124 protein-coding genes and 1 tRNA gene (2 of these 125 only partly in view) are annotated in these 115343 nt (G+C 33.8%); 71 read left to right on the forward strand and 54 right to left on the reverse strand.

Annotated elements, in window-relative coordinates:
- Together KCG49_RS01100 and KCG49_RS01105 are read left to right on the forward strand one after the other, a co-directional pair.
- Positions 1–766, forward strand: partial view of a TonB-dependent receptor plug domain-containing protein gene (locus tag KCG49_RS01100; protein WP_218544330.1) — the 3' portion only. The gene continues 1367 nt to the left of window position 1, outside the view; 766 of the gene's 2133 nt are visible here — the last part of the coding sequence; the start codon falls outside the window, past its left edge; its stop codon occupies positions 764–766.
- An 11-nt stretch (positions 767–777) separates the two neighbouring features.
- Positions 778–1869, forward strand: coding sequence for an HmuY family protein (locus KCG49_RS01105; RefSeq protein WP_218544331.1), 1092 nt, complete (start codon positions 778–780; stop codon positions 1867–1869).
- Positions 1870–1875: 6 nt separating this feature from the next.
- Here KCG49_RS01105 and KCG49_RS01110 read toward each other — a convergent pair whose 3' ends face one another.
- The 3 genes from KCG49_RS01110 to KCG49_RS01120 form a co-directional block, all read right to left on the reverse strand.
- Positions 1876–2739, reverse strand: a complete 864-nt coding sequence (locus KCG49_RS01110) for a hydroxymethylglutaryl-CoA lyase (protein ID WP_218544332.1) — start codon at positions 2737–2739, stop codon at positions 1876–1878.
- A 125-nt stretch (positions 2740–2864) separates the two neighbouring features.
- On the reverse strand, positions 2865–3482 hold the full coding sequence (locus KCG49_RS01115) for a LysE family translocator (RefSeq protein WP_218544333.1): 618 nt from the start codon (positions 3480–3482) through the stop codon (positions 2865–2867).
- 64 nt (positions 3483–3546) lie between these two features.
- Positions 3547–4581 carry a quinone-dependent dihydroorotate dehydrogenase gene (locus KCG49_RS01120; protein ID WP_218544334.1) on the reverse strand — a complete coding sequence of 345 codons (1035 nt, stop codon included), beginning with the start codon at positions 4579–4581 and terminating at the stop codon, positions 3547–3549.
- A 127-nt stretch (positions 4582–4708) separates the two neighbouring features.
- On the opposite strand from KCG49_RS01120, the gene KCG49_RS01125 reads away from it, so the two are divergent.
- Entirely contained in the window at positions 4709–5539 is an 831-nt protein-coding gene (locus tag KCG49_RS01125; protein WP_218544335.1) for a universal stress protein, read from the forward strand.
- A 34-nt stretch (positions 5540–5573) separates the two neighbouring features.
- Here KCG49_RS01125 and KCG49_RS01130 read toward each other — a convergent pair whose 3' ends face one another.
- A complete protein-coding gene (locus tag KCG49_RS01130; RefSeq protein ID WP_369680343.1) occupies positions 5574–5822 on the reverse strand; it encodes an ion channel in 249 nt (82 codons plus the stop codon).
- Between the two features lie 121 nt (positions 5823–5943).
- Here KCG49_RS01130 and pepT point away from each other — a divergent pair, with 121 nt between their 5' ends.
- The gene (gene pepT / locus KCG49_RS01135) at positions 5944–7170 is read left to right on the forward strand and encodes a peptidase T (RefSeq protein ID WP_218544337.1); all 1227 of its coding nucleotides are present in this window, start codon (positions 5944–5946) and stop codon (positions 7168–7170) included.
- A 257-nt stretch (positions 7171–7427) separates the two neighbouring features.
- On the forward strand, positions 7428–8027 hold the full coding sequence (locus KCG49_RS01140) for a YdeI/OmpD-associated family protein (protein WP_218544338.1): 600 nt from the start codon (positions 7428–7430) through the stop codon (positions 8025–8027).
- A 116-nt stretch (positions 8028–8143) separates the two neighbouring features.
- Here KCG49_RS01140 and yajC read toward each other — a convergent pair whose 3' ends face one another.
- From yajC to KCG49_RS01160, 4 genes are all read right to left on the reverse strand, one after another.
- The gene (yajC, locus tag KCG49_RS01145; RefSeq protein WP_218544339.1) at positions 8144–8434 is read right to left on the reverse strand and encodes a preprotein translocase subunit YajC; all 291 of its coding nucleotides are present in this window, start codon (positions 8432–8434) and stop codon (positions 8144–8146) included.
- 10 nt (positions 8435–8444) lie between these two features.
- Positions 8445–8996, reverse strand: coding sequence for a DUF1573 domain-containing protein (locus tag KCG49_RS01150; RefSeq protein ID WP_218544340.1), 552 nt, complete (start codon positions 8994–8996; stop codon positions 8445–8447).
- Between the two features lie 155 nt (positions 8997–9151).
- Positions 9152–10096, reverse strand: coding sequence for a transcription antitermination factor NusB (nusB, locus tag KCG49_RS01155; protein ID WP_256259810.1), 945 nt, complete (start codon positions 10094–10096; stop codon positions 9152–9154).
- A 92-nt stretch (positions 10097–10188) separates the two neighbouring features.
- Positions 10189–11292, reverse strand: coding sequence for a Glu/Leu/Phe/Val family dehydrogenase (locus KCG49_RS01160; RefSeq protein WP_218544341.1), 1104 nt, complete (start codon positions 11290–11292; stop codon positions 10189–10191).
- Positions 11293–11425: 133 nt separating this feature from the next.
- On the opposite strand from KCG49_RS01160, the gene KCG49_RS01165 reads away from it, so the two are divergent.
- From KCG49_RS01165 to KCG49_RS01175, 3 genes are all read left to right on the forward strand, one after another.
- On the forward strand, positions 11426–13183 hold the full coding sequence (locus KCG49_RS01165) for an ABC transporter ATP-binding protein (protein ID WP_218544342.1): 1758 nt from the start codon (positions 11426–11428) through the stop codon (positions 13181–13183).
- 60 nt (positions 13184–13243) lie between these two features.
- Positions 13244–13633, forward strand: coding sequence for a PUR family DNA/RNA-binding protein (locus tag KCG49_RS01170; protein WP_218544343.1), 390 nt, complete (start codon positions 13244–13246; stop codon positions 13631–13633).
- A gap of 86 nt (positions 13634–13719) precedes the next feature.
- Entirely contained in the window at positions 13720–16227 is a 2508-nt protein-coding gene (locus tag KCG49_RS01175; RefSeq protein WP_218544344.1) for a M14 family metallopeptidase, read from the forward strand.
- A 35-nt stretch (positions 16228–16262) separates the two neighbouring features.
- Here the strand turns inward: KCG49_RS01175 and KCG49_RS01180 are convergent, their stop codons facing one another.
- Positions 16263–16598, reverse strand: coding sequence for a tRNA-binding protein (locus tag KCG49_RS01180; RefSeq protein ID WP_218544345.1), 336 nt, complete (start codon positions 16596–16598; stop codon positions 16263–16265).
- A gap of 110 nt (positions 16599–16708) precedes the next feature.
- Between KCG49_RS01180 and KCG49_RS01185 the strand changes: the two genes are divergently transcribed.
- Both KCG49_RS01185 and KCG49_RS01190 read left to right on the forward strand, forming a co-directional pair.
- Positions 16709–17263 (forward strand): thioredoxin family protein, encoded by a 555-nt coding sequence (locus KCG49_RS01185; protein ID WP_218544346.1) that lies wholly within the window; start codon positions 16709–16711, stop codon positions 17261–17263.
- Between the two features lie 37 nt (positions 17264–17300).
- Entirely contained in the window at positions 17301–17825 is a 525-nt protein-coding gene (locus KCG49_RS01190; protein WP_218544347.1) for a GNAT family N-acetyltransferase, read from the forward strand.
- 61 nt (positions 17826–17886) lie between these two features.
- Here the strand turns inward: KCG49_RS01190 and KCG49_RS01195 are convergent, their stop codons facing one another.
- Together KCG49_RS01195 and KCG49_RS01200 are read right to left on the reverse strand one after the other, a co-directional pair.
- Positions 17887–18618, reverse strand: a complete 732-nt coding sequence (locus KCG49_RS01195; RefSeq protein WP_218544348.1) for an energy transducer TonB — start codon at positions 18616–18618, stop codon at positions 17887–17889.
- Between the two features lie 238 nt (positions 18619–18856).
- Positions 18857–21007, reverse strand: coding sequence for a TonB-dependent receptor (locus KCG49_RS01200; RefSeq protein ID WP_218544349.1), 2151 nt, complete (start codon positions 21005–21007; stop codon positions 18857–18859).
- Between the two features lie 161 nt (positions 21008–21168).
- Between KCG49_RS01200 and KCG49_RS01205 the strand changes: the two genes are divergently transcribed.
- Positions 21169–21843, forward strand: a complete 675-nt coding sequence (locus KCG49_RS01205; RefSeq protein WP_218544350.1) for a lysoplasmalogenase — start codon at positions 21169–21171, stop codon at positions 21841–21843.
- A 2-nt stretch (positions 21844–21845) separates the two neighbouring features.
- Here the strand turns inward: KCG49_RS01205 and KCG49_RS01210 are convergent, their stop codons facing one another.
- Complete coding sequence (locus KCG49_RS01210) at positions 21846–23117, reverse strand: NAD(P)/FAD-dependent oxidoreductase (protein WP_218544351.1); 1272 nt, start codon at positions 23115–23117, stop codon at positions 21846–21848.
- A 123-nt stretch (positions 23118–23240) separates the two neighbouring features.
- Here KCG49_RS01210 and KCG49_RS01215 point away from each other — a divergent pair, with 123 nt between their 5' ends.
- Together KCG49_RS01215 and KCG49_RS01220 are read left to right on the forward strand one after the other, a co-directional pair.
- Positions 23241–23735 (forward strand): RNA polymerase sigma factor, encoded by a 495-nt coding sequence (locus KCG49_RS01215; RefSeq protein WP_218544352.1) that lies wholly within the window; start codon positions 23241–23243, stop codon positions 23733–23735.
- Between the two features lie 4 nt (positions 23736–23739).
- On the forward strand, positions 23740–24372 hold the full coding sequence (locus tag KCG49_RS01220; protein WP_218544353.1) for a DUF8845 family protein: 633 nt from the start codon (positions 23740–23742) through the stop codon (positions 24370–24372).
- A 100-nt stretch (positions 24373–24472) separates the two neighbouring features.
- Here KCG49_RS01220 and KCG49_RS01225 read toward each other — a convergent pair whose 3' ends face one another.
- The gene (locus KCG49_RS01225) at positions 24473–25273 is read right to left on the reverse strand and encodes a lysophospholipid acyltransferase family protein (RefSeq protein ID WP_218544354.1); all 801 of its coding nucleotides are present in this window, start codon (positions 25271–25273) and stop codon (positions 24473–24475) included.
- 48 nt (positions 25274–25321) lie between these two features.
- Complete coding sequence (locus KCG49_RS01230) at positions 25322–25963, reverse strand: NUDIX hydrolase (RefSeq protein ID WP_218544355.1); 642 nt, start codon at positions 25961–25963, stop codon at positions 25322–25324.
- A gap of 2 nt (positions 25964–25965) precedes the next feature.
- Between KCG49_RS01230 and KCG49_RS01235 the strand changes: the two genes are divergently transcribed.
- Both KCG49_RS01235 and KCG49_RS01240 read left to right on the forward strand, forming a co-directional pair.
- Positions 25966–26667 (forward strand): peptidylprolyl isomerase, encoded by a 702-nt coding sequence (locus KCG49_RS01235; protein WP_218544356.1) that lies wholly within the window; start codon positions 25966–25968, stop codon positions 26665–26667.
- A 61-nt stretch (positions 26668–26728) separates the two neighbouring features.
- Positions 26729–28867 carry a M3 family metallopeptidase gene (locus tag KCG49_RS01240; protein WP_218544357.1) on the forward strand — a complete coding sequence of 713 codons (2139 nt, stop codon included), beginning with the start codon at positions 26729–26731 and terminating at the stop codon, positions 28865–28867.
- Between the two features lie 17 nt (positions 28868–28884).
- Here the strand turns inward: KCG49_RS01240 and KCG49_RS01245 are convergent, their stop codons facing one another.
- Together KCG49_RS01245 and KCG49_RS01250 are read right to left on the reverse strand one after the other, a co-directional pair.
- Positions 28885–29505: a trimeric intracellular cation channel family protein gene (locus tag KCG49_RS01245; protein ID WP_218544358.1), complete on the reverse strand. Its 621-nt coding sequence runs from the start codon at positions 29503–29505 to the stop codon at positions 28885–28887.
- Positions 29505–30230 carry an RDD family protein gene (locus KCG49_RS01250; RefSeq protein WP_218544359.1) on the reverse strand — a complete coding sequence of 242 codons (726 nt, stop codon included), beginning with the start codon at positions 30228–30230 and terminating at the stop codon, positions 29505–29507. Before KCG49_RS01250 ends, KCG49_RS01245 begins: the two co-directional genes overlap by 1 nt.
- Positions 30231–30264: 34 nt before the next feature.
- On the opposite strand from KCG49_RS01250, the gene KCG49_RS01255 reads away from it, so the two are divergent.
- From KCG49_RS01255 to KCG49_RS01285, 7 genes are all read left to right on the forward strand, one after another.
- Positions 30265–31272, forward strand: coding sequence for a stage II sporulation protein M (locus KCG49_RS01255; protein ID WP_218544360.1), 1008 nt, complete (start codon positions 30265–30267; stop codon positions 31270–31272).
- On the forward strand, positions 31269–32189 hold the full coding sequence (locus tag KCG49_RS01260; protein WP_218544361.1) for a hypothetical protein: 921 nt from the start codon (positions 31269–31271) through the stop codon (positions 32187–32189). Before KCG49_RS01255 ends, KCG49_RS01260 begins: the two co-directional genes overlap by 4 nt.
- On the forward strand, positions 32182–32910 hold the full coding sequence (locus KCG49_RS01265) for a hypothetical protein (protein ID WP_218544362.1): 729 nt from the start codon (positions 32182–32184) through the stop codon (positions 32908–32910). The genes KCG49_RS01260 and KCG49_RS01265 overlap by 8 nt, the downstream gene beginning before the upstream one ends.
- Positions 32903–34105, forward strand: coding sequence for a DUF4350 domain-containing protein (locus KCG49_RS01270; RefSeq protein ID WP_218544363.1), 1203 nt, complete (start codon positions 32903–32905; stop codon positions 34103–34105). The genes KCG49_RS01265 and KCG49_RS01270 overlap by 8 nt, the downstream gene beginning before the upstream one ends.
- A 2-nt stretch (positions 34106–34107) precedes the next feature.
- The gene (locus tag KCG49_RS01275) at positions 34108–35169 is read left to right on the forward strand and encodes an AAA family ATPase (RefSeq protein WP_218544364.1); all 1062 of its coding nucleotides are present in this window, start codon (positions 34108–34110) and stop codon (positions 35167–35169) included.
- 53 nt (positions 35170–35222) lie between these two features.
- Positions 35223–36500, forward strand: coding sequence for a DUF58 domain-containing protein (locus tag KCG49_RS01280; protein WP_369680344.1), 1278 nt, complete (start codon positions 35223–35225; stop codon positions 36498–36500).
- A gap of 154 nt (positions 36501–36654) precedes the next feature.
- Positions 36655–37074, forward strand: coding sequence for a DUF2141 domain-containing protein (locus tag KCG49_RS01285; protein WP_218544366.1), 420 nt, complete (start codon positions 36655–36657; stop codon positions 37072–37074).
- A gap of 89 nt (positions 37075–37163) precedes the next feature.
- Here the strand turns inward: KCG49_RS01285 and KCG49_RS01290 are convergent, their stop codons facing one another.
- From KCG49_RS01290 to KCG49_RS01300, 3 genes are read right to left on the reverse strand one after another with little or no spacing between them, the layout of a single operon-like run.
- Positions 37164–39437 (reverse strand): TonB-dependent receptor domain-containing protein, encoded by a 2274-nt coding sequence (locus KCG49_RS01290; RefSeq protein ID WP_218544367.1) that lies wholly within the window; start codon positions 39435–39437, stop codon positions 37164–37166.
- A 23-nt stretch (positions 39438–39460) separates the two neighbouring features.
- Complete coding sequence (locus tag KCG49_RS01295) at positions 39461–40387, reverse strand: FecR family protein (protein WP_218544368.1); 927 nt, start codon at positions 40385–40387, stop codon at positions 39461–39463.
- A gap of 55 nt (positions 40388–40442) precedes the next feature.
- Positions 40443–40955, reverse strand: a complete 513-nt coding sequence (locus tag KCG49_RS01300) for an RNA polymerase sigma factor (protein WP_218544369.1) — start codon at positions 40953–40955, stop codon at positions 40443–40445.
- Between the two features lie 133 nt (positions 40956–41088).
- Here KCG49_RS01300 and KCG49_RS01305 point away from each other — a divergent pair, with 133 nt between their 5' ends.
- Both KCG49_RS01305 and KCG49_RS01310 read left to right on the forward strand, forming a co-directional pair.
- On the forward strand, positions 41089–42453 hold the full coding sequence (locus KCG49_RS01305) for a hypothetical protein (protein ID WP_218544370.1): 1365 nt from the start codon (positions 41089–41091) through the stop codon (positions 42451–42453).
- A gap of 176 nt (positions 42454–42629) precedes the next feature.
- Positions 42630–43568 (forward strand): LysR substrate-binding domain-containing protein, encoded by a 939-nt coding sequence (locus tag KCG49_RS01310; protein WP_218544371.1) that lies wholly within the window; start codon positions 42630–42632, stop codon positions 43566–43568.
- A 73-nt stretch (positions 43569–43641) separates the two neighbouring features.
- Here KCG49_RS01310 and KCG49_RS01315 read toward each other — a convergent pair whose 3' ends face one another.
- From KCG49_RS01315 to KCG49_RS01345, 7 genes are all read right to left on the reverse strand, one after another.
- A complete protein-coding gene (locus KCG49_RS01315) occupies positions 43642–44640 on the reverse strand; it encodes a transporter family protein (protein WP_218544372.1) in 999 nt (332 codons plus the stop codon).
- Positions 44618–45664 (reverse strand): cytochrome-c peroxidase, encoded by a 1047-nt coding sequence (locus KCG49_RS01320; protein WP_218544373.1) that lies wholly within the window; start codon positions 45662–45664, stop codon positions 44618–44620. The genes KCG49_RS01315 and KCG49_RS01320 overlap by 23 nt, the downstream gene beginning before the upstream one ends.
- 138 nt (positions 45665–45802) lie before the next feature.
- Positions 45803–46603, reverse strand: a complete 801-nt coding sequence (locus KCG49_RS01325) for an MbnP family protein (protein WP_218544374.1) — start codon at positions 46601–46603, stop codon at positions 45803–45805.
- Positions 46604–46668: 65 nt separating this feature from the next.
- Positions 46669–47046, reverse strand: coding sequence for a hypothetical protein (locus tag KCG49_RS01330; RefSeq protein WP_218544375.1), 378 nt, complete (start codon positions 47044–47046; stop codon positions 46669–46671).
- A gap of 63 nt (positions 47047–47109) precedes the next feature.
- Positions 47110–47307: a hypothetical protein gene (locus KCG49_RS01335; protein ID WP_218544376.1), complete on the reverse strand. Its 198-nt coding sequence runs from the start codon at positions 47305–47307 to the stop codon at positions 47110–47112.
- 219 nt (positions 47308–47526) lie between these two features.
- The gene (locus KCG49_RS01340; protein ID WP_218544377.1) at positions 47527–48354 is read right to left on the reverse strand and encodes a TIGR00266 family protein; all 828 of its coding nucleotides are present in this window, start codon (positions 48352–48354) and stop codon (positions 47527–47529) included.
- A 122-nt stretch (positions 48355–48476) separates the two neighbouring features.
- Complete coding sequence (locus KCG49_RS01345; RefSeq protein WP_218544378.1) at positions 48477–48932, reverse strand: DUF4442 domain-containing protein; 456 nt, start codon at positions 48930–48932, stop codon at positions 48477–48479.
- A 145-nt stretch (positions 48933–49077) separates the two neighbouring features.
- Here KCG49_RS01345 and KCG49_RS01350 point away from each other — a divergent pair, with 145 nt between their 5' ends.
- From KCG49_RS01350 to KCG49_RS01375, 6 genes are all read left to right on the forward strand, one after another.
- A complete protein-coding gene (locus KCG49_RS01350) occupies positions 49078–49524 on the forward strand; it encodes a DUF4870 domain-containing protein (RefSeq protein ID WP_218544528.1) in 447 nt (148 codons plus the stop codon).
- Between the two features lie 59 nt (positions 49525–49583).
- Positions 49584–49925 carry a PadR family transcriptional regulator gene (locus KCG49_RS01355; RefSeq protein ID WP_218544379.1) on the forward strand — a complete coding sequence of 114 codons (342 nt, stop codon included), beginning with the start codon at positions 49584–49586 and terminating at the stop codon, positions 49923–49925.
- Entirely contained in the window at positions 49922–51697 is a 1776-nt protein-coding gene (locus tag KCG49_RS01360; RefSeq protein WP_218544380.1) for a PspC domain-containing protein, read from the forward strand. Before KCG49_RS01355 ends, KCG49_RS01360 begins: the two co-directional genes overlap by 4 nt.
- Positions 51698–51781: 84 nt before the next feature.
- The gene (locus KCG49_RS01365) at positions 51782–52621 is read left to right on the forward strand and encodes a DUF4440 domain-containing protein (RefSeq protein ID WP_218544381.1); all 840 of its coding nucleotides are present in this window, start codon (positions 51782–51784) and stop codon (positions 52619–52621) included.
- Positions 52622–52702: 81 nt separating this feature from the next.
- Positions 52703–53425, forward strand: a complete 723-nt coding sequence (locus tag KCG49_RS01370; protein WP_218544382.1) for a head GIN domain-containing protein — start codon at positions 52703–52705, stop codon at positions 53423–53425.
- Positions 53426–53612: 187 nt separating this feature from the next.
- A complete protein-coding gene (locus KCG49_RS01375; protein WP_256259811.1) occupies positions 53613–54443 on the forward strand; it encodes a GIN domain-containing protein in 831 nt (276 codons plus the stop codon).
- A gap of 80 nt (positions 54444–54523) precedes the next feature.
- Here the strand turns inward: KCG49_RS01375 and trxB are convergent, their stop codons facing one another.
- Positions 54524–55507, reverse strand: coding sequence for a thioredoxin-disulfide reductase (gene trxB, locus KCG49_RS01380; protein WP_218544383.1), 984 nt, complete (start codon positions 55505–55507; stop codon positions 54524–54526).
- A 159-nt stretch (positions 55508–55666) separates the two neighbouring features.
- Between trxB and KCG49_RS01385 the strand changes: the two genes are divergently transcribed.
- The 3 genes from KCG49_RS01385 to KCG49_RS01395 all read left to right on the forward strand — a co-directional run bounded on the left by KCG49_RS01385 (position 55667) and on the right by KCG49_RS01395 (position 58684).
- Positions 55667–56149 carry a hypothetical protein gene (locus KCG49_RS01385; RefSeq protein WP_256259813.1) on the forward strand — a complete coding sequence of 161 codons (483 nt, stop codon included), beginning with the start codon at positions 55667–55669 and terminating at the stop codon, positions 56147–56149.
- A gap of 254 nt (positions 56150–56403) precedes the next feature.
- Entirely contained in the window at positions 56404–57435 is a 1032-nt protein-coding gene (locus KCG49_RS01390; protein ID WP_218544384.1) for a helix-turn-helix domain-containing protein, read from the forward strand.
- Between the two features lie 199 nt (positions 57436–57634).
- Positions 57635–58684, forward strand: coding sequence for a helix-turn-helix domain-containing protein (locus KCG49_RS01395; RefSeq protein ID WP_218544385.1), 1050 nt, complete (start codon positions 57635–57637; stop codon positions 58682–58684).
- On the opposite strand, the gene KCG49_RS01400 is transcribed toward KCG49_RS01395, so the two are convergent.
- Positions 58665–59369, reverse strand: a complete 705-nt coding sequence (locus tag KCG49_RS01400) for an SOS response-associated peptidase family protein (protein WP_218544386.1) — start codon at positions 59367–59369, stop codon at positions 58665–58667. The two genes, KCG49_RS01395 and KCG49_RS01400, sit on opposite strands and share 20 nt — an antisense overlap.
- 222 nt (positions 59370–59591) lie before the next feature.
- Here KCG49_RS01400 and KCG49_RS01405 point away from each other — a divergent pair, with 222 nt between their 5' ends.
- Complete coding sequence (locus KCG49_RS01405; RefSeq protein ID WP_218544387.1) at positions 59592–60638, forward strand: helix-turn-helix domain-containing protein; 1047 nt, start codon at positions 59592–59594, stop codon at positions 60636–60638.
- Between the two features lie 16 nt (positions 60639–60654).
- Here KCG49_RS01405 and KCG49_RS01410 read toward each other — a convergent pair whose 3' ends face one another.
- The 5 genes from KCG49_RS01410 to KCG49_RS01430 form a co-directional block, all read right to left on the reverse strand.
- Complete coding sequence (locus tag KCG49_RS01410) at positions 60655–60903, reverse strand: DUF1328 domain-containing protein (RefSeq protein ID WP_439901091.1); 249 nt, start codon at positions 60901–60903, stop codon at positions 60655–60657.
- A 91-nt stretch (positions 60904–60994) separates the two neighbouring features.
- On the reverse strand, positions 60995–61444 hold the full coding sequence (locus KCG49_RS01415; RefSeq protein WP_218544388.1) for a ferritin-like domain-containing protein: 450 nt from the start codon (positions 61442–61444) through the stop codon (positions 60995–60997).
- Positions 61445–61593: 149 nt separating this feature from the next.
- Positions 61594–62670 carry a DNA topoisomerase IB gene (locus KCG49_RS01420; protein WP_218544389.1) on the reverse strand — a complete coding sequence of 359 codons (1077 nt, stop codon included), beginning with the start codon at positions 62668–62670 and terminating at the stop codon, positions 61594–61596.
- A gap of 18 nt (positions 62671–62688) precedes the next feature.
- Complete coding sequence (locus tag KCG49_RS01425) at positions 62689–63123, reverse strand: hemerythrin domain-containing protein (protein ID WP_218544390.1); 435 nt, start codon at positions 63121–63123, stop codon at positions 62689–62691.
- An 18-nt stretch (positions 63124–63141) separates the two neighbouring features.
- Positions 63142–63732: a hypothetical protein gene (locus tag KCG49_RS01430; RefSeq protein ID WP_256259815.1), complete on the reverse strand. Its 591-nt coding sequence runs from the start codon at positions 63730–63732 to the stop codon at positions 63142–63144.
- 196 nt (positions 63733–63928) lie between these two features.
- Here KCG49_RS01430 and KCG49_RS01435 point away from each other — a divergent pair, with 196 nt between their 5' ends.
- The gene (locus tag KCG49_RS01435) at positions 63929–64522 is read left to right on the forward strand and encodes a DUF2652 domain-containing protein (protein ID WP_218544391.1); all 594 of its coding nucleotides are present in this window, start codon (positions 63929–63931) and stop codon (positions 64520–64522) included.
- Positions 64523–64536: 14 nt separating this feature from the next.
- Entirely contained in the window at positions 64537–65571 is a 1035-nt protein-coding gene (locus KCG49_RS01440; protein ID WP_218544392.1) for a helix-turn-helix domain-containing protein, read from the forward strand.
- 1 nt (position 65572) lies between these two features.
- Here the strand turns inward: KCG49_RS01440 and KCG49_RS01445 are convergent, their stop codons facing one another.
- Genes KCG49_RS01445 through KCG49_RS01455 form a run of 3 tightly spaced genes read right to left on the reverse strand, consistent with a single transcriptional unit; the run spans position 65573 to position 66463 of the window.
- Positions 65573–65779 carry a DUF6327 family protein gene (locus KCG49_RS01445; RefSeq protein WP_218544393.1) on the reverse strand — a complete coding sequence of 69 codons (207 nt, stop codon included), beginning with the start codon at positions 65777–65779 and terminating at the stop codon, positions 65573–65575.
- 1 nt (position 65780) lies between these two features.
- Positions 65781–66128, reverse strand: coding sequence for a hypothetical protein (locus tag KCG49_RS01450; protein ID WP_218544394.1), 348 nt, complete (start codon positions 66126–66128; stop codon positions 65781–65783).
- On the reverse strand, positions 66128–66463 hold the full coding sequence (locus KCG49_RS01455) for a YtxH domain-containing protein (protein WP_218544395.1): 336 nt from the start codon (positions 66461–66463) through the stop codon (positions 66128–66130). The genes KCG49_RS01450 and KCG49_RS01455 overlap by 1 nt, the downstream gene beginning before the upstream one ends.
- Positions 66464–66626: 163 nt before the next feature.
- Between KCG49_RS01455 and KCG49_RS01460 the strand changes: the two genes are divergently transcribed.
- Positions 66627–68039: an NAD-dependent succinate-semialdehyde dehydrogenase gene (locus KCG49_RS01460; RefSeq protein WP_256259816.1), complete on the forward strand. Its 1413-nt coding sequence runs from the start codon at positions 66627–66629 to the stop codon at positions 68037–68039.
- An 11-nt stretch (positions 68040–68050) separates the two neighbouring features.
- A complete protein-coding gene (locus KCG49_RS01465) occupies positions 68051–68203 on the forward strand; it encodes a hypothetical protein (RefSeq protein ID WP_218544396.1) in 153 nt (50 codons plus the stop codon).
- A 145-nt stretch (positions 68204–68348) separates the two neighbouring features.
- Here the strand turns inward: KCG49_RS01465 and KCG49_RS01470 are convergent.
- Together KCG49_RS01470 and KCG49_RS01475 are read right to left on the reverse strand one after the other, a co-directional pair.
- Positions 68349–68423, reverse strand: a tRNA-Pro gene (locus KCG49_RS01470).
- On the reverse strand, positions 68414–68656 hold the full coding sequence (locus KCG49_RS01475; protein ID WP_218544397.1) for a GIY-YIG nuclease family protein: 243 nt from the start codon (positions 68654–68656) through the stop codon (positions 68414–68416). Before KCG49_RS01475 ends, KCG49_RS01470 begins: the two co-directional genes overlap by 10 nt.
- 191 nt (positions 68657–68847) lie before the next feature.
- Between KCG49_RS01475 and KCG49_RS01480 the strand changes: the two genes are divergently transcribed.
- The 14 genes from KCG49_RS01480 (at position 68848) to KCG49_RS01545 (ending at position 83844) form a co-directional block, all read left to right on the forward strand.
- A complete protein-coding gene (locus KCG49_RS01480; protein WP_218544398.1) occupies positions 68848–69948 on the forward strand; it encodes a PQQ-dependent sugar dehydrogenase in 1101 nt (366 codons plus the stop codon).
- Positions 69945–70406: a c-type cytochrome gene (locus tag KCG49_RS01485; RefSeq protein ID WP_218544399.1), complete on the forward strand. Its 462-nt coding sequence runs from the start codon at positions 69945–69947 to the stop codon at positions 70404–70406. Before KCG49_RS01480 ends, KCG49_RS01485 begins: the two co-directional genes overlap by 4 nt.
- 39 nt (positions 70407–70445) lie before the next feature.
- Positions 70446–71051 carry a uridine kinase gene (gene udk / locus KCG49_RS01490; protein ID WP_218544400.1) on the forward strand — a complete coding sequence of 202 codons (606 nt, stop codon included), beginning with the start codon at positions 70446–70448 and terminating at the stop codon, positions 71049–71051.
- On the forward strand, positions 71051–71377 hold the full coding sequence (locus KCG49_RS01495) for an FtsB family cell division protein (RefSeq protein ID WP_218544401.1): 327 nt from the start codon (positions 71051–71053) through the stop codon (positions 71375–71377). The genes udk and KCG49_RS01495 overlap by 1 nt, the downstream gene beginning before the upstream one ends.
- Complete coding sequence (locus KCG49_RS01500) at positions 71370–72749, forward strand: methylmalonyl-CoA mutase subunit beta (RefSeq protein ID WP_218544402.1); 1380 nt, start codon at positions 71370–71372, stop codon at positions 72747–72749. Before KCG49_RS01495 ends, KCG49_RS01500 begins: the two co-directional genes overlap by 8 nt.
- A 53-nt stretch (positions 72750–72802) precedes the next feature.
- Positions 72803–74926 carry a methylmalonyl-CoA mutase gene (gene scpA / locus KCG49_RS01505; protein ID WP_218544403.1) on the forward strand — a complete coding sequence of 708 codons (2124 nt, stop codon included), beginning with the start codon at positions 72803–72805 and terminating at the stop codon, positions 74924–74926.
- Between the two features lie 247 nt (positions 74927–75173).
- A complete protein-coding gene (locus KCG49_RS01510) occupies positions 75174–78032 on the forward strand; it encodes a M16 family metallopeptidase (RefSeq protein WP_218544404.1) in 2859 nt (952 codons plus the stop codon).
- A 142-nt stretch (positions 78033–78174) separates the two neighbouring features.
- Entirely contained in the window at positions 78175–78942 is a 768-nt protein-coding gene (locus KCG49_RS01515) for a ParA family protein (RefSeq protein WP_218544405.1), read from the forward strand.
- A complete protein-coding gene (locus tag KCG49_RS01520; RefSeq protein ID WP_218544406.1) occupies positions 78942–79844 on the forward strand; it encodes a ParB/RepB/Spo0J family partition protein in 903 nt (300 codons plus the stop codon). The genes KCG49_RS01515 and KCG49_RS01520 overlap by 1 nt, the downstream gene beginning before the upstream one ends.
- Positions 79845–79878: 34 nt before the next feature.
- Entirely contained in the window at positions 79879–80442 is a 564-nt protein-coding gene (locus KCG49_RS01525; RefSeq protein ID WP_256259817.1) for a DUF5683 domain-containing protein, read from the forward strand.
- A 1-nt stretch (position 80443) separates the two neighbouring features.
- Positions 80444–81145: a 4-hydroxy-tetrahydrodipicolinate reductase gene (dapB, locus tag KCG49_RS01530; protein ID WP_218544408.1), complete on the forward strand. Its 702-nt coding sequence runs from the start codon at positions 80444–80446 to the stop codon at positions 81143–81145.
- A 62-nt stretch (positions 81146–81207) separates the two neighbouring features.
- Complete coding sequence (gene lepB, locus KCG49_RS01535) at positions 81208–82827, forward strand: signal peptidase I (RefSeq protein WP_218544409.1); 1620 nt, start codon at positions 81208–81210, stop codon at positions 82825–82827.
- Positions 82828–82845: 18 nt separating this feature from the next.
- Positions 82846–83457, forward strand: a complete 612-nt coding sequence (locus tag KCG49_RS01540; protein ID WP_218544410.1) for a WbqC family protein — start codon at positions 82846–82848, stop codon at positions 83455–83457.
- 78 nt (positions 83458–83535) lie between these two features.
- The gene (locus KCG49_RS01545) at positions 83536–83844 is read left to right on the forward strand and encodes a DUF6122 family protein (RefSeq protein ID WP_218544411.1); all 309 of its coding nucleotides are present in this window, start codon (positions 83536–83538) and stop codon (positions 83842–83844) included.
- 55 nt (positions 83845–83899) lie between these two features.
- Here KCG49_RS01545 and KCG49_RS01550 read toward each other — a convergent pair whose 3' ends face one another.
- The 7 genes from KCG49_RS01550 to KCG49_RS01580 form a co-directional block, all read right to left on the reverse strand.
- Positions 83900–84925 carry an endonuclease/exonuclease/phosphatase family protein gene (locus tag KCG49_RS01550; RefSeq protein ID WP_218544412.1) on the reverse strand — a complete coding sequence of 342 codons (1026 nt, stop codon included), beginning with the start codon at positions 84923–84925 and terminating at the stop codon, positions 83900–83902.
- 27 nt (positions 84926–84952) lie between these two features.
- Positions 84953–85822 (reverse strand): rhomboid family protein, encoded by an 870-nt coding sequence (locus KCG49_RS01555; RefSeq protein ID WP_218544413.1) that lies wholly within the window; start codon positions 85820–85822, stop codon positions 84953–84955.
- A gap of 2 nt (positions 85823–85824) precedes the next feature.
- The gene (locus tag KCG49_RS01560) at positions 85825–86592 is read right to left on the reverse strand and encodes a rhomboid family intramembrane serine protease (RefSeq protein WP_218544414.1); all 768 of its coding nucleotides are present in this window, start codon (positions 86590–86592) and stop codon (positions 85825–85827) included.
- A 3-nt stretch (positions 86593–86595) separates the two neighbouring features.
- Positions 86596–88449, reverse strand: coding sequence for a DNA mismatch repair endonuclease MutL (mutL, locus tag KCG49_RS01565; RefSeq protein ID WP_218544415.1), 1854 nt, complete (start codon positions 88447–88449; stop codon positions 86596–86598).
- Positions 88449–88733, reverse strand: coding sequence for a riboflavin synthase subunit beta (locus KCG49_RS01570; RefSeq protein ID WP_218544416.1), 285 nt, complete (start codon positions 88731–88733; stop codon positions 88449–88451). The genes mutL and KCG49_RS01570 overlap by 1 nt, the downstream gene beginning before the upstream one ends.
- Before the next feature lie 438 nt (positions 88734–89171).
- On the reverse strand, positions 89172–89678 hold the full coding sequence (ribH, locus tag KCG49_RS01575; protein ID WP_218544417.1) for a 6,7-dimethyl-8-ribityllumazine synthase: 507 nt from the start codon (positions 89676–89678) through the stop codon (positions 89172–89174).
- A 4-nt stretch (positions 89679–89682) separates the two neighbouring features.
- Positions 89683–90447: a tetratricopeptide repeat protein gene (locus tag KCG49_RS01580; protein ID WP_218544418.1), complete on the reverse strand. Its 765-nt coding sequence runs from the start codon at positions 90445–90447 to the stop codon at positions 89683–89685.
- Positions 90448–90587: 140 nt separating this feature from the next.
- Between KCG49_RS01580 and recF the strand changes: the two genes are divergently transcribed.
- The 10 genes from recF to KCG49_RS01630 all read left to right on the forward strand — a co-directional run bounded on the left by recF (position 90588) and on the right by KCG49_RS01630 (position 100182).
- Complete coding sequence (gene recF / locus KCG49_RS01585; protein ID WP_218544419.1) at positions 90588–91667, forward strand: DNA replication/repair protein RecF; 1080 nt, start codon at positions 90588–90590, stop codon at positions 91665–91667.
- Positions 91664–92149, forward strand: a complete 486-nt coding sequence (locus KCG49_RS01590) for a lipocalin family protein (RefSeq protein WP_218544420.1) — start codon at positions 91664–91666, stop codon at positions 92147–92149. The genes recF and KCG49_RS01590 overlap by 4 nt, the downstream gene beginning before the upstream one ends.
- A 110-nt stretch (positions 92150–92259) precedes the next feature.
- On the forward strand, positions 92260–92556 hold the full coding sequence (locus KCG49_RS01595; RefSeq protein WP_218544421.1) for a DciA family protein: 297 nt from the start codon (positions 92260–92262) through the stop codon (positions 92554–92556).
- Positions 92557–92631: 75 nt separating this feature from the next.
- Positions 92632–93159, forward strand: coding sequence for a CIA30 family protein (locus KCG49_RS01600; RefSeq protein ID WP_256259818.1), 528 nt, complete (start codon positions 92632–92634; stop codon positions 93157–93159).
- 38 nt (positions 93160–93197) lie between these two features.
- A complete protein-coding gene (locus KCG49_RS01605; protein ID WP_218544422.1) occupies positions 93198–95618 on the forward strand; it encodes a penicillin acylase family protein in 2421 nt (806 codons plus the stop codon).
- Positions 95611–95967 carry a hypothetical protein gene (locus tag KCG49_RS01610; RefSeq protein ID WP_218544423.1) on the forward strand — a complete coding sequence of 119 codons (357 nt, stop codon included), beginning with the start codon at positions 95611–95613 and terminating at the stop codon, positions 95965–95967. Before KCG49_RS01605 ends, KCG49_RS01610 begins: the two co-directional genes overlap by 8 nt.
- A 128-nt stretch (positions 95968–96095) precedes the next feature.
- Complete coding sequence (locus KCG49_RS01615) at positions 96096–96860, forward strand: T9SS type A sorting domain-containing protein (protein WP_218544424.1); 765 nt, start codon at positions 96096–96098, stop codon at positions 96858–96860.
- Positions 96861–96969: 109 nt separating this feature from the next.
- Complete coding sequence (locus KCG49_RS01620; protein WP_218544425.1) at positions 96970–97908, forward strand: NAD-dependent epimerase/dehydratase family protein; 939 nt, start codon at positions 96970–96972, stop codon at positions 97906–97908.
- Between the two features lie 72 nt (positions 97909–97980).
- Complete coding sequence (gene bla / locus KCG49_RS01625) at positions 97981–98775, forward strand: subclass B1 metallo-beta-lactamase (RefSeq protein ID WP_218544426.1); 795 nt, start codon at positions 97981–97983, stop codon at positions 98773–98775.
- 213 nt (positions 98776–98988) lie between these two features.
- A complete protein-coding gene (locus KCG49_RS01630; RefSeq protein ID WP_218544427.1) occupies positions 98989–100182 on the forward strand; it encodes an LETM1-related biofilm-associated protein in 1194 nt (397 codons plus the stop codon).
- Positions 100183–100198: 16 nt separating this feature from the next.
- Here KCG49_RS01630 and KCG49_RS01635 read toward each other — a convergent pair whose 3' ends face one another.
- From KCG49_RS01635 to KCG49_RS01665, 7 genes are read right to left on the reverse strand one after another with little or no spacing between them, the layout of a single operon-like run.
- Positions 100199–100954 (reverse strand): LytR/AlgR family response regulator transcription factor, encoded by a 756-nt coding sequence (locus KCG49_RS01635; RefSeq protein ID WP_218544428.1) that lies wholly within the window; start codon positions 100952–100954, stop codon positions 100199–100201.
- 29 nt (positions 100955–100983) lie between these two features.
- Positions 100984–101307: a 2TM domain-containing protein gene (locus KCG49_RS01640; RefSeq protein WP_218544429.1), complete on the reverse strand. Its 324-nt coding sequence runs from the start codon at positions 101305–101307 to the stop codon at positions 100984–100986.
- Positions 101308–101331: 24 nt separating this feature from the next.
- A complete protein-coding gene (locus tag KCG49_RS01645) occupies positions 101332–101676 on the reverse strand; it encodes a 2TM domain-containing protein (RefSeq protein ID WP_218544430.1) in 345 nt (114 codons plus the stop codon).
- A gap of 7 nt (positions 101677–101683) precedes the next feature.
- Positions 101684–102025 carry a 2TM domain-containing protein gene (locus KCG49_RS01650; RefSeq protein ID WP_256259819.1) on the reverse strand — a complete coding sequence of 114 codons (342 nt, stop codon included), beginning with the start codon at positions 102023–102025 and terminating at the stop codon, positions 101684–101686.
- Positions 102003–103358: a histidine kinase gene (locus tag KCG49_RS01655; protein WP_218544431.1), complete on the reverse strand. Its 1356-nt coding sequence runs from the start codon at positions 103356–103358 to the stop codon at positions 102003–102005. Before KCG49_RS01655 ends, KCG49_RS01650 begins: the two co-directional genes overlap by 23 nt.
- A gap of 14 nt (positions 103359–103372) precedes the next feature.
- Positions 103373–103996: a tetratricopeptide repeat protein gene (locus KCG49_RS01660; RefSeq protein WP_218544432.1), complete on the reverse strand. Its 624-nt coding sequence runs from the start codon at positions 103994–103996 to the stop codon at positions 103373–103375.
- 12 nt (positions 103997–104008) lie between these two features.
- On the reverse strand, positions 104009–104431 hold the full coding sequence (locus KCG49_RS01665) for a DUF2141 domain-containing protein (RefSeq protein ID WP_218544433.1): 423 nt from the start codon (positions 104429–104431) through the stop codon (positions 104009–104011).
- A 177-nt stretch (positions 104432–104608) separates the two neighbouring features.
- Between KCG49_RS01665 and KCG49_RS01670 the strand changes: the two genes are divergently transcribed.
- The 4 genes from KCG49_RS01670 (at position 104609) to KCG49_RS01685 (ending at position 108668) form a co-directional block, all read left to right on the forward strand.
- Positions 104609–106462, forward strand: coding sequence for a serine hydrolase (locus KCG49_RS01670; RefSeq protein ID WP_218544434.1), 1854 nt, complete (start codon positions 104609–104611; stop codon positions 106460–106462).
- 129 nt (positions 106463–106591) lie between these two features.
- Positions 106592–107680: a hypothetical protein gene (locus KCG49_RS01675; RefSeq protein ID WP_218544435.1), complete on the forward strand. Its 1089-nt coding sequence runs from the start codon at positions 106592–106594 to the stop codon at positions 107678–107680.
- 21 nt (positions 107681–107701) lie between these two features.
- Positions 107702–108247, forward strand: coding sequence for a hypothetical protein (locus KCG49_RS01680; RefSeq protein ID WP_218544436.1), 546 nt, complete (start codon positions 107702–107704; stop codon positions 108245–108247).
- A complete protein-coding gene (locus tag KCG49_RS01685; RefSeq protein ID WP_218544437.1) occupies positions 108213–108668 on the forward strand; it encodes a DUF6565 domain-containing protein in 456 nt (151 codons plus the stop codon). The genes KCG49_RS01680 and KCG49_RS01685 overlap by 35 nt, the downstream gene beginning before the upstream one ends.
- 195 nt (positions 108669–108863) lie before the next feature.
- Here the strand turns inward: KCG49_RS01685 and KCG49_RS01690 are convergent, their stop codons facing one another.
- Positions 108864–109283, reverse strand: coding sequence for a nucleoside-diphosphate kinase (locus KCG49_RS01690; RefSeq protein ID WP_218544438.1), 420 nt, complete (start codon positions 109281–109283; stop codon positions 108864–108866).
- 322 nt (positions 109284–109605) lie between these two features.
- Between KCG49_RS01690 and KCG49_RS01695 the strand changes: the two genes are divergently transcribed.
- The 4 genes from KCG49_RS01695 to KCG49_RS01710 all read left to right on the forward strand — a co-directional run bounded on the left by KCG49_RS01695 (position 109606) and on the right by KCG49_RS01710 (position 112841).
- Positions 109606–110640, forward strand: coding sequence for a DHH family phosphoesterase (locus KCG49_RS01695; RefSeq protein ID WP_218544439.1), 1035 nt, complete (start codon positions 109606–109608; stop codon positions 110638–110640).
- 10 nt (positions 110641–110650) lie between these two features.
- Complete coding sequence (gene gldI / locus KCG49_RS01700) at positions 110651–111184, forward strand: gliding motility-associated peptidyl-prolyl isomerase GldI (RefSeq protein WP_218544440.1); 534 nt, start codon at positions 110651–110653, stop codon at positions 111182–111184.
- Positions 111177–112337, forward strand: coding sequence for a peptidylprolyl isomerase (locus KCG49_RS01705; protein ID WP_218544441.1), 1161 nt, complete (start codon positions 111177–111179; stop codon positions 112335–112337). The genes gldI and KCG49_RS01705 overlap by 8 nt, the downstream gene beginning before the upstream one ends.
- 186 nt (positions 112338–112523) lie before the next feature.
- On the forward strand, positions 112524–112841 hold the full coding sequence (locus tag KCG49_RS01710; protein ID WP_218544442.1) for a beta/gamma crystallin family protein: 318 nt from the start codon (positions 112524–112526) through the stop codon (positions 112839–112841).
- 68 nt (positions 112842–112909) lie between these two features.
- On the opposite strand, the gene KCG49_RS01715 is transcribed toward KCG49_RS01710, so the two are convergent.
- A complete protein-coding gene (locus KCG49_RS01715; protein WP_218544443.1) occupies positions 112910–114370 on the reverse strand; it encodes an aminoacyl-histidine dipeptidase in 1461 nt (486 codons plus the stop codon).
- Positions 114371–114559: 189 nt separating this feature from the next.
- On the opposite strand from KCG49_RS01715, the gene KCG49_RS01720 reads away from it, so the two are divergent.
- Positions 114560–115343: the 5' portion of a DUF3810 domain-containing protein gene (locus KCG49_RS01720; protein WP_218544444.1), read on the forward strand. Its footprint extends 284 nt past the window's final position; 784 of the gene's 1068 nt are visible here — the first part of the coding sequence; the start codon lies at positions 114560–114562; its stop codon lies beyond the right edge, outside the window.

Below are 115343 nucleotides of genomic sequence, written 5' to 3' on the forward strand. Positions count from 1 at the left end.
TAGGGCAAACATAGGTTCTTCTTATAGAGTACCAAATTTTGAAGAGCTCTACTACTATTTTGTGGATTCCAATCATGATGTTAGGGGCAACGAAAATCTAGACCCAGAAAATGGTTTTTCAACTTTTGTAAATCTAAAAAAGCGAAGCTGGTTCAAAGGTGTTTCATTAATCAATAATCTAAAAGTAAGTTATATAGATGTTTCTGATCGTATAGATTTAGCAGTCGTAAATTCTACACCACTTCAATTTCAATTCATCAATATAGATAAGTTTAGACAGCTTGGCTTTACCTTAGACAACTCATTAAGGTTAAATAATCTTACACTAAACTTAGGAGCTGCATTACAAGGAATCTCTAGAATAAATAATACTGAAGTTAATGCAGAGGATGATTTTTTATACAATTTTCAAGTTAATTCTAGGGCTTCATATAGATTCGATAAAATTAACACCTCAGTTGCCCTGCTACTAAAATATAATGGTGAACAACAAAACTATATAGCCTCTGGCACAGACGATAATGGTAATACCGCTTTTTCAAAGGCTACTGTAGAGGCCTATTCATGGCTAGATTTTTCAGTAAGAAAAGTATTTCTAGATGATAAATTAGATATAACACTTGGTAGTAGAAATTTATTCGATGTTACCAACGTAAACGTAAATAACGGATCTAACGGCGGAACACATTCTGCTAACAATAGTAATCTATTATTGGGCTATGGGAGATCTTTTTACCTAAAAGCAATGTATAATCTAAATTTTTAAATAAAACAATCATGACAAACAAGTTTTTTATATTAATCTTATTTATAGCTGTTGCACTTATAACCAGTTGCAGTAATGACGACGATGGGCCTCAAGGACCAATTGAGGTTACCATAGAAGGTGCAACACTAGCACCAAGTGTTGGTGGGCCAAATCAAGGCAATCAGGTATATATAGATTTAAGTACAAGTGAAACAACTTCTGTAAGAAGAGACTCTTGGGATTTAGGATTCTATTCTGGCTCAGATTTTAGAGTTGTGTTAAATAGTGCTGTTTATATGGCTGCTGCAGAATTAAATACAACAGATATAGATGCTGTAAATTCATCGATAACTGAAGTGTCTTCTATACAACCATTAGTTGCTGTTGGGACTTTCCAATCTGAGAGTGCAGCATATGTAGATAACCCTAATGGCGATCTTTCTGGTACTGCAATAGCCCCTATTTCGGCAACTGACGATGCCAATAAAGTGTATTTAGTGAACTTAGGAGATGAAATAGGTACTGAAACCCCTTCTACTGGAAATGTTGATATTTCTGATGGACCAAGAGGTTGGATGAAAATAAGAATACTAAGAGAAGGTAACGATTATGTAGTTCAATACGCAGATTTAGATGCTACAACCCATAACGAAGTCACCATTTCTAAAAATACAGATTATAATTTTACGTTTTTTAGTTTAGTCAATGGCTCTGAAGTATTGGTAGAACCAATGAAAACCGAATGGGATATAGTCTTTACGGTATTTACAAATGAGATCACAGGTTTTGGTCCTTATGGATTTGCTGATTACGTAGTAAATAATATTAAAAATGATGCAAAAGTCTATATGATTGATACTGAAGATGAGGGTACGCTAGCGTATGAAGACTTTTCGATCATAGATGTAAATGATACCTTATTCAGCAACGATCGTCGTGTTATCGGAAACAGCTGGAGAAACGGAGGTGGACCAGGTACCTTACCATCATTAAAAGAAAATGTTTACTACATAATTAATGATGCCAATGGCAACTACTACAAGCTAAAATTCTTGGCCATGTTTGACACTGATGGAAACAGAGGATATCCACAATTTGAATATAGCTTATTGGAAGACTAAGAAAAATTAATGATACTTTGAAAATATCTTAGTTGCCTCATTATAAGCACTCTCAAAGCTCATGGCATTTAAGTCATGAGCCTTTTTTTGCGTAAAGTAAGACAGCATTTTTTCGGTTGGCATATTGCCCGTTAGCTCGTCTTTTGCCATAGGGCAACCACCAAAACCTTGTATGGCACCATCAAAACGTCTGCAACCTGCTCTGTAAGCGGCATCGATTTTTTCAAACCATGTCGTAGGTGTTGTGTGTAGATGTGCTCCAAACTCAATATCTGAATACTTGGGAATAAGGTTAGAAAACAGGTAATCTATATTTTCTGGATTGGAACTCCCAATCGTATCACTCAAGGATAAAATCTTTACTCCCATTTTAGCTAAACGTTCGGTCCACTCCCCTACTATATCTACATTCCAAGGATCACCGTACGGATTCCCAAAGCCCATAGAAATATATACTACAACTTCTTTATTGACTTTATTCGCTATATCTAGAATCTCAGAGAGCGTTACAACAGACTGAGCAATGGTTTTATGTGTATTACGCATCTGGAAGTTTTCTGATATCGAAAACGGAAAACCTAAGTAATCTATCGCTTTGTGCTGAGACGCATCGTTGGCACCACGTACATTGGCTATAATTGCTAAGAGTTTACTTTTGGTTTTACTTAAGTCTAATTGCGCTAAAACCTCAGTAGTGTCCACCATTTGGGGAATCGCTTTTGGGGACACAAAACTTCCGAAATCTATGGTATCAAAACCAACTCGTAATAAAGACTGAATGTACTGTACTTTCTTTTCTGTAGGAATAAATTCCTTAATACCTTGCATGGCATCTCTTGGACATTCAATAAGTTTTACAGCTTTATTCATTGGCGCAAATATAAGGCTAACGAAAACGTTTTCAAACTTTCTTGAATGTTCGAAACTCAAAGCCCTGTTTCTAAATTCAATTTCTTTTTCATTTAGAATGTTTCACAGGCTTATCCTAATACAATTTACACAAGAATAAAAATAGCTATTCCAATAAAAACTACTATCTGCAACCATTTTAAAACCATACCAGAATTCTTATGATTTAGAGTATAGGTTTTTATTTGACCCGCAAGTATCGCTATAGCAGAAAAAATAATAAAAGATACCAACATAAACACACCGCCTAAAATGTAAAACTGTGTTACTGTACTCATGGTTTGGCTAAACAAGAATCCAGGAAAAAATGCTAAAAAGAATATGGTTACTTTTGGGTTTAGAACATTCATAAAAAACCCTTGAATAAATAGTCCTTTTAAGCTTTTTTTTGGAGTTACTTCAGTATGCCAATTCAGTTGAGCATCAGATTTATATACTTTATATGCCAAGTACAAAAGATATAATGCACCTAATACTTTAATACCAAAAAATATATTTTCATTAGTCTTAATTATAGCAGAAACACCAAAAGCCAATAATGTTGTATGCACAATACAGCCTGTTATTAAGCCACAGACTGTAGCTAATCCATAAGATTTTCCATTGGTAATGCTTTGCACCAACACATAGATATTATCCGGGCCAGGGGAGATAGCCAAAGCTGATGTTGCCAGTGCAAATGATATGAGGATTTCAAGATTCAAATAAAAAATAAAATTTTGAAAAGAGCTTGTTAGTATACTAATCTCGATTATCTGGTAAAACTGATTAGACTTTATCTAATAATGCTGTATTGATAGACTTAATCAGTTTTGGACCTTCATAAATAAAACCAGTATAGATTTGTACTAAATCTGCACCAGCTTCTAATTTTTCCAAAGCATCTTCCGCAGAATGAATACCTCCTACCCCAATGATCGGAAAGGCTTTGTTGCTCCTATCTGACAAGTATTTGATGACTCGGGTTGACTTTGATTTTATGGGTTGGCCACTTAGTCCACCATTGCCAATATGCTCTAAACGCTCTTTTGAAGTTTTTAAGCCATCACGATCAGTAGAAGTATTACTTGCGATGACACCATCTAAATCGGTTTCTTTAACTAAGTCTACGATTTCATCAAGCTGGCCATCATTAAGGTCTGGCGCAATCTTTAATAGAATAGGTTTTTGTATAGCAAAAGTCTTATTGGCTTTCTGCACATCATCAATGAGTTCTAACAAATAATCTTTATCGTTAAGTTTTGCATGGCTACCTACATTGGGGCAACTTACGTTTAACACAAAATAATCGACATAGGGATGCAAAGCATTAAAACATTCTAAATAATCGCTAGTATAGTCCTCTGGTTTGGTTTGAGTATTTTTTCCAATATTCCCACCAATAATTAATTGCCCTTTGTTTTTCTTTAGCTGTGCTATTGCCGCTTCAAGCCCTTCATTATTAAAGCCCATACGGTTAATAATCCCTTGGTCGGCTTTAAGTCTAAACAAGCGCTGCTTTGGATTACCAGCCTGAGCCTTAGGTGTTACCGTACCTATCTCTATAAAACCAAATCCGAAGTTAGCCAATTCATTATATAGCACAGCATTTTTATCAAAGCCAGCAGCAAGACCAACTGGGTTTTTAAATTTTAATCCGAATAACTCGCGTTCCAAGGATTCATCTTCTACCAAATATAATGCTCTAAAGAGCCCTTTTACACCAGGTATTTTTGAAAAATTCCGTATTAAAGAAAACGTAAAGTAATGTACTTTTTCTGGGTCGAAACAAAATAAAATTGGTCGGATGAGTGCTTTATACATAAATGCCGCTTTGCTTTGCAAAAGTACTAATAATTACAATATTAATTTTGGGAAGTAAACTATCAAAAGTCATCCTTTTTAAAAAAACATTTACTTAACTTTGAACTATTAATCAAATATAAATCTCATGAAAAAAATAATCATTCCTGTCGATTTTTCTAAATATTCAGAATATGCATTAGAAACTGGAGCCGCATTGGCGAAAAAATACAATGCAGAACTCATAGTAATGCACATGTTGGAACTTTCGGAATCTATATTTTCGGCAACCAGCTCAGAAAGAAATGAAGAAACCGTTTTTATGTTAATGGTTGCCAATAAAGAATTTGAAACTTTTTTAGATAAAGACTATTTAAAGGGCATCACAGTAACTCCCTTGATTAAGAACCATAAAGTTTTAAAGGAAGTCTCAGAAGTCGCTTCTCACGAAAAGGCAGATTTAATTGTTATGGGATCTCGTGGACACAGTGAACATGACGGTGTATTTACAGGCTCTAATACAGAAAAAGTAGTACGCTATAGCGACACACCAGTTTTAGTCGTTAAATCTAAGCCAGAATCGATTAACTTTAAGCACATAACACTTGCTACAGATTTTGAAGAGAGTAGCATATCTGCAGTAAAAATGGCCTTGGAGTTGTTAAACGAACTAGCAGATAAAGTGACCCTGCTCCATATCAATCTTCCTAACTTAAGCTTTTTGAGTACGGATGAAGTTAACGAAAAAGTTTCTGATTTCTTAAAGCTTTCCAACCTCGATAGAAATGAGTTAAACATTGCCTTTACGTCAGATCACAATGTAGAATATGGTATTATGAATTACGTACGTAGAGAGCATGCTGATGCCATGGCAATTATCACCCACGGCAGAACCGGATTAAGTCATTTCTTTAGTGGTAGTATTTCTGAAGATTTGGTAAACCATTCAAAATTACCAGTAGTAACTTTTAAGTTATAGCGTGCAGCACATATAAGTTTAATAAAAGCCTTGATCACTCAAGGCTTTTATTTTCTGAACTTTGACTAATGTATTTACCAACCACTATAGCTGTTATAATTACCAGATAGAATTGACCTATTAAACCTATAAAAATTGAAGCTTTTTGCGCAACAGGAGAAATAGGATAAATATCTCCGTAACCAATAGTCATTAAAGTAATATAACTATAATACATAAGAGCTTCTGCCATATTTCCACTTTCGTCAATTAGCCTATGGAATGAATTAGGATAAATAATCACTATGGTCAAACACAAAAAAAGGATAATAGGCCTAAGGAAATATAACCACTGATTAAAAAGTATTTGAATTCTGTTTAACGTTTCATCTTAATAGTTGTTATTTTTGATAAAAACTTTAAACATGCAACACATCATAAACCGATTTATCAGTTATGTAACTATAGATACCGAGTCTGACCCAAACTCAGAAACAACCCCAAGCACAGCAAAGCAATGGAATTTAGCCAATAAATTGGTCGAAGAGCTTAAAGCTATAGGTATGAGTGATGTTACCATAGATGATAACGCCTACATCATGGCCACCTTGCCGAGTAATGTTGATCACGACGTGCCTACTATTGGGTTTATATCACATTTTGATACTTCGCCAGATTTCACTGGAGCCAATGTAAAACCTCAAATTATTGAGAATTATGATGGAAAGGATATTGTATTAAATGCTGAAGAGAATATTGTGCTATCACCTGATTATTTTGAAGACCTTTTGCTTTATAAAGGCCAGACTTTAATTACTACTGATGGCACTACACTTTTGGGAGCTGATGATAAAGCTGGTATTACAGAAATTGTCACAGCCATGGAATACCTTATTAAGCATCCAAAAATTAAACATGGGACCATAAAAGTTGGCTTTACGCCAGATGAAGAAATTGGTAGAGGCGCTCATAAATTTAATGTTGAAAAATTTGGAGCCGATTGGGCATATACTATGGATGGTAGTCAGATTGGTGAATTAGAATATGAAAATTTTAATGCTGCAAGCGCAAAAATTAAAGCAAAAGGAAAGATTGTGCATCCAGGATATGCCAAGGGAAAAATGGTAAATTCAATGTACTATGCTTCCGAATTTATAAATGTTTTACCGAGACTAGAAACACCAGAGCATACGGAAGGTTATGAAGGTTTTTTTCATTTGCATAGTGTGGAAGGTAAAGTCGAAGAAACCACACTCCAATATATTATAAGAGACCATGATAATGATAAATTTGAAGCACGTAAGGCCTTAATGGAAAAAATTGTCCTGGACCTTAACACAAAATTTGAGTCAGAGATATTTGAGATTGAAATTAAGGATCAGTACTATAATATGAAAGAAAAAGTTGAACCTGTAATGCACATTGTAGATATTGCCGAAGAGGCCATGAAATCGCTTGGCATTACACCTTTGATTAAACCTATACGTGGTGGTACGGACGGCTCACAATTATCATATATGGGATTGCCATGCCCAAATATCTTTGCTGGTGGACATAATTTTCATGGTCGTTATGAGTACGTCCCAGTGGAAAGTATGCAAAAAGCTGTAGAAGTGATTTGTAAAATTGCTGAGTTAACGGCAAAACGATAAATAAAATATTAAGCATACTCTACTAAATAGGTAAACCATTTTGCTAGTTAGTCTTTACATACAAGTAAAATGAGATTGAAATCTCATCGGCTTAAAGTTCACCATACACGAGTTACAAAACACGAGAAGATAAAATAAACAATATATAAATCCATTAATTAGCCTTTTGTGGCTGAAGTTTTGCACAAAACCAAGCTTTTTTTTGCTAAATTCATAGCATTCAACTTAGTAATGCCTAACCATTAACTAAACCCATAATGAAAAAAGTCTATTCCGTAGAAGAATATCTAGAGCTTAACCCTAAATGGTTCGAAGCGTTAGTACGCCTTCGCCATATCATTTTAAAAACTGAACTTACCGAAACCATAAAATGGAGTATGCCAACGTACTGTTTTAATGGTAAAAATGTATTGGGCATAGGTGCTTTTAAAAATCACTTTTGTTTATGGTTTCACCAAGGTATCTTTTTAAAAGATGAGCACAACCTACTTATCAATGCTCAAGAAGGTAAGACCAAGGCCCTACTACAAATGCGTTTTGATTCTATCGAAGATATTGAAGATACGATTGTACTAAACTATGTGAATGAAGCCATAGAAAATCAAAAGGCTGGTAAAACAATAAAACTAAGACGCAATACTGAAGATGTTGTTATTCCGGTTGAGCTAAAAATTAAACTAAACTCTAATACAGAATTAAATACAGCTTTTTTAGCTCTAACACCAGGTAAACAACGTGAGTATTGCAAATATGTGTCAGAAGCCAAAGGAAAAGCTACAAAACAAAAACGCTTAGAAAAAATAACTCCTATGATTATAAAAGGAGTAGGCTTACATGATAAGTATAAAAACCGCTAATACAATGACGCTCAATAAGTTTATACCTTGAACTGAACTTACATTATACAATAATACAAATTTCATAAACTAAAAAAGCCACTCAATGAGCGGCTTTTTACTTTATTATCATCAGCTTATTTTACTTTAGCTGGTGTGTTTAATTTTCTACTCATTTCCATTGAGATTGCAGAACGGTCAAACTTAATTTTACCTGCTAAGGTTTCAATAACACAACTACTATCTTTATCGTTCAGCTCTACAACTTTTCCGTGCATACCACTTTTGGTCAATACACGGTCGCCACGTTTTAATTCGCTAGCAAATTTCTTTTCCTGCTTTGCACGCTTCATCTGTGGTGCAATCATAAAGAAATACATTACAGCAAAAATGGCTATAAATGGTAAAAAAGATCCTAATCCTTCCATTAATTATATATTAATTGTGATTATGACCTTCGTGTCCTGGCTGCGTAGACGTTTTAGCCTTAGTTGTTGACAAAGGATTTACAGCTAGTTTTTTAGCTGGTGTCTTTTGTGGTGCATTAGGGTCTGCCTCAATCATAGCAGAAATCTTTACGATTTGAGTACCTTTTTCGGTGTTAGTCGTCATTGTTAATGACTTAGACACTTTTCCATTACCCTTACCATTGAACTTTACAGTAAACTCACCTGTTTCTCCAGGTGCTACTTCTTTTGTATAGTTAGATGGTACGGTACAACCACATGTACTTTTTATGTTACTTACCACCAACATTGAGTTGCCTGTGTTTTTATATTTAAATACGGTTTCTACTGGAGTTCCATTCACTAGAGTTCCAAAATCGTGTAACTCTTTGTCTAATTCAAGTACCGGAAAATTACCAGCATTGGCATCGCGCTCAGCTGCAACAGCTACATTTTCTGATTTAACTTTACTTGCAGCATCTTCTTTACAAGATGTAAAAGCTACCATACATAAAGCACTAAGTCCTAAGATTACTTTTTTCATTACTATATTTTTTTAGTTAATATATTCTATTTTCTTTCAGCTTGCAAAGGTAATAATTATTTCAACCAATTAAAATTTTTAGTCTGTCCTTAACATGTTTTGAAAGAAAAATCCTATAAATTTAAGAATTGTTTTTTCTTAATAGTATAAAATACCTACATTAAACCTCTTCCCGTTTTTAAGTGTAGCTTTTCAGACTGGTATTCCTTAACTATTTTGTCCAAAATTCCATTGATAAACAAACTACTCTTTGGTGTAGAATATTCCTTGGCAATTTCCAGATATTCATTAATAGTTACTTTATAAGGTATAGATGGGAATTTTTGAAATTCGCAAAGTGCCATTTTTAACACTACTCCATCAATACTTGCCAAACGCTCTGTATCCCAATTGGTAGTTTTTTTGGAAATTTCTTCAGAAAATTTAGAATTATTTAAAATGGTTTTTTGCAACAAACTTTTTGCAAATTCCTTATCCTCTTCATCCTTATACAAGTTTGGTAATAAAGCAGTTTCTGGCGAGGTTAATTTAAGCTTTCGTATTACTTTTAAAAGTGTTGTGTTTACTACAGGAAGATCATCAACCCAAGTGAGTTTCTTATCTTCAAAATAATCGTAGAGTTTATCGTTTGGCGCAATCACTTCAGAATAAATATCTATAATAAACTGCGTATCCTTTTTAAAAGTCGTTTCTGAATCATTTATATAATCATCATACCGTTTGCTCTTAATAATGGCTTTGAACAGAATATCAACGTATTCAAAATCTAAATCCCAAAAATTAAGTTTTCTCTTCCCAATAATGTCTTGCAGCATTTTGTTTTCGCCAATTAACTGCAGCAATTGATTATCTTGAAACTTGGTATTAGGGTTTTTATCGGCATCAGAACCTAAAAGTTTCTTTTGCAGTTTTTCGTTGTGATTTTTACTCTTTTTATGAAGCTCAGTAAGTAAGGCTAGAATAGAAAGGTACAAATCGTACATACTGTCTAAACTATGCAGCAAAAACCTTTCGTCTTTGGCGAGATCATCACTTTCAGTACTTTTAAAAGCATACAAGGATTGCATTACTTTTATTCTGATGTGTCTTCGGTTTAGCATATAAAAAGAACTGCGTTATCTAAGGTTATTAAAAAAGGTGAATCTACTACGATTCACCTTGCAAAAATAGTATTATTTAACTCTGAAAAAAATTATTTGGAATTTTCTCTTTTTCGAGTTTCAATACGTTCTCTGGCAATATTTAATGCGGCCGTATGCGTTGTAATATTGTTGACCTTAGCATTATCTAAGATTTCGAGTGTGGTATTGAATATATTTTCTGTTTTACGCATTATTTCTTGTCTATCATAATTTTCTAATTCAGCATACACATTAATAATTCCACCTGCATTAATTAAAAAATCAGGTGCATAGACAATACCTCGTTCTTGTAAAATCTCGCCGTGTTTGTTTTCTTCTGCCAACTGGTTATTTGCTGCACCAGCTACAATTTTAGCTTTTAGCTTGTATATGGTATCATCGTTTATTGTTGCGCCAAGAGCACATGGAGCATAAATATCCATCGGCTCACTATAAATATCATTTCCTCCGTATATGGTTGCGCCATATTTAGAACGTACCTCTTCTAATCGTTCTTGGTTTATGTCGGCTATGGTAACCTTAGCTCCTTCATTAACCAAGTGTTCTACTAAAGCTTCACCTACGTGACCAATACCTTGCACAAATACACTTCTATCTTCGAGCACATCAGAACCATATTGAAACTTTGCAGCGGCCTTCATACCCATAAATACACCATAAGCTGTAATCGGAGATGGGTTCCCTGCTCCACCTCTACTTTCTGAAATCCCCGTTACGTAAGGTGTCACGTCTCTTACAATATCCATATCTTCAGTAGTCATACCAACATCTTCAGCGGTAATATATTTACCACTTAACGAGTGTACAAACTCACCAAATCGTTTCATTAATTCTGGTGTCTTTTGTGTTTTGGCATTACCAATGATTACGGCTTTACCTCCTCCAAGGTTTAAACCTGTAATTGCAGATTTAAAAGTCATACCGCGAGACAAACGCAATACATCATTAAGAGCTTCCCATTCGTTTTCGTAATCCCACATTCTTGTACCTCCAAGTGCAGGGCCCAATATTGTATTGTGGATACCAATTATTGCTTTTAAACCAGTATCTTTGTCATTGCAAAAAACGATTTGTTCGTGATTGTCAAAAGAGCTTTGACCAAAAACCGGATCTATTTTTGAAAGTTCCTTAGAACTTATTATTTCTGAAGTCATTTATAAGTTAGGTTTAATGCTACTTAAAGATTATCTAAAAACAGCGGTCAAAAATAAATTATTATTGGAGGATTAGCAAAATATTAACGTCAAAATAAGATTATCGTAATATTTTTGACTCGCCAAAAATCATATGAAAGCACTAAAACACCTCAATAAATATTTCTTTAAATACAGATACCGATTAATTATTGGTATAGTTATCACCATAGTAGCAAAGATTTTTGCACTTTTCACTCCTAGGTTTGTTGGAGATGCTATCAATGTAATTTCTGATAGATATAATGGGAACATTTCTTATGAGGTGTTTAAAACTGAATTAACCACTATCACACTCTATATTATTGGCGCAGCAATTATTGCCGGAATGTTCACTTTCTTAATGCGACAAACCATTATAAATGTCTCTCGCCACATTGAATACGATCTTAAAAATGAAATTTATCAACATTATCAAGTTTTATCTCTAAACTTTTATAAGTCCAATAGAACTGGGGATTTAATGAATCGCATCAGTGAAGATGTTGGTAAAGTGCGCATGTATGTTGGGCCTGCCATAATGTATACCATGAATACTATTACGTTATTCACCGTCGCAATTATATATATGATGAATACTGCGCCAAAATTAACGCTATATACATTAATACCGCTCCCAATATTATCTGTAGCGATTTATAAATTGAGTAGACTGATAAATAAACGTAGTACTATTGTTCAACAATCGTTATCAACACTTTCCACCTATACTCAAGAAACATTTAGCGGTATTTCGGTAATAAAGTCCTATGGTATAGAGCCCAGAACCAATTCTGAGTTTGATACACTTTCAGCTGAAAACCGTCAGAAACAAATAAACTTAACCAAAGTACAGGCTTTATTTTTCCCTATGATGATATTACTTATTGGCTTAAGTAATCTTATCGTAGTATATATAGGAGGCGTGCAATATATGAATGGTGAAATCGAAGATATTGGTACTATCGCAGCATTTTTAATCTATGTAAATATGCTCACATGGCCAGTAGCCGTCGTTGGTTGGGTAACTTCATTGGTGCAACAGGCTGAAGCTTCACAAGAACGTATCAACGAGTTTTTAAATACCGAGCCAGACATACAGAATACGGTTAATGAGCTTACACCCATAAAAGGAGATATTGAATTTAAAAACGTATCCTTTGTCTACCCAGATACAAATATTGAAGCTTTAAAAGATGTGAGTTTTAAATTGAAATCTGGACAAACTTTGGCAATTCTAGGGAAAACTGGTTCCGGGAAATCTACGATTTTAGATTTAATCGGCCGATTATACGACGTTGACAATGATGGAGTCTTGGTAGACGATACCGTGGTTTCTAAATTAAATCTATACAGTTTGCGCAAAAGTATTGGTTATGTACCACAAGATGCCTTTTTGTTTTCTGATAGCATTAAAAACAACATTAAATTCGGAAAAGAAGACGCCACTGATGATGAAGTTATCGAAGCTGCCAAAAATGCTAGAGTTCATAAAAACATTATTGGTTTTAAAAGAGGTTACGATACAGTTCTGGGAGAACGTGGTATTACTTTATCTGGCGGACAGAAACAGCGTGTCTCCATAGCTAGAGCCATTATTAAAAGGCCAGATATTCTGTTATTTGACGATTGTCTTTCTGCAGTAGATACTGATACTGAAGAAAAAATTCTTAAAAATCTTGTAAAACTTACAAAAGACAAAACAACAATTATTGTAAGTCATCGTGTGTCTTCTGCAAAAAATGCCAATCAGATTATTGTCTTGGATGATGGCAAGGTAATTCAGACAGGAACTCACCAAAGTCTCATAAATGTTGAAGGTTATTACAAAGAACTTTATACAAAACAACTCTCAGAAAAAGAAATACAATAATTTGTTTGTTAGTTTAGTTTTTTTTTAGATTTTTGATTTCAATTTAAAAAAATATTAGCTATGAGTGATTATGGAATGATGGACAAGGAAGAAATATATTCCAAAGTATTACGTGCAGGAAGACGAACTTATTTCTTTGATGTAAGAGCAACTAAAGCAGGTGATTACTACTTAACCATTACCGAAAGTAAAAAGTTTACCAATGATGATGGATCTTACCATTACAAAAAGCATAAAATCTATCTTTACAAAGAAGACTTCACTGAGTTTAGAGAGATTTTGGCAGAAATGACAGACTATATTATTACAGAAAAAGGTGAAGAAGTCATTAGCGAACGTCATCAAAAAGATTTTAAACGCGAAGATGATTTTGTAACTCAAGAAGCAAAAACACCAGAAGATACGCAAAGTACCGATAACTTTACAGATATTAGTTTTGACGATATTTAAGCCTTAACTTCTGTTAAATTATAACAAAAACCGTTACGCTTCGTAACGGTTTTTTTATTTTTAAACTTTAACCAACTTCAAAATATATGCAACGTATTGCTTTACTATTGTTTATAGCAACCACTACACTTTTTTCACAGACCCAAACTGATTTATCGTATTACTTACCACAAGATGTTCAGTACAACCCAAATATTCCAACACCTAAAAGTGTGATAGGTCACGAGGTTGGTAAATGGCATATTACACACGATAAGTTAGTACAATACATGTATGCATTAGCTGAAGCCTCAGAACGAATTACTATTGAAGATAGAGGCAAAACTTATGAAGACAGACCTTTAATATTATTAACCATTACATCACCAGAAAATCATCAAAATATAAAGGCGATTCAATCTGCACATATACAGGCTACCGAAACCAATTCTTCTAATTTAGACAACAGACCGATTATTGTTTACCAAGGATTCTCCATACACGGTAATGAGCCTAGTGGCTCAAATGCGGCTTTGGTTGTTGCTTATTATTTGGCTGCTGCTCAGGACTCAAAGATTGATAATCTATTAAAAAATACGGTAATATTATTAGATCCATCAATGAATCCTGATGGTTTACAGCGCTTTGCGTATTGGGCAAACACCAATAAAAGTATAAATCTTAACCCAGATCCAAACGATAGAGAGTATAGTGAGATTTGGCCCGGAGGACGCACCAATCATTATTGGTTTGATATGAATAGGGATTGGTTGCCGGTGCAATTACCAGAATCTAGAGCACGAGTTAAAACCTTTCATAATTGGCTGCCAAACATCTTAACCGATCACCATGAAATGGGAACCAATTCAAGCTTCTTTTTTCAACCAGGTATTCCATCGCGCACACATCCATTAACACCAAAACTAAATCAAGAATTGACCAAGAAAATTGCGAAGTATCATGCCAAAGCTTTTGACAAAATTGGTTCGCTCTATTATTCTGAAGAGAGTTTTGATGATTTCTATTATGGTAAAGGCTCTACCTTTCCTGACATTAATGGAAGTATTGGTATTTTGTTTGAACAAGCGAGTTCTCGTGGCCACATTCAGGAAAGTGAAAATGGTATATTGACCTTCCCATTTACTATTAGAAATCAATTTACTGCAGCATTATCAACACTTGAAGCCTCAAATGGCATGCGAAAAGAGATTTTAGAATACCAACATAATTTCTTTAAAAATGCGCGTAATGAAGCCTCAAAAGAAGGCAATAAAGCGATTGTTTTTGGAGATGAAAAGGATGCTGCTAAGACATATCATCTGGCGGAAATACTAAAAAGACATCAAATTAAATTCCACGATATTAAATCAGACTTCTCGGCTGATGGAAAGTATTATAAAAAAGGCTACAGTTACATCGTTCCGAAAAATCAAAAGAATACAAGACTAATAAATGCCATGTTTGAGAAACGTACAACATTTAAAGATAGTTTATTCTATGATGTATCTGCATGGACATTTCCCTTGGCATTTAATCTAGATTATACGGAAACCACAACTGTAAATACTGGTGAAGAAGTTAAAAATTTGGCACACACAATAGGTGGAGTGATTGCTAAGAGCAACTATGCTTATCTCTTTGAATGGAATGAATACTATGCACCAAAACTTCTTAATCAAATCCTAAAAAAGGGGTTGAGAGCTAAAGTGAGCATGAAAAACTTTAGAGCCAATGGTAAATCTTATGGTTATGGTACAATAATGATTCCTGCAAAAAACCAAGACATGTCCGTATCAGAGATTTATTCGTTTTTAAATACTGCTGCACAAGAAAGCCATATTAGCGTTGATGCTGTTTCTACAGGACTAAACGATGGTATTGATTTGGGAAGTCGTAATTTTAGAGCTTTAGAATTACCCAAAATAGCACTTTTAGTAGGCGATGGCATTACCTCTTACGATGCAGGCGAAATTTGGCATTTATTAGATACACGCTACGATATCATCACCACAAAATTAGACGTCAAAAGTTTAGAACGCTCAGATTTAAGCCGATACAATACGATTGTCATGGCAAACTCCTATTCCGGATTAAATGACGATAATACCAAAAAACTAAAATCTTGGATAGAAGATGGCGGCACTTTAGTAGCCTACAGAAATGCTTTAAGTTGGCTAAACTCCAAGAAACTAATGAAAATAGATTTTAAGAAAAATACCATTACAGCCGAAAACATCAGTTACGAAAAACGTGGTAATTTCAGAGGCGCACAAGTAATAGGCGGAGCCATTTTTAAAACCCGATTAGACCGCTCGCATCCCATTAATTTTGGCTACAAGAACAATGAGCTTCCAATGTTTAGAAATACGACTTTGTTTGTAAAACCAGATAAGAACAGTTACAATAATCCAATTCAATACACTAAAAACCCATTGATGAGTGGTTATATTTCCGAAAAAAACCTTGATAGCCTAAGTCTCTCTGTTCCCTTAAAAATAAGTAGTATTGGCCGTGGAAATATTATTGCCTTTACCGATAATACTAATTTTAGAGGGTTTTGGTATGGAACCAATAAATTGTTGATGAATGCTATTTTCTTTAGGGAAGAAATGTAATGTCTTTCAACTCACAAAAATGACACTTTTTTGAATTAAGACACCTGTGCACCATTCTTTACCTTGGTCTGAGGATGCAATAAAAATACATCATTCTCTTTAACTGCTCCCATAACTAAGCATTCGCTCATAAAGTTAGCAATCTGCTTTTGGGGAAAGTTAACAACAGCAACAATTTGTCTATTCACTAAATCCTCTTTCTTATATTGGGCTGTAATTTGAGCAGAAGATTTTTTAATGCCTAAGTCACCAAAATCAATAGTGAGTTGATAAGCTGGTTTTCTGGCATTTGGAAAATCATTAGCTTCAATAATGGTACCTACACGCAAATCTACCTTTGTAAAGTCTTCAAATGTTATTATCTTTTGCATATCGAAAAGTTATCTATAATTTAGAGCATAGTCTATAAAAATCTTAAAAAACATGTTAAACTATGTTTTAGATGCTTCGCTATGCTCTGAGACATAAAAATAATAAATATATGGCATTAACACCATCAAACATGTTACCCTTGGGTACCAAAGCTCCAGATTTCAGTTTAATTGACACCAAAGACGATCATATAAAATCTCTCAATGCGCTAAAAGGAAATACCGGTACCTTAATAATGTTTATCTGTAATCACTGCCCTTTTGTAATTCATGTTAATTCTGAACTTGTAAAATTAGCCAATGATTATAAATCTAAAGGCATAAACTGTATTGCAATATCCAGTAATGATGTGGTTAATTACCCCCAAGATGGTCCCGATAAAATGAAGCAACATGCCATAGACAATTACTATCCTTTTCCGTATCTGTACGATGAAAGCCAAGATGTAGCTAAAGCGTATGATGCCGCTTGTACCCCAGATTTTTTTCTGTTCGATGAGAATCTAAAATTGGTTTATGCTGGACAGTTGGATGATTCTAGACCAGGAAACCACATTCCTGTAACAGGAAAGGATTTAAGAGCAGCCTTGGATGCTTTAGTTAATAATGAAAAAGTAAATCCAACTCAAAAACCTAGTATGGGTTGTAATATTAAGTGGAAGTGATTTTTTTTGTATTGACTAAAGAAGAGAAAAATTTAAAATGCAAACTACACTAGAAACTAAACGTCTAATCCTTAGGCCCGTTACTATGGATGATGCACAGGATCTATTTGAAATGGATTCTAACCCTAAAGTCCATCTATATCTAGGCAATAATCCCATTAAATCGATTGACCAGTCTAAAGCTATGATTAAAGATATTCTTTCGCAGTATGAGAAATTTAGAATCGGTAGATTTGGTGTCATAGAAAAAATTACTAATGAATTCTTAGGTTGGTCTGGTTTAAAGTATGAAAGAGAACTTAGAAAAGAATTCAATTACTATGATTTAGGTTATAGACTCAAAGAAGAGTTTTGGGGATATGGTTATGCCACGGAATCTGCCATAGCTTCCCTAGAGTTTGGTTTTAAAGACTTAAAACTCAAAGAAATCTGCGCAGCAGCTGATGTTGATCATATCGCTTCCAATACTATCCTAAAAAAGATAGGCATGCAACCTTCGGGGACTTTCACCTGCGAAGCCGACTCATGTAATTGGTACACTTTGAAAAACCCTTACATATAACAAAACCCCTTTTTCAAGAGGTTTTATTATCAATCAAGTTAGCCGAATGCATATTGAAGTGTTATTCATTTCTCAATTTAAAATTGATAGGTATACTATAAGGAACCCCAACAGCTCTGTCACGTTGTTTACCTGGTTTCATTTCCGGAAGTAAGCTAATAATACGTTCTGCCTCGGTTTCCAATAAGTTATCCGGCCCTCTAGTTTTAATTTTTGTGACCTTACCAGTTTTATCAATTAAGAAGTACACAAATACCTTACCTTGTATATTCATTTCTCTAGCGGTTTCTGGGTATCTAAAGTGCTTCTGCAAATGCTCTTTCATTTTTTGTTCAAAACAAGCCTTTAATTCAGCATTATTACCTGTACAACCAGGAAACTGTGGTACTCTCTCAATTACCGTAAAAGGAACTTCAATATCTTCCTCTACTTTTGCTACCCCTACATCCTCTATGCCAACTACTTCTGCACGTACTTCTATAACATCATCTTGACCTATTTCTGTACTTTCGACAAAAGTTTCTTCAATGTCTTCGACATCTTCAACAATAGTTATGGATTCTGTGACAACCTGCTTAGGTGGTGGAGGAAGCGGAATGTTAATCGTAGTGATAGGAATATCTTCCTCTATTTGCTCATTAACCATTAAAACATCTATTTTAGTGGCTTCTTTGTCGTAAGTCTTATGTTCTAATCCTACATACGTAAGAAGTAACATTACGTTTAAGCCAACAGCAAAATATAAACTGCTGTTTCGACCTACATTGGCTTTTGGGTTCTTCTTGAGTTCCATGACGTTTAATTTTATATTATAAAGTTACTCATCATTAAGCTGAAAAAGCATGACATTTATCATGTTTAACTGAAAACCAACTAACTACACTGATTTCAGAGGGTTCTTGTTGTATTTTGTGCTCCTAAAGTTATCTCAGATGAAAAGTGCTATTAATAATTTTTCTGGCTAATAGTACTTGAGTTATTTAACGTGTTTTTTTAGTTGGAGCTACTGAAGGCTACACATTATGCACAAACTATAAATTATCTAACTGATTGTCTGTACCATCTTCACTAATCGTCCAAAAGAAGCCTACAAAAAAGAATTGATCTGTAGCTGGGCGCAAAGCTCGTCTGTTAAACTGCCCATTTATATCTGGTGTGTTGGTATACTGGTAACCATTAACATTTTTAATACCAAGTACATTGTTAACCGAGAAGTATAATATTTTCTGTTGATCTAGTAGATAAGCCCAATTGAGACTTAGACTGTTAAAAGCTTTGGTACGCTCGCTTAAAAACTTGTTGGTATTAGGATTGGTATAAGGTCGCCCAGAAGAGTATCCATAAGCCAAACCTATTTGACTTTTCCAACTATCAATCCAATACTTGCCTACAACTGAGAAATTGTGTTTAGTAGCGAAATTAGGTTGGGCAGAATTTTCAAAATTTCTATGGTTGCGCTGTGTGTCTAAATACGAATAGCTTATCCAATAATCTAAATTTTTAACACCTGTATTATCACGCCAAAATATATCGATACCCTGAGCATAACCATCACCTGACGAATCAAAGTTGCTTTCAAAACTTGTAAATTCAGTATCAAACTTTACTAGGTTATCATAATCTTTTCTATAAGCTTCAGCTCTAAATATCTTACCATTATTAACATATTGATAGTTGAGAATATAATGCGATGTTTTTTGTGCTTTAAGATCTTGTTCAAACTTTAAAATAGAACTGTTTGGGTTTTGAAAAAAGTTACCGTAGGCCAACGACACCTGTCCATTCTTTGAGGTTTTATAAGCCAAAGCAGCTCTAGGAGCGAAATCAGCTGTGCTAAATATTGAGCTATAATCTGCTCTCATCCCTATTTTTAATGCCAGGTCTTTTGAGAAAATTAAATCAGCTTCGGCAAAACCTGCGGTAATGTTATTTTTAAAACCATAAATTTCGTCAACAGTATCGTCTTTAAAGTTTTCATCAAAATCTGTGATGAATTGCTCTGCGCCGAAATTCAACTTAAACCTGCTGCTGAATCGTTTTTTTAACTTCAATTTAAAATGAGCTGAGTTTTCTTTATCTTCAATATCACTTGTATTGATTCCTACTTCATTTTTAGCATGGGTATAAATTAATCCTGTATTAAGAGTCCAACCATTGCCCAAAACACCTTTATACGATGTATTTAAGTAAAAATTATCATTGTTCAATTTAAAATTTACACCGTCTTCAAAATTAATATCCTCTTGGGTTACTTCTAAGTTTGTAACATCAAATGCTGCATAAAATTTTAGCATACCGTTGTTTAGTCGCTTTCTATAAACTGTTTCACCTTGCGCAGCCTGAAAAGGTCTTTCCCAATTGTTGCGATTATTGAATATTTCGAAGTAAGGCCCTAAATTAATATAGGAAGCATTGAAACTGAGTGATGACTTTTCCCATTTTTGAGTGTTACCCAATGTAGCACCAACTGTCATGATGCCAATATCTGTTTTTTCTTGGTCTGGTTCATCAACAGTATTCAACAATAAAACACTCGATAAAGCTTGCCCAAATTCTGACGAATAGCCACCTGTGGAAAAGGTAATACCATCGAACAAAAATGGAGAATAGCGTCCTCGTGTTGGAATATTATTTGGTGTTGGTGAGTATGGCGTAAAAACACGAATGCCATCAATGAAAATTTGTGTTTCCCCTGCATCACCACCTCTAACAAATAATCGTCCGTCTTCTGCAACATTAGAGGTTCCTGGCAAGGTTTGCAAAGCCCCTACAAAATCACCCAAGGCACTAGCAGTCGTAACAACATCTAAAGGTTTTAAAACTGAAACTTTACTGTTATCGTTAGCTTCAAATGTACCTGCGCTCAATACTACAGTATCTAGGGATTCTACATCTTCACGCAATTTTACAACAAGATTGGATAGTTTTGAAACCTCATCGACAATGGTTTTGGTTTCAAACGATAGAAACGAAATGATTAAGGATTGTCTGCCATTTTCTTCTGTAGTAAAGCTAAATTTGCCTTTGTCATCTGTGGTTGCCCCATCGTAAGTACCGTCGAGATAAACATTGGCTCCTATTATCGGTTCATTTTTGGCATCGACTACCTTTCCGGTAATGATAGTTTGGGAGTAGCTTAAGGTGATGAAAAATAAGCTGATGATTGTAATTAACTTGTTCATTTTTTAATTTTATTATTCCAAGCCTAGGCAAAGGATTGTTGGTTTTGTGGAGCAAACTTCTACATTATACCATGTCTAAAAAACTCTATTTTACCGAACTGTAAAATTTAAATGATGAATTGAATATCTTTGGTTGCAATGACCATTTGAAAAAACAAATTATGCTCACTCAAATAGAGAAACAGTTTTCAGTTCTATTTTTTATAATCGTTCTGCTCGAACTTATTACGGGAAGTACAGCATCCTTACAATATGTGCATTACATGGTAAAGCCAGCTATTGTAGTTAGTCTTATATTTTTATTTTTAAAAACTTCTGGGCAACTTTCAAAATCCATAAAACGAATTACACTTTTAGCCTTGCTCTTTTCGTTGCTTGGGGATGTATTGCTAATGTTGGTTGATAGGTCTCCCCTCTTTTTTACTTTTGGTTTGGTTGCTTTTCTACTGGCCCATGTGATGTATATCTTGGTATTTGTAAAACATGGAAATAAAAAGAAATCTGTATTGGGGTTTATAGTATTGCTTTTTATATATGCCTCGGGCTTATTTTATTTTTTAAAAGATGGTTTGGGAGATATGCTTATTCCTGTGATTGTATATATGGTTGTAATTTTAACTATGGCAACAACAGCATTTTTAAGACAGGGAAACACAGATCGATTAAGCTATCTTTTTGTTTTTGCAGGTGCTATATGTTTTATGATTTCTGATAGCATATTGGCACTCAACAAATTTTATCAACCCATTCCGCTATCGTATATCAGTATAATGGTTACATATGCTTTAGCCCAATATTTAATTATATTGGGAATTTTAAAGCAAAAAAAGAAGTGAAATCACTTTTTAAAAGGTCTAATGATTAGCCTTGCAGCTTTATCAAAATTGATATAGTTATAGGTCCAGTTAAAGAGTACCACAACACTATTTCTAAAACCAACCAAAGACATTAGGTGAACAAACATCCAAATGAACCAAGCAAAGAAACCACCAAATTTGTAATGTTTTAAATCCACAACGGCTTTATTACGCCCAATTGTTGCCATTGATCCCTTGTCTTTATATTCAAAAGGGGTCATGGGTTGCTTCTTTATAAGTCGCAATAGATTTTTGCCCAACAATACTCCTTGTTGAATGGCAGGCTGGGCAACTTGCGGATGACCTTTGGAATATGCTTCGGTTTCCATAAGTGCAATATCACCAATAGCAAATATATTGTTGTAGCCCTCAACCTGATTAAAACGATTAACACGATAACGGTTTGCATTTTCCATTAAAGCATCAGCTTGCAAGCCTTTTATCGGTGCACCAGTAACACCTGCTGCCCAAATTAAAGTTTCGGATTGCAGTTCCAAATCTGAATTTGTGGTTACATTTAAACCATCATAATCCTTTACATACGTATTGCAATGCACTTTAACACCCAAAGCCTCTAAAAATCGTTGTGCCTTATTTGATGCTTGTGAACTCATAGGAGGCAATACCCTATCGGCTCCCTCCAAAAGATGGATATGCATATCTTTTGAGTCCAAATCTTGGTAATCCCTAGGTAAAATATGATTTTTAAGCTCCGCAATAGCACCAGCCAGCTCAACGCCTGTTGGTCCTCCACCAACAATAACAAAATTTAAATAAGCTTCACGCTTTTTTCTGGCATCAGCGATTGCAGCTTTTTCAAAATTTTGTAAAATAAGACTTCTTATGTCCAAGGCTTGAGAAACAGTTTTCATTGGCATGCTATTGGACTCAATCGTTTTATTACCAAAAAAATTGGTTTTAGTGCCCGTGGCTATGACCAAATAATCATAACTCAAGTTTCCTATATTGGTAATAATTTCGTTTTGCTCTGGCTCAATCATTTTTACTTCCGCCAAACGAAAAAAAGAAGTTTTATGCTTCTTAATGATTTTTCGCAGTGGATAGGCTATAGAATCAGGTTCTAATCCTGAACTTGACACTTGATAAAGTAATGGTTGAAATGTGTGGTAGTTATGCTTGTCTATTAAAACAACCTGAATATTTTTATTCGCTAATTTTTTAGACAAACTTACACCTGCAAAACCTCCGCCAATAATTACAATTCTTGGCAGATTAGACTTAGGAATATTCATTTGGGATAAATAAAATTTCTTACACAAAGATACGCATTACCAACACCAAAATTTTATTTTTGAACAATTATGTAACATAACTTATGTTATAACTACTAATTTGGTAACCAACCATTATATCGATTGAACAAAGAACTCGAACATAGTTTTGTTGAACAGTTGCAAAAGCATCAAAACATTATACATAAGGTATGTCGTTTATATACCAATAATGCAGATGCGCATAACGATTTGTTTCAGGAAATAACGATTCAGTTGTGGCGTGCATACCCTAAATTTAGAGGAGACTCTAAATTTAGTACATGGATGTATCGTGTTGGTTTGAATACAGCGATTACACTGTACAGAAAGTCTAAGCGACGTGTTAACACGCAAGAGTTTGACAGTGTTGAGTTTAAAATAAAAGCTGAAGAGTATGATGATACCGAAGAGCAACAGCTAAAGCTCTTGTACAAAGCAGTACATCAACTAAATGATATTGAAAAAGCCCTGGTATTCTTGTATTTAGAAGACAAAGACTACAGAGAAATTAGCACGACTTTGGGTATAACGGAAGTGAATGCTCGTGTAAAAATGAATCGTGTAAAAAAGAAATTAAAAACCATATTAAATCCGTAAGGTTATGGATGAATTAGAATTGTTAAAGAAAGATTGGAAGAATACCGAGACTAAATTTGAAAGCTACTCGGATTCTGAAATTTACCCAATGATGCACAAAAAATCGTCTTCAATTGTAAAGACCTTATTTTACATTAGTATTGGCGAATTAGTATTTTGGATTTTAGCCAGTATATTGCCTTATTTATTGTCTTCTACTTTTCGGGAGAAATTAGACAAAAGTTATGAAAACCCATTGTTTTTAGGGCTCAGCATATTCAGTTATGCAGTTATATTGTTATTTATTTACTTATTGTTTAAATCTTATAAATCCATTTCCACTACGGATAGTGCAAAACGATTAATGGAAAGTATATTGAGAACAAGAAAAGTGATTAAATACTATGTGCTATTTAATTTATCGATGATATTTCTTTCAATACCTCTATCTTTTTATTTTGAATATCAAGAAAATCCTGAATTTCATAAAGTCATCACGGAAGCAACTACAACCCAAATGCTCTTTGTTTACGGAATAATCATATTAGTAGGAGCTGTGTTTTTAATAATAATTTGGCTCTTTTACAGACTTATTTACGGTATTCTTTTAAAACGTCTAAACAGGAACTACGATGAATTGAAAAAGTTAGAAGTCTAGGAAGTTACCGTTTATTGCACATTATCGAAATGACATGATTTCGATTTTAAAAATCGTCAGCCCAGAATTCTTAATTTAAATTATATCAAACTTTAGATTGTTACCAATCTCTTAGTTCTTTATTTAAACGCTCCTTCTCCTCTAATTCTTCTTGTGGAATTACCTTTAAAAATGATGGATGTTGCTCTATGGCATATTCAATTTTTTCAACGATATCTGCAATAGATTCATTTTCATAATCTATTTCCAAAGGTTGTTTTACTTCAAAAGATTGATAGATATTTTTCTTTTTAATTCTTAGGCCTTTTTTATCAAACGAACGTCTAAAACCATCAATCACTATAGGTACAACCAAAGGTTTATAGGTTTTTATAATATGAGCCGTTCCTTTTCTAATAGGTTTAAAAGGTGTTGTTGTACCTTGTGGAAAGGTTACTACCCATCCATCGTCCAAGGCTTTTTTAATTGCGGTAATATCACTCATTTTTACCTGACGATTCACATCTTTACCTTGAGAACGCCAAGTACGCTCAATACTAATAGAGCCTGTGTAGGCGAAAATTTTAGGAATAAGACCAGATTTCATGGTTTCCTTGGCCGCTACATAGTACATGTTCAGCTTCGGATTCCAGAGATAACCTACATTTTTAATGCTATCCAAACGACCACTCAAACTTGCATTGAATACATGGAACATAGCAATAACATCCGCAAAATAGGTCTGGTGATTAGATATAAACAACACATTGGTATCTGGTAGATTTTTAATGATTTCAGAGCCTTCGATCTGTAAATCATTAAAACCTCTAAAACGGCGATGTGTTAACAACCCCAAGATTCTAATCAACCATTTTTTTACCCAAAGGATATGTCCGAAAGGATTTTTTTTAAATAATCCCATAGTTAGCATTCAATTTTAGTCAATTACAAAAGTAACAAATAAGGAACGTTACAAAACTTGTTTTAACAAGTCTTTCACTTCACCAAGCATCATAGCGGTAGCTCCCCAAACAATATGTCCATTCAATTTAAAAGCTGGCACATCTACTTCAACATTAAAAGAAGTTGGTACTCTAGTAGTTGTGGTATTTTTATGATATAAAAAATCTTGAAGTTTTACTTCGATTATGGCTTCCACTTCCTCATCTTGCTTTACAAACTTAGGAGTTATCTCAGAAACTGCCACAAAAGGATGTACCATAAAGTTACTTGGCGGAATGTATAATGGAGACATGGTTTTAATTACATGTACCATATGCTCTGGCACTCCGACCTCTTCTTCTGTTTCTCGAATAGCGGTTATCATTAAACTTTCATCTTCATCTTCAAACTTTCCTCCCGGAAAGCCAACCTGCGCAGAGTGTACGCCTTTATAAGTTTTACGCAGAATTAAGACCAGGTAGGTTTCTCCTTCAGTATTTGGATAAAATAAAACCAAAACACCTGCTTTTTTTGCATTTTTGGCTTTCTCTTTCATTTTTTCGGCTAATTGCAAACGATATGGGGGAGACATTTTAGCATGTGATATTTCGCCAAAAAGGTTGAGATTCTTTATTTTTACTACAGATTCTAAAAACGTTTTAAATAGCATTTATGAGATTTAGGTGGGTTGTAATTATGGTTTTATTTTTATGGAATTGTGAAGATAAACAAACTTCAAAACAAACAAATACCTCTACCACAAAAGATTCTATAGGTGATAAATCTAAAGTTGTTAATGAAAAGCAACCCAAACCAGAATTCCCAATACTTACGGATAGCAATGCCATGGAATTCTTTTTGGATTATGAAAAAGAGCATAAAGAGAATAAGGTATGTATGTTTACAGATTTTGGCAACATCGATATTCTGCTCTACGATAAAACCAAATTTCATAGAGCTAATTTTATTTATCTCACCAAACGCAAGTATTTTAATGGCACACAATTTTATCGCGTGGTTAAAGATTTTGTTATACAAGGAGGCAGTAGTGACGGGTTGGATTTATACAAAAAACGACGAAAAATAGGGAGATATCTCTTACCTCCAGATACCAAACGTGGTTATACCCACAAACGCGGCGCAATCTCTATGCCAAGTAGCGAAATAGAAAACGCGTATAAATTGGCATCCCCATTTCAGTTTTTTATTGTTGTTAATAGCCAAAGAGCAAAGCATTTAGATGGAGAATACACCATCTTTGGAGAAGTTATCAATGGCATGGATGTCGTTGATAAAATCAACGCTGTAGAGACTGACGATGGAGATTGGCCTTTGCAAAATGTGTATATCAAGAAAGTAGAAATTATAAAATAATTATGATTTTACTTTTCATTTTTTAATATCTTGTCTATCTAACTTTCGTAACCAATATATCATGATTTCTAAAGCACTCAAAACTACAGTACTTTGCAGTACTATCTTATTTGCCAGTTGTAAAGAAGAACCAAAGACAACCGAAATTCCCTTGATGACCGATAATTTACTTTTGCAAGAATGGGAAGGTCCTTACCAAGGTGTACCTGCTTTTGACAAAATGGATGTGGCCTATGTAAAAGAAGCTGTAGAAAAAGGCATGAAACATCAACTAAAACAAATTGATGCCATTGCAAATAATGAAAATGATCCGACTTTTGAAAACACCATCGTTGCTATGGAAAGTGCAGGAAAACCACTAAACCGTGTATTTACGTACTATGGCATTATGAGTAGTAATATGTCTTCCCCAGAGTTTAGAGAGGTGCAAGTGGAATTGGCTCCAAAACTTTCTGAGTTTCGATCCAAAATCACCCAGAACGAAAAATTATTTCAACGTATCAAAGCAGTCTATGATGCTTCACAGAAAAAACCGCTTGAGCCCCAAGCTCAACGTGTCGTTGATTTAATCTATAAGCAGTTTGAAATGAATGGCGCCAATCTCGACATAAAAAAGAAAAAGCGCTATGCAGAAATTAATAAGGAATTGTCTACACTTTACACCAAATTTTCCAACAATGTATTGCATGATGAAGAAAATTATGTAACCTATTTAACAGAAGATCAGCTTGGAGGTTTATCTGAAGGCTTTACAAAATCTGCTGCCAAAATAGCGACAGATAAAGGTCACGAAGGTAAATATGCTATCACCAACACACGTTCGTCAATGGATCCGTTCCTTACCTACTCTACCAATCGTGAGCTACGTAAAAAAGTTTGGGAAAACTATTACTCTAGAGGGGATAATGGAGACGATTACGACAACAATAAAATTATCGCTGAGATTTTAAAGCTACGAAAAGAGCGTGTTGGTTTAATGGGCTATGATAATTATGCCCAATGGAGATTACAAGATCGTATGGCTAAGCATCCTGAAAATGCTATGGATTTAATGTTAAAAGTATGGCCAGCAGCTACAGCAAGAGTAAAAGAGGAAGTTGCCGATATGCAAGCTATAGCTAACGAACTTGGAGATGAAATTACTATAGAACCTTGGGACTATCGTTATTATGCAGAAAAAGTTAGGAAGAAAAAATACGATTTAGATAGTGATGAAGTAAAGCAATATCTACAATTAGATAAACTCACCGAGGCCATGTTCTTTGTAGCGGGCGAATTATTCAATTATAACTTTACACCTGTAGAAGATGGTTCAGTACCTGTGTTTCATGAAGATGTAAAGGTTTGGGAAGTAACCGATAAAAATTCTGAAAAACACATTGGCCTTTGGTATCTAGATCCTTATGCACGCGAAGGCAAACGTTCTGGAGCCTGGGCAACAACCTACAGAGATTATACGTCTTTTGAAGGAGAGACAAATGTACTGGCATCCAATAATTCAAACTTTGTTAAGCCTGCGCCAGGAGAAGCTGTATTAGTATCTTGGGATGATGCCACAACGTTTTTTCATGAGTTTGGACATGCATTACACTTTTTTGCGGCCGATGTTAAATATCCTACATTACAAGGCGGAGTTAGAGATTATACAGAGTTTCAGTCGCAATTATTAGAACGTTGGTTATCCACAGATAAAGTAATTAATCAATTTTTAGTACACCACGAGACAGGAAAACCTATTCCCGCTAAGTTGGTCGAAAAAATTAAAAGAGCATCAACATTTAACCAAGGTTTTGGTACTACAGAGTATTTGGCCTCTGCCTTAATTGATATGAAACTACATTTAGCGGATCCTACAGATATTGATATTGATAAGTTTGAACGTGAAACTTTAGATGAATTAGGTATGCCAAAAGAATTGCCTATGCGCCATAGAACACCTCATTTTGGACATGTCTTTTCAGGTGAAGGCTATGCAACGGCATATTATGGTTACATGTGGGCAGATGTTTTAACAAGTGATGCCGCTGAAGCTTTTAAGGAAGCGTCAGGAGGTTTTTACGATAAAGAACTAGCAGATAAATTAGTGAAGTATTTATTTGCACCACGTAATGCTATGGATCCTGCGGAAGCCTATAAAAAGTTTAGAGGTAGGGATGCAAAAATTGAAGCTTTAATGCGCGATCGTGGGTTTACCAAATGAAAAAGAGTGAGATACTTTTAAATATCTGATTTATCACTCCTATACAAACTGGGCAGACTAATCTTAAACTTTACAGCTAGCAAACGAATAAGTATAACTATTAAGCCTGCAATGACAAAAAGATAATTTCGGTCTTCCAAAAAATGCCGTAATAAGAAATAGGTTAGTCCGCCCAAAATACAGGCAGTGGCATACACTTCCTTTCTGAATATAACAGGAATTTCATTACAGAGAATATCACGTATCACACCACCAAAACAAGCGGTCATGGTTCCTAATGCGATACAAATAATAGGATGCAAGCCTGCAACCAACCCAGTTTCTATTCCCACCACAGTATAGAGTCCTATACCTATTGTATCAAATAAAAACAACGAGCGACGCAAGTGTTTTAAATAATTTCTAAATACCACAGCAAATACTGCCGAACCTATAATAACGTAAACAAAGGTCATATTCCGCATCCACGATACAGGTTCTACACCAACCATAATATCACGCAGGGTCCCACCACCAACTGCTGTTACAAATGCTATTATGAGAACGCCAAACGGATCCATTCGTTTGTTCATGGCGACTAAAACTCCAGAAATAGCAAAGGCTATGGTTCCTAATATATCTAAGGTTTGAAAAAACATTACATATTTTGAGTATAGTAATTATAATCTTTTAAAATGGTATCTATAAACTGAATGTCATATAACTTTGTTTCTATACCCAACGTATCACAAATCTTTTTCTTCAAAATCGTTAAGGTTTTAAAATCGTTATTCTTTTTAGAAATAGTGAAGGCCTCTTTTATTATTCTAACATCCTTATCTGTAAGTTGCGTAACATTACTAAAAACAGGTTGGTAGTCATCATTAATATCTTCAAGGATTGTACTCGATATTTTATGCTTTTTCTTTACGCTAATTACCACTGTGCCAGCTGCAGAATCACCAACACGTTGCTTTTTGTCCGATAATAAAATACTTAATATGCCAATAGATGAAAAGAAAAACCAAATATCTATGATTCTCAACATCCAACGAACTAAAAAATTGTACCATTGTGTTGGAGAACCATCCAAACGCACCACTTTAATTTTCATTATCATTTTTCCAATAGTTTGCCCACTGAAGATAATATGGCATAATACAGAATAAAACAAAGCCGGTAACGTAAATAGGCCTAAAAAACCTCGTCTTGTCCAACCATCCGCATCAAATATTTCAGATAGGTTTACAAGATTTTCCATAATGGTCATGTAGGTTATCAAAATGATACCATCAATTAAGAAAGCTACCATACGTTCACCCAAACCTATTAGCTTATAGTCTAGGTTAACATTTTGTGCTGTGTTAATTGCTAATTTGCCCATGGAAATGTATATTCGTTTTAAATTAAAGTGATTTATGCGCGAAGCGTCTTTCGTGAAGCAAAATAAGGAAAAATGGATTGGTTTTGAAAACGCATTAGATAATAATGCAAAAATAAATCCAGACGACTTAGCTTCTTATTACATACAACTTACCAACGACCTATCTTATGCCCAAACCTACTATCCTGGCAGTAAGACTTTGTTATATTTAAATTCTTTAGCTTCCCAAGCGCATCAAAAAATTTACATTACCAAGAAGGAATCTAAAAATAAGATTATTTCGTTTTGGAGAGATGAGTTCCCCCTATTCTTCAAACAATATCACAAAACATTACTATATAGTTTTCTCATTTTTATGACTGCTGTTGTTATTGGTACTGTTTCAACCTTAAATGATGACTCCTTCCTTAGACTAATTCTAGGTGATGCTTACGTAAATATGACTATTGAAAATATTGAAAAAGGCGAACCTATGGCCGTGTATAAAAGTGGTAGTAATATTGGTACATTTTTGGGTATTACCATTAATAATATTAGAGTGGCAATCGTTGCATTTGCTCTTGGTGTCTTTTTTAGTGTAGGTACAGTTTGGGTTCTATTTAGCAATGGTATAATGCTAGGTGCTTTCATTACGTTTTTTTATAACTATGGCATTTTAGAAAAAACCTCAACCGTTTGGTTACATGGTACTATTGAGATTTCTGTAATAGTCATTGCTGGCTGTGCAGGTTTGGTAATGGGCAATAGTTTTTTATTTCCTAAGACTTACTCTAGGCGTGTTGCCTTTATGAGAGGTGCCAAAGACGGGCTTAAAATTGTAGTCAGTACCATTCCTTTTTTCATTATCGCAGGATTTATTGAAGGTTTTATTACTCGTTATGGTGAACAAATGCCATGGTTTTTAGCTTACGGCATTATTTTTATTTCTCTTTTTATCATCATTTATTATTATATCATATATCCTATATTATTAAACAAGGCAGTAAATAATGAATTTACCAAAACAAATTCTAAATTAATCCCCAAACCTAATGTATTGTGAACGAAAATTATATTGAACTAAGAACAAGAAGTACGTTTGGAGATATTATTAATACCTACTTTTTATTTCTAAAACATAATTTTAAAGCTTACACTAATCTATATCTAAAATATAATGCAGTAAGCATTATTTTAACGCTCATCAGTTCCTATCTATTGGTTACAGGTTTTATGGGACTAGCAAGTCGTGATTTTAGATTCGGCATGGGAAACAACATAGCTTCTGACAGCTATCTCATTGCAGGAGCTATTATCCTTTTTTTGATTGTTTTTATCACATCTTTAATTAATTATAGTTTTTCTAGTGCTTATATTGCTGAGTACGTTAAAAACGATGGTACGATTGTATCCAAAAATATTCGGAAAAGCATATTAAATAATATTGGTACAATTATTATATTCATTCTTATTGGAGGACTTTTATACATTGTCTATATTGTTATTTCTGGTTTATTGGCATTTATCCCATTATTGGGAATGCTTGTTCAATATGGTTTAAGCTTTACAATGACAGCTATATTCGGATTAACATTTATGTCTATTTTTTCAGGCAAGAAAGGGTTTGGAGAAGCAATTTCTGAGGGTTTTGATTTCACGTTTTCTAATTTTTGGAAAGTTATATTATACGGTTTAGTAATAGGCATACTCAATCTTATGATTACTTTTTTAATTGTATCCATTCCTAGTTTTATTCTTGGTATTTACACCTATTTTTCTGTAGAAAGTAACGTTGACCTCAAAACCAGTACTTTTGCAACATTGATGTTTACTTTTGGATTTGCTGCGTTTTTATTGTCTTTTATCTATACGCAAGCCCTGTCGCAATTATCTTACGGAATTCTTTACCATAACCTATACGAAGTGAAACATAATGTATTTCTTCAGAAGAAAATAGATCAAATTGGTATTAATGAGTGAATTAAAGCTAAAACATATTAATACCTGTATTATAACATTTTTAAGTTCATTTGTTTTAAAAGCTCAAGATAGTGTTGTAAAACGTGATTCTTCAAATCTCGATGTTACTTACTTTAAGGAAAACTTCAAAGATAATTACGCTGGGGATGATTTCAACTATTCTATTAATGATACAGGGGGCATCAATTTAATACAACGTATCCTAAGATCCTTCTTTAATTGGTTGGGAGATGTTTTTGGGTTTAATATTGATTGGTTGGATTATCAAACCATGGAATATATAATTTATGGCTTATTAGGAATTATAGTACTTTACTTGCTAATAAAATTCTTATTGCAAAACCCTGTAAGTTCAGTATTTAAAACTGAAGACAAAGCTATTGAGGGCTTTAGCTATGTAGAAGAACATATAGAGAAAGTTGATTTTGACAAGCTGATAAAAAAAGCCCTAAAGGATAATAATTATAGATTAGCGACACGCTACATGTACCTTAAGTCCTTAAAGGTTTTAGCCAATAAAAAAACGATTGAGTGGCACTACGACAAGACAAATTCAGATTATCTTAATGAAATAAAGGATTCCAAATTAAAAGCCTTATTTAAAAGAGTTTCTTACATTTATGACTATGTGTGGTATGGAGAATTTCCTATAGATGAAGTAAATTTCAATAAAAATAAAGACGATTTCAACCAACTTATAAAAACGACCCAACATGGATAAGCGTTCAAAAATAGCGCTCTATATTATTGGTGCGGTAATTGTTCTTATGATGATTGCAGAAGTCACCAAACCCAAAGCTATTAATTGGCGCGACTCCTACTCTGCTGCTGACAAAATTCCTTTAGGTTGTTATATTCTTTTTAATGAGTTAAATACATTTTCTGAAGGCAAAGTTTTAACTTCAGAACGTTCCATATATGAATACTTAAAAGATATTGACACTACAACTTCAAAATCCTTAGTATTCATTAATAACTACATCAGTTTAGATAGTGAAGAATCTAAAGCTATTATGGACTTTGCTGAAAAAGGAAATACCGTTTTTATGAGTGGTAATTATTTTTATGGTAATGTCATAGACTCATTAAATGTTGCCATAGAAAGACAATACACTAATCTCTACAAGAAAGCATCAAATCATAATTTTACGAGTCCAAGTCTTCAAAAAAACAACCGTCTGTTTAAAGATGTCATCGAGAATAGTCACTTTAGCTCCGTTGATACCCTAAAAACTACAGTTTTAGGTACTGTGACAACAAAAAATGAAGATGATGTAGATGAAACACATCCGAATTATATAAAAGTTAATGTTGGTGAAAAAGGTGGACAATTTCTATTACACACCAATCCCTTTGCTTTTACAAATTATCATCTCATGGCAGACAAAGAAGATTATGCTGCCACAGTTTTATCTTATCTACCAAAACAACAAATTATTTGGGATAATAATTATAAAAGTGGTCGAAAAGTAGTCACTAGCCCATTGCGTTACATACTTCAAAATAGAGCCTTAAAATGGGCTTTCTATATTAGTATGTTTAGTCTTATCTTATTTGTGGTTTTTAGAGGAAAACGTACACAACGTATTATTCCTGTTATCAATAAGCTAGAAAATGCCACAGTAGATTTTACAAAAACCATTGGTGAACTGTATTATCAACATGGGGATTTTAAAAATATTATCGAAAAGAAAATTCAGTACTTTTTAGAGTTTGTACGTAGAAACTACTACTTAGACACCAATCAACTCAACCAAAACTTTATTGATAAATTAGCAGTTAAGTCAAGTAACTCTAAAGAAGACTCCAAGGCATTGGTAGATTACTTGGTTTTTCTAAAATATAAAACTAACCATACAGAACAAGAACTTATAGAACTCAATAAAAAAATAGAACACTTTACAAAACATACATAATAATGGAAGAACAAGACATATCATCTTCGGAGAATTTAGAGAATTCGAACCCTAATACAGACACACCAAGTAATGAAGCTAATGAGCGAGCTGTTGAAGATTTTAAAAGTAGAATAGACCTTAAACCGCTTCAAGATAGTGTTGAGCAAATAAAGCAAGAAATTGCAAAATTTATTGTTGGGCAAAATGAAATGATAGAGTTATTGATTATTTCTATTCTCACTAATGGCCATTCTTTAATAGAAGGTGTTCCTGGTGTTGCAAAAACAGTAACAGCCAAGTTATTGGCTAAAACCATGGATGTTGATTTTAGTAGAATTCAATTTACACCAGACTTGATGCCAAGTGATATTTTAGGAACTTCGATTTTTAATGTTAAGACTAACGAGTTTGAATATAAAAGAGGTCCTATCTTTTCTAATATTATCTTAATTGATGAAATTAACAGGGCACCAGCAAAAACTCAAGCCGCTTTATTTGAGGTCATGGCAGAGCGTCAAATTACTATGGATGGCACACGTTACGATATGGAATTACCATTTTTGGTATTCGCCACACAAAACCCAATAGAGCAAGAGGGGACATATCGTTTACCAGAAGCACAATTGGATCGCTTTTTGTTTAAAATAGAAGTAGATTATCCATCACTTGAAGATGAAGTTCAGATTTTAGTAGATAACCATCATAGACAAGACACTATGGACTTTAATACTATAGCACCTGTGCTATCATCTGATGCTATTAAGAAATATCAAGATTTAATAAAGCAAATCGTTGTAGAGGACAACCTTTTAAATTATATCGCTTCCATTGTAAACAATACCCGTAATAATGCTAATCTTTATCTAGGAGCATCACCAAGAGCGTCCATTGCCATCTTAAATGCTGCAAAGGCCAATGCTGCAATTAATGGAAGAGATTTTGTAACACCAGATGATATAAAGCGTTGTACAAAAGCTGTTCTTAAACATCGTTTAGTTTTAACCCCAGAACGAGAAATGGAAGCTTTCACTGTAGATAAAGTTGTAGATCAGATACTTGAAACCATTGAGATTCCAAGATAGTGAAACTCTTTTTTAGATATACCTATTTAACCTTTCGGTTTTTTGTTTTCGCAATAGTCTTTGTGGCACTATTTGTCTTTTCTTACATTTACCCAGGCTTACTAAATATAGTTACTTCACTATTTTTTGTCGCTATAGGTTTAGTGATAGTAGATGTCATTCTATTATTCAAGCAAATAGGAATTACAGCTTCAAGGGTGTTGCCAGAAAAACTGAGTAATGGAGATGATAATCCTATTGAGTTAACACTTCAGAATCATTACAATTTCAAAACCGATGTGTTATTAATCGACGAATTACCATTTCAATACCAAAAGCGTGATTTTCAAATTAACACACAACTTAACAAACATCAAGAAAAAAGAATAACTTACACACTAAGACCTCTGGAGCGCGGTGAATACTATTTTGGCTACTTAAACGTCTATATCAACTCACCCATTGGTTTAGTGACAAGACGTTATCAGTTTGCTAAAGATGCCATGGTACCAAATTATCCTTCATTCTTACAACTTAGAAAATATATGCTTATTGCATTTTCTAATAAACTGTTTGAGTATGGATTAAAGAAAATTCGTCGTATTGGTCATACAATGGAATTTGAGCAGATTAAGGATTACGTTACTGGTGATGATATTAGAAACATTAATTGGAAAGCCACAGCCAAGCGCAATCACCTAATGGTTAATCAATTTCAAGATGAACGCTCACAACCCATATATAGCGTTATTGATAAAGGAAGGGCAATGAAAATGCCCTTTGAAGGTTTAAGTCTTTTGGATTATGCCATTAACGCCACACTCGTTATCAGTAATGTAGCATTGAAAAAGCAAGATAAAGCTGGTATGTTTACCTTCTCCAGGAAGGTTGAAAATAAAGTTGCCGCAGAACGTAGGCCTTCTCAAATGCACAAAATTCTAGAAACATTATACAATGTGAATACGGATTTTGCCGAATCAGATTTTTCGAGACTTTATATAGATGTAAAACGAAGTATTACGCAACGCAGCTTACTTCTGCTTTATACTAATTTTGAAACTCTAGATGCCCTACATCGTCAACTCCCTTATTTACAAGCTATGGCTAAAAACCATCTTTTGGTTGTTATATTTTTTGAGAATACAGAATTAGAAAAGCTAACCAATGTTGAAGCCCATAATACTTTCGAGATTTTTCAAAAGACCATTGCCGAAAAGTTTATGTACGAAAAGAAACTTATCGTAAACGAGTTACAGAAGCATGGTATTCAATCTATTTTGACCGCCCCAGAAAACTTAACGATTAATACCATTAACAAGTATCTAGAAATTAAAGCCAGAGGATTGATTTAATTAAAAAATTAAAACTACAATTCATCCCATTTAAATCACAGTTCGGTAATTACATTTATTATTTCCTGATAGCTTATTGGATATTTGAATCATCAATTCGGCAACCAAAAAAGTCTTGTTGGATAAAGATAAATAACCATTAAAACAAAAAATTATGAAGAATGCATTTTTAACTTTCGCTTTAGCTTTAACTACTTTATTCGGATTTTCTCAAGAAGAAAAAGGCATCATTATTACCGTTACCATCGATAACGTAAAAAATGACACTGGTAAAGTGCTAATGTCATTACACAGTTCGGAAACATTTATGAAAGGAAAGGGCATACAGAATGCCGAAACAAAGATAAAAGATGGAAAGGTCGTCATTACTTTCAAAGATGTTGCACCGGGAGAATATGCAATAATGGCTTTACATGATGAAAACGAGAACCAACGTATGGATTTTAGAGAGAATGGTATGCCATTAGAATCTTACGGAATGTCTAATAATGTAATGTCTTTTGGTCCACCACAATATGACGATGCCAAGTTTAAAGTAGAAGATAAAGATTTGGAAATGATTATCCGCTTCTAGCAATTATATTATCCAATCAGAAAAATAAAGGACTGAGTATATTCTACACAGAATTACTCAGTCTTTTTACTGCCAACAGAATATCGTATTTACCAATAAAGTCTAAACATAAAGTTTGGGGTAATACCAATAGCGTAACGTTCTAAAAGCTCAACAGAATCGTTTAAGCTGTTATTCCCTCTATACTCCCTTGATATTAAATTTTCTCTATTGTAAAGGTTGCGTACCGAAACACCTATTTTACCCCTTAGCTTATTACGTTTTGATATTTTAAAGCTATACGTAGAAGATAAATCTAGGCGGTGATAAATGGGTAATTCTGCAGTGTTAATGCCTTCATCAAAACTATAGATTCCATCCGTTTCATTAGCTATGGTAAACGGTCTACCCGTTTGCCATTTCCAACCCAAAGCTATTTTAAAACCATCTAACTTATAACTCAATGCTGTTGATACAGCATGTGTAACATTAGATTTAGATTTAAAGGATTTGCTATCATTGAGATTTTCAAAGCGGCTTCGTGCACGATTGTACGAATAGCTTAACCAAGTTGTAAATCCATTGAATCGCTTTCTTAAAAAAGCATCTACCCCAAAAATATTCTGATCGCCATTATTAAAACCGCCTCCATCAGGGTTTAAAAAACCTAATGACAACGCTGTGATATTTTTTAGTTTTTTGTAATACGCATCTGCATCAATACTCCAACCTTTTTTTGAATATATGAATCCTGCTGAAACATGTTTACTATTGATTATTGGAAAATCGTTATTGTTTGCTAAGCGCCAAACCCTATTTTCTAAAGATAGATCGCTAAAAACAGTCTCATCAATTTCGCTAATAATTTGGTTTTTAATTTCTGCACTAGCCTGAAGCTTAAGGTGAGTACTGAGCTCTTTAAAAATAATTAACCTTGGCTCTAATCGTGCCGCATCTAACTCTTGAAAATAAGTGCCTCTTAAACCAAAAGAAAAATCGAACAATCTAGGGTTCTTGTAGTCAAAGTTACCATATAAACTATGCGATTGTACTATTTCCTGTTCGGTATCTAAGACAATTCTTAAATCTGCAGTATTCACAAAAGCATAGGATACATCCTTTAGTGTATATTGATACCCAAAGGTGTAATTATTCTTATATGATGCATTGTAATTGATTTCTGTAGAAATACCCGAATCGAATATGGCATTTCGTTTTTCGAAATCTGAGATTTGCTCATTATTTTCTGAAGTAATAAAATTATAATTGAACGCATAATCCGAGAAAAAAGCTTGTGTATTCTGACTTAGCTTTTCATTCCATTTATGATTCCACCCCAGGCCATACCCTTTGTTTTCGATTGTCATAATATCGTTAAAGGATCTGTTGTTTTCATCATTGCTAGACGTATAATCGAGTTGATTGTCTATGGCGATCAAACTGGCAAAAAATGTATTGTTGTTATTAAGTTTATAATTTAATTTTACATTGTAATCTAAAAATGAAAAATCATTATCCCCATTCTCATCCTGACCAATTTTAGTACTATCAAATACTTTGTCTGACAATTGGCTGAATGTAAATGTTTCAAAAACATCTGTGTAACTTCGTCTCAGTGATGCTTGTAAACTGAGCTTGTCTTTAATGAGGGGTAAGTCTAAAATAGCATCTGCATTTACACCATTGATACCCATTTCGGCTTTTAAATCATTATCAATAATAGAACTAGACCTTATATCAGTAACACTAGACAAACGTTCACCGTATCTGGCATGAGAACCTTTATTAATAAACTTAATCTCTGAAGTTACATTAGGGTTTAATGGAGATATCATACCAAACAAATGTCCTTTATGATATATATTGATACCATCCCAAATCAATCGGTTTTGATCCGAGGCACCACCACGAACAAAAAAGCTTGATGCGGTTTCATTTGGACTTAAAACTCCGGGCAATAACTGAATACTCTCTAAAACATCCGATTCTATTAGACCTGGTAAAATACCCAATCGCAATGGGTATAATTTATAAGCACCATCACTGTTTTTCTCAATACCTTTTGCTAAATAGCTTCTAACGACAATTTTATCTAAAGCTTCAGTTATAACATTTTCATCATTAGATAAACTAACAATTATGTATCTATTATTTAAGACGCTGTAGTAAAGACCGCTAGTATTTTTTAACTCATTGAGGACTTCTGATAAAGTTCTTTTTTTTCGATCTAATGTTATGTTTTTACCTCTGATATAATTGTCTTTGTAAGAGAACAGAACTTGATAGACCTCTTCAATATTCTCTAGTGCATCGTGTAAGGGCACATCTTTAAACTCAATGTAAAAAGCCTCTTCTTGAGAAAAGGCTAGTGTAGGAAGTAACATTAAGACAAAGATATAAATCAACCTCATTCCTTATACCTAAGTTTAATGTTACGTTTTTCTTTTTCAGTATATGTTATATTAAGTGTTTCAAAAACAGTCTTTAAGGCAAGGTCTAAGTTATTATGAGGAAAACTACCTGTATATATATCTTCTTGGTTTATGGCCTTTGTGTCAAAACTAATTTCATATTGATCCTCTAAAGCTCTTATAACATAACGCACAGGTACACTTTTAAACGTGCTTTCTCCATCTATCCAAGTTGGTTTTTTAAAAAAATTCTTAGTCTCCTCTGATGGGTAACCATTTACTTTTCTAACGGCATCATTTGGCAAGAGTATATGCTCAGATTCTAAGATTTTTACACCTACCTTGCCTTCATAGCATACTACATCAAAAAAATTGTTCTTAGAAATCACATTAAACTGTGTACCCAAAACCTTTACAGATCCATTATTAGTTTCTACAGTAAACGTTTTACCTTTTGCTACTTTAAAATAAGCCTCACCATCAAGGCTCAATACCCTTTCATTTCCCCACTGGCTTTCATTATATGAAACTTTAGATTTTGAATTTAAAATAACTTCAGAACCGTCTAAAAGAACAACGGACTTACTTTCGCCAAAACCTGTTTCAACTGTAATATCATTATTATTTAAAAACATAAACAAGCCAAATAACAAAACAATAGATGCCGCAATGCCAATGCCCCAATTAACATAAAGTGGTTTAACTTTTTGCTTTTTACTGGCTATTCTATTTTGAATTTTGGCAAAGTTACCATCAACAGAAGAATTAAGCCTTTCAGAGACTTCAATACCTTTTCTTATCTTTAAATAATAATTAAAGTCCTCTTCACTAACCAGGTTCTTCAATTCATTATCTGAAAGTTCCCCATCTAGCCATTGAGCTAAAAAGCTATCTGAATCGTTATTTGTATTAAATGTTTTCATACTTCTATATAGTTAATACAACTTAATGGGAAAAAACCCTACTTGTATTTTTAAATTAAACATTTCCTATTTCTTTTCGCATTACAACCAAAGCTTGATGCATACGTTTTTCTACAGCTTTTACAGAAATATTCAATTGCAGAGCAATCTCCTTATATTTTTTCTTTTCTATTCTATTCATCAAAAAAACTTCGCGTTGCTTTTCTGGTAGACTGGCAATTGTTGTTTCTAACTTTTGCATAAACTCTTTTTCTAGCATAATAAATTCTGGCGATTCATTGGTACGCTCTTTCATATTATGCTTATTAAAGTTTTGCACTACTTTTTGATGCTTAACAGCATTCAAAAACATGTTATTGGCAATACTATATATATAACTCTTTACTTTATTGTAATCAACATTACTGCAATTATCCCAAAGTTTAACAAAGACGTCTTGCAATATATCCTCAGCTTTATCTAAATCTTGCGTCTTAAAAAACAAAAAACGCCTAATCTCTTTTGCATAAGTATTATAAATGGTCTCAAAGGTTTTTGAGTGACAGATATTACGATTATCTTTAGCCATTAATGGTTTTGAAGTTGATATGCCAAAACTATGAAAAAAAAAACTTGAGAAAAAAGTAGGGTTTTTATTTTACAGGTTGTCTTACTATTGATTAGCCTCGATAAACTAATTTTAAACCTAAAAATTATTTGAAATGAAAAATTTAAAATTTACCTTCTTTAGCATGTTCATGGCACTGTTTTTAGTAACTGCCTGTACCAATAACGAACCTGTAGGAGAAGAAGAACAACAAACTGAGGAAAGTCAATCCATAACAGCTTCTTTAAATCAGTTAAGCACTCTGTTTAATGACAACGGAAACATAGAGCTATCTAACAATCCAGCTGGTAATATTGTTCTAGATTTCTGTTTTGACTTTGTATATCCATTAACATTATCGTATAACAACGGATCTACGGTAACTATTCAAGATTTAGATAATTTAGTTGATGTAATGCTATCTTCAACAGATGAATTATATATCGATGGGATTTCTTTTCCTTTTGATGTAGAAACATTTAATGACGATACTGATTCTATAGAAATCGAAACTATTGAAGATGAGGAGGAGTTCATCGATCTATTAGAAGATTGTGATTTTGATGAAGATGATGATGAATGTTATGAAGAATATGATCCTGTTTGTGTAGAAGTGACAAGCCCTAATGGTGAAACATTTATAGTAACCTATCCAAATGAATGTTATGCAGAATGGGACGGATTTGGTGATGATGACTTTTTAGATGATTGTGGAAGTGATTATTACGTTGGTGGTTTTGAGTGTTTTTCATTTAATTTCCCAATATCGGTTGTTACTGAAGATGGTGAAATGATCACTATTAATTCTGAAGAAGAATTGAGCACTGAATTATATGATGTCTATGTGTTTGATTTTGTTTATCCTTTTGCGGTAACAGTTTATGAAGACGAGGATGATGACGAAGAAGACATTGTAATTATTAATAGTGCAGAAGATTTTGAAGATGTATTAGAAGATTGCTACGATGACTATTATGATGATGACTATGAAGAATGCGAAGAATGTGAAGACGAACCTGTTAATCCAGTTTGTGTTGAATATACGACAGCAGCTGGCGAAACTATTGTAACTGCTTTCCCAAATATGTGCTTTGCAGAATGTGAAGGGTTTGCTGAAGATGATGTAGTTGATTGCGGAAACGGTAATAATCCTCAAACCTGTACTCTAGAAGATATTGAAAATAATCTAGTACAATGTGAATGGTATTTTTATACCAGTTTAGTTCCTGAATCTGAAGAAAACGAGGCAGAATTTACTTCTGATGGTGTTGTAGTAGTGTATTTAGAAAATGCTCCTTTAACTGGTACATGGGAGTTATCAAATAATGCTCTATCTAATGAAGTAACTATGTCTTTTGTATTTACCGAGCCGCTTGACACTATAGCCAACCTTGATTGGACCGTCATTCAGTGTAATGAAGAATACATTTTGTTAGAATCTGGTAATGAATATTTAGTTTTAGAAGGAAATTGTGATTAGTATAATAATTTAAAACAATTTCTTACAAACATAATCGATAAGTTGATTGATTTAAAAACCTTCAGAGTAATTCTGGAGGTTTTTTAATTTAAATAATAAAAGTTCAAAACACTTTATCACTAATAGATAGTTTTTGTAAATAGTTTTTTGTAATTTTATAGTCTAAATCAATTAAAATGACGATTACACAACTCAAATACGCTCTAGCCATTGCTGAGCATCAAAATTTTACTAAGGCTGCAGAGAAGTGTTTTGTAACACAGCCTACTCTTAGTACACAAATACAAAAACTTGAAGATGAGCTCGATGTTATAATTTTTGACAGAGGAAAAAAACCTATAGAGCTTACAGATGTAGGACGAAAAATAGTGTTTCAGGCAAGAAATATCGTTAATGAAGCCGAACGAATTCAAGATATAGTAGACCAACAAAAAGGCTTTATAGGAGGGGAATTTCGTTTAGGCATTATACCCACCGTAATGCCAACACTTCTGCCTATGTTCCTAAAAAACTTTATAAAAGCATATCCTAAAGTAAAACTAAAGATTGAAGAGCTAACTACAGAAGAAATTCTAACACGAATCAGCGATGGTCATTTAGATGCAGCCATAGCAGCAACACCTCTAGAGAGCGATAATATTAAGGAACGTGTATTATATTATGAACCCTTTGTGGCTTACATACCAGATAACCACAGGCTAAAAGACAAAAAAACCATTGAAATTGAAGATCTTGAAATTGAAGATATGCTTTTACTTGAAGATGGGCATTGCTTTAGAGACGGTGTCATTAATCTATGCAAAACTTTTAAAGACCAAATTGACGATAGCTTTCAATTAGAAAGTGGTAGTATAGAAACCCTGATAAAATTATCTAACGAAGGAATGGGAATGACGCTTCTTCCCTACTTACATACTTTGGACATAAAGGAAAAACTGAATCCTAATCTTAGACATTTTGCAGAGCCTTCACCTGCTAGAGAAGTAAGCATAATTTTCCATAAAAGCGAATTAAAGATGCAGATTATTGATGCGCTTCATAATTCTATATCTGGCATTATAAGGGGAGCAATCGCATTCAGTAATGTTGAAATTATAAGTCCTTTACCTAAATAAAAGAAACGGCCTAAAAGTGAACTAATTTGCCATTCAAAGCATAATAATACTATTTCAGACCGTTTCTTAATGTTTATAAAGCAAAATTTACATAAACTGAGAATCGTTGTTTAGATTCTACATTATCCCCAAACAAACTTTGATGAACTGGTAACGTATAACTAGCTCCAAAAATAAACTTCTCTATCGCCAACTCAGACCCAAAAGAAGCATTCAGAATATTACCATCTGTATCTTGTAGGGTTTCATCATATTGTGTTATAGAATCATATACATCACCAGACAAACCAACAAATGGCATAATATTCATTTTATCACTAAGAAACACAGTATATAAGTTTACCGAATAGCTAAACTGATCACCAAATTGGTATTCGTTCTTATTCTCTCCTTTAAGATAGTAGCTCATCAAAGTATTTACACCGATCTTATCACCACCATAATTGTAGCCTAATGAAAAAATTCCATCAAAGCTCCCTGTACCAACCTGAAAACCCGGATTTACGTTATCGGCAAGTTCCTCTTCAAACTTTCCCGTTGGTAATTTTACGCCCAATCCGAATTGTAAGGAATGACCCGATGGTTCTTTAGGTGAATTGTAATCTACTAATGTAGAGTCAGATGACTTCTTTTTATAAAATTGAAGTCTATACCAACCAATGGCACTTATATCTCCAAGACCATTAAGATTGTCTTTATTACCTTGAAAATTTCTAGTTAAATCTTGATAAGGCACATTCGCCGTTACAAAAAATGTATCATTTATTGGTACTTGAGCCCAAAGCTGATAGGTATTAAATACTTCTTCACTCTTAGGCGAGTTTTCAAAAATACCATTCCGTGATTCAAAATCTTGATAGATATAGCGTACACCAACAAAGTTAGCATTGCTTAATGTTCCAAATCCAAAACTTCCGCTACTTGTAGAACAACCACAAAGATCGCAAAACCAAGCTTCTGGATTAAAATCATGGCAGCATTTGTATTTTGTATTTTTAGCACTTACAGTAATACTGACAAATAAAAGAGCAAATGCAACAACTAAGGGCTTAAAATCCTGAAAAACGTTCATCTTCTAAAAATTCGTAATCGGTTAAAGTTCTTAAAAAAGCTATAATGCTTTCTTTTTCGTATTCATTGAGTGTAATGCCATACGTACCATCTTCTCGTAGAAACTCATCATCTACATTACCATTATCTACCATGCCAGAATCGTAAAAATCCAATACTACCTCTAAGGTTGAAAATCTGCCATCGTGCATGTACGGATAGGTTTTCTCAATGTTCCTAAGACTTGGTACTTTAAATTTATATAAGTCATCAGGGTTTTCTAGAACATCAAAACGTCCTTTATCATTAAGCTGTGGATTTATTGGTAAACCATTATTTCTAAAACTATGGTCTGTAAACAAATCTGTTGCATGGCAAGACGAACATTTATTCTGAAATGTATTTAAACCATCCAACTCAATTGTAGTTAAAGTTACATTTCCTTCAGCTCTTACATATTTATCGTATTTTGAATTTGAGGAAATCATAACCACCATAAACTGGGACAACGCCTTTAGTATATTTTCGGTATTGACTTCGCCATCTTCAAAAGCTTTGGTAAATTGATCTTGATAATAACTATCTGATCTTAGCTTTTCTACAACATTACTCAAACTTTCTCCCATTTCTAACTCACTCGTTATTGGAATTATAGGTTGCAAGTCTAAGTGTGACGCAGCTCCGTCCCACATAAAAGAATTTTGAAAAGCCAAATTTTGAATAGGTTGTGCATTTCGCTTACCTATACCTCCATTGACACCATGACTGAGGTTATGACCATGATGTGTAAAAGCAAAAGCTTGCTCATGACAAAAAGCGCAATCTATAGCATTGTTAGAAGATAGTCTTCCTTCGTAAAATAAATTCTTACCCAGTCCAAAACCTGCTTCAGTAACAGGATTATTCTCAAGATTATAATTTATTTCTGGAAAGTTAGAGGGCAACTCCACTTCCATCTGTACTGATTCATATTTTGCCAATTTCGAATTATCAGAACACGAAAAAACAAACAAGATAGCCAATAGTATTAAGCTAAATTTTCTCATAATCAATAATTTATTTTAACATCCCAAGGATCATCGAATGTTATGCTGAGTGCAGTAAAACCAAAGTACAACGCATATCGTATACCTTGACTGCACCCAGCAAAACAAACTAAATCCTAAAAGATCTATTACTATTGATTAATCGTTATGAACATGATGAACCTCAAACATGGTCTGCACATTTGCAGCTACTACTGGTGTTGTATTTGCATCAGTATGTACTTGATCGTAACCATCTGCAAAGTTTATTTCGGAAGCTCCATTAAACACTTTCGCAATATCTGCTTTAATATGAATTTCTGGAGTTTTGTCCTCTCTAACCAATATAGTATTAGGTAAACTCATGGTTATTTCCCTATAGTTATCTAATGAGGCACCAACGCTTCCCATATGAATGTTTAGTGGCTCATCACTAACATTGGCAGTAGAAAACGTGCCATCGAATCTCACAAATTTATAGCCAGAGGCCCAAGACCACATCATACCTTCTTCTGATGCTAAATCCAAAAAGTCTCCTTGACCTTCAGCACCCAATGCAAAACGTTCTTGATCTACACCCAATCCAAAAGTGATTTCAGTATAGTTTGCAGCATCAACATCGGTTAAAACAACCCAGATTTCTCCAGCATTATTTCCATCTGCTTCATTTACAATAAATATATTGTCTTCTTCGGGATACATAAATTCATTCCCTTCATTATCCTTAACTCTTATATTGCTTACAATATATTTAAGTGTTGTTAATTGAAATGATTCGTCGTTAGATTTATTATAGGTTGTACCAAAGATAAAATCCTGGTCACCCACAGCATTATCAAACTTCAATATTAAATCGCCTTTTTGGCCTGTTAAGTCTTTGTTATTACTGTCATCATCAGATGAGCAACTTGTAATTATAGCGCACACGAGTAGCGCAAATGTATATTTTAGTAATTTCATTTGTATTAATTTTATTTTGTTGTAAAGTGTTTTTTAGGTTGAAAAACCTAACCAGAAAAATAAAATTATGCTATTGGAGGTTTAAAATGAAGATACACAAAATTAAATGTATAATTTGGAACATATGATACCATATTCTCCCTGTCAGTGTAGAAGATTTTTGCATTTAAGTTGACCGTAGAAAACTTTTCTGAAAATACAGGGAAAAATGAATCGTACAAACTCAATATAGCTTTTCCTTCATCATCTGCTGTAGTCGTAGTTGTTAATTGCTTAGCTAAATGACATTTTCCATTACACTGAAGTTCTGGCTTGTCCTTATTAACACAATATGTTTCAATAATGTAATCTATATTTAACTGATAATAAAGTACATTACCGACGAAGTAAATCGGACGTATGGCAAATGATAAAAGTAATATGAAAATTACTATGCTTTTCAACTTCAAATTTTAGGCAAAGATAAGTTTAGGAATTAAAAAAAGCGACTAAAAAGTCGCTTTTCTCTATGCTTTTAAATAAATTAAACATTGATTCAATTCTGGGTTTTGATTGATTAGAGACTGAATAAAAATTCTTAATTCCTCTAGTTCGTGGGGCAGCAAACGCTTTACTGCTTTTTGCACTTCTTTACAGAATAATGTCGCATCAAAACTAACCTTGCTAAGTATAGTTTTGGTATACTCATACATTGCTCTCGCCATAGGTAATTTTAAGTTTAAGGTTTAACAAAAAGTAAATTTTTCTCTATAGGCTATTGTTTCAATTGAATCCCTAAGATAGAAAAAAAACAAATTTTATTTAAAGAATCACATAAAGTTTAACAGCTTATTATGTTAAAAGTTATAATTACCCGTTGAAGGTTGTTTTAAGACAAAGGTTATTCCCACAACATAACGTACTGATTTACTTATATTTAAAAACTAAAACCGATTATCACCATCTAACAAATCTCCTAGACCGCCAAGAATACTACCTTCACCCTTAGAGTTACCGCCAGATTTTGGTGCTGATGCCAATACACGACCAGCCAATCTACTAAATGGTAAAGATTGTATATACACTTTTCCAGGTCCGCGTAGCCTCGCAAAGAATAAACCCTCTCCTCCAAAGATGGAGTTTTTGATACCTCCAACAAATTCAATATCATAATCTACACCTTGGGTAAACCCTACCAAACAACCCGTATCTACCCTTAGGGTTTCGCCGGTTTGTAATGTTTTTTCTGCCATAGTACCACCTGCATGTACAAATGCCATACCATCACCTTCTAACTTTTGCATTATAAAACCTTCGCCACCAAAAAGACCCCTTCCTAGTTTCTTAGAAAACTCGATACCAACACTAACACCTTTAGCGGCACATAGAAAGGCATCTTTTTGGCAAATAAACTTACCTTTGAATTCATTTAAATCAATAGGTATAATCTTACCTGGATATGGTGAGGCAAAAGATACATTTCGTTTTCCGGTAAGATCATTGTAAAAAGCAGTCATAAACAAACTCTCGCCTGTTAAGATACGTTTACCTGCTCCTAATATTTTACCTAAGAAGCCTTTATCTTTTTTAGATCCATCACCAAAAATGGTATCCATTTTTATACCATCATCCATCATCATAAAACTGCCCGATTCTGCAATAACCGCTTCTTGTGGGTCGAGCTCAATTTCTACATATTGCATTTCCTCACCGTAAATACGGTAATCTATTTCGTGGGAGTTTCTGTCACTAAAATCTGGTAATTTTTCCATAATATATTTTGGTTTGGTACTGAACTATGCTCAGTATAAATTGATTCAATTATAAGTTGTGCTACATTACATTTTGTTACAATTAATAAAAAATTGCCTGTTTCGACTGTACCCAGTAAAATTTAACTTTTAATTTTCAAAGTCCATTCAAAATTAAAAGAGGATACCTCTACTCCATCTTTATTCATTCCGTTAGAGCTTAACCATACGGTTTGTCCTTCACCTGTTTCAATGGCTCTAGCGATGGCTTCGTCAATTTTTATACCTTCGTCACAACTAAAGGTAATTCTGCCCGTAGCTTTTTTAGTAAATGAAGCATTATTATTAGCCACCAACATAGACACTTTTTTACCACTTTCTCTAATCTTTTTCATCACCAAAGCACCAGTTGTCAACTCAGCAGCCATACCTTGAACCGCCCAAAACATAGAGTTAAATGGATTTTGATTTATCCATCGGTGTTTTACGGACACTACGCAAGAGATATCGTCTATATGCTTGGTTCTTACACCTGTAAGATAAGCTGCAGGTAGCTTAAACATTAGAAATGTATTGAGTCTTGATGGTGAAATCTTCATATTAAATAGTTATAATTTCCACTAAAATAATTGAAATTTTCCAACTCAGCTAATGTTAATAAAATGTTAATTTTTAGTACTATGCGTAACATAATACCTTTTAAAAGACATATATTTGTATAAGCAACTATTATATACTTTTAAAATGGTAGACAATCATCATAAAAATTTAGCAACATTTATACATCTTTCGACATTTTCAAGATTTCTGATTCCTTTCGGAAACTTTATAGGGCCAATAGTATTATGGGCTGCAAATAAAGACAAGTCAGAATTTGTAGACCAGCATGGTAAGCAAGCTATAAATTTTCAAATCAGTGTATTACTCTACGCTATTGTTATCGGTACGATTAGCGTTCCGTTTTTCATCTTTAAATTATTTGATGGCATGGATGTTATAAACTTTCATGGGCTTCACGATTTTCACATCAATGTAGGCGAACCTTCTCCTCTATTATATATAGGAGGTGGACTTGGAGCTTTGGCAATTATTGCATTTATCATAGAACTGGCACTTATTGTAAAAGCTAGCTTGTCTGCCAGGGATGGTAACCTATATAAATATCCATTGACCATCAATTTTCTAAAATAACATTCATCAATAATCAATCAAAAAATGAACAGTTTAATCGAATTTAAGACTCTTAAAACATGAAGATAGAAAACACAAAAGCACAAATGCGTAAAGGAGTGCTGGAATATTGCATCTTATCCATCTTAAAAGATGAAGATGCCTATGTTGCAGAAATTCTGGGCACACTAAAAGACGCTAAAATGCTTGTTGTAGAAGGAACCATATATCCACTATTAACAAGATTAAAGAATGCTGGGTTACTCAACTACCGTTGGGAAGAATCCACATCTGGACCGCCAAGAAAATATTATGGCCTTACCGAAACAGGAAAACTGTTTCTTAAAGAGTTAAACACCACTTGGAGTGAATTACAAAATGCAGTTAACCTAGTAACACGTACAAAAACAACAAAAAAATGAATAAAACAGTCAATATAAATTTAGCAGGTATATTCTTCCATATAGACGAAGATGCATATCTTAAATTATCACGCTATCTTGAGGCTATAAAACGTTCATTTACAGACTCTCAAGGTCGTTCAGAAATTATAGCAGATATAGAAGCTCGTATCGCTGAGTTATTCTCAGAGCGTATACAAAACGAAAAACAAGTTGTAGGTGTTAAATTGGTTGATGAAGTCATCACTATAATGGGGCAACCAGAAGACTATCTTGTAGATGATGAAATCTTTGAAGACGAACCACTTACAAGAACATCTTACGATTCTAGATCTACAAAAAAACTATATAGAGATACTGACAACTCTTATATAGGTGGTGTAGCAGCAGGTTTAAGTCATTATCTAGGTATTGAATCCATTTGGATGCGACTCATATGGTTACTATTAGCCATAGGGTCTGGAGGCACATTCATATTCATATATCTCATATTTTGGGCTCTTGTCCCAGAAGCTAAAACCACAGCCGAAAAACTGATGATGACTGGAGATGCAGTGAATATCAGTAACATTGAAAAAAAAATTAAAGACGGCATTGATTCGGTCTCAGAAACCGTAAAAAATGTTGATTTTAAAAAACACGGTGAAAAGCTAAAGGAGGGTTTTGATACCGTCTCAGACAACATTTCTGACACGGTAAAAAACGTTGATTTTCAGAAGCAAGGGAATAAGCTAAAATCGAGTTCACAAACATTTTTCGAATCTATCGGAAGCATTATCATGTTCTTCCTTAAAGTTATCGCCAAGTTTATTGGAATTATATTAATTATAGTTGGTATTAGTACTCTACTAAGTTTAATTGTTGCATTCTTTACGGTTGGAGTTACCGATGTGGTTTATTTTCCCGGAATGGATTTTATAGACGCAGCAAATGCAGCAGACATACCTAAATGGTTGATGTCAATGTTATTATTCTTTGCCATGGGAATACCTTTCTTTTTTGTATTCTATCTGGGATTGAAAATTTTGGTAAACAACTTAAAATCAATAGGTAATGTAGCAAAATTCACTTTATTAGGTCTATGGTTAATAGCAATCATTGGATTGGTGATTATAGGATTTAAGCAAGCAACCGAACATGCTTTTGATGCCAAAACTACGATAAAGGAACAATTAAACATCACAGAAAACGACACCTTAAGGCTAAGCATGTCTAACGACACTTACAACGACTACTATTACAGACGAAACAACCATTATAAATTAATTGAAGATGAAAATGGTCGTATTATTAAGTCCACAGATATAAGACTTGTTGTTAGGTCTACCAAAGATTCATTAGCGTCGATCGTATTAGAAAAACAAGCACGAGGTAGTAGCTATAATGCTGCAAAATCGAGAGCGCAGAACATCAATTACAATTATGAGTTAAGCAATGGCAAACTCTTGTTAGATCCTTATTTAACAACGGATATTGAAAATAAATTTAGTGATCAAGAAGTCTTAGTGATGCTTTATTTACCAGAAGGCACAGTTCTTTATGCAGATGATAATACATATAGTTTTCATCGAAACTCAAGCTATTTCAATGATATTTTAAATAATGGTATGGAAGAACACTACCTAAAGATAATTGAAGATGATACCGAATGTCTGGATTGTGAAGAGAAATTAAATGAAAATGAAGATGATTTTGAAACCTCAGCAGAAAAATTGTCGTCCAATGAAGAAAAACCAGAAGTTAGGCTTAAAATAGATGAGGATGGTGTAGATCTAAAGGTCAACGACAATTGAAGCCTAAAAAATGACAGTTCAGTAGAATAAAATCTAAATCAATCAAAAAGCTACAGACATTTGTAGTGTAATCATCAATCAAAAATGAATCAATCAAAACTAAATCAATTAATCTATACCAAACTTGCTTTGGTATCAAAATCACTTATGCTGAGCCTTATCGGATTCCTTATGGTTTCTGGTATTGCTTCAGCACAAGTAAACAAAAACTCTCAGATTTTTAAAACACTTAAAGTTAAAGACAGTATCCTTTTTAAAATAGGATTCAACAAATGTGAAGTTGAAAAAAGTGCAGCGTTAATGTTCGACGATTTAGAATTCTACCACGATAAAGGTGGAATTACTAATTCTAAAGAGGAATTTGTAAAAACAATGAAAAATGGAATTTGTAGAGAAAACAATCCTGAAAAAGTTTACCGATTCCTTGTTGAAGAAAGCTTAGAGATTTTTCCGATGTACAATAACGGAAAGCTTTACGGTGCATTACAAAATGGCAAGCATTTCTTTTCAACTGATAAAAACATGACTTATAACAAAACTGATAACTATGCTTTGTTTTCGCATTTGTGGATCATTGAAAATGATAAATGGAAATTAAAGCGTGTTATAAGTTATAATCATGTAGCAAAGGAGACTAAAAATAATACTGTTAAGTATACTGTGCCTAAAGATATTTTAGAAACTTATTCTGGAAAATACATGGCAAAAACTGGTAAAGCAACAATTTCTGTAAAGAACAATACTTTGCAACTTAATGCAGGTGAAATGGTAGTTGTATTAAATGCTAAGTCAGAAAATATATTTGCTCATCCAAAAGCACCATTAACTTTCGAATTTGTGAAAAATACCAAAGGAAAAATAATCAAAATGATTGTTAGGGAAAACGGTAAGATTGCTGAAGAAGTAAAAAAAATAGAGAACTAAATATCAATTAAAATAAATCATCCTGAAACATTTACACTAAGTATAGTACAAATAAGTTTTCAGGTTAAAAAATTAGAAATCATGAGTACATTAACAAGAGTAGTAGTCACAAGCATTTTAAGCATCTTAATGCTATCCTGTAATTTTCCTCTTGGAGCAGGAATTGACGGCAACAGAGACGTGGTCACTGTAGACAGAAGCATATCTAGTGACTTTGAGTCCATAAAAGTGAGTCAAGGTTTAGATCTTTACATCACACAAGGTAACGAGGTTACATTAAATGTTGAAGCCGATGAAAACCTTCACGAACTCATTATGACTGAAGTGGAAAATGGCACCTTAACTATTTATACAACAGAAAACATAAGAAGAGCAGCTTCGAGAAAGATTAACCTTAGTATTACTGATATTTCAGCAATTAAAGCTACAAGCGGTAGCGATGTGTTTTCTACAAATACTATAGAAGTTGATGATCTAGAACTAAATACAACAAGTGGAGCAGATATGAAGTTAGACGTAAAGACCAAAACATTAAATGCCCACTCTACAAGCGGAAGTGATATAAGACTTAGCGGAACTACGACTTTATTGATTGCAGAGGCAACAAGTGGAAGTGATATTAAAGCATCTAATTTAAAAGCTGAAACCTCTAAAGTAAAAGCTACAAGTGGTGCTGATATTTCTGTTAATACATCTAAAGAGTTAACAGCCAGAGCAACAAGTGGCGCTGACATAAGGTATTCTGGTAGCCCTGAAAAAGTAGATAAATCCGACAGTTCTTCTGGTAGTGTAAGGGAAAATTAAATATAGACAAATCCGCAACTATTACATTCATTTTTTACCTAATAACAATTTAATAACCAATCAGTTGTAAACCGTTTCAAATTCTTTGTGGAGTTTGGGACGGTTTTTGTATATCTTTGTTTAACAGCTCTAAAAGTGACATAATTATTTGATTTGTGTCTTATTAATAGTGAAATAAAGAAAATACATGAAAAAATTATTACTTATTCTAGTCGCAATTATGGTTGCTGCACCAACTATAATAGCACAAGAGAAAATAAAGGGTGATAGAAATGTAACCATGAAGCAAACGTATATTGATGATTTTGAAACGATTGTTGTTGATGGTAGTTTTTCTATCGAAGTGGTTTATAACAGTAAACCTTCCGTAAGCGTTGAAGCTGATGACAATCTGCACGAAGTCATTCAGTTTGATGTCGTTGATGGCGTACTAATGTTTGTAGAAACCATGCGTATCACTTCAAAAAAGAAGCTCAATATTACAGTGAATTACGGTGATGCCCTCAAGCATATTGAAACCAAAGGTGATGGTGAGATTAGGTCATTAACTTCAATGGAACTTGGTGATGCGACTTTAACCACATCGGATAACTCAAGAGCCTATTTGAATATTAGAGCAAAAAATTTTGTTTATAAAAGTTCGGGGAAATCTAAAACACGTTTAAACCTTACCGCAGATTCCACTAAGGTTGAGCTTAGTGATAACAGTAAATTAGATGCTCTAGTAAATAGTAAAGTGGCAGACTTTGACCTGTACTTACGTTCCGACGCCGTTATTGAGGGCAAAGCGAATAATTCTGTAATTCGATTAGACAGCTCTACAAATTTTAACAGTCCGAAATTCGATGTTAATACTGTTGATGCAATTTTAGAAGATAATAGCGATTTAACGATAGCATCAACCGAGAGTATAACTATTGCTGCTTCTGGTGATAGCGAAATTTATCTTTATGGAAGTCCGGCTATAACCATCACAAAGTTTGAAGATACTGCAAAGCTTCAAAAGAAAAAGAGATAAATCAAACAAAAACAGTCTATACATAACACAACAAAAGCCGAAGTTAAAACTTCGGCTTTTGTTGTTTTTATACCTCACCGTTAATTATAGGTAGACGTTGCTACTTCAAAATCTGCATCCTTAGCGGCTAAATAACGCTCTGCATCTAAAGCTGCCATGCAACCTGTTCCTGCAGCAGTAATTGCTTGTCTGTAAACATGATCTGCAGCATCTCCACTTACAAACACACCATCTACATTGGTTTTACTCGTACCTGGCTTAGCATTAATGATATAGCCTGTTTCGTCTAAATCTAAATAATCTTTAAAAATATCTGTATTAGGCTTGTGACCAATAGCAACGAAAAATCCCGTAGCTGGTATCTCAAACTTTTCATCAGTTAGATTATTAAATACTCTAACTCCCGTAACGACTTGTCCATCTCCTAATACCTCATCAGTTTCGGTATTGTATAAAATTTCTATGTTTTCGGTATTCTTCACACGGTTAGCCATAATCTTTGATGCTCTAAATTCATCACGTCTTACAAGCATGGTTACTTTTTTACAAAGTTTAGATAAATAATGGGCTTCTTCACAAGCGGAATCACCTGCTCCAACAATAACAACTTCTTGGTTTCTGTAGAAGAAACCATCACAGACAGCACATGCAGAAACGCCACCTCCAAGTTTTAGATATTTTTGCTCAGATGGCAATCCCAAATATTTTGCAGATGCACCAGTAGAAATAATAATTGTAGATGCGTGTATTTCGGTTTCACCATTTACCCAAACTTTATGAATATCTCCAGAGAAATCTACTTTGGTAATCCAACCATGACGTACATCCGTACCAAATCGCTCAGCTTGTTTTTGTAGTTGAGTCATCATCTCTGGTCCAGTAATTCCATCAGGATATCCCGGAAAATTCTCAACATCATTAGTTGTGGTTAATTGACCACCAGGTTGCTCACCTTGGTAAAGTACAGGAGCCATGTTAGCTCTAGATGCATAAATAGCAGCTGTATAACCAGCAGGTCCAGAGCCTATTATTAAACATTTTACTTTTTCAATTGTATCTGACATATCTTGTATTTTATCACACAACAAAAGTAGGTTTTTTGGTTAAATCCTTACACAGAAGTTATTAACACTAACTATCACACCATAAAAATTGTTAATTGCTTTATTTTCTCAATTTAATTTATTAATTTTTAAGTGTTTAATAGCAAAATCTAACCTATCATGAAATCTAAAATTCTAATTTTAAGTATAGCATTGTTATTAGTTTTAGCATGCAAAAATGAATCAAAAAGTAATATTGAGTTTGTAGATGTTGAGTCTACAGAACTCAAAAATGACACTAGCAGTCTCAAAGGCACATGGGAACTTACTGGGTTCTATAATTACAAGGATAACATTGTTGTGGACTCATTTGAAATGAATCCAGAATTTAGACAACTTAAAATGTATACAGACACTAAAGTGATGTGGTGCAAACACAGACCTGCAGATTCTTCGGAATGGTTTGGCTATGGTACATATAACTATGAAGATGATAGGCTTATCGAAATCTTGGATTTTGGCTCTGCTGTAATGGATGAGGTGATTGCAGAAAAGAAGGAATTTACATTTGAATTAACATTATCTCCTAATAAGTTTCAGCAAATAGAAATGGATGAAGATGGCAACAGAATTTATTCAGAAAATTATGTAAGAGTAGAATAAAAGAAGAAAAGCGAATTCATAAGAGGAAATTCGCTTTATCTACTAGGGTAACCAACCCTCTACTAAACTAATAAAAATTGTGAATTTTTACTGCTACTAACTAAATTCAAATCAAAAATACAGTATAGCCGCAGTTGTAAATTGCTCTATAGCATCTAAAGTTTGCTCTATTAATTTTTTGACATCTAATTTAATTCAGTAACTAATATTTTGAATTTTAAAGCATATCTTTATGGCAAATACATTATAAGAATATGTATAAGTCTGTGACCCTAAAAGCTGACAATGGAGTTGAGATCATTAAACTTCTATCAGAAAATATCAACTCTTCCATTGAGAAAGAGAACAACGAATACTGTGTTTCCATAACGGATGAACTCGGCTCTGGCCATGTTAAAGCCATAAACTTTGACAATGGTGTATCGGTCATAGAAGCAGACATGCTGGTTAACAAGTCCTTTAGAATTCAATTTAAAAAAGATAAGCTCAACCCATTAGTGTTATTGTTTAACACCGAATCTGCTGTTGTGCATTCGGACACCTCAGAAGATAAAAAAAATACTATCGAGCGTTTTGAGAGTTTAATGTTCTCTAATGACATGAAGGACTACAATTCGCTTATGATCTCTAAGGGTAAACCTACTAGCTTCATAAAAATATTCATCAACAGAAAAGAATTTGAAAAAAAATTAGATGAGTTTGTTGATAATATGAGTATCGACCTAGAATCATTGTTCAAAGATGTAAATGGTGTCAATTTTTTTAATTATAAAGGTCATTATACATTGGACATTTCTGAGGCAATTGATGCTATTAAAAATTGTGAAACCGAAGGATTGGTAAGATCTCTGTTTATCGAAGCCAAAACTTACGAAATTCTAACACTCCACTTTCAGCAATACACAGATGATCTTAATGATCCTGAAAAAAGGCAAATCTTAAGAAGATCTACCATTGATAAGATCGAAGAGGCTGCCACACTTATAAAAGACGACTTGGCTACAAACTTTAGTGTCAATCAATTGGCAAAAAAAGTGGGGGTCAATCAAAATACTCTTCAATCGGGTTTTAGACATTTGTTTAGCAGTTCCGTTAGTGACTACATAAGAGAAAAGCGTATTGCCAAAGCCAAAGAACTTATTGAATCCACAGATTTAAATATTACTGAAATTACGTATGCCGTAGGTATAAATTCCCGAAGTTATTTCTCCAAACTTTTTAAAGAAAAATACAAGTTAACTCCTAACGAATATCTAAAGCAGGTTAGGAAAGACCGCTCTGCTTAGACGAACTAATCTACTGATTTTCAATAACTTTAACCATTGTTTAACAATATAAGGTATAGGGTAAACAAAAACAGCGCAATTATGTTAGTCTTTGTTTCAATATTGTTAATGTAAAACCACTCCATTTATTTCTTTTGTAGCACAAAAATAATTTAATACCACTCATAATTTTGAGTTTATTTATTAGGGGAATTAGAGCATGAAAGAAATAAACGTTGATTTATCATTTAACCAACCCATAATTGAGCAAATTAACAGTAGTTTAAAAGGTAAAACTGAAAAATCCTATAATGAGCATACTTTAAACTTTGACAGCAGTATTGGTAAAGGTACCATTAGAAATATCATTTTTGAATGGGGAATTTCCTTGTTGGATTATGACGTACACTTTAATGAAGATGTTAAATTTGTATTTAAGCTATCGGACTCAAATCCAATAGAATTTTTATTTGTCTCTGAAGGTAATCTGTCATACACCTCAGAACGCTCTGGCAAAGACAGTAATCTTTTAAAGTTGCAGCGTTACCAAAATATAATTTTATCAAATCTACCGAACTCCAATAATACATTTATCTTCCCAAAAGGAGAAGATATCAAATTGAATGTCATTCAAATTTTGGGTAATGAATATTCAAACAAATCGAATAACTATATAGATACGCTGCAAAAGTCATTACGCTCAATTATAAGCGGACAAGAGCAGTATCTTCCATACAAGCATTTGGGCAATTTCAATCTAAAATTGGCTGATATTGTAGAAAGCCTAAATGCTGAGGGTAATGATGGTATTGTACGATTTCTTAATATTGAAGGGCAATTAAACCTTATACTTGCCTTACAAATTCTTGAGCATAAAAGTTATGAAAATAAATTAACGCTACCGAACTCGCTCTCTAAAGTTGATTTGTCTAAAACCAAGGAGGTTAGTAAATACATCAATGACAATTTACAAGAAACAAATACTGTAGCAGAATTGGCCTCTATGCATGGATTTAGCCCTAAGAAAATGCAGACAGGGTTTAAACTTTTATACGGTAAATCCGTTAATGAATATATTAGATTAAAGAAATTAGAGCTTGCTAGAGAACTCATTGAGGATACAGATTATTCAATATCCGAAATTGTCTACCAAATTGGTTACAAGAGCAGAAGTTATTTTTCTAAGATTTTTTTCGAAAAATATAATATTCTCCCCATAGATTACAAAGAGAAGGTGAAATCGGAGAAGGTCACTTCAGAGAAAGGATAGGTAAATCTTCGTAATGTGCTTTCTTTAAAATATCATCAAAAATGATGTTGTTTTTATAAAACTCTTTAGATATAGTATGAGCCTTTAATTCTAATCTATTAAGTGATTTGAAGTCATCTTTTGTAAAATCATTTTCGGGGTTTAACCATTGTATATAATGCTTTGTACTTAAAGCTATGGGGAATTCTTTGCCCAAGTTGTGTACTTCGTTGAGTTCGTTCTCCAAAGCAGATGTAATGATACTTACCGATAAAAAGCCATCATTTAGCTCAGAGTAAACACCAGCGATGGCAAAAGGCATATGGTTTTTTTCGTAAACATAGAAAGGATATACCTTACCATTATATACATAAGACGTAAAAAAGCCTGTTACTATGATTGCACAGCGCTGCTTATTCAGCAATGAATTTACCCAATTGAGCGTATCTATTTCTTCTATAGAGATATTTAAAGTGTTGGTTAGGTTTTGAAAACTCTCCCAACCTTCCTTAAAATTTTGAGGTAACAATCCCCAAATAGCATAGTTAATGGTGCTAGGCTCACTCATCGTGATGATCGGCAACGATTTTTCCGATAAACCGTTAATTAATTGAGAGGTCTCATAAAGCAATGGAAATTTAAAACTGGCATCAAAAGCATCCTCAATGGCTGGCAAATGGGCTGTATTTGATAATTTATAAAACATTCCTTTTTTCTTTGCAAGGAAGTGATTTTTAACATGTTGTATTATCTTATATACACTAAAAAGTACCCCAAAAAAAAAATTAACAAATCATTAGTAACATTACATTAACGCATTTAGGGGCGTAATAGCGTTAAACAAATATCTTATTATGTCAAACTTATATAATCTATAAATTAATTTTACATAACAGGAAAAACCATTTTTCTGTTTAATAATAATAAGATGAATCATTCTGTATTTTCTTTATCCAAAACGCTTGAAACTATAGAGTTAGATCACTTACGTGGGAGTGAGCTTAAATCACATATATATGATTTTAACATCCCAAATCAACTCGGCAAAGGTATTATAAGGTTTTTAAAACTAGATCTCGGATTTAGAGTTGTGGTCTTGGATTGTATACTTAAAACTAACGTACAGTTAAATCTTTACAATACCAATAAGAAATTTCTATACTTTGCCTACTGTACAGAAGGACATGTGTATCATAAATTTAGTAATGAAGTAAAAATTTCAAATATTGAAGAGCTTAGTTTATCTATTGTGGGTAGCAATAAGGATAAAGACAGTAGTCTTCTTTTAAAACACAACAGGCCTATTAAGCTTCACCTTGTCTGTATAGACCAAAGTGTGTTTTTTAAAGAATTTATTCCCATAATACCTTTGGAAAAGCAGGCCGTTTCTAAAACAGACGAATTAATAAAAGCCCTGGATAAACTAAATGATTATGTATATAATTGTGCTATAAACTTGAAATTTGCCGAGCAACTACGTGCACTAAGACCTCTTGAGGTCGCAGATGAATTTATAGAATTACTTGATATAAAAAGTTATTATCTACATGTGTTATCATCTTATCTAAACGAATTCTACAAAGAACTTTATGTAGAAAGATCATCGTCCAAGTTAAATACCTATGAGCTACAACAAATTAGAAAAGCTTCAGAATTTATAACAGACAACCTTGAACACCAGCATAGCATAAAATCGCTTTGCTTGCAGTCTGGACTTTCACCAGCCAAACTACAAGAAGGTTTTAAATCCATGCATGGTACAACAGTTTCGGACTTTATACGCAACAAAAGATTAGAAAAAGCCGAAACATTATTTCTTACAACAGATCACAACGTTTCTGAAGTTGTGTATATGGTCGGTATTACAAGCAGAAGTTATTTTTGTAAAATTTTTAAAGCAAAATATGGGTGTAGTCCTAGCTATTTTAGAAAAAGCGAGCCCAAGCAAACCAAAGGCTTAAAAATTGAGCGCTAAAAAAACGAGCTTCTAATTAATTATCTTTCACTACAATTTTTAATAAAGATAGTGCAGATAGCACAATAAACACAAAGAATAAAACTTTGGCAATACCTACTGAAGCCCCAGCCATACCACCAAATCCTAAAATACCAGATATTGTGGCAATAATAACAAATGTAATTGTCCAGCGTAACATAATCTCTAATTTTAAGTTATGAGATTTGGCTTTCAAACCTATAATCTTAAAGTTAGACTTAACTAGATAGGGGGTCTTGCTCAATTAGCAAAATTAATAACACATAAAAAAAATCAAATAAAAAGGACGCTCATATCCGAGCGTCCAAAGTTAACCTAAATCCTCTAGTAAAATACTAGTGTAAATCTTCTAGTGAACGGATTTTAGACAATCCACTTTCAATGGTGTTTTTTTGAGCTTCTAAAATAGATTTAGTGCTTGTTGGTAGGCTTGTTTCGCTAAGCACTTCATTATATTCGCTTACGGCAGATTTTTCACCTCTAATGGCTTCCTCTAACATAGATTCTGCGTTATCGCTAGAAAATAGATTCTTAACATCCATCCATCCTCTATGTAATTTACCAGCAACACTGCCTCCTTTGTCCACATCTTGGTTAAAAGCCTTTATTTCCTGTTTTAATTCGTGTCCAAAGTTATAGCGTTCTTGAGCTTTGTTATCAAAGTATGATTTTAAATATGGGTTCTCAACATTTTCTGACGCTTTTTTAAATCCTTTCTCTGCGTCGTAGGTTTTCTCTAATAAATCATTAAGCTTATTGCCTACTTCTTCTGTGTAAGTATTCATTATTTATAGTATTTTTTAGTTGTAAGTAATTTGCTTTTAAGATGCTTACTTTTTTACATCTAAGTACAACTTAAAAGTTGACTTATGTAAATTTAGCATAAGAAATTCTGGAGTATTAATTCAAAACCTTTAGATATTAACCCTAAAAATTAGACTACAGGTTTATAGGTTTCTATTAGGTTTAACATTGATGATTCCGAGGCTGCAAGACCTTCATTTTGTTCAGAATTATGGTAAGAAAAAAAAGGCTCAATTGAGCCATCGAGATAACTTTCGTTTATCATCGGGTGAACGTAATATTTTCTTAAAACATTTCTGGTGTTGCCCAATGCATGAGATGCAGTATCGATTGCTTTTAAGATATTTTTTTGGGCAACAGACTCATCTTTTGCTATTCCGAGTTCTTTTAGGGTTTCAAAACAAATTTTGCTTGCTCCCCAAGTTCTAAAGTCCTTGGCCGTAAAAAGCTCACCCGATATATCATGGATGTAATCATTAACCATGGTGCTATCCACAACATGCTTCTCACCATGTTTATCAAAATATTTAAACAATTCCCAGCCAGGTATTTCCTCGCATTGCTGAACCAACCTTATCAGTTTTTTATTTCTAAGGGTGACACTGTGTTCTTTTCCTCGTTTACCTATAAACTCAAACTTTAATCGGTCTTTGTAAATATCGAGATGTTTGGACCTTAAGGTCGAAAGACCGTAAGTATGATTGTTTTTTGCATAATAGGAATTCCCAATTCTTATATGTGTTTCCTCCAATAATCTTAAGATAAGTGCCAACACTTTAGATTTGTTCCACACTTTAGATTCTAAATCTTGTTCTACTCTACTCCGCAATTTTGGAAGACGCATACCAAATGTATACATCTTATAAAATTTGGTCCTGTTTCTTAGTAGGCTCCAGTTGGAGTGGTATTTGTATTGTTTCCTGCCTTTTTCATCTCTACCAATAGCTTGGATATGTGCATTGTCTTTGGATGCAATCCTAACATCTTGCCAAGCAGGTGGGATTACAAGCTTATCAATTCTAGAAATTACTTTTTTGGATGTTATGGGTTTCTTTTTGTAGACGTAGACAAATTGATCTTTATCTCTGAGTCTTTCTATATTGAGAATACGATCTGTGGCATATACCAAATCAAAACTATCGATAAAGTTTTCGGGTTCGTTATACAAACGTTTCGCGAAATCTAAATCGATAGTTCTCTTCTTCATAGTATTTAGTCTAAAAATCTATCTATGCTCTTGCATATAGTCATTGTATTTGTTGGCCAAGTCTTCTTTTTGTTTCTCCGTAAATGCTTTACCCGCCAATTGAAAAAACTTATGCTCCTCATCTTCTAGATGATGCTCAACTTTTTCCTTAAGATTCTTGGCTATTTTTAACCAAGCAGAAGAGTCTTGCTCTGTATCTTCGAGTTTTGCAACGAGCTCATCAATCTCATGATGCTCCGCAATACCATGCCTCGCATGTTCTTGCATCATATCCACAGGTATTAGAGGTTTATAAAAATGACGTTCTTCACCGTTGGCATGTATTTCTAGCTCGTGCTTCAATTTTTTAAAAAGTGAGTATCTCACTTTTGTATCACCAGAAGTTTCAACTATTTTATCCAATAAGTCTCTTTGGATGTCGTGATCTTTTCTAATAGCTTCAAATATATTCATGAGAGATTATAATTGAGATTAGTCTGAATAAATTGAAGTGTATCCGTCACCCAATGCAGACTTTAAATCCTCCATGGACTTAAAATATCTATGCTGAGTATTAAAAACTCTATCTGGTCTTTCTCCAATGATATAATGCTTAACGTTTAAATCTGGTGCGTTAAGTGTTATTTGGTCAGAAACTCTCATCTTCTTATCATCAATAGATTGATCAGTGGCCTCTAATTCGGAAATAACATACAGATTGTTGCCTTTAGCCCAGATTTCTTTAATTTCTATATCATGCTCCATACCACTTACCTCAGCTTCGACCATAAGTGTTCGTTCTTCTTTTTCACCATACTTATCATCAGAATCGTTGGGCATATCAACATCGATATAAGGCACTTCGATCTCCTCTTCTTCCATTACAATAACCACTTTAGGAATTTCAACTTTTTTGGTTGTGGTGCCTACATTTACATCTGCCCATTCTACATCAAAGGTCGGTAACTGACCTTCCTCGACATCTACATCAACTTCCGGAAGCTCAGCTTCTTTTTTCTGATTAATATCGCAACTTACTACTAAAGTTCCTATCAAAAGGAAACATAATATTCTTTTCATCATAATGTTATTTGTTTGGTTATTAATTTTGATTCAATGCGAAAGTAATGACCATCACCAAATAAGATTAGCTCTAATCATTTAAAAATTAGCCTAAACAATATCATTGCTTTAAACACCATAAAATATTCACAATTTTTACATAAAATCTCAACGAGCATGGTTTTGTTTGTCTAATTTTACTAAAAACTATTAAACGATGTTGATTTGTATTCCAGATATTAGTGGATTTACCAAATTTATGAGTGAAGCTGAGAATGATTTAAGTTCTAAGGTTATTCCCTCGTTGCTGAATAATATCATATATTCTAACGATATCGGACTTAAAGTTTCTGAAATTGAAGGTGATGCCGTACTATTCTATAAAAAAGGTGGTTTACCGTCAATAAAGGATTTAATTGACCAATGCATTAATTTCTACAAACAGTTTCATGAACAGTTGAATAGCTTAGATGATAAGTACTCTTACTTAAATGACGGAGAACCCTTATCAAAAACACTAGGCCTTAAAATTATTCTCCATTACGGTAAAGATGTCGATGCTGTTAACATTGGAAAACACATAAAGCTAATGGGAGAAGATGTTATTGTAGCACATAAACTGTTGAAAAATACTATCAATAAAGACGAGTATGTACTGCTAACAGAATCGCTCATGGATCAATACAGCCCCACAGATTTAGATAAAAGAATATTTTGGTCTAACACAAAATTAGGTGATGAAAATTACAAGCACATAGGTGAAATTAATTATGCTTACGTCAATTTAAAACCTTTAAGAGATATTAAATAACACCAAAAAACATTATGATAGAAATAGCAATTAACCCGACTAACACTAGAGATATTGTTACACATATCAGTGAATACCTAAATGGGTCTATCATAGAACGTTGGGGCGAAGCTGTAATGACAGTTGACAATGAGAATGCCCAAGGAAAAATAACTTTTATTCCGTTTGATTGGGGTGTTAATCTTTTGGATTTCAATATTACTTTTAGAAAAGAGTTTGTGCTAAGAATAGAAGCAGAAGAGTTTAATCCTGTGAGATTTGTATATAATCTCGAAGGCTACTTTCTACATAGATTTGGTGTACAGAACACTGAGTATAGAACCGAACAATTTCAATCTGTAATTTTTACGAATAAAACAAATGGAGTCAATTTTATGCACTTCCCAAAAGGTGTAAGGCTAAAAACCAATGTTATTCAAATTGTTAGGAAAGAATTCTTAAAGAAAAGAACCAGTAATGTATCTACCTTGAATAAAAAACTATATGAAGTGTTTGTAGATACTGATCACGAAAACAGATTTGTACACTATGGCGAGTTGAATTTAAAAATGGCTGATTTGGTAAAATCCATTCATAACATAAAATCCAAAGGCATGCTCAGGATTTTAAAGGTTGAAGCTAAAATTTATGAAATCCTCTCATTGCACATACAGCAGCATGACAAGTCAACAAATGGAAAGAGATTACCAAAATCACTCACCAAATCCGAACTGAAAATAATAAAAAAAGTAAGTGATGTTATAAGAAAAGAACCTTCTCAACAGTACACCTTAGATAAAATATCTTTAGATTATGGCTTATCTCAAGCAAAATTACAAGAAGGCTTTAAATTTTTGTACACAAGAACTGTTACCGAATTTATAAGACACGTAAGAATAGAGCTTGCAAGGGATTTGATGAGAAACTCTGATTTAAATATCTCGCAAATTGTTTACACCATAGGCTTTACCAGCAGAAGTTATTTTTCGAAAATATTTAAAGAAAAATATGGTATTTCGCCAAATGAATTTAAAAAGCAAATTGTGTCTAAAGTATCTGTTGCTGCTTAAATCATCGTTTGAATATAATTCTTCGAATCAACGCTATTAGTCCATATTTACCGGTGAGCTTTAATGCAGAACCAACCCAATTAATAGGCTTAAGATCCTCTTTGTATTCGTTTTTTACAAGTTTAAGCTCCTCCCAAGCGATGTCACGCTCTAGCTTTAGTCGCTTTAGGTCGTTTTCTATATCCTCAAAAGTTGAGTAGGTTTTCATATTAATCGAAGAATTTTGAGCTAAAGGTTTTAATGATTAACTTATTGATTTTAGACCTTAGAATATATATAATTAAGGCAATGCCCATAAAAATAATGCCGACTGCCAAATAGCCCAACATTATACTATTAAAAACATTACCAAGTTTAATCGCTAATGCCACTGCTAAAAAAATGATACCAAAAAAAGCAAACCCGCCAATAACCAAGACCTTTGATAGTATACTAAAAGATAAAGTAAGCTGCTGAAAGATTTTAAGTTTAATATATTGGTGAGACGTTTTTATGTAACGCTCACCAATACCAGATGCTTTGTCTGTTGTAGTATTTAAATCGTCAAATACACTCATTAATTAGCTTTTTTCTGAAGATTCTTATTCTTCAATTTCAATTCTTTAAGCTTGGCTTCAAGTGTTGTAATTACATCTTCAGCTTTATAACTTGCATTAGAAACGATAGATTCTACCTGATGATCTAAATTTTCCTTGTGGGTAGATATTTTGTCACCAACGGCATCTCTAAGTTCTGAAGCTTTCACCTTAGCCTTAGCTTTTGCCAATGCAGCCTCATCTGCAATTCTTTGACGTGTAACGCTACCTTTATCTGGAGCAAACAATATTCCTAGGGTTGCTCCAATTGCTGTACCAGCTAAAATTCCTAAAACTGTATTTCCATTATTACTCATAGTCTTATATGTTATTTTTTAATTTCCTGTTACAAATATGCTTCATTACTATGGATTTGCTTAACTCGTTAGATAAATATCTTAACTTAAATAAAGTTGAATTATTAATAACGTTTTACTAGAATGAATCAAAATAAATAGGTATTGGATTAATTATAAAACAATGAAGACGGTATCTTTGGTAGAAACCAATAAATTTAATATGTCCAAAGGTTCAAAAACTATAGAAACTATCAACCCATGTAATGGAGAATCACTAAAGACTTATCCATATCAAACGGATTCAGAAATTAATGACAAATTAAAATTAGCTGATACAATCTTTGCAGATTGGAAAACCAAATCAATAAATGAGAGAACAGAGTTATTGGACAGCCTTTATAACAATTTAAGTCATTCAAAAGAAAAGCTCAGTGAACTCATTACGTTAGAAATGGGAAAGCCCATAACGGAGAGTAAAGCAGAAATTGATAAATGCCTGCTTCTAATCCAATTTTATAAAAAAAACGCAGAACAATTTCTAGCTGATGTGTTAATTGAAACAGAAGCTCACGAAAGTTATATCAGTTATGATCCATTGGGTTGCATCTTAGCCGTAATGCCATGGAACTATCCTTTTTGGCAAGTGTTTAGATTTGCAATTCCAACATTAACAGCAGGTAATGTCGCATTGCTAAAGCACGCCTCAAATGTAACGGGCTGTGCGCTTGCTATTGAAGAATTATTTTTGGATTCAGGTTTTCCCAAAGGTGCTTTCCAAACTTTATTGACCAACCATGATACCATCGAAAAAATTATTGGTAATACTATTGTAAAGGCCGTAACCCTAACCGGGAGTGAAAAAGCAGGCAAAAGTATAGCAGCTACTGCTGGTAAACATCTTAAAAAAACACTTCTGGAACTAGGCGGAAATAATGCCTGCATCATTTTAAAAGATGCAGATTTAGATAAGTATTTAGACACTATCGTTAAAGCCAGAATGCAGAATTCTGGACAGAGCTGCATTGCCGCAAAACGCTTCTTGGTCGAAGAAACTATTTATGATGAGTTTTTAGAGAAGTTCACAGAAAAAATAAAAGCTCTAAATTATAACAATCCTTTAGATGACAAAACAAATATGTCCTGTTTAGCAAGACCAGATTTAGCGGAAACTTTGGAGCAACAAGTATCCAAATCCATTGACAAAGGTGCCAAAGTACATTATGGCAACACCAGAGACAAGGCTTATTATCAACCTACCATATTAACAAATATCTCAGAAGATATGGATGTATTTAAAGAGGAAACTTTTGGACCGTTAGCACCGATTATGAAGGTTAAAAATTTAGACGAAGCCATTAAATTGGCTTCAAAATCAAGTTTTGGACTCGGTACAATGATTTTTACCGAAGATTATAAAACAGCTTCAAAAAAAGTTCTGGATATTGAAGATGGAGCATACTTTATAAACGAATTGGTAAAATCTGATCCTAGACTTCCTTTTGGAGGTACAAAGGCCTCTGGTTACGGAAGGGAACTATCTAAAGAAGGCATACTAGAGTTTGTAAATAAAAAAACAGTATTTATTAATAAATAAAATTAAATATTATGAAATTTGTAAAAGAAGAAGAAGAGGAAAGAGGTGATTATATATTACAGAAAGATACCAAAACCAAAGTTGGTGCAACGTTTATTATTGTAACGTTGATCATTTTAATAATTGCTGTAGTAATTTCAGGAATATTTTTTGAGTGGTACTAACACCATAAATGTAAAAACGCACAATCCTATTCAGTAATACAATAAAGTGATATAGACAAAATATCACCTCTTGGCTTATCAAAAAAAGCAAAAAGATCCTCTTATGAAATAAAATTTCTACGAGAATCTTTCTACTTTTAATTTGTCGGGGTGGCAGGATTCGAACCTGCGACCTCCGCGTCCCAAACGCGGCGCGATAACCGGGCTACGCTACACCCCGAAACAGTTATCAATATATCGTTTTGCTCCTCTCTTTTTGATCTTCTTTTCCAGTAGCATAGCCTCTGAACGATCATTTACCTCAATCTGCAAAATGACTTTCCATGGTATTCCTATTCTTGTTGAAGGAACTTTTCCTTGGTTATGTCTTTCCAATCTTTTTTCGATATCTGAAGTTTGACCTACATAATATCTAGAACGTTTTTCACTAAAAAGTATATACACTGTAAACACAATCTTACTTCTATGGGGTGGTCACGCCATCAGCGTGACGACCTCCGCGTGCCAAACGCGGCGCGATAACCGGGCTACGCTACACACCGAAGATATAGTTGTCATTTTAGGACTGCAAATATAGAATTTTTCTTTACAATCCAACAACATTTTTTTAACTTTAAAAATTGATTCACTACCCATTTATAATCATGAAATTAAGACTTCCTATTCTCGGATTAATCCTAATAAGCATATTAACTTGTGCTCAAGATAAGAATCCCATCAACACTAAAAATGACCATGAAATTATAGTGCCAGATTTAGACATTCCTTGGGCATTTACATTTCTCCCCGACGGTTCAATGCTAATAAATGAAAAAGAAGGCAGACTCATTCATTTTAAAAACCATAAGAAAACTGAAATTTCTGGCTTACCTGAAATCTATGTAAGAGGCCAAGGCGGATTAATGGACATACTTCTTCACCCTAATTATGAAGACAATGGTTGGATATACTTTTCGTATGCATCTTCAAAAGGTGAAGGAAACGGTGGAAACACAACCATTGCAAGAGCCAAATTAAAAAATAACACACTTATTAATTTTGAAGTACTATATAAGGCCGAGCCAAATTCTAGAAGAGGGCAACACTTTGGGTCGCGTTTAGTTTTTGATACGGATGGCTATTTATTTTTTACCATTGGTGATCGTGGTGATAGAGATACCAATCCACAAGACCTAACTAGAGATTGTGGCAAAGTATATCGACTTAATGCTGATGGTACAATTCCAGAAGACAATCCCTTTATAGATACCCCTAAAACTAAAAAGGCAATTTATTCGTACGGACACAGAAATCCGCAAGGTATGGCGCTTCATCCTAAAACAGGAGACATTTGGACTCACGAACATGGTCCAAAGGGCGGAGATGAAATTAATATTATAGCGGCTGGTAAAAACTATGGCTGGCCAGTCATTAGCTATGGCGTAAATTATAGCGGAACAAAATTTACTGACATCACAGAAAAAAAAGGTATGGAACAACCACTTCATTATTGGACACCTTCAATTGCACCAAGCGGTATGGCTTTTATCAATAGCAACAAATATGGTAATTGGAATGGTAACCTCTTGGTCGGATCATTAAAATTTCAATATCTAGACATGTGTACCATAAAAGACAATAAAGTGATAAAGGAAGAACGCTTATTAAATGAATTAGGAAGAGTAAGATGTATTGAACAGGGTCCTAGTGGTTATATTTATGTTGGTATTGAAAATTTAGGCATTGTAAAACTTATAAAGAAATGATAAAAGTATCTAAATATATATTACTGTTGTTAATAATAGTATCCTGTAATTCAAAAGAAAAGAAAACTAATACAGTAGATTATCCTGAGAAAACATCATTAACACAAACAGACCCAAAACTAAAAACAAGTATGGAACGCGGTAAGTTGGTTTATGACGATATGTGTATTACATGCCATATGGCAAATGGCAAAGGTGTTCCAAAAGCGTTTCCTCCATTGGCAGATGCAGACTACTTAAGAGATAATCAAAATAAAAGTATTTTAGGAGTTAAAAACGGAATGTCTGGCAAAATAATTGTCAATGGAATTACCTATAATAGCGTTATGACACCTCTAGGGCTTTCTAATGAAGAGGTTGCAGATGTTATGAATTATATTAACAACAGTTGGGGAAATAACTACGGAAAATTCTTGACTGCCCAAGAAGTGACAAATATCATTAAAAAACAAGAGTAATTAGCTAACTTTGTAGAACTAACTTAATCTAAAGATATAATGCTAATTATAGGAATCGCTGGCGGAACAGGATGTGGTAAAACTACGGTAGTCAATACTATTCTAAACGAATTACCCGAGGGAGAAGTCGGTATCATTTCTCAAGATTCTTACTATAAAGATACCTCCCATCTCAGCTACGACGAACGTGTAAAAATCAATTTTGACCATCCACGTTCCATAGATTTTGAATTGCTGGAAAAACACCTCAAAGAGCTTAAAAAAGGAAATTCCATAGACCAACCCATCTACTCCTTTGTAAAACATAATCGTACAGGTGATACCATTTCTACAAAACCAAGAAAGGTCATGATTGTAGAAGGCATTTTAATTCTAACAAATCCAGAAATTAGAGAACTTTTTGATATTAAGATATTTGTTCATGCGGATTCAGACGAGCGATTAATCCGTCGACTAAAACGTGATATTTCTGAGCGAGGACGAGACATTGACGAAGTACTGACAAGATATCAAAACACCTTAAAACCCATGCACCATCAATTTATTGAACCCATGAAAGAATATGCAGATATTATAATTCCAAACAACAAGTACAACACAGTTGCCGTAGACATCGTCAAAACCATAATCAACGAACGTTTATAATGGGAATTTTCGATAATAAATACTTTAAGCCTTTCAAGAATATTTATCTGGTAATATTAGTATTATTCGTTATCTGGATGCTATTCTCTGATGCACATTCACTACTATTTCACCACGAACTAAATACAGAAATAGATGAGTTGGAATACCAAAAAGAGCATTATAACAATGAAATAGAAAAAGATAAAAAAGCCATTAAAGAACTGAGTACAGAAGATGGTATTGAGCGTACAGCACGCGAAAATTACAACATGAAAAAATCTGATGAAGATATTTTTATAATTGAATACGAAGATAGCATAGCCAAACAAAAACAAGATGAGTAGATCTTTATTTAGCCAATTTGAAAGCGTATCCGCAAAAGCCTGGAAACAAAAAATTCAGGCAGATTTAAAAGGTGCAGATTATAACGACACTTTAATCTGGAAAACCAATGAAGGTATTGATGTAAAACCCTTTTACCATTCAGATGATTTTGAGGATTTTCCCAATACCTCTAACAGTAAAGCAACACAATGGAAAATTGCTCAAACCATTGAAGTTTCAGATGCTAAAACAGCCAATATTAAAGCATTGAATGCTATCGAACGTGGTGCAGAAAGTATCCTATTTCATATTAAAACAGAAGACATTTCTATTGAAGATTTATTTCAAAATATTGATGTTGAAAAAATTCCTGTTGAAATTAAATGCGATTTTCTCTCTCATGAATTCATAAACAAAATTAAGAATGTCACTCTGGGCACAGCCGAAGAGTCTCGTGTCAACATACACGTCGACATTATAGGCAACCTAGCCAAAACAGGTAACTGGTACAATGACCTCAAGGACGACCATACAAAACTTGAGACCATTATAAAGCAAACCAATCAGCTTTCTGTAAATTTAAGCCTATACCAAAATGCTGGAGCAACGATTGTGCAACAGCTCGCTTATGGCTTAGCACAAGTTAATGAATATCTAAATCATTTAGAAGGAATCAACGATTGGTCACTGAACGAAGTCGAAGTGACTTTTAACACCTCAATTGGCTCAAACTACTTTTTCGAAGTCGCAAAACTCAGAGCCTTACGTCAATTATGGATAACGTTAGCATCAGAGTATAACGCTAATACCAAATGTAAAATATTGGCTAAACCAACCAAACGCAACAAAACCATTTACGATTACAACGTTAATATGTTGAGAACAACAACAGAATGTATGAGTGCAATTCTTGGTGGGGCAGACACTATTTGTAATTTACCATACGATTTACTCTACCACAAACCCAATGAATTTGGAGACCGCATTGCAAGAAATCAATTATTGGTTTTGAAAAAAGAAAGTTATTTCGATAAGGTTAATAATCCAGCAGATGGTGCATATTATATTGAGAGTTTAACCCAACAATTGGCAGAAAAAGCATTGGGTCTATTTAAAGATATTGAAGCAAATGGAGGCTTTCTAAACCAGTTGAAAGAAGGAACAATTCAACGAAAAATTAAAGAAAGTGCTAAGAAAGAGCAAGCCGATTTCGATACTGAAAAACTAATACTTTTGGGCACAAACAGACATCCAAATCCTGCTGATAAAATGAAAAATGAATTAGAAATCAGTCCTTTTCTTGAGAAAGAAAAACGAAAAACACTTATTGAACCTATTATTCAAAAAAGATTATCTGAAAAATTGGAAATCAATAGATTAAATAAAGAGTGAAATCTACTATAGATAAAACCTATAATAGATATTTTATTCAAAAAAAACAAAAAATGACTAGAAAGAACGTTCAACATATCAAACTAAAGTCGAAAGCCAAAAATCAAAAACCAATGGCTTATAGCAATTTCCATACAGCTGAAGATATTGATGTAAAATCTACGTATTCAAAAGAGGACATTGAAAATTTAGAACACTTGGATTTTGTTGCAGGCATTGCACCCAATCTCCGTGGCCCATACTCAACAATGTATGTAAGAAGACCTTGGACCATAAGACAGTATGCTGGCTTCTCAACAGCCGAAGAAAGTAATGCCTTTTACAGACGTAATTTAGCCGCAGGGCAAAAAGGCCTGTCTGTTGCTTTCGATTTAGCAACACATAGAGGTTACGACTCGGATCACGAACGCGTTGTTGGTGATGTCGGTAAAGCTGGAGTTGCCATCGACTCAGTTGAAGATATGAAAACCCTTTTCGATCAAATTCCGCTGGATAAAATGTCCGTGTCCATGACCATGAACGGTGCCGTACTCCCAATAATGGCATTTTATATTGTGGCCGCAGAAGAGCAAGGAGTAAAGCCAGAACAGTTGGCAGGTACAATTCAGAATGATATTCTCAAAGAATTTATGGTGCGTAATACCTACATTTACCCACCCACTCCATCGATGAAAATTATTTCAGATATTTTTGAATACACCAGTAAGTATATGCCTAGATTCAATAGTATTAGTATTTCTGGTTATCATATGCAAGAAGCAGGAGCCACATGCGATATTGAACTGGCATATACACTTGCAGACGGGTTAGAGTATATTAGAAAAGGGCTTGAAGCTGGTATGGACATCGACACTTTTGCTCCTCGCCTATCCTTCTTTTGGGCCATTGGAATGAACCACTTTATGGAAATAGCAAAAATGCGAGCGGCACGAATGCTATGGGCAAAACTGGTGAAGCAATTCAACCCAAAAAACCCAAAATCCTTAGCTTTGAGAACCCATTGCCAAACCTCTGGCTGGAGTTTAACTGAGCAAGATCCTTTCAACAATGTGGCAAGAACCTGTATTGAGGCTGCGGCAGCAGCTTTTGGAGGCACACAAAGTTTGCACACCAATGCTTTGGACGAAGCCATTGCATTACCTACGGATTTTTCAGCACGGATAGCACGTAATACGCAAATTTATCTACAGCAAGAAACACATATCACCAAAACAGTCGATCCTTGGGCTGGCAGTTACTATGTAGAAAATCTAACCAATGCTATTACCGAGAAAGCCTGGAAATTAATTGAGGAAGTTGAAGAACTTGGTGGCATGACTAAAGCCATAGAAGCAGGAATACCAAAACTAAGAATTGAAGAAGCTGCAGCACGCAAGCAAGCACGAATTGATTCTGGTCAAGACATTATTGTTGGCGTTAACAAATATCAACTCGAAGAAGAAGACCCTCTTCACATTTTAGAAGTCGACAACCAAACCGTAAGACATCAACAAATAGAACGCTTAAACCGAATAAAGTCTACTAGAAATACTGAAGACGTTACTTCGGCACTATCAAAATTGACAAAAGCTGCGAAAACAGGTGAAAATAATTTGTTAGCTTTAGCCGTAGATGCGGCTCGCAAACGCGCCACTTTAGGTGAAATCAGTGATGCCTTAGAAGCAGAATTTGGACGTTACAAAGCACAAATAAAATCATTTAGCGGAGTGTACAGTAAAGAAATAAAAGACGATAAAAGCTTTAAAAAAGCAAGAGAATTGGCTGACCAATTTGCAGAGCAAGATGGTAGAAGACCACGTATTATGATTGCCAAAATGGGACAAGATGGACATGACAGAGGCGCTAAAGTCGTAGCAACGGGTTATGCCGATGTTGGTTTTGATGTGGATATAGGGCCATTGTTTCAAACACCGAAAGAAGCGGCTAAGCAGGCTGTGGAAAACGATGTTCATATTTTGGGCGTTTCATCTTTGGCGGCCGGACATAAAACTTTGGTACCCCAAGTCATTGAGGAATTAAAAACCTATGGCAGAGACGACATTATGGTCATTGTTGGCGGAGTCATCCCAAAACAAGATTACCAGTATTTGTTTGACGCTGGTGCTGTTGCCGTTTTTGGCCCAGGCACTAAAATTAGTGATGCTGCTATTCAGATTTTAGAGATTTTGATTGATTAATATACAATAGAAGCAACTATTTCAACATTAATACCTCTTAATTCACTAGCTCATACCTTTATATAAGAACTTTTGCAATTATTAAATCCAATATAATAACATTCTCACCCACAATATCCAACTAAAAATTTAGTTAAAATAATGTTATTCCTTTTTACAACGATTTATAATACTTAAATTGGAGGAATTTCTTATAGAATCCGTCTAAACGAATTCTTCAATTATTAATCGATAAAACCATCAATCAATGACAACAAAACTTTCTCAAGTATTTAAAACATTTTTTGTTTGTATTTTGCTAGTTACCTTTACAGCTAATGCACAGACCGCAACTTTAGAAAAACAGACTACTGGTGCCGTACCTTCTGATGCACTACCAATTACTCCAGAAGTGAAAATTGGCAAACTATCTAACGGACTTACTTACTACATTCAAAATAACGGAAAACCAGAGGATAAAGTAGAATTACGTTTAGCGCTTAAAGCAGGCTCTATAGTAGAAACCGAAGACCAACGTGGTTTAGCTCATTTTATGGAGCACATGAATTTTAATGGCACAAAAAACTTTAAGAAAAATGAGTTGGTAGATTACCTCCAAGGTATTGGTGTTGAGTTTGGTGCCGACCTTAATGCTTATACAGGTTTCGACCAAACGGTTTACATCCTTCCGATTCCTAGTGATGATCCAGAAAAATTAGATAAAGGATTTCAAATCCTCCAAGATTGGGCAGGTAATGCACTACTGACAGATGAAGACATTGATGATGAGCGTGGAGTGGTTATCGAAGAATACAGAACGCGCTTAGGAGCTGCCACAAGAATGCAATCTCGATATTTAGATAAAATCGCGTACAAATCTAAATATGCCGATCGTTTACCCATCGGAACTAAAGAAAATCTTGAAAACTTTAAGTACGAAAGTATCCGTAACTTTCAAAGAGATTGGTACAGACCCAACCTTATGGCTGTTATTGCCGTGGGTGATCTAGATGTTGAAACTTTAGAAAAGAAAATAAAAGAAAATTTTAGTAGTTTAAAAAACCCTGAAAATCCAAAATCAAGAGAAGAGTTTTATTCACAAAGTCATGAAGGTACTTTTGTTGCCATTGAATGGGATGAAGAAGCCACAGGAAGTCAGGTTCAGATTTTTTATAAAGACAAAGGCAAGCCAAAAAAGACCAAAACTGTAGCAGATTATCAGCACAACATGGTTGAAGGGCTTTTTTCTCAGATGATTAATAACCGATTAAGAGAATACAGCAATAAACCCAATCCACCATTTATTTATGGATTTTCGTATCATGGAGGCACCATTGGTAATCAAGATGCCTACCAGTCTTTTGCACAAACCAATGAAACAGGCCAACTAGAAGCACTTAGAGTATTGTTAGAAGAAAATGAACGTGTAAAACGCTTTGGTTTTAAAGCCTCAGAATTAGAGCGCGCCAAAAAGGACTATTTGGCAAGATTAGAACGTCAGTTTAAAGATAAGGACAAGCGTGAGTCCGAAAGAATTGTTGGCCGTTATGTACAGCACTTTTTACAAGAAAGTCCGATTCCCGGAATCGATTGGAGCTACGCTTTTGCTCAAAAAGAATTACCAAAAATAAAGTTGGAAGATGTTAATGGTCTAATTTCAGATTTTTTACATGACGACAATCGTTTGGTTATACTTACAGGCCCGAAAAAAGAAGGTCTTACAAAAGTAACCGAACAAGAAGTTATTGACTTATTAGAAGATGTTAAAAAAGCAGATGTTAAAGACTATGAAGATGAAGCGGTTAGAGAGGAATTGATGCCTATTAAACCTAAAAAGGGAAGTATTGCCAAAAAGGAAGTCAATAACGAAGGTAAGATCAATGAAACTACAACACTCACACTAAGCAATGGTGCTAAAGTCACCTATAAGAAAACAGATTTCAAAAATGATGAAGTATTAATGGAGGCTTTTAGCTACGGTGGTACATCATTATATACTACCGAAGAATTACTGGAAACCTCAAGTGCCAACAGAGGTTTGTTTGAAGCTGGTATTGATGGTATTGACAAAAATGAAATGACAAAAATGACGTCTGGAAAAATCGTTAGGGTAAGACCTTTTATTGGAGGTAATTCTGAAGGTTTTACAGGTTCTGCATCACCTAAGGATATGGAGATGATGTTTCAAATGATTCATCTGTACTTCACTAAATTAGATAAAGATCCCGAGGCTTTTGCTTCATTTATAAGTAAGCAAAAAGCATTTTTGGGTAATATTTTATCTAATCCAAATATCGCATTCTCAATTGCTTATGGAGAATTTATTAGCGAAGGGAATCCAAGATATACAGGCTTCCCTGATGAAGAAGCTTTAGATAACGCCAACTACGATATGGCTTATGAGAAATATAAAGAGCGGTTTGCAAATGCAGGAGATTTCCATTTCTACTTTGTAGGTAATGTAGATGAAGATAAAATTAAGGATTATGCAGAAACCTACATTGCTTCTTTGCCAAGTAGTGATAAAAAGGAAATGTATAAAGTATATGACTTCAGACCTAAATTTGGGTCACACGAGTTTACTTACTATAAAGGTACTGAGCCTAAAAGTCAGGTGAGACTCACATTTTCTGGCGAAACAGAATACAATAAGGACGAAGCAAGAGCAATGAATGCTTTAGGTGAAATTTTAAGTATCAAACTTATCGAAAAATTAAGAGAAGAAGAAGGTGGTGTCTATGGTGCTGGTGCAAGAGGTTCTATCAGTAAATTACCATATAGTCGCTATAACTTTAGTATCTCATTTCCTTGTGCACCAGAAAATGTCGAAAAGTTAATTGCAGCATCTCTTGCTGAAGTTGAAAGTATTGTAAAAAATGGCCCTACAGAAACGGATTTAGACAAAGTAAAAAAGGCATTATTACTCTCAAGAAAAGAAGATTTAGAGCAAAATCGTTTTTGGTTATCGACCATTAAGGATGCGGATTACAACATGAACGATTTAGAAGGTGTAGTTAATTATGAAGCTAATATCAATGCGTTAACAACTAAAGATATTCATAACGTGGCTAAGAAGTATTTAACTGATGGTTACATTAAAGCGGTTTTAATGCCTGAAAAGGAATAAACCCATACATCAACATCTCAAAACAAGCCATCTGAATGTAGAATTTTAGATGGCTTTTTTTGTTTACGCTATGTTAACAACTTCCGTTTTCAAAACCCATAATAAATCGTATTTTTAAACCCTTAATAAACCAAATTATTTAATGGGTAAAATCATTGCAATAGCTAATCAAAAGGGAGGTGTTGGTAAAACAACGACTTCTGTAAACTTAGCAGCTTCTCTTGGAGCTTTAGAGAAGAAAGTCCTGCTTATAGATGCTGATCCACAGGCCAATGCGAGTTCTGGATTAGGTATTAATGTAGATGCTGTTGAAGTCGGTTCGTACCAAGTCTTAGAACATACCAAATCAGCAAAAGAAGCTATTGTAGCATCTAATGCGCCAAATGTAGATGTAATCCCTGCACATATAGACCTTGTGGCGATTGAAATAGAATTGGTCGATAAAGATGATAGAGAGTACATGCTTAAAAAAGCTGTTTTAGATTTAAAATCTGACTATGACTATATTTTAATTGACTGTGCCCCTTCTTTAGGCTTATTAACATTGAATGCTCTCACAGCATCGGATTCTGTAATTATTCCTATTCAATGTGAGTATTTTGCACTCGAAGGTTTAGGCAAACTGTTAAATACTATTAAAAGTGTACAAAAAATACATAACGAAACGTTAGATATTGAAGGCATGTTGTTGACGATGTTCGATTCGCGCTTACGATTATCAAATCAGGTGGTAGAAGAAGTTCAAAAACACTTTAGCGATATGGTGTTCGAAACAATTATTCAACGTAATGTAAGATTGGGGGAAGCGCCAAGTTATGGAGAAAGCATCATTAACTATGATGTGAGCAGCAAAGGTGCAGCCAACTATTTAAGTTTGGCAAAAGAGCTTATAAAGAAAAATGAATTTTAATGGCGAAGGCAACTAAAAAACAAGCTTTGGGGCGAGGACTTTCAGCATTGTTGAAAGATCCAGAAAACGATATAAAATCTGCAGAAGATAAGAATGCCGATAAAGTTGTTGGTAACATCGTAGAACTCGATATAGAAAGTATTGAAGTTAACCCATTTCAACCAAGAACCAACTTTAACGAAGAATCCTTAAGGGAGTTAGCATCATCCATACGCGAGCTTGGTGTTATTCAACCTATAACAGTTAGAAAATTAGCATTTAATAAATATCAACTTGTTTCTGGAGAGCGTCGTTTTAGAGCTTCAAAACTAATTGGTTTAGAAACGATTCCTGCTTATATCAGAATCGCCAACGACCAAGAATCGTTAGAAATGGCATTGGTGGAGAACATTCAGCGCCAAGATTTAGATCCTATAGAAATTGCACTATCCTACCAACGCCTAATTGATGAAATTCAATTAACACAAGAACAAATGAGTGAACGTGTTGGCAAAAAACGTTCTACGATTGCCAACTACTTACGATTGTTAAAACTAGACCCAATTATTCAAACTGGTATGCGAGATGGTTTTATCTCAATGGGCCATGGCAGAGCTATGGTAAATATTGAAAGTCAGATCGATCAATTAGAGGTTTACGAAAAAATTATAAGTAATAAACTTTCCGTACGAGCTACAGAGCAGTTAGTAAAAAACTTAAATACAGAGGCAAGCCCAACTTCTCAAAGCGCACCAATCGAAGTCCCTAAACACATTAAAAAAGGTGTCAAGGAGTTTTCGGAATATTTTGGGCACAAGATTGATGTAAAAGTATCAAAAAACGGAAGCGGAAAAATCACTATTCCATTTCATTCGGAAGAAGATTTTAATAGAATTAAAAAATTAGTGCAGCGTGCTAAATAAGCGTCAATACTTTCTCTTACTGTTTCTATTTTCAATGGTTTTATCATTTTCTCAAGAAAAGAAAAATGATAGCACCGATATTGGTCTGGACAAAGAATTGGTAGTCATAGAAGAGCAAGCCATAGAACGAAAGCCAATTGATCCTTTGCGACCATCTAAAGCTGCATTCTATTCAGCAATTTTACCTGGTGCAGGTCAGGCATACAATAAGAAATACTGGAAAATTCCAATAGTTTGGGGAGCTATAGGTACTGGGATTTATTTTTACGTTAGAAACGACAAACAGTTTGACCGCTACAGAGACGCCTACAAAAGACGTCTGGCAGGCTTTACGGACGACGAGTTTTCTGATGCTGATGGCAACCCACTTATTTCTGATGATGGTTTAATTAGAGCGCAACAGCAGTTTAGGCGTAACAAGGAAATATCCTTGTTGGTAACCATTGGTTTGTATGCCCTAAACATTATTGATGCCAATGTTGATGCCCATTTATTGCAGTTTAATGTTGATGAAAACCTAAGCCTTAGTCCGCATTACCAATACAATCAAATGGAAAATTCTTCAGATTTGGGCTTAACACTAAATTTTAAGTTTTAGAATGAGAATAGCTTTACTTGGTTACGGCAGAATGGGAAAAAGTATTGAGTCGATTGCTCTAGAAAGACACCATACCATTACCCTAAAAGCAACCAGCAACACTACGGTATTCGATTTTTCAAATACAGATGTGGCCATAGATTTTAGTTTACCATCAACAGCTATAAGTAATATTAAAAAGGCTTTAGATGCAGGTATTCCCATAATTTCTGGCACTACAGGTTGGTTAGAGGATTATGATACAATTGTTGACTATTGCAGTTCTAAAAACGGCACGTTTTTATATGCTTCAAACTTTAGTTTAGGAGTTAATATTTTTTTTGAAATCAATAATAAGTTAAGTCAGTTGATGGCTAAAGTTGATGGTTACACTACTCAAATTGAAGAAATTCATCATACAAAAAAACTAGATGCACCTAGTGGCACGGCTATTACTTTGGCTGAACAAATCATCGGTAACTCTGATTATAAAAACTGGACTTTAGGCGAAGCTCAAAAAGATGAAATTCATATTGAAGCCAAGCGCATTCCAGAAGTTCCTGGAACTCATGAAATTACCTATAATTCTAAAATCGACTCTATAAACATTAAGCATACAGCGCATAACAGACAAGGTTTTGCTTTAGGGGCTGTTATAGCAGCAGAATGGATTGCGAATAAAAAAGGCGTATTCACTATGCGCGATGTGTTAAACATTGGTTAACTTGCCCAAATTTTGAAACAAATTAGAATAATTTTCAACCTTTATAGATAAAACTTAACGATATGACTTGGACACAATGGTTTATATTTTTAATGATATTGCAAATTATTCATGGGCTCGGCACATGGAAACTTTACGTTAAGGCTGGCAGACAAGCTTGGGAAGCCTTTGTTCCTGTTTATAATGCAGTGGTGTTAATGAAAATCGTATCTCGTCCTTGGTGGTGGGTCATTTTAATGTTTTTACCAATTGTAAACCTCATCATGATTCCCGCAGCTTGGGTAGAAACTGCTAGAGCTTTTGGTAAGGATACAAAGTTAGATGCACTTCTATGCATTGTTACTTTTGGTTTTTATCTCTATTATCTAAATTATGTCGCAGATGTCAATTATATCGAAAATAGAAAGCTGACACCAAAAACTTCGGCTGGCGAGTGGATTACCTCTATTCTATTTGCTATTGTTGCCGCAACAATTGTTCACACGTATTTCTTTCAACCTTTTGTAATCCCATCATCATCCTTAGAAAAATCGTTGTTGGTTGGCGACTTTCTTATTGTAAGTAAAATACATTACGGAGCTAGAGGACCAATGACTACCGTTGCAGCTCCAATGGTACATGATACGATCCCTGTGTTAAAAAAGAAATCTTATCTCTACAACGATAATTTTGAAGAAAAGAACACCTCTTGGATAAATAAACTACAACTGCCCTATTTTAGATTACCAGGTTTTGAAAACGTAGAACGTAATGATATTGTGGTTTTTAACCAACCAGCAGATACTTTGTTGGATATGAATAATTTTACCCCAGATCGTAATTACTATAAGCCTATTGATAAAAAAACAAATTTGGTAAAGCGCTGTGTTGGGCTTCCTGGGGATACTTTAGAAGTGAAAAATGGTATTGTTTATATAAATGGTATTCAAAATAAATTACCAGATAGAACTAAGCTTCAATTTTCACATGATATTACCTTTAAAAACATCAAGTTAAATACAAAATCAGACTTCGATAGAGTACAATCTATATTAAAAAAGTATGATATTACAGATAGAATCGGTTTTAATCAAAGAACTAATAGCTACACAGTCCAAGCAACAGTTGACGCAGCAAAAAAAGCTACAGTTCATCCAAATATAGAATCTATAACCTATGTTCCAGAAGAGAAAGGCTTAAGAGATAATCGCGTATTCCCTCATGACCCCAACTATAATTGGAATTATAATCATTTTGGCCCTTTATGGATTCCTAAATCTGGATCCACAGTACAATTGAATACCGAAAATATATCACTTTATAAGCGTGCCATTGCTGAATATGAAGGCAACAAGGTAGTAACAAGAGGCAATCAAATTTTTATTAACGATCAACCAGCTAAATCCTACACCTTTAAACAAGATTATTATTGGATGATGGGAGACAACAGACATAACTCTATTGATGCGAGAGCTTGGGGATTTGTGCCCTACAACCATATATTCGGTAAGCCCGTATTTATTTGGATGAGTATTGATGGCATTAACGATGGTATTAAAAATTGGAGACCTCGTTGGGACCGTATTTTCACTACCGTTAGTGGTAGTGGTAAGCGTACGTCCTATCTTATTCCATTTATAGTGGTTATTTTTGGTCTAATGTTCTTCAATAAGTGGAGGAAGAAAAAGAAAGCTAAAGCCTAGACTTCTAAAAAAGACATCATGAGTTGTCTTGTATATCCAACATATTTTCCCAACATAGCACATTTTGTTGCCATGGTTCGCTCAGATTCGGTCTATTTTGAAGTCTGCGATAATTACCAAAAGCAATCGTATAGAAACCGTACCGAAATTTATGGTGCTAATGGCAAACTTGCTTTAACTGTTCCTGTGAGTTATACACAAAAGAACAGACAACTCTATAAAGATGTTAAAATTGCAAACGAAGATAATTGGCAGATACAACATTTAAAATCATTGCAGTCTGCTTACAGTATGTCACCCTTTTTTGAATTCTACATTGATGATTTGATGCCATTGTTTGAAAAGCGATTTGATTACATTCTGGATTTTAATTTGAAATGCTTTGAGACACTTTTAGATAGTCTTCAGATTGAAATTATTACGCAACGAACTATCATTTTTGAAAAATCACCTGACAACAAAACCGATTACAGATCTTTGGCTAAACGAAATCACAAAGTAGAATCTTTTAAATCCTATGTTCAGGTGTTTAGTGAAAAACATGGGTTTATATCTAATCTTAGCATCTTGGATTTACTGTTTAATGAAGGACCAAATTCAGAATTATATTTAAAGAAACAAAAATTATAGACCTTAAAAACACCCCTAAAAGCCCATTAAGGGGACTTTAGGAATATAAATATAGAATCGTATTTTTAGATATAACACATGTTGAAATTCTGTTTACATTATGGTTTACACTTTGGGTTACCCTTAGCTATTGCACTTGTTTTCTTCAAAAAAACTTGGCTTAAGTCTTATCTAATAATGCTTTCGGCATTTATTATCGATTTGGATCATTTATTGGCGAATCCGGTATTTGATCCCAGTCGTTGCAGTATTAATTTTCATCCGCTTCACTCCTACTATGCTATTGTGGTCTATGCGATACTTTTAATACCTAAACCAACAAGGATTTTTGCCTTGGGGTTACTGGCACATATTATTTCAGATAGTGTAGATTGTTGGTTGATATAGTATATTTTAACATTCACATAGCGTTCCTTAAGGCGGCAACACCTTCAACTAAATTTTATTCTAAACTGAGCGTTGCTTTTATTGGATAGTGATCCGAAAGTTTTAACCCGTTATAGGTTTTAAAACCATTGATGGAAAAACGTTTATCTGCTAAAATAAAATCTATTCTAAGTGGAAAGTATTTAAAATCATACGTTTTACCAAAGCCGTTACCTGCTTCTTCAAAGGTATCTACCAAATCATTACCCTTAATTTCTCTGTAGACATAAGAATAAGCTGTATTATTAAAGTCACCAGTTACGATAGTCTTATAGGGAGATTTCGCTTTATGAGCCAGAAATAATTCAACCTGCTGTTGTTGTGCCTTAAATGTAGTTCCCACTTGCTTAAACAACTGCTCCGAAGATCCCTTTTTAAGCTCATCAACATCAGTATTTACACCAGACGATTGTAAGTGCAAATTATAGATTCTAATCGTATCCTTAGCCCTTACCACGTCAACAAAAATGGCATTATTACTTGTATTTGTAAATTCTAACGAACCAGAATTCACAATAGGAAATTTTGAAAACAATGCCTGACCTCGCTTTATAGCATTATTAAATGTTGTATTGTAACCGTAATAACCTTCAAGCTCAATAGGATCTTTGGTTCTGTACTCTTGTAAGCAAATGATATCTGGTTGTTCCCTTTTTATAAATGCTTCAATATCTGCTTTCACAGTTTTACTTGGTAACCAAGAATACATATTAAACAATCTCACATTAAAGGATAATAGGGAGATATTATTTGTGTCTTCTATCTGTTTGGAAGATGAAAATTTATATAAGGAACCTAAATAACTCCAGCCTAGAAGTAAAACGATTAAGGATAATAACATTTGCTTCTTTACTTGAAGCAACCAGTACACAAAAAATAGAATATTGAGTAGCAACAGTAAGGGTACACCCAAACTCAAAACAGATAAAGTTGCAAAATTTTTTGGCGGCACATAAGGCAATATATAAGAAATGAGCAATAAGAATGCTGCCAACGAATTGACCAAAAACATAATCTTACCAAAGAATTTCAACTTCTTCATATATTTCACATGCGGATGAGGCCCTTCTTAATTCTTACCCGATCTAAAAAGAAACTCTTTTTCTTTAGCGGTTAAGCTCTCATAACCACTCTTGCTGATTTTGTCAAGGATTAAATCTACCTTTTTCTGATCATTAAACGCATTAAACTCTTTTTTAGTCTTGCCAGCATAAGCAGTCTTTTGTTGTTTTCGATGTACCGTTTTTAATGTCGACTTAGAGCTAAACCAACTCATAACAGTATCTATAAGACGTTCAAAACCTGAGCCTATATCTTTACCTTCTTTTAATTTTATCGCATAATAATACCCTAGAACTGCACCTCCAAGATGTGCTACATTTCCACCTTGATTACCACCAAATAGACCTAAAATATCCAATGCAACTATGGCCATAGCAATATACTTAAGCTTAATGTTAGCAACCAGAACCCTAACTTCAGTTTCTGGCATATACACACCTAGAAAAATTAGCATGGCATTAATGCCTGCTGAAGCACCAACCAAAGGAGGAGCATTTATTACAAATTCCTTTGGTAAAACATTATAAACAAAAAGAAATGCCAAGCCTCCAACAATGATTCCCAAAAAGTAAATATTGAGTGCCATTTTAGGTCGAAACAAATTCAACAACATTCTTGATATATAATACAATATCAGAAGGTTAAAAAGAATATGAAAGAAACCATAATGTGTAAATCCGTATGTGATGAGCGACCAGGGTTTCCATAAAAACTGAAAAAAATCTGAGGGTAAGCTTAAATAAGTTAGGCCATTAGCGGTTCTGCCAAAAACCTTAATCAATTGTCCGATAATGAAAACAATAATGTTAATGACAATTACTTTTTCAAAAGCATTGAATCTATTGAACTTATATTTTAGGCCTTTAAAACTGCTCATAATTAATTCCAGCGGTATTTATCCCGTTCGTTTTTCTTCCAAAAGTACATGAGCAAGAAACCTGTAAATGCACCACCTACGTGAGCCATAAAAGCTGTATTGCTTGGACTAAATATAGCTTGGCCTGTTAAACCAGAAAATAAATCCAAGGCAATGATTGCAGGTATAAAGTACTTTGCCTTAATAGGTATCGGTAAAAATATGAGCATGAGTTTAGACTCAGGAAACAGCATTCCAAAAGCAACTAAAATACCCATTATTGCACCAGACGCACCAATCATTGGCGTTATATATGAGCTTGCAAAAGTTCTAGTTTCCTCAATACTACCTAAAATGTTTGACCAATTTTTGTCATATTGCCCATTGGAAAGTAAGCTCAAAATAGTATCCTCAGATAAACCAGACTCTATTAAGGCAACAAATCCCGTATTAAATTGATAATATGAAAAAGCTATTTGTATTATAGCAGCACCAAAACCAGACAACAAATAAAACGTTAAGAATTTTTTCCACCCAAAAACCTGTTCTACCGCTGTTCCAAACATCCAAAGTGCAAACATGTTAAAAAGTAGATGGGCAATTGACTGGTTACTGTGCATAAACATATGCGTCAAAAATTGCCAGGGTTGAAATAATTCATTTTTAGGAAAATGTAAAGCAAACCAAGTCATAAGAGGCTCCCCTTGATTGCCAATTGACATCATTCCAATATACATAATCACATTAATAATCAGCAAATGTTTTACAGCATCAGTTATTTGTGTTCTCATATACTACATAAATTTCTTTTCAATATCATCAACTCCCAGTGTTATAAACGTAGGTCTATTGGTTGGTGATACGTTGGGTTCTTTACAAGCAAATAGGCTATTGACCAAATGCTCTTGTTCTGTGTGGCTTAAGGCTTGTCCATTTTTTATCGCCAAGCTTTTCGCCATAGATTTAGCCAACAAGTCTGTGGCACTAAAATTAGCATCCGGAACATCAGTTTCTACATCACTAATTAATTGTTCTAAAATAATAGATACCTCACTTTCTGGCACTCCAACTGGTACTCCCGTAATTGTAATGTCCTCATCAGATACTTTAGAAAACACAAAACCCGTGTGCTCTAAATCCGTTTTTAAGTTCGAAATTATTTGAGTCTCATTGGGAGTAAAATGCAATTGTAATGGAAATAACAACTGCTGACTAGTCGCTTCCTTAATGGTTATATGCTTTAAGAAATTTTCATACAGCACGCGTTGATGCGCCCTGTTTTGATCAATAATGAGCATACCAGATTTTAAGGTACTTATAATATATTTTTGTTGTAATTGAAACGTCGTTTTAGAAGTTTCAACTGAAGTGTTACCAAACAGCGATTCGGTTTTAGAATCACTTTCAAAAGTAACCTCGCTAAAATCATTTTCAGAATTATTGCCTTTGGACTCCAAACCAACATACAAACTTTCCCAAGATGCCATTGGTGCTTTCTTAAAACTTGTATACTGCGATGTGTGTTTTGCTTTATTATCATCAGCAAACGGATTAAAACTTCTATCCACTTCAATAGATGGTGAAGCTGCACTTTTATTTTTATAGCTGTAAGGTGTATTGAGTTGACTTTGATGTTCAAAATCCAAAACAGGGGCAATATTAAATTGTCCTAAGCTATGCTTTACTGCGGAACGCAAAATGGCATATAAAGTGTGTTCATCGTCAAACTTAATTTCGGTTTTAGTCGGATGAATATTAATGTCAATCGTTTTGGGATCAACAGTTAGATTTAAAAAATAACTCGGATGATACCCATCTTTTAGCAAACCTTCAAATGCAGCACTAATGGCATGATTAAGGTATGGACTTTTTATAAAACGTTGATTTACAAAAAAGAATTGCTCCGAACGCGTTTTCTTTGAGTATTCAGGTTTTCCAACAAATCCAGAGATTTTCAACACTTCTGTTTCCTCTTCAACAGGTACTAATTTTTCGTTAGTTTTATTTCCAAAAATATGCACCACACGTTGTCTGTAATTCTCACTTGGAAGATGAAATAATTCACTTCCGTTATGGTAAAACGCAAAAGCAATATTTGGATGTGCCAATGCTACACGATGAAATTCGTCTGTAATGTGGCGTAACTCGACAGTATCTGACTTTAAAAAATTTCGTCTCGCTGGAATATTGAAAAATAGATTTTTTACAGCAACAGAAGTACCCGTCGGAGTAACAGAAACCTCTTGTGACTTCACTTTACTACCTTCAATTTCTATCGCAGTTCCTAGTTCGTCTTCAGATCGTTTGGTTTTCAATTCTACATGCGCAATGGCCGCAATACTAGCTAGAGCTTCTCCTCTAAAACCTTTAGTATTAAGTTGAAATAAATCTTCTGCCGATTTTATTTTGGATGTGGCATGACGCTCAAAACTCAAACGCGCATCGGTGAAGCTCATGCCTTTACCATTATCAATAACCTGAACCAAGGTCTTACCTGCGTCTTTTATAATGAGTTTCACTTCTGTGGCACTAGCATCTATGGCATTTTCGAGAAGTTCTTTAACTACAGAAGCAGGCCGCTGTACCACCTCACCTGCTGCAATTTGGTTGGCAACATGATCTGGTAAAAGTTGAATGATATCTGTCATTAGCTATTAGGAAAGAAAATAGACAAGTCGAAGCCTATAAGAAATAAGAATAATAAAATTAAAATACCTGCAATAATAAAGACACGTTTATTAACTTTTTCATCTCTGTCATTTTGATATTCATCTAGAGCTGCATTTAATTTCCCCTTTATTCCTTTTGGTGGGTTAATGGTTTTTCTATGTGCATCAAATTTATGTTTTACCTCATAAGGACTACTATCACCTTTATAGTAACGTGGCTTGTAACTATACTTTCTATTTTTCTTTAATTTCATTAATCTCATAATACCCTTATTTAATATACCCTTCGAGGATATACATTAAAACAAAAAGAGATACTAACATTATAATCAGAGCAGGTAAAGATGTGAGCATATTACCCTTACGTTTTGTATTACTCTTAATTTTAGTCCACTTTGTCTCCAAGTCATCTCTCGACTCTTCCCGATTATTATCGGAATTAGAATCCTGAAAACGAGGCTTATAGCTAAAGCGTTTATTTTTTCTCTGATTTAACAAGTACTCTTATGATTCAAACCTGATATATCTCAAAAGTACTTAAAATACTAGGAAAAATAGCCTAAGGATTCCTTAAAATTATTAACAAAAAGGATGCCAATATAAGAAGTTGAAATTGAATCTGAATTCGAAACTGAGATTTAACTCTTACAAACTTGAAAAAGAAAAGGCCTTAATAATAAACTGAAAACTGAGACCGAGAGCTACTTAGTCTGCTTCCTCAAATCTGCCATTTTAATTGCAGTAATGGCTGCTTCAGTACCTTTATTACCATGCTTTCCACCAGAACGGTCAATAGATTGTTGCCTATTATTATCTGTTAAGACACAAAAAATTACAGGAATATCACCTTTTAGATTTAAATCCTTAATGCCTTGCGTTACACCTTCACAAACAAAATCGAAGTGTTTGGTTTCACCTTGGATTACACAACCTATAACAATGATAGCGTCTAGCATTCCTGAATTCGCATAAATACTTTTAGACATTCTGGCAGCCCCATAAGTGAGTTCAAATGTCCCAGGTACATTCCAACGCACAATATTCTCTTTCACTGCTCCACAGTCTGTCAAAGTATCAAAAGCACCTTGCCAAAGTCCTTCTGTGATTTCATCATTCCACTCAGAAACAACAATCCCAAACCGAAAGTCTTTCGCGTTTGGGATTGTTGTTTTATCGTAATTAGATAAATTATGATTTGCCGTAGCCATGGTTTTATAAACTTGCTTCTACTTTTCCTATCAGTACATCTACTTGTCCTGCTTCTGTAGAATCAGGAAAGTCGGATTTAATACGCTTTAGGTAATCCAATGCTTTTGAATTCTCACCCAAATCAATAGCTACACGAGCAGCCTTTAATAAATATAATGGTGTTGTAAATTCGTTTGTATTCGCATTAAATGCTTTTTCATAATATTCTAAAGCTTCTGGTAATTGCTCTAATTGTACAAAAGCATCACCAATACCACCTTTTGCAATCGGGTTCAGCATTTTATCATCACTTGAAAAATCACCTAAATACGTCACTGCATTTTGATAATCCTTTAAGTTTAAGTAAGCCATACCTGCATAGTAGTTTGCTAAGTTAGCAGCAGGGCTTCCGCTATATTGGTCAATAATATCCAGCATGCCGTATTTACCTTCACCACCATTTAAAGCCATATTGTAAAGTGAATCTGCAGCAATGCCATTAGCAGCATCATCAAAATACGTTTTGGCTTGGTACATTTCGTTCATAGCCTCTTTGTGATTTGGCTCAGCAATAAATTTATTATAACCTAAGTAAGCCAAAACAGCTAATGCAACAACTGCGATAATACCAATAATATAGTTTTGGTTTTTAACTACCCACTCTTCCGTTTTTGAAGCACCCTCATCTAAGGTATTAAATACCTCAGCCGTTGTTGAGTTTTCCTCAACGACTTCTTCCTTTTCTTTTTTGGTTTTTGGTTTGTAGCCTCTTTTCTTATACGTTGCCATATCTTGTCTATTAATGCGTGCGCAAAAATAAAATTTTTATTGGGAATTAAAAGCCTATTTATTTGTTATTTTTCAATAATTTGCAGGAATAATTTAAGCTTCATAACAGTACTAAATTCAAAGGAAAGCGAATTATTTTTATGATTCTAAACACACTATCTTTAGTTAATTACAAAAATTTTGAAAGTCAGGTTTTCGATTTTGACGCTAAAATCAATTGTTTTGTTGGTGTAAATGGTGTCGGAAAAACCAATGCACTAGATGCAATTTATCACTTGGCATTTGGGAAAAGTTATTTTAACCCTATTGCACTTCAGAACATAAAACATGACACTGAATTTTTTGTGGTTGATGGCAATTTTGAAAAGCATAAACGCACAGAAAAAATCATAGTTTCGCTTAAACGTGGACAGAAAAAAATTATAAAACGAAACGGAAAGGCTTATGAAAAATTCAGTGAGCATATTGGTTTTATTCCGCTTGTTATTATTTCGCCAGCAGATCGTGATTTAATCATCGAAGGCAGTGACACACGAAGAAAGTTTATTGACAGTGTTATTTCGCAAAGTGACAAAACCTACTTAGCATCACTTATTGCCTACAACAAAGTGCTATCGCAACGTAATGCGTTGCTTAAATACTTTGCGCTTAACAATACGTTTAATGGGGATACGCTTACCATTTACAATGAGCAACTAAACACATTTGGCAACGACATATTTAAAAAGCGTGATGAGTTCCTTAAGATATTCATTCCGATTTTTAAAGAGCGTTATCAAGCCATCTGTCAAAGTAAAGAAACCATTGATTTAAAGTATAAAAGTGATTTGTTTAATGGCGAATTAATTCATCTTTTAGAATCTAACCTAAACAAAGACAAAGCTTTACAATACACAAGTGTTGGTTCGCACAAGGATGATTTAGTGTTTTTAATTGATAAATTTCCAATCAAAAAATTTGGAAGTCAAGGACAGCAAAAATCATTTTTAATCGCTTTAAAGTTGGCACAATTCGATTTCATAAAACAACAAAGCGGTGTGTCACCTATTTTACTGCTGGATGATATTTTTGATAAGCTTGATGAAAACCGAGTTGCTCAAATCATCAGTTTGGTTGATGATGAAAACTTTGGGCAGATATTTATAAGTGATACCCATGCCGATAGAACAGAAAATATTGTAAAGCAGATTCATCAATCCTATAAATTGTTTAAGCTATGATAAAAGTTATCGTTATTGTGAAGCAGGTTTTTTCAATCTGCTATGGCAATCTTTCAAATCTAAAAAAGTCTCTTTTTATATTGATTTTAGTGTCCTTTCTTAGCTGTTCGAAAAATCCTGAAACCTTTATAGAACATCTCAACGGTTATTGGGAAATTGAAGAAGTCACGTTAAGTGATGGTACAAAAAAGCAATATAAATTCAATGAAACCATAGACTATATTAAAATCAACGATAGTTTAAAAGGGTTTAGAAAAAAGTTAAAACCTGGCGTAAATGACACCTACTTTACGTCTGATGATGCAGAAGCATTAGTCCTAAAAATAGAAAGCGGCAATTTAAATATGTACTACAGTACACCATATGCACAATGGAAAGAAACAGTTCTTGAGGCTTCACCAAAGCATTTAAAAATTAGCAATGCGGATAAAAATGTATATTTATATAAACGTTACACTCCCATTAAACTAGATGTTGAATAATTTTGAAATCTTGTACCAAGAACTAAAGACCAACATTAATTTTTATTATTGCTTAGTTTAATGTACTTTAACTAATAAAAATAAGATTCCTGCTTAAGTAAGAAGTAAACATGGCAAAGCGCAATAATGACAATCGACCCATACAAGATATTCTAAAAGAGTTTGTAAAAACCAATAATTTACAATCTGGTTTAGACAAAGTAAATGTGCGCGAAGCTTGGGCAAATCTTATGGGTAACGGAGTCAACAATTACACTACAGCTATTGAATTAAAGCACGAAACGCTATACGTACAATTGAGCTCAAGCGTTTTAAGGGAAGAGCTGAGTTACGGTAATGAAAAGATTGTTAAAATGCTCAATGAATCTATTGGTAAAGACGTAGTCAAAAAATTAGTACTTCGCTAAACTTCAAAATCCTAAAGTTTTCAAAAATCTAAAAATGATATATTATCGGCTTTGTATCTTTACAAAAAGCATAAGATGAGACTCATTCTATTTTTATCTATTTGTATACTTATGCAGCCCATGATCTTATTTCAATTTAAATACAATAGCAATATTGACAACTGGAAAATTTTAGACGATGTTGTTATGGGCGGACGATCAGATGGAAACTTTAAAGTCAATACAGATGGTCATGGAGAATTTTCAGGTAAAATTTCACTAGATAATAATGGTGGTTTTTCCTCACTGCGGTATTATTTTGAAACGGTCGATTCTTCAAAATATTCAAAATTTAAAATTAGAATAAAGGGAGATGGTAAAACCTATCAGTTTAGAGTCAAAAATGATGGCAGTGATAAATATTCATACATCTATAGTTTTAAAACAAGTTCAGAATGGCAAGCTGTAGAAATCCCATTCGATGAGATGTATGCTTCATTTAGAGGCTATCGTTTAGATATTCCTAATTTTGATGGCAAGCAAATGGAAGAAATTGCATTTCTTATAGGTAACAAAAAAGAAGAGCATTTTAAACTACTTATCGATTCCATAACTTTAGAATAATATTTGGTACTTTTAAGCTTTAATAACTTTTAGCTTAAATGAAATACATAAAACTGGTTCTTTCTTTTCTACTGACCGTAGGCATATTTTTTGTTTTAAACACTAAATTAGGAGCTGTTCCTCCCATTGGTAAGTTTCTCAATCCATACAATGGCATTTGGCAGAATGAAACCGACGAGTCCATATCTGGCAACATTTTTATTTCTGGATTAAAAGATGAAGTTACGGTACATTACGACGCACAACTCATCCCGCATGTTTTTGCCCAAAACGAAAGCGACCTCTACAAAGCGCAGGGTTACTTAACTGCTAAACACCGTTTGTGGCAATTAGAATTTCAAACCTATGCAGCAGCCGGACGCTTGTCTGAAATTGTTGGAGAGGGAGCTTTAAATTACGACAGAACCGAACGTCGAAGAGGTATGGGCTATGGCGCAGACCAAGCTATAGCCTATATGAAAAAGCACGACACCGAGACCTTGGGTTTTATTCAGGATTATGCCGATGGTGTTAATGCATACATCGAACAACTCGCCCCAGAAGATTATCCTGTAGAGTATAAATTACTAGATTATAAACCCGAAATATGGACTCCAAAAAAAACGGCATTGCTTTTAATGTATATGACCAAAATGCTGGCTGGAGGTGATGAAGATTTAGAAAAAACGAATGCCTTAAGATTATTCGGAAAAGATAATTTTGATTTATTATTTCCTGATTTCTTCGATATTACTGATCCTGTTATTCCAAAAGAAACAGATTGGAGTTTTATTGATGTCCCACAAACAGCATTACCAGAAAGCAAAGCAGTTTTAGATACGATTAGAGAAACCATAGCACAACCACATCCCGATAATGGAAGTAACAATTGGGCAGTATCTGGGAAGAAATCCACTACTGGTAATCCTATTTTGGCTAACGATCCTCATTTAGGGTTAAATCTACCAGCCATTTGGTTTGTAATGCAATTGAGCACGCCAAATCACAATGCCTTTGGTGCAACCATTCCTGGAGCATTGAGTGTTATTTCCGGCTTTAACCAACACATAGCTTGGGGTGAAACCAACGCCACTAGAGATGTTATTGATTGGTATAAAATTGAATTTAATGACGACCGTACTAAATACAAGTATAATGGTTATTGGAGAGATGTTACCATTCGAGTGGAGAACATTAAAATAAAAGGTAGAGAAACCTACAAAGACACAGTGCTTTACACACATCATGGACCTGTTGTATATGATAAAAATTTTAAATCCGATAAAGAATTAAGAGGTTATGCCATGAAATGGATTGGACACGAAGGAGGCAACAACCAAAAAACGTTTCTAGAGCTTAACAAAGCAAAAAATTATGATGATTATGTCAACGCCCTACAATATTGGAATGCACCAGCGCAAAATTTTGTATTTGCGTCTACTGAAGGAGATATTGCATTATGGATTCAAGGTAAATTCCCCAATAAATGGGAAGGTCAAGGAAAATTCTTAATGGATGGCAGCAATCCCGAAAACGATTGGCAAAGTTATATTCCACAACAGTTTAATGCCAAAGTAAAAAACCCTAAACGTGGCTTTGTAAGTTCAGCAAATCAGCATCCTGTGGATGAAAGCTATCCATATTATGTTTTTAATGATGGCTATGAAACCTACCGAAACCGTGTGATTAATGACTACTTTAGTTCTAAATCTAAATTTAGTGTTGAGGATTTTAAGGATCTGCATAACAACAATTATAACCTAAAGGCCTCGGAGCTAGTTCCGTATATGTTAGAACATATGGATACCTCTTCATTAACTAAAGAAGAAAAAGTAATCTATGAAGAAGTAAAAGCCTGGAAATTTAACAATGATATTGATGAAGTGGGACCAAGCATCTGGCGTCAATGGTATAGTAAGCTCTATAATATGGTTTGGGACGAATTTGATGTAGAAGACATAGCACTCGATTTGCCTTTTACTTACCAAACGATTCACTTATTAAAACATAACGGCAATCATAAATTTATGGATATTGTTGATACCGATGAAACCGAAACTGCCAAGGATTTGTTTTTGTTAGCTTTCAAAGAGGCTGCGGAACGTCTACTAGAAATCAAAGACGAAGCGGGAGACTATAAATGGGTAAGTTACAAGGGCACTTATGCTGGTCATTTATTACAGGCACTACCTGCATTCTCTAGATTTGATATCCCAATCGGTGGCGACCGAAATATTGTCAATGCCACCTCAGAAAATCATGGACCTTCATGGCGAATGATTGTAGAAATGACTTCACCTCCAACAGCCATTGGCATATATCCAGGTGGACAATCTGGAAACCCGGGCAGTAAATACTATGATAACTTTATTGATGATTGGGCAGCAGGAAACTATCACAACCTTATTTTTTTACAGCCAAATACAGCCACAGATGCTATTATTGGCACTCAAACTTTAACACCAATTAATAATGAATAAGACCATTACCAACTTTATAGCAACACTAATTTTAGCTGTTCTTTTATCATTTGTTTTACCTTGGTGGTCGGTAATGACTGCGGCTTTAGCTACCTCTTTGTTTCTACCACTAAAAAAAGCAGCTGTCTTTTTTGTGCCTTTTTTGGCTATCCTTCTGTTTTGGGCGGTGTATAGTTTTATGTTAAGTAGTGGAAACGATTACACTTTGGCCAAGCGTATCGCTGTATTATTACCATTGGGCGGAAACCCCTATGTTTTAATTTTAGTTACAGGAATTGTTGGAGGATTGGCTGCTGGTATAGCTGCTATTTTTGGGAAGCAGTTAAGTTTAATGGCAAGTAAAAACTAGATGTAAGACATTTTTAGTCGCTTCTACACGTCCTAAAACCTAATAAAGACATTTAAAATATGTAAGCCTACGTATAAAAGTAGGGTATAACCCTTAATAGTTGTCATATATAAAACAAAACAATTATTATGAAAAAAACAACTTTACTTTTAATCAAATTAATAGTGTTAATCACTTTTAATACCCATGCCCAAATTATTTATACAGATATAACTGACGGAATTCCTTCTGGCATTGATTTTAATCGGGACGGAACAAATGAATTTAATATCATGGCTAACGGTGTTTATATTGAATATTTCGCATATCCAGACAATAATATTCATGCTCTTGGAACACTAGAAGATGAATTATGGTTTGTTCCTGACTGCGTAGCAGAAGGGTTTATAGTTGATGGATCTAATCAATGGGAAGGCCAAGGAGATTGCTCAATAACTGGTTTTCCTGACCCAAATCCTACAATTACTTTTAATCAAGATGAATATCTAGCTGTCAGGTTTAAACTTGGAGGAACTGACATATATTATGGTTGGATTAGATTTTCTATGGACAATTCGAGCAATATTACTTATAAAGATTACGCATATGAAAGTACACCAAACACACAAATTGCAACTGGAGCAAACGCACTAAATGTGAATGAATTTGAGTTAACAAAAAAAATTAACATCTACCCAAATCCAGCAAAAAACTCAATTACAATTAATTATGAATTTCAAACCAATGATTCTAAAATAATAATTTATGATTTATCAGGAAGACTTGTTAATCAAACAATGCTATCAAACAATAATAATATAATTGATATTTCAGGATTAAATTCAGGAGTATACATTGTTAATTTAATTGAAGATGATACAAAAACTGGATTCAAAAAATTGATAGTTGAATAAAGTATGTCTAGTCCTTAAATATGGTATACAAATTTTCAGCGTAAATTAATTTTTAACCTGTAGCCATATTTCAGGACTAGACAAAATAACTAATCAAAAAATAGAAAATATGAAAACAGTTGGAATTATTGGTGGTTCTGGCTTCATTGGAAGCCATACTACAAAGAAGTTTTTACAAGAAGGTTTTAAGGTCAGGGTCTCTGCCACTGATATTTCCAAAACAGAAAAATATGAGCACTTAAAAGATTTACCAAACGCAAAAAATCTTAAAATTCTTCCTTTAAAAGTTGAAAACAAAAATCAATTAAAAGACTTCACAAAAAGTTGCGAAATAGTGGTTCATGGAGGTACACCTTTTCAGTTGGATGTACAAGACCCTAAAACAGAACTATTTGACCCAACAATCAAGGGAACGGAAAACTTTCTTGAAGTAATTAACGAAACGCCAACCATTGAAAAAGTAGTTTTTGTTGCTTCTGTCGCCTCATACAATACAAATTTCCCATTGCTCCCAGAAGGAAAGAATTCTAATGATACAATCGATGAAAATGACAAACCATTTATGAGCGAAGAAAGCCATCCTTATGCACAGGCAAAATTCATTGCCAACCAAACAGTAGAGAAATTTATCAAAGAGAATCCGAATACTAATTTTGAAATTACAAGTGTATCACCTGTTGCTGTAATGGGAAAATCACTATCGCAGCGAGAAGATTCCACTTCCTCTGGTTTACAATATTTATTCAAAAACAAAATAGCACCAAATCCATTTGTACAAATGCTATTTGATACTGATACAGAATTTGCAATAGTCGATGTAAAAGATGTTGCCAACGGAATTTATAGTGCCAGTATCAAAAAAGGTTTACACGGCAAAAACTATTTATTAAGCAGTGAAAGTTGGAAAATCTCTGACATTTCTAAAATGCTTAATAATGAAACACCAAACGAAAGTGCTAATATGGTTTATAAAAATGATTCTGCAAAAGAAGACTTGGAAATTAAATTTAATCCTGCTAAAGTACCTCTAACTGAATTCGGAAGTTAATATGAAATAGATTTAGGATGACCAAAATAATTGTATATTCCCACTACTTCTGAAGATAGGAAAACAAAATTTATGACAAGATTATTATTAATATTATTTTTCCTTACCGGATTAGCCTCTATTTCCTGCAAGAAGTCATCGTCACAAGAAAATACGATAAAGCAAAGCATTAATACACAATCAGTTGACAGCTTAACGGTTTATCAAACCGAAAATTTAATTATCAAAAAACTATCCAATCATATCTATCAACATGTCTCATTTTTAAATACTGATGACTTTGGAAAAGTGGAATGCAATGGAATGTTAGTTGTGAATGAAAATGAAGGAGTTGTATTTGACACACCTACGGACAACAAAAGTTCGTTGGAATTAATAAACTTTACCACTAACGATCTTAAAAAAAAGATAACAGCTATCATTCCAACTCATTTTCACGAAGATTGTGTTGGTGGAATACAAGCGTTTGAACAACATAATATTCCAGCATATGCTTCAACACAAACCATAGAATTACTAAAAGAGAACGGTCAAATCTTCTCTAGCCCAATCAAAGATTTTGATGGTAGTCTCACTTTAAGCATTGGAAACAAAAAGGTTTATGCGAAATACTTTGGAGAAGGCCATACCAAAGACAATATTATAGGATATTTCCCAGAGAGTAATGCCATATTTGGTGGGTGCTTAATTAAAACAGTTGGAGCGAGTAAGGGGTATTTAGACGATGCAAATACTAACAAGTGGTCTGAAACTGTTCAAAAAATCAAATTAAAATATCCAGGAACAAAAATTGTAATTCCAGGACACGGAAAATCAGGAGGAACGGAATTATTTCATTACACCATTAAATTATTTGAATTGAAATAAATAACAGCTAAAACCTCATGTAAAACAGTAACTTTTGGTGCTGAAACTAAACTATAAATAGAAAAACCAGTGCTTAAAATCCTCTACTTTATATATACAACAACAATTAACCTAACTTAAAATTGATTGAAGAGATTTTGTTTTTATCAGAAAAAATGAATTCTGATAAATAATTATAGATTTGGAGTATCTTTATGTTATAATTTTAAGTCTATGAATCCATCAGCTAGCGGCTGGATAAAAAAATTTTGTTCTCAGATTTCCAGAAAAGAACTACCCTATCACAATTTTGATCAGCTTTATAAGGGCTTAAAACAGAATGGATTTATTTATGGAGTTAATGTGGGCATTACAAATGCGGTTGATACATTGCACAAATACTCTGAGGATGAGTTGGCCAAAATCAACCTCATCACTACATTATATCACACCTATACGTTTTACAAACCAGATTTTAACAGTAAAGAATTTATTGCTACGTTACTGAACTATTATAAAGAGTTAGAAGTCTCTGATCTATCACTTTGGGATAAGCTCGTAATAGGCAAAAGTGAAAGCTCCATGTTAGAGCGTTTAATACACGATAGAATTCAGTTAGACGACAATCTATTAACACGAAATTTTAATAAATCCATAACCAATTCACTTTTGTTCGTAGATGTTTTCACTTTTGAAGCGCATCTAAAAAGTGAAGTCGATGTAAAAGCATATGCTGCTAATCTCGAAAGTTTAATAATTGGTACACTATACCAATCTCTTAATTCAAAAAGTAAGGTTACGGATTACGACAAAAAGGTCATTGACCTTATTGAAACTTCTACATCTTACATTGATGATGAAGTATTAGATGCTGAAGATTTAATTTATGACATTACATACAACATCAATAAAAATGAAAAAAAATACCTTATCGATTTAATGTGCTTATCGATTTGGGACGATGAAATTCTAGAAAAATCCGAGTTTAGGTTTCTAACAAGTTTAGCCAAACGCTTAGATATGCCAAATTCTGAAATACATGAGTCTATTTTAGATGTAAACGATTTTCACAAAAAACATAAGAAAGAAATATTGTTGTTTCAACAATCCAACCCTATCAGTAATTTCTATGAAAACTCATCTCAACTCGTCAACAAATTAATAAGAAGAAACAGTAAACGTTTAGTAAAAGAGGTCAATCAGAGTAAAGAGCTTTTATCTCTTATTTCCAAATCCACACATTCAGATTTATCCAAAGAAGAACAAAAGCTAATGCAATCCCAATTGCTAGACATTTTAAAAACCATACCAAGCTTGGCTATTTTTATGCTTCCAGGCGGGGCAATTTTGTTACCGATTTTTGCAAAGCTTATTCCTAATATGCTGCCATCTGCCTTTGACGACAATAGGGTTGAAGACAAAAGCTGAATTCAATATTTTGAATTTATTCTAACCAGTTCTTAAAATCTTTTACGCGTTCTCTGGCCACAATGACTTCTTGTTCTTTGAATCGGTTTAATTTAATCTGAAGTCTAGAATTAGTATAGCTTATAATATCTTTTATAGCATTTATGTTGACATAAAATTTTCTACTGATCCTAAAGAATACATAAGGTTCAAGCTCGTCTTCCAGTTGATCCAATGTTATATCCAAAAGGTAATTTCTGCCTTCGGTGGTGTAAGCATACGTGCCCTTGTTTTCACTGTAGATACATTCGATGTCCTCAATATTAATAAGTTTTAAATGCTGACCGACTTTAACAGAAAAACGCTTTTTATATTCACGCTCAATGGGATTGACCAATAACTTCTTAATATCATTAAAATCTAGAGTAACCGCTTGTTTTTTTGGTGTTCTACTTTTAAATTTTTTTACTGCAGTGCTTAAATCGTCTTCATCAATAGGTTTCAACAAATAATCTATACTGTTTAGCTTAAATGCCTGTAACGCATATTCATCATAAGCCGTTGTAAAAATAACTGCTGAATTAATATCTATAGCTTCAAAAATTTCAAAAGACAAACCATCACTTAACTGAATATCTAAAAAAATAAGATCTGGATGTTCATTACTTTGAAACCATTCTATGGATTCTTCCACGGAATGCAACATCGTATGTGCTTCAACATCTAAGGCTTTAAGCATTCGCTGCAAACGTCTTGCTGATGGTTTTTCGTCTTCTATTATAATTACGTTCATTATTTAAATTGAGTATATAATTAATAATTCTATTCCCAAAGCTTCTTTTCCGTTGCTTCTACTTTTATAAATTCCTTTATTTTTCTATCCTCCCAGCTCTTTTTAAAAAGAAGTCGCCCCTTAAAAACGCTCCATGCATGTATAGCAATAAAAATAGACCAAGTAGCTATTGTACTAAGATTTAACCATATAATAGCAATCTTATATTCACCTTCCTCAATTACATATAAATTATATAATAAAAGACCCAGAATAATGGTATACAATACTAAATGCAAATAAAAAACTTGAAGTTTTCTGACTTTGCTTTTGGCATATATTAGTAGTTGTTTTTGATTGTTGTTTAATTCCATAATACTATTAACATATAACTTTAATTATTCCCAATTACGCTCTTCCTTATCCATAAACTCTTGCACTTTACGCTTTTCCCAATCTTTGCCAAAAAAGAAATCTGGTCCAAATACTCCTATGAAATGAAATGCCAATCCAATGCCCCAAAATATTGCTGTAGCATAAGGGCCAAAGCCTGTAAATCCTTCGCCTGAATTCAATCCGATGAGTAATATTAAAAAGACATTAACAACTATATACACAGCTAAGTGCCAATAAAATCCAACAAGGGAATCTACCTTTTTCTTTGCTCTTAAGTAGGCTTCTTCTTTTCTGAAATCTGAAACCTCATCTTTATCCTTATAAGGTTCTATACTATACTTTTCCATAATATTATTATTTTGAATCGTTTGACAATTCTTTATTCATAAATTCTTCAATTTTACGTTCTTCCCATCCTTGTCCAAATTTAAAGGACAAAAAATGCAATAACAGAAAGATGCCCCAAATCGCCCATACGCTCAAAACGTCTATACTTATCAGTTCGTTGGTGAAACTTCCCCAGCTATCTAAATTATTCCAAACTTTAAAAGTTGTTATTACCAAATTTACTAGTAGATATATAATAATATGTGTGTAAAAACTCTTCTCTTTTTCAACTTTATTTTTGGCTTTTATATATTTTAAATTCTGATTATCCATAGCTCTACCTTTATTAATTCCAACGATTTCTTTCATCTTCCTTACGCATATACTCTTCTATTTTGCGTTCTTCCCATTTAGCCCCCAAGGCACCATTATCGACATAAACTCTATAGGCCTGAAATATTAAGCTTATGCCCCAGCCCAACATTGGGAACCAAAACCATTGAATGGTATGTCTTGAAAATTGATACCATATATAAATTAAAAATGGTATGACTAAACAATAGGATATTAAACTGTAATAGAAGCCTTTTAATTCTTCTACACGTTTGCGAGCTCTAACATAATCGTCGTTAAGACGCTCCTCAGATTTTTGTGTTATTCTCATAATTGATACTTGTTTTGTGAGCATAGGAATTGCCACCGCAAAATCCTTTTCTCTTTGATTGATGTAAACTTTTCGCTCTGAAAGAAGCTTATAGCGTTGTTTTATGTTTTCTAAACCAACACCACTACTCTTCTTAACAATCTGCTTTGGCTGAAGATTATTCATAATTACTAAATAGTTACCATCTTCATATATTTTAATGTGCAATGGCTTATTAGAAGTAACCATATTATGCTTTACAGCATTTTCTAAAAGCAATTGTAATGACAAAGGCACAACTTTACTTTCGGGGTTTGACGCTTTATCCGGAATTTCAAAAATGATGCTATCTTCGAAACGCATTTTTAAAAGCGACATGTACGTTCTAGCAAAATTCAACTCTTCGTCTACTGTGACCAATTCTTTACTTTTCTGTTCTAAAACATAGCGATAGACTTTAGATAACGACGTAGTAAACTTCTGGGCACTATCTGGATTTTCTTCAATTAAACTCGTTAGCACATTTAAACTGTTGAATAAAAAGTGAGGATCCAACTGATTCTTAAGAGCATCAAACTTTGCACTTGCCGCACCAGCTATTACCTTTTGTTCTTTTACCTTATTCTTTTGGTAACGGTTATAGAAATAAACTACATAAAAAACAGAAATTATGCTTAACGTAACCCATAAACCAAAGGCATAATTTTGCCAACTATCCCTACTTATAAATACACTAAATGACTGGCCATAAATAACTACAGAAACAAAAACTCTTATAAAAAATATAGCAGCTATAGTTATTATTGTTGCCCCAGAAATACCATAAGCAATACGCTTTATAACATCATAACTTTCAAATTTTTGCTGTTTTATAAAATTAAAATATATGGTATTTATATAGCTTAAAACAAAAGTGTAGAGTTGGGTAAATCCAAAATCAATTAAGAAATCATTAAAGCTTTCATATTGAAAATTATTACCGGATACGAGGTTACTTATCACCTGTATAATACATCCAATAACAAATACAACTATTAAACTCTTAATTGATTTAAACATGTCTTCTCTTTTAATTACGATTTACATTCTTCCAGAACCTGTTCAGCGCGTTTTTTTCCCCAATTAGGATGGAACTGACTCTCTGGCTTAAAGGTATCAAAAAGTTTAATCGATGTTTTAATATCTTCGCAATATGGTGCGGTATCTTTGCCAAAATATTTAGCACTACCCATGTTCCAATCTGCTTTACAAAATGCAGCTCTAGGGTTTTTAGGCTCTAATTTTAAGGCTTTGGTATATAAATCTGAAATTTTTGCAGAATACTTCATGCCATAAGTCATACCATCAAAAGCAACCCAATTGGTTAATACTTGAGCTTGCATAATCAAAAGTTCTGCATTGTCTTCACTTTTGGCCATTGCGCTATCCAAATGCTCTTGAGCTTTTTCTAACTGTGCTTTTAAAACCGCTTCATCTTTTTCGTTCCAGCTTTTTAAACTGTTAATCTGTGCTATGTAATAGTTTGGAAGCCACTCGTCTGTTTCGGCTTTAGCTATACGCTCAAACATATTCTCGGCTTCATCCCATTTGTCTGCTTCCCAAAGTTCAAAAGCTTTAGCCATTCCTTTTTCAAAATTGGTCTGTGCCTGTATTAATCCTGTAAAAATGAGTAAGGCAATGATGATTATATTTTTCATTTTAAATAGTATTTATAGTGTTATGGTTATTGATGTGTTCTCTTTCAATTCAAACTTGGCATCTTTCCATTTTGGTGGTCCCAAAAAACCTGCTGCATCATTTGAGCATGCGTAGTCTTCTTTCGGAATTCCCAAAAAATTGGTATCCATTTTACCATTGTCGTTTTCATCATGAAAAACGGAAACTGCATAAGTTCCTTCCGGAATGTTTTTAAAAGTTACCACACAGCCATTATCAGCAATCTTACTTTTCGTGCCTGTATAGGATTTGCCTAAAAAATCTGCTTCTGTATTGTAAACCGCAATAAACATTTGTCCATCGTTACTATCTGCTTTTTCTACCTTAACCGTCAATTGATAAGACTCTTGAGTCTGTGCTTTACAAGTCATAAAGCTTACAATCAATATAACTGTTATTCTTATTAGAGTTTCCATGATTTAATAATTTGATACAAATATCAGTCACAAACTAGGATTATTAAAACCTGAATTACCGAATTGTATTTTTTTAATGACGAATTGTAATTTTTAAAAAAAACCGTTCTAAAAAGAGTAACTTAGTGAGCCCTTTTTCTACATATAAAATATCTTAATCATTAAACCCAACCAAAAATGAAATTAAAGATTTACGAACTCCGTCAGAAAAATAAAAATCAAGTCAGTAAAACTAGAATTCTTATTGCCGCCCTATTTTTAATTTCCTCATTTACTTATGCCCAAACCGACAAACGTTTAAAAGGCATTGAAAAACAGTTTAATTCTGTTTTGGAAAGTACTAAAACACCCGGTTTTGCCGTGGCTATAGTAGAAGGTGATAAGATAATATATGCCAAAGGTTTTGGCTATGCGGATTATGAAAATAAAGTGCCTGCAGATGCCAATACACTTTTTGCCATAGGTTCATCTACAAAAGCTTTTACTTCTGCTCTTTTGGGTGTTCTTAGAGAAGATGACAAGCTATCCTTTGATGATAGTCCGTTAAAATATGTGCCAGATTTAGAGTTTTACAATGATGAAATGAACAATAACATCATCATTAAAGATTTAATGCGTCATAGTACAGGTTTGCCAAGACATGATGGTGCTTGGTACTTTTTTCCAAGTCATAGTAAAGATACTTTGGTGGCTCGTATAAAACATCACGAACCCTTTACGGGAGTGCGACAACAGTGGTATTACAATAACTTTGGATTTTTATTGCAAGGTGTTATTGCAGAAAAGATTACAGGAAAGACTTGGGAAGAAAATATAGAAGATAAATTCTTTAAACCTTTGGGCATGAACCGTTCTAAAACAAGGATTGACGGTATGAAAAACAGCACCAATGCCGCTTTTGGTTATAATTTGGACGAAGACAGAACTATCGAAAAAATGGACTACTACGATATTGCAGGTATGTCACCAGCTGGTAGTATTAACAGTAGTGTTAACGATATGAGCAAATGGTTAATGACTTGGATTAACAAAGGAAAGTATGGTGAGGAGCAAGTGATCCCTGAAAAATATATAACAGAAGCTATGAGCTCACAAATGGTTGCTGCTGCAGGTTTTCCCAATAAAGAATTACCAGGCGTACAATATGCTAATTATGGCTATGGTTGGTTTTTACATTCTTACAAAGGGCATTATATGGTAGAACATGGTGGCAACATTGATGGTTTCTCTGCAAGTGTAGCATTATACCCTACAGATAGTTTGGGTATTGTGGTATTAGCTAACCAAAATGGTTCTGCCGTACCACGATTAATACGAAATATTGCCGCAGACCACATGCTTAAAGTAGAAAAAACAGAATGGGCAAAACAGCATAAAGAGGATTTAGAAAAAGCACTAAAAGCACAAGAAGAAGCCAAAGAAGGTTCTGAATCCTCTAATGTTAAAGGCACAAAACCATCTCATGCCAAGCTAGACTATACCGGTGCTTACGAGCATAAAGGCTATGGTAAAGTGGACATTATCGTAGAGAATGACAGCCTCTTTACACAACTCAATGAGAAAAGGCAATATTTACATCATTACCATTACGATACGTTTGAACTTATTGATGTTAATGAAGGTAAAGTAGACACAGCAGCTATCGGAGGGTCTTTAAAAATCACCTTCAGCACCAATGAAGCTGGTGATATTGACTATGGACGTGTTGGCATCGAGCCCATGTTAGATCCTATTGCTTTTAAACGTACGCCTAATACTATTGATGTTGATATTGAAACCTTAGAACGTTATGTCGGTAAATATGATTTAATGGGCACAGAAATAAAGGTATACATTAAAGATGAAAATGTGCTCTATGCTTTTGTACCTAACCAACCAGAATATGAACTTGTACCAACAGCAGCACATAAGTTTAACCTTAAAATTTTAGACGGTTTTAAAGTGGAATTTATTGAAGTTGATGGTGAGTTTAATGAGGTAAAGTTTATACAACCAAACGGCACTTTTGTAGCGAAGCGAAAAGCTGAGTAATACTCTAAAAATACGTAAGGTTACGTATAAAAAACAATGTGCTTTACTACTAAATTTGAGATATAAAACATAGTGGAGCTAAAAGCATTGTTTTTAGTTCTCTGTTGGCTACAATAAAAAAACAACCGAATGAATAAACGAATACACAAATTTATTTCATCTTTTTTTAAAGGATTTGTTCCAATTATATATATGATATTTATCCTTGCTGGAATAATTTCAGCTTTAGTATCTGGTTTAATTGAATATGAAGTTTTTTCAGAATTATATAAAAAAAGTATTGGCGATTCAAGTTGGTTAATCTTTTCAGTTCCCTTTTTAGTTGTTTTCTCATTTGAGATAGTAAAAATCTTCCTCATTTTTCTAAACAAGCAATCAGATATTAGTGCAAATTCACATTATTTTAAAGACAAAAGACATTTTTTGAATTTGAGATATATTCTAATTTTCGTGTCTTTTTTATCAACTCTAATTTATTCATTTTATAACTTACAAAATCCAGAATACGAACTGTTATTAAAGCAAAAAAAAACTGAATTAACATCAAAATTTGAATTAGATAGAGATGCAATAAACAAAACTTATGATGACCAATTAGAAATACAAACAAAGGAAGTTGATGCGCAAATAGCACTTTATGATGGCAGAATGGTTACTGAAGAGGATTATAAATTTGCTGGAAGACAAGAATTCAGAGGACCAAGATTTAAAGAAGCTAAAAAAAATAAGGAAGCACAGGAAAAAAGAAGAAGCCAAATAATAAATACAGTTAATAACAAGAGAAATATTGAAATTGGAGAATTATCTGCTAAACTAGAAACTGATAAACTTAATGCTGAAAATAATTTGAATAAATCGAATATTGCTGGAAACAAAATGCTTAAAGCAACATTAGGAACGTTTAAAAAGAATTTCCCTGAATGGTCTTACATTCTAATTGTATTTATATTAAGCTTAATATTGAGTGTTGGATTAGAATATATTATTTGGTCTTCATTTACTGTATTAGCTATGAATCACGGAGAAATATTTGATTTCGGCATTCAAGCAGGGAAATACGAAAATGCAACGGAAACTGAAATTAAAATGAACCAAGCAGATGCTAATAAAGAAATTCAAACTGTCGCAAATTTGGCAAGGTCAATCGTCAATACTGTAAAGGAAAAATCTGATGATTTATTTAAAAGAGGAAAAAATCAAATAAGAAATAATAAATAAGTTTAACTAAAAGTTTTAGATATGAGTAATTTACCAAAAAAAAATGACAATAACCCATTAGTTAATCACGACAACTTTGCAAAAGAAATTAGTGATAAAAAAAATGATGCGCAAGTTATATTAAAAAGAAAAGTTACTTTATTGCAAAGGATATTTCCAACGGTAGAACAAAAGGAAACTATCAAACACAGTGCTGCAATTCTTGAACAAGAATCAAAATCTGATTTAGAAAAAAGAAGAATGCATAATGAGTTTTTTAACCAAGCTTTACAAGCAACTTTTGATAAATATTTAACAGAAGGAGCAGAATCAATTCAGAAAGGTTTGACATCAAATTTTGCTGCAAATAAAGCTGCTTTAGATAAAGAGATAGTTAGCTTGACAAAAGATTATTTCGCTCAAATGGAACTTGATGAAGAAGAAATCTTTAAAATGAAAAGTGAGAATATGAGAAATAGACAACTTAAAATGCTAAATGATAGAATTGATGAATTTGAAAGAACAATTCAGAATTTAATGCAAAAATATGAAGATGCTACAAATAAAAGTGTTGGAAAAAAAGACTAATTTTTTATTACTTTTTATAAGTGTCTTGACTTTACTATCGTGTGAGACAAATTATACAAAGGATGATTATCTCAAGGACTATGAACGCTTTGTAGTTGATATAAAAAGAGATTGGAGAGAATTTAATGAGTCTGATTGGTTAACCAAAGACAAAATTAATGATGACTTTTATAATTCAAAATATAATAAGTTCCAAGGCGAACTTTCTTCAAGCGAAAAAGTACGAGTTCAGAGATTCAACTTTGTTTTTAGATTTTATAAAGGAGATATAACTATTAAATCACTAATAGCTGGAGAATATAATAATTTATTTAAAGATTTGGCGATTGAAGTAAATGACATAATTAGAGAATTAAGAATAGGGTTTAACGATTTAGAAAACGAAAGAACAACTATCTTAATTGATAAACTTTTGGAATAAATTACTGTTGCCAACAATGTATAAAAATAGTAGCGGTTTAATCGCTTTATCGAAAGTAAAATATATAAATCAAACAACTGTAACAAACCGAAAAGTTAGTGCTTAAAATCCGCTACTTTTCATATACAAGAACACTCAAAACAAAAAAGACCATCCTCACAGATGGTCTTTTCAATTTTATACAAATACTTTTTCTTAAAACATCTCTCTACCAGAAAAATGGAACGCACCTTCAATAGCGGCATTATCATCACTATCGCTTCCATGTACAGCGTTTTCGCTAATGGAATCTGCAAACATTTTACGGATCGTACCTTCTGCAGCATCAGCTGGGTTAGTAGCACCGATCAAAGTTCTAAAATCTTCAACAGCGTTATCTTTTTCTAAAACAGCCGCAACAATTGGTCCACGAGTCATATACTCTACTAATTCTGGGAAGAATGGACGCTCTTTATGGATGGCGTAAAACTCCTGAGCATCAGCAGTCGTCATTTGGGTTAACTTCATTGCTACGATTCTAAATCCTGAAGCAGTAATTTTTTCTAATATTGCGCCAATGTGTCCTTTTTCAACAGCATCTGGCTTTAACATTGTAAATGTTCTGTTAGTTGCCATGTATAGTTTTTTTAAATGTGGTGCAAAAGTAAGCTATTTCTCTAATTTATCAAGCTTAGCATTTATTAAATTAATGTTAGGATATAATCGTCAATTCGATTAAAATTACTTCTCTGAAATTTTGCACTTCGACAAGCTCAGTGAAACTATAGAGAACTATTGGAGCATATGCTTTGTTATCCTTGCGTAGGCAGGAATCCACAAAATCTCTCGAAAATAGATTCCTAACCAAGTACAAAATGACAATCGTACCATAAAACATTGTCTTAATTTCATATTAAAATAGTTTTCAAAACCTCTAAAAATTGTAAATTCGCCTCTTATGATTAAAGCGCAAATTTTAGAACTAAAAGAACTTTTAAGTACACCTAAACACATCGTCATTGTACCACATAAAAATCCCGATGGTGATGCAATGGGCTCTACTTTAGGCTTGTATCATTATTTAAAAACGTACAATCACAAGGCGACAGTAATTGCACCTAATGATTATCCTGATTTTTTAAAATGGTTACCGGGAGATGATAAAGTTTTGAAATTTGAAACGCAACCTGAAGACAGTGAAATGCTTATTGAAAAAGCAGACATATTGTTTACTTTAGATTTCAATGCATTTCATCGTGCTGGAAACATGGCAGAAGTCTTAGAAAATTCTGAGGCCATCAAGATTATGATAGACCACCATCAGCAACCCGATGATTATGCCAAATACACGTATTCTGATGTGAGCATGTCTTCTACTTGCGAAATGGTGTATAATTTCATTGAAATGCTGGGTGATACCAACAGAATTGACGCGGCTATGGCGACCTGTCTCTACGTTGGTATTATGACAGATACCGGTTCTTTTCGTTTTCCTTCAACTACAAGTAAAACGCATCAGGTCATCGGAAATCTAATTGAAAGCGGAGCAGATAATTCGCAAATTCACAATAATGTATTCGACTCAAATAGTTATAGCCGTTTACAATTATTAGGAAGAGCCATGCAAAACCTTAAAGTGATTCCAGAACTGCGAACAGCCTATACCACACTTTCGCAAGCAGAACTGGATGAATTCAATTTTAAAAAAGGAGACACCGAAGGTTTTGTTAATTATGGATTGTCGTTAGAAGGTATCATCTTTGCAGCAATCTTTATTGAAAATAAACAAGAAGACATAATAAAGATTTCTTTGCGAAGTAAAGGTGAATTTTCCGTGAACGAATTTTCCAGAGCGCACTTTAATGGTGGAGGCCATACCAATGCAGCTGGTGGACGCAGCGAAACTGATATGCAATCTACCATTGACAAATTTATTAGTATATTACCGCAGTATAAAAATGAATTGTCCCAACCGACCAATAATGGGCATTAATTTATTCAAGATGAGGAACCTACTAATAATACTTATTTTAACGTCATTTTGCTTCAGTTGTAAATCACCCGAAGCCAGAATGCCAGAGTCTGTACAATCGGGTTCCTTCTTAAAAGAATCAGCCAAGCGTAACAAAAAACTGAATGAGAAAGAAAAACAGCTCATTCAAAATATTATAAAAAGTAATCCTGACAAAAACTATATTGCTTCCGAAAGCGGATTTTGGTATTATTACAATACAAAAGTTGAAAACGATACCATACAACCAGAGTTTGGAGACATTGTAGATTTTAATTTTAATGTCTCTGATATCAGCGGCAAAGAAATCTATGCCAATGAAAACAAGACCTATGTTATGGATAAACAAGAATTATTCACAGGTCTGCGTGAAGGATTAAAACTCATGAAACCAGAAGAAAGTATCACCTTTATTTTTCCATCGCAAAAAGCGTATGGCTACTATGGTGATGATAATAAAATAGGAACCAACATTCCTTTAATTTGCGAAGTAACATTAAATACAATAACACAAGAAAATGATTAAAAAAGCACTTACAGCACTCGTTGTATTACTCGTATTGGTAAATATTTCTTGCCAAGAACGTTATCCTAATTTAGAAGATGGACTTTATGCCGAATTTGTAACCAACAAAGGAACCATGCTTGCAGAACTTTATTACGATAAGGTTCCTGTAACCGTTGCCAATTTTGTAGCCTTAGCAGAAGGTAATCATCCAATGGTTAAGGAAGAATTCAAAGGCAAGCGTTATTACGATAGCATTACTTTTCATCGTGTGGTCAATAACTTTATGATTCAAGGTGGTGACCCCACAGCATCTGGCAGTGGTGATCCTGGATACAAATTTCCAGATGAATTTCACCCAGAATTAAAGCACGACAAACCAGGAGTGCTATCAATGGCCAATCCAGGCAGAGATGCCAATGGAAGCCAGTTTTTTATTATGGAAAAAGAATGGCCAAGTTTAGATGACAGACACGCCGTTTTCGGACAAGTTATAGAAGGTATGGATGTACACGATTCTATTTCTAATGTTAAAGTTATCGATCCTAGTAGAAGAAACCATAAACCTGTTGAAGATGTTGTTATTACTGAACTAAACATCATCAGAAAAGGCAAGGATGCTAAGTTCTTTGATGCACCAAAGGTATTTGAAGAAGAGATGCCAAAAATAAAAGAGAAGCAAGAAAAACTAAAAGCTGAAGCGAGAAAAAAAGCTGAAGAATTAGCAAAAAAGGCTAAGGCTGATTGGCTTAAGAAAAATGAAGAATTAGAAGGTCGCCGTATAGATTCACCAACAGGAATGGCTATGATTTTCACTCATGAAGGCGATGGTGTAAAACCAACTTCAGCCCAGCGTGTAAATATTGATTGTGCGGGTTATTTTGAAGATGGCACTTTGTTTTGGACAACTTGGAAAGACGTAGCCGAGAAGAATGGAAAATATGACGAACGCCAAGAAAAAGCAGGACGTTACGCTCCTTTCCCTATGCCATATAATGAAACAGCTAGTTTAGTTGCTGGATTTAGAGAAGCCATGCTAAATATGAAGGTTGGTGATAAAGCCAGAGTGTTTATACCGTATTATTTAGGCTATGGTGAAACAGGTAGACCACCAGTTATTCCTGGAAAAACCAATCTTGTTTTTGATATTGAAATAGCAGGCATTGCAGAATAACATCAAAATAACATAAACTATAAAATCCCCAATACTGGGGATTTTTTTGTGCGCAAATCTCATTTACATTGGTTTTAATATTAACCCATAAAATGTAAAACAATGAGAAATGTAATTTTAGTTTTAGCCTTATTAGGTTCACTGGCTTTTGCTCCTGCTAACGAGACACAAACAAAAAGCCTTGACATGACTACATATAATAGCCCTATTATATATGAACATGCAGCGTTTAATCGTAATGATCCTCGCGGTGCTCAAGTAAGTATTGGATGCACAGAATTTAATTTCAACAATGTTGGTTGGAACGACAAGATTTCATCAATATTTGTACCTAGCGGACAAGGATGGATCATCGAAATTTTTGAAGCCAGCCACTTTCAAGGTCGATCTTACAGAACCAATAGCAGTATAGTGAACTTAGAAAAGTATCACTTTAATGATATTGTATCTTCAATTAAAATATACAAAAACGGAGTATTGCAAGGAGATTGTATCTGGAGATAAAATTACCTAACATGTCTAAAAAGCCTGTTAGATTTTAAAGTCCAACAGGCCTTTTAAATCCTTTATTATTATCGCTTCGGAATATGTTTTAAAATCTCTAATACAAATTTCCAATATTTCTGAGTAGAAGAAATCTGCGCACGCTCATCTGGCGAATGTGCGCCTTTTATATTTGGACCAAAACTAATCATATCCATATCTGGATAATTTGTTCCCAAAATACCACACTCCAATCCTGCGTGACATGCAGCTACATGAGGCTGTTCTCCATTATTTAAGCGTTCATAAATTGGCACCATAACTTTTAGAATATCTGAATCCATATTGGGTTGCCATCCAGGATACTCCCCAGAAAATTCAACATCGCAACCAGCCAATTCAAAAGTGGCACGTAGCGAATTTGCCAAATCCATTTTTGAAGATTCCACTGAACTACGCGTTAAACAACCTACTTTAATATTACCATCCTTAACCATAACTCGAGCAATATTATTAGAGGTTTCTACCAAATCAGGAATATCAGCACTCATAGTGTAAACACCATTATGAGCAGCATATATCGCATTAACGAGCTGCTCTTGGGCTTCTTGTGGCATCACTTTCTCAGGCAATGTTGTTTCAGAAAGTACAATTTCCATATCTGGCTCCATAGTTTTAAACTCTTTCTTAATGGTTTCAGACAACGCATTTAATAAACTTGTGAGAACAGCTTCTTTGTCCGCTTCAAAAACTATAGTTGAAACGCTTTCCCTAGGTATGGCATTACGCAAACTTCCACCATCAATCTCTGCAACGTTTATGTCTTCAATAACAGCATATAATAAACGGTTCATGATTTTATTGGCATTACCCAAGCCTTCATGGATTTGCATACCAGAGTGACCACCTTGAAGTCCTTTAACTTCAATTTTATAAGCCATATTACCTTCTTGAATAACCCTGGCTTCATTGTAGGTACCAGTTGCTGTAATATCAATTCCGCCAGCACAGCCGACTCCAATTTCATCATCTTCTTCGGTATCTAAATTTAAAAGTATGTCTCCTTTTAATAAGCCACCTTTTAGGCCCATAGCACCTGTCATGCCAGTTTCCTCATCGATAGTAAACAACGCTTCCAAATCTGGGTGTGCGATAGAATCGCTCTCCAGAATCGCCATAATCGTAGCCACTCCAAGTCCATTATCGGCACCGAGAGTAGTACCTTTAGCTTTTACCCAATCGCCTTCAACAAACATCTCAATACCTTGTGTATCAAAATCGAAAACGGTATCATTATTTTTTTGATGTACCATATCTAAATGCGATTGCATAACTATAGGTTTGCGATCTTCCATGCCTTGAGTTGCTGGCTTTCTAATAATAACATTACCTACCTCATCTTCTATGGTTTCCAAACCTAGATTTTCGCCAAAATTTTTCATAAATTGTATAACACGCTCTTCTTTTTTTGAAGGTCGTGGCACGGCATTTAAATCTGCAAATTTATCCCAAAGGGCTTTGGGTTCTAATTGTCTTATTTCTGAACTCATATTCATGTCCACAAAAGTGGCTATTTTTAAAATTAATAATTGATTCTGTTTAGATTGCAAAAATACAAAATCGAATGTTTTCCTTTTTTAATTTAGAACTTGTTTCAGAATCTCACTTTATATTTCTTAATTCTAAAACGAAGTGATCTTGGCTCTTTTTTAATTATTTCTTTTCCCTATTTTTGATTTATGTTGAAAAACAAAAAAATCATTCTAATCCTTTTTCTTGGAATTCAAATCCTACTGATTTCAATCTTAAAAAGCTTTCCTAAATTTATTGAGCAATTTTACAGTAATGGACTCTATGTTTTCATTTCTAAATCAATGCGCTACGCTTTTGGTTGGATTCCATTTTCAATGGGAGATATATTCTACACCATTGCAAGTATTTATCTTATAAGATGGTTGATTATAAACAGAAAACGTATTGTAAAAGACACTATTAATTGGTTATTAGATATTGGTGCAACTATTTCTATCGCTTATTTTGCATTTCATATACTTTGGGCTTTTAATTATTACAGACAACCACTGTATAAATCCTTGAATATTGAAGCTGAATATACGACTGAACAATTAGTAAGTTTTACAAAACGTCTCATTAAAAGATCGAATGCTATTCATAACCAACTTGCCGTTAACGATTCAGCAAAAGTTGAAATGCCTTTTACAAAATCTGAAGCATTTGATATGGTAAGCAACGGTTATGAAACATTATCAAAAATGTACCCGCATCTTCATTACCAATCAAAAAGCGTAAAGAAATCCATTTACAGCACGGCACTTACTTACATGGGTTTTTCTGGTTACCTCAACCCATTTACCAATGAAGCTCAGGTTAATGGATTAATTCCTGTTTACAAATTCCCGACAACATCGTGTCATGAAGCAGCGCACCAATTAGGCTATGCTGCCGAAAATGAAGCTAATTTCATTGGAAGTCTGGCTGCTATACATAATGATGATATACATT

It is taken from the genome of Winogradskyella luteola, from assembly GCF_019203985.1.
GTDB classification, from domain to species: Bacteria; Bacteroidota; Bacteroidia; order Flavobacteriales; family Flavobacteriaceae; genus Winogradskyella; species Winogradskyella luteola.

Excerpts from the sequence above, each read along its gene's own strand:
- KCG49_RS01105 (WP_218544331.1), top strand. The coding sequence starts at position 778 with ATGACAAACAAGTTTTTTATATTAATCTTATTTATAGCTGTTGCACTT.
- KCG49_RS01110 (WP_218544332.1), bottom strand. The coding sequence starts at position 2,739 with ATGAATAAAGCTGTAAAACTTATTGAATGTCCAAGAGATGCCATGCAA.
- KCG49_RS01120 (WP_218544334.1), bottom strand. The coding sequence starts at position 4,581 with ATGTATAAAGCACTCATCCGACCAATTTTATTTTGTTTCGACCCAGAA.
- KCG49_RS01125 (WP_218544335.1), top strand. The coding sequence starts at position 4,709 with ATGAAAAAAATAATCATTCCTGTCGATTTTTCTAAATATTCAGAATAT.
- pepT (WP_218544337.1), top strand. The coding sequence starts at position 5,944 with ATGCAACACATCATAAACCGATTTATCAGTTATGTAACTATAGATACC.
- KCG49_RS01140 (WP_218544338.1), top strand. The coding sequence starts at position 7,428 with ATGAAAAAAGTCTATTCCGTAGAAGAATATCTAGAGCTTAACCCTAAA.
- yajC (WP_218544339.1), bottom strand. The coding sequence starts at position 8,434 with ATGGAAGGATTAGGATCTTTTTTACCATTTATAGCCATTTTTGCTGTA.
- KCG49_RS01150 (WP_218544340.1), bottom strand. The coding sequence starts at position 8,996 with ATGAAAAAAGTAATCTTAGGACTTAGTGCTTTATGTATGGTAGCTTTT.
- nusB (WP_256259810.1), bottom strand. The coding sequence starts at position 10,096 with ATGCTAAACCGAAGACACATCAGAATAAAAGTAATGCAATCCTTGTAT.
- KCG49_RS01160 (WP_218544341.1), bottom strand. The coding sequence starts at position 11,292 with ATGACTTCAGAAATAATAAGTTCTAAGGAACTTTCAAAAATAGATCCG.
- KCG49_RS01165 (WP_218544342.1), top strand. The coding sequence starts at position 11,426 with ATGAAAGCACTAAAACACCTCAATAAATATTTCTTTAAATACAGATAC.
- KCG49_RS01170 (WP_218544343.1), top strand. The coding sequence starts at position 13,244 with ATGAGTGATTATGGAATGATGGACAAGGAAGAAATATATTCCAAAGTA.
- KCG49_RS01175 (WP_218544344.1), top strand. The coding sequence starts at position 13,720 with ATGCAACGTATTGCTTTACTATTGTTTATAGCAACCACTACACTTTTT.
- KCG49_RS01180 (WP_218544345.1), bottom strand. The coding sequence starts at position 16,598 with ATGCAAAAGATAATAACATTTGAAGACTTTACAAAGGTAGATTTGCGT.
- KCG49_RS01185 (WP_218544346.1), top strand. The coding sequence starts at position 16,709 with ATGGCATTAACACCATCAAACATGTTACCCTTGGGTACCAAAGCTCCA.
- KCG49_RS01190 (WP_218544347.1), top strand. The coding sequence starts at position 17,301 with ATGCAAACTACACTAGAAACTAAACGTCTAATCCTTAGGCCCGTTACT.
- KCG49_RS01195 (WP_218544348.1), bottom strand. The coding sequence starts at position 18,618 with ATGGAACTCAAGAAGAACCCAAAAGCCAATGTAGGTCGAAACAGCAGT.
- KCG49_RS01200 (WP_218544349.1), bottom strand. The coding sequence starts at position 21,007 with ATGAACAAGTTAATTACAATCATCAGCTTATTTTTCATCACCTTAAGC.
- KCG49_RS01205 (WP_218544350.1), top strand. The coding sequence starts at position 21,169 with ATGCTCACTCAAATAGAGAAACAGTTTTCAGTTCTATTTTTTATAATC.
- KCG49_RS01210 (WP_218544351.1), bottom strand. The coding sequence starts at position 23,117 with ATGAATATTCCTAAGTCTAATCTGCCAAGAATTGTAATTATTGGCGGA.
- KCG49_RS01220 (WP_218544353.1), top strand. The coding sequence starts at position 23,740 with ATGGATGAATTAGAATTGTTAAAGAAAGATTGGAAGAATACCGAGACT.
- KCG49_RS01225 (WP_218544354.1), bottom strand. The coding sequence starts at position 25,273 with ATGGGATTATTTAAAAAAAATCCTTTCGGACATATCCTTTGGGTAAAA.
- KCG49_RS01230 (WP_218544355.1), bottom strand. The coding sequence starts at position 25,963 with ATGCTATTTAAAACGTTTTTAGAATCTGTAGTAAAAATAAAGAATCTC.
- KCG49_RS01235 (WP_218544356.1), top strand. The coding sequence starts at position 25,966 with ATGAGATTTAGGTGGGTTGTAATTATGGTTTTATTTTTATGGAATTGT.
- KCG49_RS01240 (WP_218544357.1), top strand. The coding sequence starts at position 26,729 with ATGATTTCTAAAGCACTCAAAACTACAGTACTTTGCAGTACTATCTTA.
- KCG49_RS01245 (WP_218544358.1), bottom strand. The coding sequence starts at position 29,505 with ATGTTTTTTCAAACCTTAGATATATTAGGAACCATAGCCTTTGCTATT.
- KCG49_RS01250 (WP_218544359.1), bottom strand. The coding sequence starts at position 30,230 with ATGGGCAAATTAGCAATTAACACAGCACAAAATGTTAACCTAGACTAT.
- KCG49_RS01255 (WP_218544360.1), top strand. The coding sequence starts at position 30,265 with ATGCGCGAAGCGTCTTTCGTGAAGCAAAATAAGGAAAAATGGATTGGT.
- KCG49_RS01265 (WP_218544362.1), top strand. The coding sequence starts at position 32,182 with ATGAGTGAATTAAAGCTAAAACATATTAATACCTGTATTATAACATTT.
- KCG49_RS01270 (WP_218544363.1), top strand. The coding sequence starts at position 32,903 with ATGGATAAGCGTTCAAAAATAGCGCTCTATATTATTGGTGCGGTAATT.
- KCG49_RS01275 (WP_218544364.1), top strand. The coding sequence starts at position 34,108 with ATGGAAGAACAAGACATATCATCTTCGGAGAATTTAGAGAATTCGAAC.
- KCG49_RS01285 (WP_218544366.1), top strand. The coding sequence starts at position 36,655 with ATGAAGAATGCATTTTTAACTTTCGCTTTAGCTTTAACTACTTTATTC.
- KCG49_RS01290 (WP_218544367.1), bottom strand. The coding sequence starts at position 39,437 with ATGTTACTTCCTACACTAGCCTTTTCTCAAGAAGAGGCTTTTTACATT.
- KCG49_RS01295 (WP_218544368.1), bottom strand. The coding sequence starts at position 40,387 with ATGAAAACATTTAATACAAATAACGATTCAGATAGCTTTTTAGCTCAA.
- KCG49_RS01300 (WP_218544369.1), bottom strand. The coding sequence starts at position 40,955 with ATGGCTAAAGATAATCGTAATATCTGTCACTCAAAAACCTTTGAGACC.
- KCG49_RS01305 (WP_218544370.1), top strand. The coding sequence starts at position 41,089 with ATGAAAAATTTAAAATTTACCTTCTTTAGCATGTTCATGGCACTGTTT.
- KCG49_RS01310 (WP_218544371.1), top strand. The coding sequence starts at position 42,630 with ATGACGATTACACAACTCAAATACGCTCTAGCCATTGCTGAGCATCAA.
- KCG49_RS01315 (WP_218544372.1), bottom strand. The coding sequence starts at position 44,640 with ATGAACGTTTTTCAGGATTTTAAGCCCTTAGTTGTTGCATTTGCTCTT.
- KCG49_RS01320 (WP_218544373.1), bottom strand. The coding sequence starts at position 45,664 with ATGAGAAAATTTAGCTTAATACTATTGGCTATCTTGTTTGTTTTTTCG.
- KCG49_RS01325 (WP_218544374.1), bottom strand. The coding sequence starts at position 46,603 with ATGAAATTACTAAAATATACATTTGCGCTACTCGTGTGCGCTATAATT.
- KCG49_RS01335 (WP_218544376.1), bottom strand. The coding sequence starts at position 47,307 with ATGGCGAGAGCAATGTATGAGTATACCAAAACTATACTTAGCAAGGTT.
- KCG49_RS01340 (WP_218544377.1), bottom strand. The coding sequence starts at position 48,354 with ATGGAAAAATTACCAGATTTTAGTGACAGAAACTCCCACGAAATAGAT.
- KCG49_RS01345 (WP_218544378.1), bottom strand. The coding sequence starts at position 48,932 with ATGAAGATTTCACCATCAAGACTCAATACATTTCTAATGTTTAAGCTA.
- KCG49_RS01350 (WP_218544528.1), top strand. The coding sequence starts at position 49,078 with ATGGTAGACAATCATCATAAAAATTTAGCAACATTTATACATCTTTCG.
- KCG49_RS01355 (WP_218544379.1), top strand. The coding sequence starts at position 49,584 with ATGAAGATAGAAAACACAAAAGCACAAATGCGTAAAGGAGTGCTGGAA.
- KCG49_RS01360 (WP_218544380.1), top strand. The coding sequence starts at position 49,922 with ATGAATAAAACAGTCAATATAAATTTAGCAGGTATATTCTTCCATATA.
- KCG49_RS01365 (WP_218544381.1), top strand. The coding sequence starts at position 51,782 with ATGAATCAATCAAAACTAAATCAATTAATCTATACCAAACTTGCTTTG.
- KCG49_RS01370 (WP_218544382.1), top strand. The coding sequence starts at position 52,703 with ATGAGTACATTAACAAGAGTAGTAGTCACAAGCATTTTAAGCATCTTA.
- KCG49_RS01375 (WP_256259811.1), top strand. The coding sequence starts at position 53,613 with ATGAAAAAATTATTACTTATTCTAGTCGCAATTATGGTTGCTGCACCA.
- trxB (WP_218544383.1), bottom strand. The coding sequence starts at position 55,507 with ATGTCAGATACAATTGAAAAAGTAAAATGTTTAATAATAGGCTCTGGA.
- KCG49_RS01385 (WP_256259813.1), top strand. The coding sequence starts at position 55,667 with ATGAAATCTAAAATTCTAATTTTAAGTATAGCATTGTTATTAGTTTTA.
- KCG49_RS01390 (WP_218544384.1), top strand. The coding sequence starts at position 56,404 with ATGTATAAGTCTGTGACCCTAAAAGCTGACAATGGAGTTGAGATCATT.
- KCG49_RS01395 (WP_218544385.1), top strand. The coding sequence starts at position 57,635 with ATGAAAGAAATAAACGTTGATTTATCATTTAACCAACCCATAATTGAG.
- KCG49_RS01400 (WP_218544386.1), bottom strand. The coding sequence starts at position 59,369 with ATGTTTTATAAATTATCAAATACAGCCCATTTGCCAGCCATTGAGGAT.
- KCG49_RS01405 (WP_218544387.1), top strand. The coding sequence starts at position 59,592 with ATGAATCATTCTGTATTTTCTTTATCCAAAACGCTTGAAACTATAGAG.
- KCG49_RS01415 (WP_218544388.1), bottom strand. The coding sequence starts at position 61,444 with ATGAATACTTACACAGAAGAAGTAGGCAATAAGCTTAATGATTTATTA.
- KCG49_RS01420 (WP_218544389.1), bottom strand. The coding sequence starts at position 62,670 with ATGAAGAAGAGAACTATCGATTTAGATTTCGCGAAACGTTTGTATAAC.
- KCG49_RS01425 (WP_218544390.1), bottom strand. The coding sequence starts at position 63,123 with ATGAATATATTTGAAGCTATTAGAAAAGATCACGACATCCAAAGAGAC.
- KCG49_RS01430 (WP_256259815.1), bottom strand. The coding sequence starts at position 63,732 with ATGATGAAAAGAATATTATGTTTCCTTTTGATAGGAACTTTAGTAGTA.
- KCG49_RS01435 (WP_218544391.1), top strand. The coding sequence starts at position 63,929 with ATGTTGATTTGTATTCCAGATATTAGTGGATTTACCAAATTTATGAGT.
- KCG49_RS01440 (WP_218544392.1), top strand. The coding sequence starts at position 64,537 with ATGATAGAAATAGCAATTAACCCGACTAACACTAGAGATATTGTTACA.
- KCG49_RS01445 (WP_218544393.1), bottom strand. The coding sequence starts at position 65,779 with ATGAAAACCTACTCAACTTTTGAGGATATAGAAAACGACCTAAAGCGA.
- KCG49_RS01450 (WP_218544394.1), bottom strand. The coding sequence starts at position 66,128 with ATGAGTGTATTTGACGATTTAAATACTACAACAGACAAAGCATCTGGT.
- KCG49_RS01455 (WP_218544395.1), bottom strand. The coding sequence starts at position 66,463 with ATGAGTAATAATGGAAATACAGTTTTAGGAATTTTAGCTGGTACAGCA.
- KCG49_RS01460 (WP_256259816.1), top strand. The coding sequence starts at position 66,627 with ATGAAGACGGTATCTTTGGTAGAAACCAATAAATTTAATATGTCCAAA.
- KCG49_RS01465 (WP_218544396.1), top strand. The coding sequence starts at position 68,051 with ATGAAATTTGTAAAAGAAGAAGAAGAGGAAAGAGGTGATTATATATTA.
- KCG49_RS01480 (WP_218544398.1), top strand. The coding sequence starts at position 68,848 with ATGAAATTAAGACTTCCTATTCTCGGATTAATCCTAATAAGCATATTA.
- KCG49_RS01485 (WP_218544399.1), top strand. The coding sequence starts at position 69,945 with ATGATAAAAGTATCTAAATATATATTACTGTTGTTAATAATAGTATCC.
- udk (WP_218544400.1), top strand. The coding sequence starts at position 70,446 with ATGCTAATTATAGGAATCGCTGGCGGAACAGGATGTGGTAAAACTACG.
- KCG49_RS01495 (WP_218544401.1), top strand. The coding sequence starts at position 71,051 with ATGGGAATTTTCGATAATAAATACTTTAAGCCTTTCAAGAATATTTAT.
- KCG49_RS01500 (WP_218544402.1), top strand. The coding sequence starts at position 71,370 with ATGAGTAGATCTTTATTTAGCCAATTTGAAAGCGTATCCGCAAAAGCC.
- scpA (WP_218544403.1), top strand. The coding sequence starts at position 72,803 with ATGACTAGAAAGAACGTTCAACATATCAAACTAAAGTCGAAAGCCAAA.
- KCG49_RS01510 (WP_218544404.1), top strand. The coding sequence starts at position 75,174 with ATGACAACAAAACTTTCTCAAGTATTTAAAACATTTTTTGTTTGTATT.
- KCG49_RS01515 (WP_218544405.1), top strand. The coding sequence starts at position 78,175 with ATGGGTAAAATCATTGCAATAGCTAATCAAAAGGGAGGTGTTGGTAAA.
- KCG49_RS01520 (WP_218544406.1), top strand. The coding sequence starts at position 78,942 with ATGGCGAAGGCAACTAAAAAACAAGCTTTGGGGCGAGGACTTTCAGCA.
- KCG49_RS01525 (WP_256259817.1), top strand. The coding sequence starts at position 79,879 with ATGGTTTTATCATTTTCTCAAGAAAAGAAAAATGATAGCACCGATATT.
- dapB (WP_218544408.1), top strand. The coding sequence starts at position 80,444 with ATGAGAATAGCTTTACTTGGTTACGGCAGAATGGGAAAAAGTATTGAG.
- lepB (WP_218544409.1), top strand. The coding sequence starts at position 81,208 with ATGACTTGGACACAATGGTTTATATTTTTAATGATATTGCAAATTATT.
- KCG49_RS01540 (WP_218544410.1), top strand. The coding sequence starts at position 82,846 with ATGAGTTGTCTTGTATATCCAACATATTTTCCCAACATAGCACATTTT.
- KCG49_RS01545 (WP_218544411.1), top strand. The coding sequence starts at position 83,536 with ATGTTGAAATTCTGTTTACATTATGGTTTACACTTTGGGTTACCCTTA.
- KCG49_RS01550 (WP_218544412.1), bottom strand. The coding sequence starts at position 84,925 with ATGAAGAAGTTGAAATTCTTTGGTAAGATTATGTTTTTGGTCAATTCG.
- KCG49_RS01555 (WP_218544413.1), bottom strand. The coding sequence starts at position 85,822 with ATGAGCAGTTTTAAAGGCCTAAAATATAAGTTCAATAGATTCAATGCT.
- KCG49_RS01560 (WP_218544414.1), bottom strand. The coding sequence starts at position 86,592 with ATGAGAACACAAATAACTGATGCTGTAAAACATTTGCTGATTATTAAT.
- mutL (WP_218544415.1), bottom strand. The coding sequence starts at position 88,449 with ATGACAGATATCATTCAACTTTTACCAGATCATGTTGCCAACCAAATT.
- KCG49_RS01570 (WP_218544416.1), bottom strand. The coding sequence starts at position 88,733 with ATGAGATTAATGAAATTAAAGAAAAATAGAAAGTATAGTTACAAGCCA.
- ribH (WP_218544417.1), bottom strand. The coding sequence starts at position 89,678 with ATGGCTACGGCAAATCATAATTTATCTAATTACGATAAAACAACAATC.
- KCG49_RS01580 (WP_218544418.1), bottom strand. The coding sequence starts at position 90,447 with ATGGCAACGTATAAGAAAAGAGGCTACAAACCAAAAACCAAAAAAGAA.
- recF (WP_218544419.1), top strand. The coding sequence starts at position 90,588 with ATGATTCTAAACACACTATCTTTAGTTAATTACAAAAATTTTGAAAGT.
- KCG49_RS01590 (WP_218544420.1), top strand. The coding sequence starts at position 91,664 with ATGATAAAAGTTATCGTTATTGTGAAGCAGGTTTTTTCAATCTGCTAT.
- KCG49_RS01595 (WP_218544421.1), top strand. The coding sequence starts at position 92,260 with ATGGCAAAGCGCAATAATGACAATCGACCCATACAAGATATTCTAAAA.
- KCG49_RS01600 (WP_256259818.1), top strand. The coding sequence starts at position 92,632 with ATGAGACTCATTCTATTTTTATCTATTTGTATACTTATGCAGCCCATG.
- KCG49_RS01605 (WP_218544422.1), top strand. The coding sequence starts at position 93,198 with ATGAAATACATAAAACTGGTTCTTTCTTTTCTACTGACCGTAGGCATA.
- KCG49_RS01610 (WP_218544423.1), top strand. The coding sequence starts at position 95,611 with ATGAATAAGACCATTACCAACTTTATAGCAACACTAATTTTAGCTGTT.
- KCG49_RS01615 (WP_218544424.1), top strand. The coding sequence starts at position 96,096 with ATGAAAAAAACAACTTTACTTTTAATCAAATTAATAGTGTTAATCACT.
- KCG49_RS01620 (WP_218544425.1), top strand. The coding sequence starts at position 96,970 with ATGAAAACAGTTGGAATTATTGGTGGTTCTGGCTTCATTGGAAGCCAT.
- bla (WP_218544426.1), top strand. The coding sequence starts at position 97,981 with ATGACAAGATTATTATTAATATTATTTTTCCTTACCGGATTAGCCTCT.
- KCG49_RS01630 (WP_218544427.1), top strand. The coding sequence starts at position 98,989 with ATGAATCCATCAGCTAGCGGCTGGATAAAAAAATTTTGTTCTCAGATT.
- KCG49_RS01635 (WP_218544428.1), bottom strand. The coding sequence starts at position 100,954 with ATGAACGTAATTATAATAGAAGACGAAAAACCATCAGCAAGACGTTTG.
- KCG49_RS01640 (WP_218544429.1), bottom strand. The coding sequence starts at position 101,307 with ATGGAATTAAACAACAATCAAAAACAACTACTAATATATGCCAAAAGC.
- KCG49_RS01645 (WP_218544430.1), bottom strand. The coding sequence starts at position 101,676 with ATGGAAAAGTATAGTATAGAACCTTATAAGGATAAAGATGAGGTTTCA.
- KCG49_RS01650 (WP_256259819.1), bottom strand. The coding sequence starts at position 102,025 with ATGAAAGAAATCGTTGGAATTAATAAAGGTAGAGCTATGGATAATCAG.
- KCG49_RS01655 (WP_218544431.1), bottom strand. The coding sequence starts at position 103,358 with ATGTTTAAATCAATTAAGAGTTTAATAGTTGTATTTGTTATTGGATGT.
- KCG49_RS01660 (WP_218544432.1), bottom strand. The coding sequence starts at position 103,996 with ATGAAAAATATAATCATCATTGCCTTACTCATTTTTACAGGATTAATA.
- KCG49_RS01665 (WP_218544433.1), bottom strand. The coding sequence starts at position 104,431 with ATGGAAACTCTAATAAGAATAACAGTTATATTGATTGTAAGCTTTATG.
- KCG49_RS01670 (WP_218544434.1), top strand. The coding sequence starts at position 104,609 with ATGAAATTAAAGATTTACGAACTCCGTCAGAAAAATAAAAATCAAGTC.
- KCG49_RS01675 (WP_218544435.1), top strand. The coding sequence starts at position 106,592 with ATGAATAAACGAATACACAAATTTATTTCATCTTTTTTTAAAGGATTT.
- KCG49_RS01680 (WP_218544436.1), top strand. The coding sequence starts at position 107,702 with ATGAGTAATTTACCAAAAAAAAATGACAATAACCCATTAGTTAATCAC.
- KCG49_RS01685 (WP_218544437.1), top strand. The coding sequence starts at position 108,213 with ATGCTACAAATAAAAGTGTTGGAAAAAAAGACTAATTTTTTATTACTT.
- KCG49_RS01690 (WP_218544438.1), bottom strand. The coding sequence starts at position 109,283 with ATGGCAACTAACAGAACATTTACAATGTTAAAGCCAGATGCTGTTGAA.
- KCG49_RS01695 (WP_218544439.1), top strand. The coding sequence starts at position 109,606 with ATGATTAAAGCGCAAATTTTAGAACTAAAAGAACTTTTAAGTACACCT.
- gldI (WP_218544440.1), top strand. The coding sequence starts at position 110,651 with ATGAGGAACCTACTAATAATACTTATTTTAACGTCATTTTGCTTCAGT.
- KCG49_RS01705 (WP_218544441.1), top strand. The coding sequence starts at position 111,177 with ATGATTAAAAAAGCACTTACAGCACTCGTTGTATTACTCGTATTGGTA.
- KCG49_RS01710 (WP_218544442.1), top strand. The coding sequence starts at position 112,524 with ATGACTACATATAATAGCCCTATTATATATGAACATGCAGCGTTTAAT.
- KCG49_RS01715 (WP_218544443.1), bottom strand. The coding sequence starts at position 114,370 with ATGAGTTCAGAAATAAGACAATTAGAACCCAAAGCCCTTTGGGATAAA.